This is a genomic window from Hahella sp. NS-SX17 (assembly GCF_057367735.1).
This window is the reverse complement of record NZ_CM170632.1, coordinates 6,327,598-6,442,940: the sequence shown is the minus strand read 5'-3', so window position 1 is coordinate 6,442,940 and position 115,343 is coordinate 6,327,598. Positions and strand designations below refer to the sequence as shown.

Genomic DNA, 115,343 nt, shown 5'->3' with positions numbered 1-115,343 from the left:
GATTCGAGCAATACGGACGAACCAGCGGACGCGACTGGGATTTAACGTCCTGACGTTGTTGATGATCCTGCTGGCGGCGGGGTGCTCGACCACGCCGCCCTCCCGTTATCATATTCAACATGACCGTGGTCCCGACGGCGATGTGGACTTGAGCCACGTGAAAGAGCCGACTCCCCGAAAAGAGCCGCGTAGCCGGGGCGGTAACAAAAGTCCTTATTCCGTTTGGGGCAAAACCTACTACGTGATGAACACTAGCGATGGCTACGTGGAAGAGGGCGTAGCCTCCTGGTATGGGACCAAGTTTCACGGCTATAAAACCTCCAACGGCGAGACATATAACATGTATGACTACACCGCCGCTCATAAAAGCCTGCCTTTGCCGACCTATGTGCGTGTGACCAATCTGGAAAATGGTCGCAGCGTTATCGTGCGGGTGAATGATCGCGGCCCGTTCCATGGCGGCAGATTGATTGATTTATCCTACGCAGCGGCGAAAAAGCTGGACTACGACAAGAAGGGCACCGCTCGCGTGAGAGTGGAAGTGGTGACGGAAGCCACGACGCCCGCCCAGGTAGCGCACGCGGCGACTTCTAAACCAGTTGTGACGGCGGCTGCGACGCCAGCGCCAGCCCCTTCAGGTTCGGCGCAGGGGTATTTTTTACAGGTGGGGGCGTTCAGCACGGAATTGGGGGCGATCAAAGTTCGCAACCACATCAGCTCACTGCTGGATGCGCCGGTCTTTGTCAGTAAGCCGGACACAGGTTCGGTCTTTCGGGTAAGAGTCGGCCCCTTCGTCAAAGAGGAGGAAGCCACTCGTTTTCTGGATATTCTGCAGCGCGCGGCCTACCCGGAAACCTTGCTGATTAAGCGGGCGTTGAATAATCCCAGCATATAACCGCTGCGTTACGGGTTACCGCAAGTTAATGCGACAGAGTTTCAGTTCGGGGTGAATTAACCCCGGCTTTCCGTTACTATTCTGCAGCAAAACCGCGACCTAGCACGCACACAAATCCAAGTAAAAGCCAGAGAACCAACCATGTCATTACCAAGGATGCGAGTTTATATTGCATTTTTCCTGTGCTGGGCCGTCGGCGCAGCCTGGGCGGACCAAGTCTCCTTGATTCCTTCAGCGCCGCAAATCGCAGCCTCCTCCTATATTCTTATGGACGCCGAAAGTGGCGCTATTATCGTAGAGAAAGATTCTGAGAAACGCCTTCCCCCCGCCAGCCTGACCAAGATGATGACGTCCTACGTGCTGGATTATGAGGTGGGCCAGGGCAACGTCAGCTTTGATGATGAAGCGCCGATCAGCGTAAAGGCCTGGAAAACCGGCGGTTCTAAAATGTTTGTGCGCGAAGGCACCAGCGTTCGCCTGGGCGACCTGATCAAGGGCATTGTTATTCAGTCCGGCAATGACGCCAGCGTCGCCGTTGCGGAATTCCTCGCTGGCAGCGAAGACGCTTTCGCCTCAATGATGAACCAGCATGCGCAGCGTCTGGGCATGAGCAACACCAACTTTGAAAACGCGACAGGCCTGCCGTCTGAGAATCACTTTTCCTCCGCGCATGATCTGGCGAAACTGGCGAAAGCGATCATCAATGACTATCCCCATCAGTACTCTATCTACTCCGAAAAGTACTTCACCTATAACAATATCCGTCAGCCGAACCGCAATCTGCTGTTGTGGCGCGACAAATCCGTTGACGGCCTGAAAACCGGGCACACGGAAGAGGCGGGTTACTGTCTGGTGTCATCCGCTGTGCGTGACGGCATGCGTCTGATCAGCGTGGTGATGGGAACCAAGAGCGAAGAAGCGCGCGCTCGCGAAACGTTGAAGCTGTTGAACTACGGTTTCCGTTATTTTGAAACCCATAAGCTATACTCCGCTGGCCAGAAGCTGGTGGACAGCGATATTTGGGCCGGCTCCGACGATACTGTTTCACTGGGTCTGAGCAAGGAAATTGTGGTGACTATTCCTCGCGGCAAGAAAGACGCGCTGGAAGCCACAGTTGATATCGATAAAGTGATCAAGGCGCCAATCGAAGTCGGCGCGGAGCTTGGCAAACTAACTGTTAAGCTCAATGGCGAGCTGCTGCTGGAAAAGCCAGTGGTGGCGCTTCAGGCGGTTGAGGAAGCAGGCTTCTTCAAGCGTATCTGGCACGCTATCGTTCTGTTCTTTATGGGATTATTTGAATAGGCGTAAACGCGGGACAGGGGGCGAGCCAAAACGCCCCATAAAAGCGTATAATAAGCAGACCTCTGGCCGCGTAGCGACCAGAGGTTTTGTTCATTTTTAACCCAGGCGGTTTGTCTTGGTTGCTGTTGAAGGTGCTCTCATGACCGATAGCCAAAAAGAGGCTCCCAAAATTGAATTCCCCTGTGACTACCCGCTGAAAGTTATCGGCGTGGCAGGTCCCGACTTTCAGGAAACCGTGGCGTCAATCGTACGCGCCCATGCGCCGGAGTTCGACGCGTCTTCGATTGATGTGCTCGACAGTCGCAACGGTAAATATCTTTCATTGCGTTTCAGCATCCAGGCTCAGAGCGAGGAGCACATCCGTCGTCTGTTCCTGGCGTTGAAAGCGCACAGTTCCGTGCAAATGGTGTTGTAGGTTGTGACGCAGCAGGAAACTGTCGAGACGGGGGCTATGCCGACAACGCAGACATTGTATGTACGTCGCTTTGACCTGATGCCTTATGAGCCGGTCTGGCGGGCCATGCAGAATTTCACTCAACAGCGCGATGCTGAAACGACGGATGAAGTCTGGCTGTTGCAGCATGAACCTGTATTTACCCAAGGGCAGGCCGGCGACGCCGAGCATGTTTTGTTCCCGGGCGATATCCCTGTCGTGCAGGTGGATCGCGGCGGCCAAGTGACCTATCACGGCCCCGGCCAACTAATGGTGTATTTACTTTTGGATCTGCGGCGTCTCAAAATGGGCGCCCGTGATCTGGTGACAATGATCGAAAACACGCTTGTGGGTACGCTGGCGGGATATGGTATAGAAGCCCATGCCCGCAAGGATGCGCCCGGCGTGTATGTGGGAGACGCCAAGATTGCGTCCCTGGGGTTAAGAATTCGACGCGGTTCCTCGTTCCATGGTCTGGCTTTAAATGTGGATATGGATCTGGAGCCTTTCTTGCGCATCAACCCCTGTGGATATCAGGGGTTGCGAATGGCGCAGATAAAAGAGTTCGTACCGGATGTGAGCTGGGCATCAGTCGCCGATGCGTGGCTGAGCCAATTTGTCCGCGCAGCGGGCTTCCAATCAGTTGTAGAGCAGAGAGGGTTACCCGGAGATGAGTGAAACCAACGTACAAGGTTCTCAGGCTGAGGCGCCGAAAGCGGCGGTCAAGCGGGTGGAGCAGGGCGTCAAGCTGCGCGGTTACGACAAAGTATCCCGCAATCCCGTCAAGATTATCGCGACTGACGCCGTGCCCAGAAAGCCAGACTGGATACGGGTGCGCCTGTCCTCTTCCCCTAGTGTGGAAGCCATTAAGCAAAAACTGCGTAAACTGAATCTGCATTCAGTTTGTGAAGAAGCGTCCTGCCCCAACCTGAGTGAATGCTTCAGCCACGGCACCGCGACATTCATGATCATGGGCGATATCTGCACCCGTCGTTGTCCGTTCTGCGACGTAGCTCATGGACGCCCGAACGCCCTTGACGAAAATGAACCTACGCATCTGGCGCAGGCGATCGCTGAAATGAATCTGAAGTACGTGGTTATCACCTCGGTGGACCGTGACGACTTGCGTGATGGCGGCGCAGGGCATTTCGCCAAGTGCATCAGCGAATCCCGTAAATACAGCCCTAATCTGAAAATCGAAGTTCTGGTGCCTGACTTCCGCGGTCGTATGGATGTGGCGCTGGATATACTGCGCGAGTCGCCGCCAGATGTGTTCAATCATAACCTGGAGACGGTGCCTCGTTTGTACAAACAGGCTCGCCCCGGCGCTGATTACGCATGGTCTTTACTGTTGCTGAAGCGTTTTAAAGAAGCTGCGCCGGATGTGCCGACCAAATCCGGCCTGATGCTGGGGATTGGCGAAGAGATCGAAGAAGTGAAGCAGGTCATGAGAGACTTACGCGCGCACAACACGGATATGCTGACCTTGGGTCAATACCTGGCGCCTTCCAAAGACCACTTGCCAGTCGTTCGCTTCGTGCACCCGGATGAGTTCAAGGAGCTGGCGGATTATGGCTACGAAATCGGCTTCAAACAGGTAGCGAGCGGACCGTTGGTGAGATCTTCCTATCACGCGGACAAACAGGCCGCTGGCGAGAACATCTCCTGACGCTGGGCTTTTTGAAAGGAACACTGAATGCGGCATGAGTGATAAACCAAGCGCCAAAAACAATGCCCGGGAGGTTGACCGTATCAAGACAGGAAGCTTTGAACGACGCCTCAGCCTGACGCGGGCTGGATTGGTCGCGGGATCTCGGTTGGCGGGCAATATGGCCGCCAACCTGTTCAAATCTCGCGAAAAGCGTGAGGAAAGTCGCCGTGAGGCATTGTCCCGCCAGGCTCAGTATCTGGTGGAGGAACTGGGACAGCTCAAAGGCAGCGTCGTTAAAATCGGCCAGGTTATGGCGCTCTATGGCGAGCACTTCCTGCCCGTGGAAGTAACCGAAGCCCTGCATACGCTGGAAGATCGTACGACAGCTCTGGGATGGACCAAAATTCATCAGGTCCTGCTTCAGGAACTGGGCGCGGATAAGCTAAAAGAGCTGGATATCCAGCATGAACCTATCGGCGCCGCCTCTCTTGGGCAGGTGCACCGGGCGCGACGTAAGTCCGATGGCCGGGAGCTTTGTCTTAAGATTCAATATCCTGGCGTTGCTGAGGCGGTGGATTCTGACCTGGATTCTGTCGCTCGCCTGTTGAAAGTCGCGCGCATGGTGTCGTTCGGGCCGGATTTCGACGAGTGGCTGGAAGAAGTTCGCGTCATGATGCACCGGGAAGTGAATTACAGTCTTGAATTGGAAACCACCCGCCGCTTCGGAGAAATGCTCAAAGACGACGAGCGCTTTGTGGTTCCCGAGGTTTTCCCTGAATACTCCACTTCCCATGTCATGGCGACCTCCTACGAGCCGGGCCTGGGCGTGACTCATGCGCAGGTGCAGGAGCTGCCTCTGACGCGGCGCAACCATTTGGCGCAGGCGGCATTGGAGTTATTCTTCCGCGAGCTGTTTGTGTGGGGAGAGCTGCAGACCGACCCCAACTTCGGCAACTACCGCATCCGTCTGGGGGCGAATCCAGGGGAGCCTGATCGTGTTGTTCTGCTGGACTTCGGCGCGGTGCAGAAATACCCGGACTCTTTTATCCGCCCAGTGTGCGATATGATTCGCGCTTCCTACGAGGGCGAGCTGGAGCAGGTGATTGAGGGGGCGGTGAAACTGCGTTTCATGCGCCGTGACTGGCCGGCCAGCGTGCTTGATGAATTCGGCAAAGTCTGCATGGCGGTGCTGGAGCCGTTGGCGGCGGACGCCGAGGATGTCCCCGACTTCGCCTTGAACGCGGACAACGAATACTGCTGGCGGCGCAGCGACCTGCCGACTCGAATCGCCAAACGAGCCGCCAAATCGGCGATTAACCGTTATTTTCAGATTCCTCCGAAAGAGTTTGTCTTCCTCAATCGTAAGCTGGTCGGCGTTTACACCTTTGTCTCGGTGCTGGATGCGGAGTTCAACGGGTGCGCCATACTGGAACGTTACCTCTATCCCCACACTGCCGCCCAAGGCGTATAAATCCTGGCTTCGGGGCGTAAAAAAGGCCCCCGCGTCGCCCACCCTGAAAATAGGACGCGGGAGCCGGGAAGGGGGTCACGCCGTTAGACGCAAATGCTTAATAAAGTAGGAATTTGCGGCGCTGACGAAACCTTTGGCGCAGAGTAAGTCCGGGTGCACGATGGGAACTGATTGGCCATCGTGGACAAAGCCGGAGATAAGTGCTTCCCGCCATAGTGGGCGCTCATTGGCGTCAAAAGTCTCAAACTGATCGTCGGAGATCTCCACTTTCACTGGGGCGTTGCGAGTTTCCAGCGCGATGTAGCCGTTGTCCTGGTTGGCGGAGGCGCGCAACACCACCACATTGACGTGTTCGGCGCTATTGCCAGGACGCAGACGAAACACCGGCACCACGTGCCCCATCCATTCCACCACATGCGAGCAGCTCGGGGCGGAAGTGGGCAAATCCTGCACCGCCACGTCCTGCAGGTATTCGCAGAGCGTTTCGGCGACAAAAGCAATGCTCTGACGCTCGCCGGCGTCAGCTAACCAAACGAACATTTTGAAACTGGAATTGGGGGAGTTCATAACGTAGAGCCTTCTCAAAGTATTCGATCAGTTGATGTGCGCTGGTGTAGCACTCCCAGCCTGTATTGTGTCGTAAGACGCCTTCGATCGGACTGGAGCCGACCATAAAGTCCGGCAGACGGCGCGGTCGGTGGTTGGCGCGCAGCTTGTAGATAGCGCGACAGGACAGCGCCAACGCCGGTTCGGCCCCGGACTCGGGGCTGCATATCAGAGCAGCGCGGGAATCGCCGCCTTGCAGCCCGGGCTGGGGAATGAACCCTTCGCGAAATCCGTAGACGGGATACAGCTCCCCGTTAAAACGGATACATGGAATGTGTTCTATATCCAGCACTTCTTCCTTTCCCGCCAGATAGAGAATGTCGCTGGCGGGCAGGTACAAGGTCCTGCCCGCGACGACCAATGAGTAATACGCGGTTAAGCTCGACTTTTCTCCAATCATGTCAGCAACTCCCTGATGGTATCCATGAGCTCGTTGTCGTTGTAGGGTTTCGTGGCGTAAGCCGTCACCCCGGCCTTGTGGGCCAGACTACGATGTTTTTCGTGGCTGCGTGAGGTCAGCATAACCACAGGCATGTTGGCCCAGTCCTGCTGCTGACGCAGGTGTCGGGTCAACTCCAGTCCGTCCATGCGCGGCATTTCCATATCCACCAACAACAGGTTGGGAGTGATGTGCCGCAGTTTCTCGACGGCGTCGAGGCCATCGCTGGCGGTGACGACTTCAAACCCGCAATCCTGCAGCAGTTGCTTGAGGGTGCTGCGGACGCTGAGGGAATCGTCCACGACCAGAATTTTCGGAGAGTCAACCTGGCTCTCTGTCATGATATGAGCGGTTTGATAAGCCTGTTTGGATTGATTCTGCTGCAGCAGATCCGACAGGTTCAGCACCGGCACCAGCGATCCGTCGCCCAGGATTGTCAGGCCGAATACGCCGCGCAGACCGGGAATCAGCTTGCCGGGCGCCCGCACCACCAGTTGTTCTCCGGTGAGCAGCATGTCCACGGCGATAGCTACTGTGTGTTCGTTGAGTTCGGCGATCACTACCGGCTTGCCGGCGCCTTCGGGGGCGGGTTGACCATAAAGACGTTGGGCCAGATCGATATAAGGGTAAAGCTGTCCGTCATACTCCAGGTAGGGCTTGCCGGCCACTTCTTCCAGTTCCCCGGAGTGAGTCGGTAGAATTTGCTTCAGTACGGCGGTGGGCAGGGCGAAGCGTTGCGCGCCCACCAGCACCAGCAACATGTACTGGGTGATTTCTTTCACTGGAACCCGTATCAGCAGCCGGCAGCCGCCTTCACCATCAAAGCTGAAGCGTACCGTGCCGCCGAGCAGTTCAACCTGGCTGCGCACCGCGTCCATGCCAATGCCGCGACCGGACAACTGAGTGGCTTTGTCTTTGGTGCTGAAGCCGGGGAGCCAGACCAGCTGCGCCAGGGATTGATTGTCCGGGCGTCCGCCATCGGCAGGCAACAGGCCGCGTTGTTTGGCCTTTTCGTAGATGCTGTCGAAGTTAAGGCCGCGGCCGTCATCGCTCAGACTGATCTCCAGAAAGCGTCCGTCCTGACGGTAGTTCAGGCTGATCAGGCCTTGTCCGGATTTACCGGCGCTCAGGCGGCTTTGTTCATCTTCTATGCCGTGGTCGACCGCGTTGCGCATCAGGTGCATCAGCGGGTCAGCCAGTTTCTCCACCAGCTCCCGGTCGACCTGAATGTCTTCGCCAACGATGACCAGATCCGCCAGTTTGCCGGCGGCGCGACAGGCCTGGCGCACGCAGCGCTGCAGGCGGCCGCTCAGCACTTGCGCGGCGACCCGTTGGCGCGACAGCAATTGATGCTGCAAGGTGTCGATGTGGCGATGTTGTTGACGCATCAGCGCATCCATCATCGCCAGCTGATCCTGTAATTTCTGATTCAGCTCGCGGACGTCGGCGATCGCCTCGAACAACTGGTGAGAACAACGATGCATATCGTCGTAGCGGTCCATTTCCAGCGGATCGAGGTCTTGCGCGTGCTCGCTGTCAGGGCGCAGTTTGCGCGCCATGCTGCGGCTGTCGATGAGGCCTTCCAGCTCCAGGCGTGTTTCGTTCAGGCGGGTGTCGTGGCCTTTCAGGTCAAAACCCGTGACCTGCACCCGTTTGTACAGCTCCTGAGCCTGTACGGTGTTGATGCTCATTTCCTCCGCCAACTGCAACAGTTGCTCCAGACCGGCATTATCCTGCGGCGCTGTAAACTGCTGCTGCGCGGGCGCGGTTGAGCTTTCTTCCTGTACGGACGCTGCCGGAGCTGGCGCTGCGGCGTCGTCACGGGAAGGCGGCGCAATCACTTTTATGTCGGCTGACGGGGCGGGGACGTCAGCTATGGCGTTATGCTCCTGCATCGCCGCCCAGGCGGCTTCAGCTTTCTCTGGAGAACGCCAGTGCATCAGAGCGTTGAGCAGGGGAAGGGCGTCTTCCGGCGGTTGATCCCGCCCCAGCAGGTGGTCGATCATGCTGCTGACGCAATCCGCAGCGCTGAGCAGCATGTCTTTCATCTCTACGCTCCACTCCGCCTTGCCGTCCGCCAGAGCTTCAAAAATCTCCTCCATGGCGTGGCTGATGTTGGCGACCCCTTTGATGCCGATCAGGTTAGCGGCGCCTTTCAGCGTGTGACTGGCGCGCTGGGCCTGCTGCAGGAAGGCTTTCTTGTCCGCCAGATCGCCATGCAGAGAAGACAGGGCGTGGAACAGAGCATGGGTATGGTTGGGCGAGTCCAGCAGGAACGCCTGGAATACTTCCTGATTGGCGCCATCGGCGGGAACCAGTGAGATATCTTCCGGACTTAACACGACTTCTTCCGCGGCATCTTCCATAAACTCATCGTCGCTGAGCTGGAAGTCCACCAGATTCTCCAGAATGGCTTGCTGCGTCTCTTCGTCCAGACGTTCGCCCCAGGTGGTGGCGTCAATAAACTGCATCAGGCACAGACAGCTTTCTTCTGACGCGCCGCTTTGCAGGTATTCATGCAGCAGCGCTGGCCACTGCTCCAGAATGTCCGCCAGCTCAGGGTCTATCTGGTCGATGGACTGCAGTCGAATCGCCACCATATCGAATAACAACTGCAAGCCGGACAGGCCCAGATAGGCGCAGGTTTCGCCCAGGGTTTGCAGCAGTTCGCAATAACAGTGGCGGGCTTTGACCGAATCCTGCATTTTGGCCGCCTGCTTGCTGAATTCAGGTAGAAGGGCGACGGTTTCCTCCCACAGCGAGGCGAGGATTTCCTGGTGTTGCTCGGGGAGGTCCGCGGGAGGGGTAAAGCTGGAAAAGTCGAAAGTCGCTTCCGGCTCATTCGGCTCGTCCTCGGCGGCTTCCGTCACATCCATCGCTGGCAGGCCTGCGCTGAGTTCGGTCTCTATTTCAGCGAAATCTTCTTCATAAACTTCCGCCACCAGTTCATCCGCGTCGTCTGACTCCGTCTCCGAGACTTCCATCGAGGGGATGGCGTCCATGGTCGCAGCTGCGTCCGCAACGGCTTCAGCCGGCTGCGGCGCAGCGTAGTCATTCCAACTTTCGGGATCGGCGGCGTTTTGCTGCGCTTGCTGTACTATTTGCTCTTCCGCCAGGGTTTCCAGTCTGTGCAGCCAGTCGATGATAGACCAGACCTTTTTCGCCTCAACAGGGAAGTTCGGCATGGTTTCATTGCTTTGCGGATCTTTGGGGCCGTCGCTGGCGATATTGGCGTACAGACGCTGCAGGCGCGCCTGTAATTCCGGCATAGTCGCCATCTCCAATGCGTCATTGACGTTTTCCAGAGCGGCGAAGACTAATTCCGCATCGACGGTCCGTTGCGTCGCCGCCACATCCTCCAGTTCCGCAGTAAAAGCGCGAATGAGTTCGACGGTGGGTGAAACAGGGTCTTGCTTGTGCATAGACGGAATCCATCCTGGTTAGTGGTTGCGGGCGCCCTGGGTAGAGCGCGCCAAACATCAGGTTTAAACAGCAACCTTTTCCTGACGGTCGGCGCATTCTGTGAATAACGCCGACCGCAATCTTCTTATCTCTCAGCTGGCCTGCTTGAGGCGTCCCGGCTCTTCTTTCGCCGGAGCGCCCGCGCTGGGGATCATCAGCTTGCTTGGCGTGGAGGCGTTGGTTTCCAGCGACTCCGTAGACAGTTCCGGTATCCGGATATTGGTGGATACGGAAGCCGGCAAGGTGAACAGTTCCACTGTTTGCTGCAGTACGCCTGATGCTGTACGCAGTCTCTCTGTGTGCAGGGACTGACGTTTCAGCTCCATGTCGGTGACGCGGGTGCTGGCTTCGATTTCGCCGGCTTGTTGGCACACGCTTTGGGTTTCTTTGGCCTGGGCCAGAGAGTTCTGCGCGATCTTCTCTACCGCTGTTACCAGTTCGCGAGTGGTCTTCTGAGTTTCCTGCATCTGTGAACCAGCCTGGGTGGCGCGTTTGGAACCGTTGACCACCTGGGTGATACTGTTGTTCATGGTATCCACCGCGTCCGCCGTTTCGGTCTGAATGTTGCGGATCAAGCTGCTGATCTGTGATGTGGCGTTACGAGAGCTTTCCGCCAGACGCTGAACCTCGTCCGCAACCACCGCAAACCCGCGACCGGCTTCACCAGCCGCCGCCGCCTGCATACTGGCGTTCAGGGCCAGTACGTGTGTGCGTTCCGCAATGCTGTTGATGATGTCGATGATGCCGCTGATCTCCAAAGAACGTTCTGACAGACGCTTGATGCGTTTTTCCGTTTCGCTGATGGAATCGCGGATTTCGTCCATACTCTCGACGGTGTTTCCTACCGCCTCATAGGCTTTGTCAGTGGAAGAAGAGGCGCTTTGCGCGATCTGGTTACAGGACTGACACCACTTGGCGATTTGCGCCATGTGCTTGGCGACGGCATCCAGTTTCTGGATTGTCTGTTCAATCAGTTTCCGCTCTTGGTCGGCGACGCCGACAACCTTGCGGGTCTGCTCATCCACCATGACGCTGGAGCCGCTGACCAGGTTACTGACGTAACGGATTCTGCCCAACGCTTCTGAGGTTTCCTTGGTGACCAGGTTCAAGGCGTCCGCAACCGGCCCGGTGATGTCTTCCCGTACGGTCAGTTTGGTGGTGAGATCGCGATCGCTGAGTTTGGAGGTGCCTTCCAGCAGTTCGATTACCGAGTTGTTGAGCACTTCGTTCTCTCTCTCGATGCGGATCAGAGTCGCCACTTTTTCGTTTAACAGCTGGTCGAGGGCCTGGCCCAGCGTGACCAGCTCGTCGGTTCCGGTGAGTGCGGTGCGGGCTTCGGAGTCGCCTTGTTTGACCTTGCCCACCGTTTCAGTGATGACGTTGACCGGACGCAGAATGGAGCGACGGATGTATTGCGACAGGCCGACAGCGCCGCCGAGGCTTAACAGGATGATGATGGAGCCTGCGATCAGGGCGTTGTTCAATACGCCTTCAGAGGTTTCAAACGCAACCTGCGCTTGTTGGGTCAATTGGTCTGCGTAAGCGGTGGAAGCATCGTTGAAGGGTCCGATGAACTCAGACAAGTCGTTCAACAGGAACAGTTCCAGGTCGGCGCGGGACTGGTTGCCGCCCATCGCCTTGAACTGATCGAAGGCGGAGAACACGCCGGAGACGGATTTCTGCATATCGACGAAGCCTGACTGCTGATCGCCCTGAGCTGAATTGGAGGCGCTCAAGGATTTCCAGTCCGCTTCAAACTGCTGACGGGCCACCGCCAGTTTGGCGTCCGCGTCGGCCCAGGTGACAACGCCCGTGTTCAGACTGTTGATGGTGTCCACCATGCCTTCCTGCAGGGTGTTGATCAAGTGAGTCAGGCGGGAAGTTTCGTTGACCTGATTATGCAATTTCTCGGATGAGTTTCTTGCATAGGTCAGTGCGAAGAAGGCCAGAGATCCGATGATCACAAGCGTTAACGCCATGACCAGGGTCTGTGACAGCAGTCGTTGTCCGACGCTGAGTTTACTGAGAGAAAAAGTGCGGTTCAATTTCATGATAATGCTCCTGCTTATCGAGCCTGTATAACCCGTTGCTTCATGCCGTTCAGAACAATCTGGCCAGTTGCGCGCCTTCTATGGGGAGGTAAGACTTGTTGTTGAAGTAAGTCATCGTCACCAGGTCGGACCCCTGATTGTCGCCGCGGAAGTCGAGGGCGACGCCGCCGATATTGAACTCTGCGTTGCGAGTGGCGCGGACAAAGCTTTCCCGGGTCAGGTCGCCTTTAATGCTTTGCATGATGGCCACGAACATTTTGCCGACGATATAGCCTTCCAGGCTCACTACGTTCAAGCGTTCGCCGAGAGCGGATCTGGCTTCTTTGACGATGGGCAGGTCGGATTCCAGGTCCGGCACTACTTGAGTCAGGATGACTTTATCCGTCACGCCGAAACGGTCCAGGGTGTCGCGCAGGTTTTCCGCGCCAGTGAAGGATACCGCGCTGATCAGCCAGTCTGCGCCCCGTTGTTTGGAGTAAGCGGCGAAACGTCCGATCGCGTTATAGGTGCCGACTGTGACCACCAGGCGACAACGGCTGTTGCTGGCTTTCTCCCACTCTTTCAGGGACTCGAAACCGGCGCGGGAAGTCAGCGTATTGCGCTCATAAACGCCAACAGGGCCGATGCCGTTACGTTCGGGAGAGTCGCCGGACTTGGCCAGGATAGTGTCCAGCTTTTCTACGATATCGCGGGAGCGGACATTGTTTTGCAGCGCCAGCTTGATGCCTTCCACCCCGGCCATGCCGTAAGCGTCGTTCTGTACGTAAGCGCAGATCTCGGATGCTTGCAGGCCGGCGAGGAAGCCTTGCTCGATAACCTTGGCGGTTTCTTGCACGTAGCTGGCGCGGAAGTTGACGACGTCGCCGATGCCGGGACGCAGCAGTCCTGCGCCGGTGAAGAAGCCGACCGCAGGCACTTTATTGTCGGCAAGGATCGGCAGCGCCACTTGAGCGGTCGGAGTGCCGACATTGCCGATCATGGCGAATACGCCGTCCTTGATCAGACGGTTAGTCTGCTCAACGGTGAGGTTAGGGGTGTATGAATCGTTAAGGGTCACGTATTCCAGACGTTTACCCTTGATGCTGACGCCTTCGAATGCGGCGAGCACGCCGTCGCGCATGTTCAGACCCAGGCCGCGGGACTGACCTTCCAGGTCCAGTACGCCTCCGACGACAATGCGATCTCCATAAACGCCGGGTGATTGTGCGGCGACAAGTTGGCTCAGGGCCAGACCGAATAAGAGTGAGATGGTCTTTCTCATGTTATCCTCCCATGGGACTCCTTTTAATAACGTTTCCGAAGGGGTTTTTAGGCGTAGCCAACCCTCTCCGGTCCTGACTTCTCCGGAAATTCCGTTTTAGTTACCAGGGTTCAGCCTGCGCCTTGAGGGGCGGATGTGTACTGCTATCGCTGACAGGCTTGTCTATCGGGGTTGGGCTTAACTCGTGCTCAACATATCGGTCAGCCTCCTTTTGAACGTGTCCAGATTCCATTCACACCAAATGCCGTTTTGTCTGTAGACTGCATCGACGCAGGCCATCAGAGCGTTGGAAAGAGGCGGGGGTTGGGTCATGCGCTGGTCTGTCGTCATCATCAGCTTGTGAGGGAAACGACGCACCTTCACGGCGAAAGACTCCTGCCCCTGATCGAAGTACAGCAGGTAGGAGGGACTGGCCCGTTGCACGACTTTGCGTTGCGGCGCGATCGCTTCTGAGGCGTCGCGCAGACCAAAATATATTTCCAGGTCGACAACCGGGGTCACCTGACTGCGGACATTCACGAAGCCGCTCAGCCACTTGGGAGCATAGGGGACCGGGCAGATTTCCGGAGACTCCAACAGTTCCTTGTAGCAGTCCTCGCGAATCAACAGGCCCAGGTTGCTCTGATCAGCCGTATCCGCGTCGGCCTCCTTGACGGCCAGCCGCAGGGCGAACCATGCGGTGGCCTGATTTTCACGGACTTCCTCCCGGGTTTCCGCGTTGATTTGCCGGAGCAGGGCGAATGCTTCGGAGGGCCGGAGTATTCGCTTGCTCTCAACCGGGATTGACACGCTGTTCATGGCGTCTCACCTCGTTCCTGAATCGGCTTCAGGCGTAGCTGTGGAGTTGACTGATAATTTCTTCGTTCTTGTAAGGTTTGGACACCAGCGCCTTGGCGCCTTGTTTGGCCGCCCAGATGTGGTCCACCTTCTGGTTCTTGCTGGAGACGAACACCACGGGAATTTTGGACAGCTCCGGGTCCTGGGAAATCTCCCTACAGGTGCTGAAGCCATCCATGTCGCCCATGATGATGTCCATCAGAATCAGGCTGGGCTTTTCTTTGCGCGCTTTGCTGATGGCTTCTTCGCCGGAACGGGCTGTCACCGTTTGATAGGCTGCGCCGGAGACGATCTGCTCCAGATGTTTCAGATCGGTTTCGCTGTCATCGACGATAAGTACTTTCTTGTTCATAGGTTATCTCCCTAGAGCTGCTAGTTGTGGAAATATGAGCGTTTCCGTTTTGGCGGCGCCGAGATAGCGGCGTACTACTTCCGCCAGTTCCCGGTCTTCCGGAGGCTTGGTGATATAACCATCGCACCCGGACATTTTTGCTTTGACGCGATTTAACGTGGATGATTTGCTGGTCAGCATCACCACTTTGGTTTTCACTTGTTGCTTGATTGAGCGGCAAGCCTGATAACCATCCATGCCAGGCATCATTACATCCATGAACACCAGGTCGTAGCGGCAGTCGCGCACTTTCATGAGCGCTTCCTCACCGCTTTCCGCTACATCCACGCCGGCTTCGAAATCCAGGATTTCATGCAGCTTCTGTTTCATGAAGGTGCGCACCGGCAAGTTGTCGTCGACAACGAGAATGTTCTTTACGTGGGTCTTCGCTTCCTGCTGGTCCGACTGCGTGGCCTGCTGCAACGCTTCGCGCAGACGACGGAATATCAGGGGACGGGTCAGGTGGATTGCTTCATCGTCAACAGGCTGCTTGCTGCGGCTGATGACGATGGTTTTTTCGAAGTGAGTGGCGGCCTTCAGTCTTTGCCAAAGGCTGCGGCTTTCTGGCTTATCGATATCCACAAGCAGAATCTGTCCTTCCATGGAGCCGGGTTCGCTGGCGAGCTGGAAGTTTCCGAACCATGTTTCGTCCAGATGAGACAGGTTCCGAAGCAGAACCAAGTCCTTCTCCATGAGCCCCACATGCGAAATGATAATCTTGTCCATGAAACCCTCTCCTCGACCTTGCGGCCTTTCCTTTGGGTCTGATTGCAAATCGACTGAGTTAACTGCTCCGAGATGATTAAAAACTAATCACTATTGGCTGGATTATTGGAATGAATGTTAAATTTGTCAAAAACATGCTCGTAAACAATGGTAATGAACGTCGATAAGTTGACGTTTTAGTTCGCAGTTCTCGTTTCGAGATGTAAGCGAGCGGGGAAAATTGTTACAGGTGGTGAAAACGTGTCCCTATTCACGTTTGCGCCTAACCTTTTGATTTTTTGGAAATCGCAGAATTAAACGTTGAAGCCGGGTGAGAAATCGCCGTTATTCGCCGTACATTGCGGTGAAAAACTTTGCAAAATTAAATATGAGAATTCGTCTGAAAATGGGGCTTGAACGCAGGTTTTAGAGTGCTCTTGAGTGAGCGCAATGACGCCGTTTCGAACGCTAAAGACGTCAGAAAGAACATTTGCGAAAAGAACCCACAGCGATCAGAAAGGCGGGCGGATAACATTGAGGCGTTAAAAAGGAGGCCGAGGCCTCCTTTTTTGATTATCGACGCATTATTCCATGGGATGGATTAATGAATGGCGCTTTTGGCCAGTTTGCCGATATCCGTGTGGTGCAGCAGCTTGGAGAAGCCGTCAGTCGCGCCGGCGGGGCCGAACGCCACTACTGGCACCGGCGTGCTAGTGTGAGTGCCGGTAGCCCAGACGATGTTCTGGCTTTCGGCCATGGCGCGACCCAGCAGGTCATGACGCACTTCCTGACCGTATACGTAGAATGACTTGAAGTCATTCACTTTGGGGAACATTTTGGCGCTCAGGTAGTCGTGCCCTTCAACCTTATAGTAGTTGGGCTCTTGCTGCAGAACCGCTTTGGCCTGTTCCAAAGTGATGGGGAACGCGTTGTTGGCGTTGACCAGCTTCATCAGTTCCGCTGGAGACTGCTTAGCGCCGTCGAATTCGGCGAACAGGTCCGGGAAGCTCATTTTTTGCTGGTACAGCTTGCTCAGCGTCTCGAATGAACCGAAGTTGAAGTTAGGCGCGTAAGCCGCTTCTTTGAACGCTTCGCCAGTCAGCGGCTCGCCTTCGGGGATGTTGGAGCGTGAGTAACTGAAGCCGAAGCCGCCGGTTTCATGGTCGGCGGTGATGATGACCAGAGTGTCCTGACGGTTCTTCACCCACTCGTAGACGTAGTTGATGGTTTCGTCGAACTTGAGCATCTCATGCAGCATAGTGCCTGCGTCGTTATCGTGACCCGCCCAGTCAATCTGACCGCCCTCGATCATCAGGAAGAAGCCCTTTTCGTTGCGGGACAGGATGTCCAGCGCCTTCATGGTCATTTCTTTCAGAGTCGGCTCGGTGCGCTTGGGATCGTCTTTGGCGTGAGTATAACGAATGCCGTTCATCATGCCGGAGTAGCTGAACAGGCCCAGCAGCTTATCGCCTTTGGAAGCATCCAGCTGGTTACGGTTGAACGCCAGCTGATAGCCCATGGACTCAGCGTCCGCCAGCAGGTTCTTGTCGTCCTTACGCTTGGACTTCAGCTGTACAGCGCCTTCGGTTTTCTTTTCCAGCGCCTGGTACAGTTCGCCTTTGTCGTTCACGGACTTGGGCAACCAGTGACGCAAACCACCGGACAGCATGACGTCTACCTGGTTCGCCAGCATGTCTTCCGCGATCTGGTTTTCCATAGAGCGATGCGCCCGGTGAGCGGCGAAAGAGGCGGGCGTGGCGTGTGTCAGACGGGTATCGGACACTAAACCGGTGGATTTGCCCATACGCTTGGCTTTCTCCAGCACGGTCTCCACATGGTCGCCCACTTTGTCGAGGCCAATAACTTCGGACGGCGCAGGCTCGCCAGTGGCCAACTGAGTGGCGGAACAGGCAGAGTCGACAACCAGGTTATAAGCGGGGGTGTGGCGGGACAGGCCCAGGACGCCGGTGTCCATAAACTTCTGCATGCCCGTGAGCTGGCCGTGGTAGATGGAATCTGGCGCATTGACGGCGTATTCGTGCAGCAATCCGATCTGCTGCGGCCCCATGCCGTCGCCGATCATCATGATGACGTTTTTAACTTCCGGTTCCTTGGTGTCGGTTTTTTTGTCCATGGTGGACTGACATCCCGCCATCAAGGCCGAAATTGCTGCTGCGCTGGCCAATAATTTCCAAGAATGTATTCTTCTTAGCATAGACTTCCTTATTGCATAGTCGATTGATGTGATAATGGAGCTTGCGCCCCTTTAGTCAGGCGTTTTTGTTGTTATCGCCCAATTCTTTTGATCCGGTCACAGCATACCCACGCTGTCGCGACGCTGTCCTTGTCGGTCCTGGCGTGGGCTGATCGGTTTTTTATTATTTCAGATACTTGGCCGTCAGTGCGCCCATATATTCTGGGTCGTCTCGCAGGCGCGATATCTCTTTCCAGATAGCGGTTTGTTCTGCGGTGGTGAGGGGCGAGCCTTTGGCGAAAGTAAGATGGTAGGATTTACTGCTGAGGGGGTTGAGGTCGGATTTCAGTTTGGTTTTATATTCCGCCTGCCGCATCAGGTGTTGATAGACCTCGGGGGTGGTGATCACCGAACCGCTCCCCAGTTTGGCCAGCTTTTCAATATTGCGCAGCTCCCCGGTCTGGCTTTCATATATGCGTCGGTTGGACTCTCGCAGCGTACTGACGATGGAGTAACCGCGGGCCACGCGCACCGGCTCCGGCAGCGTGTTGAGATCGCCCTTGAATTCATAGTTCGCGTCGCTGGACACCACCACAATGTATTCCACTTGCGCCACCCGTGAGGCGGAGCGTTGCGCGGTAGCGGCGTCGGCGGGGTAGTTCATGAACTCTGCGCGCTCTTTTTTGTAGGAGGCGGTGACGACGCCGTGCACCAGATTGCCGCGGGCGGAATCCAGGCATTCCTGCCACAGCATGGGTTTGAATTCGACTTTATAGCCCAGGCTTTCTGAGGCCTTTTTTACGATGTCCACATGCATGCCTGCGGCTTCGCCTTGCTCGTCTACGTAAGTGAACGGGTACCAGTAGTTGTTGTCGCTACAGAAGACGATATCCGTTTGCGCGGCGGCGAGATTGGAAATGAATAGAGTGGAAAGAAAAAGCGCCAGCGCTCTGAAGGCATTGTATGTCGACATATGTTTTCCTTATGGGAAAGTGAATACAGATTGTGTCTTAGCAGGCTCTGTTTTGGGATCTGGTTATTCTTCTGCACATACGCTGATTTTATTATTTATTTCGACATGTTAGCTGATGTAGGTCTAATCGCAAGGTCTTGTTGGGGATAAGTTACATAGTGTTACCTTGAACGAATTGCGTGGAGTGAACGTTAGATTTTCATTATGGGGGTAATACTGTGCTGGAGATATCAGGCGCCGCGGTAAGCGGGCTTGATTGCGCGAGTTTTGAAAAGCATCGCTAAAGTCAGGAGAATAAGAGACTTGTCTGACATTCTATTCCGGGACTTTGCGATACATGAAACTCACCGCTATCCACCATGCCGCTATTATTTGTTCGGACTATACGGCGTCGAAACGTTTTTATACTGAGGTATTGGGGCTGAAAGTTCTGGCGGAGAATTTCCGCGCGCAACGAAATTCCTACAAATTGGATCTGCAGCTGCCGGACGGTTCTCAGGTGGAGTTGTTTTCCTTTCCCGATGCGCCGCCCCGTCCCAGTTATCCCGAAGCGCGCGGTTTGCGTCATTTGGCTTTTGTCACGCCGTCGGTGGAGGAGGCCAAGGCTTATCTGGAATCTCAAGGGGTGGTGGTGGAGGATATCCGGGTGGATGAATACACCGGCAAGCGTTTCACTTTTTTCGCCGACCCGGATGATTTGCCGCTGGAGTTATACGAAGCCTGAAGCAAGGGTCGCCAGGAGGCTTTGCTGCGCCAAGTGAGTGAAAAAGGGGAGCGCGAAGGCTCCCAAACGCAGAGGAGCAAGGGTCGTTGCTTTTGATTCTCCTCAAATCGAACTTTGTTCCAAACCGAGTTTCCCGTCGGAGGGAACGCGTTACAGCAGTTTCTGCAGCTCAGGAATACAGGAGCCGCAGTTAGTGCCGGCATTCAGGCATTGGCCAATGGCTTCCACCGTTTGCAGTCCTTTTTCTCGAATCGTCTGACGCAGGGTGTTTTCTCCTACGCCGAAGCAGGCGCAGATAGTGCGTCCGGCATGGGCGGCGTCAGAGCGTGGAACGCCGGCGAGCAAGCCGAGGCGGTCGTTGTGGGTCAGCGCTTCCAGGTCGAACAGACTCGCCAGCCAGGACCGTTCAGGCAAATCCGGCGTGGGGCCGATAAACAGGCACGCCGTCAGACGGTCGCCAGTAAAGCAGGCGCTGCGGTACTTGCCCGTTGCGCTATCCTGGTACTCCAGCCATTCGCTCTCATTCTGAGCAGACAGATTCAGAAGGGCGCGCGCCCATTGGCTCCAGTCTTCAATGGGCGCGGCGCCGGCGAGTTCATAACGATAGAAGCGGGTTCCGCGAATCTTGGCCCAGTAAGGCGCGCCTTCCAGATTCAATTCTTCCCGGGCGAAAATAAAGCCATGCCAGGCGGCCTCAAAGCGCTCCAGCGCCACGGGTGTGTGCTTGCTTTCCGGCTGCCCGGAATGTGGATCAGTAAAAGGGTTGACCAGCGCGCCGACCCGTCCTGCTGCGCTATATTGGGCGGTCCAATGCATGGGGACGAACAATTGTCCGGGTTGCTGTTCATCCGTCAGGTTGGCTCTGGCGATCATCGCGCCGTGGCGGGAGCGCAGGCTCACCAATGTATTGGCTTCGACGCCGGCCCGCTGCGCATCTTGCGGATGAATATCGCAGTAAGGCTCAGGGAGATGGGCGTTGAGTCGCGGCGCCAGGGCGGTCCGGGTCATGGTGTGCCATTGGTCGCGGATGCGGCCGGTGTTGAGAGCGAAAGGATAGCTCTCATCCAGTTTTCCCTGCGGTGGTTGCGGCGTTACCGGCAGCAGTAGCGCCTTGCGATTCCGACTGAAATAGCCCCCGTTTTGAAGGAGCCGGGATGAGCCCCGGGGCGCTGCGGCGTTCACTGGCCACTGTATTGGTTCTAGCGCGTCGTAATCAGCGTCGGTCAGTGTCTCCAGGGCGGAAATATCGAAGGCGCGTAAGGACTGCTCTGGCGCATTCTCGAAGCCGGATAACGCCGCGTGTTCAATGAATATGTCCCGACTGTTGCGATAATTGAAGGCTGCGCCGAAACCCATGCGCTGGGCGACGGCGCTGATGATCCACCAGTCCGGTTTGGCGTGGCCGGGAGGCGTTAGAAGTGCGCGCTGGCGGGAGATGCGGCGCTCGGAGTTGGTGACGGTTCCGTCTTTTTCGCCCCAGCCCAGCGCTGGCAACAGGATGTTGGCGTATTCCGTGGTGTCAGTGCGGCGGATACAGTCGGAGATGATCACGTTTTCGCAGCGGGACAGCGCCTGGGCGACCTTGTCCGCATCCGGCATGCTGACAACTGGATTGGTGCCCATGATCCAGATCGCCTTGATGCGGCTGTCCGCCACGGCGTCGAACAGGTCCACGGCTTTCAGGCCGGGCTGGCTGGCCATGCGGGTGGCGTTCCAGAAGCGGCCGACTCTCTCTACGTTATCCGAGGTGAAGTCCATATGCGCTGCGAGCTGATTAGCCAGACCGCCCACTTCGCGGCCACCCATGGCGTTGGGTTGGCCAGTGAGAGAGAGTGGCCCCATTCCCGGCTGCCCGATGCGGCCGGTAGCCAGATGACAATTGATAATGGCGTTGACCTTGTCGCTGCCGCTGCTGGATTGATTCACCCCTTGAGAGTACGCCGTCACTGTTTTCGGCGTTTTGCGGAACCAGTCGTAAAACGCCGCCACTTCGCCCTCTTTCAGTCCGCAATGGCGGGCCACCGACGGGATATCCGCAGTTTCGGCGGCGCGCGCGGCTTTGATGGCGACGCCAAAGCCCTCGGTATGTTGTTCCAGGTATTCGTAGTCCAGCGCGCCCAGACGCGCCAAGTATGCCAACAGACCGTTGAATAACCACGCATCGGAGCCTGGCTGCAGCGGCAGGTGCAGGTCGGCGATATCGCAGGTGGCGGTGCGACGCGGGTCGATCACTACCACTTTCATCTGGGGGCGCTGCTGTTTGGCGGCTTTGATGCGTTGATACAGGATAGGATGGCACCAGGCGGTATTGGAGCCGGTCAGGATAATCAGGTCGGCCTGCTCCAGGTCCTCGTAACATCCCGGTACGACATCCGCTCCGAAAGCGCGTTTGTGGCCTGCGACGGAGGAAGACATGCACAGGCGTGAATTGGTGTCTACGTTGGCGGAACCGATGAAGCCTTTCATCAGTTTGTTGGCGACGTAATAGTCTTCCGTCAGCAATTGTCCCGAAAGATAGAACGCCACGGACTCGGGGCCATGCTCACGCGTCGTGGCGCTCAGCGTCTCCGCCGCCAGATCCAGGGCGGCGTCCCAGGATACCGTTTCCCCGTTAATTTCAGGGTTTAACAACCGGCCGTACAAGGTCAGCGTTTCCGCCAGTGCGGCGCCTTTCGAGCACAAGCGTCCGAAGTTGGCGGGGTGATTGCGGTCGCCCTGAATGTGGATCTGCCGGGTTGCGGCGTCCGTCACGACCGCCTGGATGCCACAACCCACGCCGCAGTAGGCGCAAGTGGTGTGTAGAGTGCGATTAGAAGTCATAAACTCGGGCCTGATGCAAAAAGGGTGAAACGGCGAAACCGCGGCGGGGAGTGCGGTCCCGCCGTTTCAATGGGAAAAGCGTCCCCAAGCTCACCATTCTCAATCGCTCTCTTCCGTGGCGGTGAGGGCCACGAAAATCTGCTGTCCTTCCATGCGCACCTGAAACCTGCGCGTACAGCCGGTGTCATAACCCTGGGCTTCGCCGCTCTGCAGACTGATCACCCAGTTGTGCAGCGGGCAGGTGACGTTGTCGCCATGGATGATTCCCTGGGACAAGGCGCCGCCTTTATGGGGGCATTTGTCGCGCAGGGCGAACACTTTGTCGTCCTTGGTGCGAAACACCGCCAGGTCGCCGAAGCGGGACTGCACTACGCGGGCGCCCAGGCGTGGTATTTCTTCAAGACTGCCTACCTCGATCCACTGTGTCATAGCTGATATCTCTTCTGTCTTACGTCTCGGGAGTATTCACGTTTTGATTGTTAGTGCGACTCAGTTCAATTGCGTGAGAGGGATGAACTCCTGCTTCTCCACGCCTTGAGCGGCCCGTTCCGCCCAGGGATCGATCTGCGCTAGTTTTTGCGACTCCAGAAAGCGGGCGTGGAACGCCTTGCGCTGCTCCGGATTGTCCACCAGTTCGGATTTGACGTAACTGAGGCCAACACGCTCGACCCAGGGTGCGGTGCGCTCGTTGTGATGTCCTTGCTCCCGGTACATCTGCATCAGCGCGCCGGCGTACTCCATGACTTCATCCATGGTGGACACTTTGACCAGGAAGTCGGAGACGCGCACCTTCATGCCGCCGTTGCCGCCCACGTATAGCTCCCAGCCGGAGTCCACTGCGACAACGCCAAAGTCTTTGATAGTGGCTTCCGCGCAGTTGCGTGGGCAACCGGATACCGCCATTTTCACTTTGGCCGGCGTCCAGGAGCCCCAGGTCATCTTCTCCAGCTTCACGCCCATGCCGGTGGAGTCCTGGGTGCCGAAGCGGCAGAACTCTGAGCCGACGCAGGTTTTCACGGTGCGCAATGCCTTGCCGTAAGCATGGCCGGACACCATGCCGGCGTCGTTCAGGTCTTTCCAGATATGAGGCAGGTCTTCTTTTTTGACGCCGAGCAGGTCGATGCGCTGGCCGCCGGTGACTTTGACGCAGGGCACTTGGTATTTGTCCGCCGCGTCGGCGATGGCGCGTAGCTCATTGGGCGTAGTGAGGCCGCCCCACATGCGTGGTACGACGCTGTAAGTGTTGTCTTTCTGGATGTTGGCGTGCACCCGTTCGTTGATGAAGCGGGAGCGCGGGTCGTCCACTTTCTGGTCCGGCCAGGCGCAGACCAGATAGTAGTTGATGGCCGGGCGGCAGACATGGCAGCCGTCCGGTTTGTCCCATTCCATAAAAGCGGCCACTTCGTGAAAGGTTTTCAGGCCGTTATCGATAATGGTTTTGCGGACAGTGTCATGGCCGTAGCCGGTGCATTTACAAAGCGGCTTTTCACTGGGCGCGGTGCTGTAGTCGCCGCCGACGGTGGCCGCCAGAACCTGCTCCACCAGACCGGTGCAGGAACCGCAGGAAGCGGAGGCTTTGGTGGCGGCGCGCACATCGTCCAAGGTGTAGAGTTTGTTGTCAGTGATGGCTTTAACGATGTCGCCTTTGCAGACGCCGTTACAGCCGCAGATCTCGGCATCGTCAGGCAAGTCCGCGACGGCGTTGATGCCCTGGCGGCCGGAGTCGCCCACTAAATGCTGGCCGAACAGCAAGGTGTCGCGGAAGTCGCTGATATTGGTTTTGTCGCGCATCAGTTGGAAGTACCAGGAGCCATCGCCGGTGTCGCCAAACATGACAGAACCGATGATTTTGTCCTCTCTGATCACCACCTTTTTATAGACGCCGCGTTTGGGGTCCTGAAACACGATGTTTTCGCTGTCGTTGTCCCCCAGAAAGTTACCGGCGGAGAAAACGTCTATGCCAGTGACTTTGAGCTTGGTGGAAACCTCTTTTTGCTTGTAAATGCCGATGCCGTAGCCCGCCAGATGGTTGGCGCAGACTTTGGCCTGATCCCAGATCGGCGCCACCAACCCGAACAGTTCGCCCCGATGTTGCACGCATTCGCCGATAGCGTAGATGCTGGGGTCGTAGGTTTGCATGGTGTCGTTGACCACAATTCCTCGTTCACAATACAGGCCGCAGGACTGCGCCAGATCGGTGTTGGGGCGAATGCCGACCGCCATCACGACGATATCCGCAGGCAACGTCTCACCGGTGTCGAACTTGATGGCTTTGACGCCGCCATGTTCGTCACTCTCCAGGCAAGCGGTGTTGGCGGACATGCGAAACTTCATGCCGCGTTCTTCTAAAGCCGCTTGCAGAAAACGGGCGGAAGGACCATCCAACTGGCGATTCATCAGTATTTCCAGGTTATGCACCACGGTGACGTCCATGCCGTGTTTAAGCAGGCCGTTGGCGGCTTCCAGGCCGAGCAGGCCGCCGCCGATTACGATGGCGTGCTGTTTGGATTTGGCGGCGGACAGCATGGTGTCCACATCGGAAATATCGCGGAAGGTGATGACGCCTTTCAGGTCTTTGCCCGGCACAGGAATAATGAAGGGATTGGAGCCGGTGGACAGCAGCAGCCGGTCATAGGGCGCTTCCGTCCCGTCCGCCGCATATACGATCTTGTTGCGGCGATCCACTTTCAACGCTCGCTTATCCCATCCGGCGTGCAGAGTGATGTGGTGAGTTTTGTACCACTCCATGTCGTTGATCATGATGTCTTTAAGCGTCTTTTCTCCGGACAACAACGGCGACAACATGATGCGGTTGTAATTGCCGTGAGGCTCTGATCCGAACACGGTGATGTCGTATTTATCCGGGGCTATTTTTAACAGCTCCTCGACCGTCCGCATTCCAGCCATTCCATTTCCGACGACGACTAATTTTTCTTTCATGGATCTTCTCCAGCTCGCTGAATCCGCTACAGGCTAATTGACGGTGATTCAGCATGAATGGCGCCAACCAAAATCTCGTTATTTTTAAGTCTCTGTAATTAAAGAGATAAAAAGTGAATTTCGATGCATTTCGCGGGAATTTGCCTGCAAATGGTGCGAATTAACGCTCAGGTTTTGTTCTAAAAAAGTGCGCGAATTTTGGCTGGCGCCCAACAAGAGTGATTAATTTGGTGCGGGCGCGTGATTTTGTTCTGCGCTTAATTGGTGCGTTTTGTGGCTCTGGAAAATACCTGGCGGTTAGCCTAATAAACCTAATCGCCTGATTTCCAAAGGTAATATGGCGTTGGGACGGTAGCGTTTCGATGGCGGGAAAAAGCGTTGAAGGGCCTGAAGGCGTCAGTTTGGGTGGTTGGCACAGCTTTTGTAATTCCAATGAATGCTTTTCTGCTAGAACTCAACTGCCAAATAAGACAGGAAGATTTATGTCATCCGATAAATTGAACATTCTGGATTTGTCCCAGGGGGGCGTCCGAACGTTGCATTACACTTGGTTCGCGTTTTTCCTTACTTTTGTGATGTGGTTTTCCCATGCCCCGATGAAGCCGTTCATCGTGGAAGCCTTCAATATGACCAACGAACAGTGGAAAGCGCTGTTGATTCTGAACGTGGCGCTGACCATTCCCGCGCGTATTGTGATCGGCATGTTGGTGGATAAGTTCGGCCCCCGTGCGGTATACAGCCTGTTATTGATGATTTCCGCTTTCTTATGTTGGGGATTTGCATTTTCCACTACCTTTGAGCAGCTTGCGCTGTTTCGCTTTCTGTGTGGGTTCATTGGCGCTGGATTCGTCATTGGCATCCGTTTGGTGGGGGAGTGGTTCCCCGCCAAAACCGTCGGTGTGGCGGAAGGGGTATACGGCGGCTGGGGCAACTTCGGCTCTACGGCGGCGGCCTGGACATTGCCTGCGGTCGCCGCTTATCTCTATGGCGGCGATGAAGGCTGGCGTTATGCGATCGCCACCACTGGCGTCGTCGCTTTCTTTTATGGAATGCTGTTCTATCGCAAGATCCGCAATACGCCGAAAGGCTCCACTTACTTCAAGCCGAAAAAGAGCGGCGGACTGGAAGTCAGTTCCTGGAAAGATTTCTGGTTTTACATCGCCATGAACCTGCCGATGTATATCGCCCTGGCGGTGCTGACCTGGAAACTGTCGCCAGCGGGTCTCGGACTGTTATCTGACGTTACTGCGCAAATGCTGTGGGCGGGCCTGGGCGCGTTATTCATTATCCAGTTCTGGCAGATCTACAACGTTAATCACGAACGCCTGAAACAGGGCGTGCCGGAAATGCAGCGGTACAAGTTCAAGCAGGTGGCGGTGTTGGATTGGGCGTACTTTGTGACCTTTGGATCAGAGTTGGCGGTGGTGTCGATGCTGCCCGCCTTTTTTATGGAAACCTTTGGTGTGTCGCCTGTGCAGGCGGGTTTGCTGGGCGGGGCTTTCGCCCTGATGAATCTGGTGGCGCGTCCTGGGGGCGGGTTGTTGTCAGACCGCTTTGGCCGTAAAAAAACACTGTCCATCCTGATCGCGGGTCTGGCGATGGGCTATATGCTGTTGAGCCAGATTTCCTCCGCCTGGATGATTCCTGTCGCCGTGGCGTCAGTGATGCTGTGTTCCTTCTTTGTACAGGCGGGAGAGGGGGCAGTGTTCGCCATGGTGCCTTTGGTGCAGCGCCGCATGACCGGACAGATCGCAGGTATGGCGGGCGCATACGGTAATGTGGGGGGCGTGACTTTTTTGACGGTGTATTCATTCGTTGACGCCTCCACTTTCTTTATGACTATCGCAGGAGCCGCGGCGGTTTGTTTTCTCGCGGTGCAGTTTCTGGATGAGCCTGAAGGACATATGGTGGAAGTGGGCGAAGACGGCAGCGTCCAGTTGATTGAAGTGAACTGATTGACATGGGCGTATCACTGCGGCGTACTACCTTTAAATTTCGCAGCAGGAATAGTGGCGCATGATATTCGCCAGTGACTTGTCGCTATCTGTTGATCAACACAGTATTGCGGGCGTGAAATCCCGCAATGAAGACTGCATCGGGGTGCGTATTCCTGATCGGGAAATGTTGCAATTGAAAGGCGCGGTGGCGGTGATTGCGGACGGCGTCAGCGCAGCGCAGGCGGGCAAGGAAGCCAGTGAAGCCTGCGTCACTAATTTCCTGAGCGACTACTTCTGCACCCCGGACTCCTGGTCGGTTAAAAACGCCGCACAGAAGGTGCTGCAGGCGTTGAATCGCTGGCTGTATGGGCAAAGTCTGCGCACCCTCAATGACGACAAAGGTTATGTCTGCACCCTGTCCATTCTGGTGTTGAAATCGACGCAGGCGCATATCTTTCATGTGGGCGACAGCCGCATCTATCTGTACAGAAATGGCGAGCTGGAGCAGGTCACCACGGATCACACCGCCCGCGTCGATGCGGAACGCACTTACCTGGCCCGGGCTATGGGCTTTTCTCCTAATCTGGACATTGATTACCGTGTTTTGGACGTGCAGGCCGGAGATATATTCTTATTGAGTACGGATGGTCTGCATGACTTCATTTCCCTCAGCCAGATGCGGGAACAACTACAGACAGTGGACAAAGCCCCGATTCAGGGTGTCGCTGAGCAACTTCTGCAAGCGGCTTTGCAGGCGGGCAGCGACGATAATCTGAGCTGCCAGATTATTCGGGTGGAAGGACTTGGGTTGCAGGATGCAGACGCCTGCTGTCGCGAACTGAGTCGTTTGCCGTTTCCGCCGCCGCTGGAAGTGGGGCAGAGTCTGGACGGCTATCGCGTCGAGCGCATTCTGCACGAAAGCGCGCGCAGTCAGGTCTATCAGGTCACTGATATGGAGTCCGGCGCGCGTGCGGTAATGAAAACGCCCTCTCTTAATTTCGTGGACGATCCCGCTTATATCGAGCGCTTCGCCATGGAGGAGTGGATTGCCCGGCGCGTGCAGAATCCCCATGTGGCGGGTTTGGTTCCCTGTAAACGTGCGCGCAGCGGTTTGTATTATCTGACGGAGTTCGTGCCGGGAGCGCCATTGTCGCGGTGGATTCGCGATAATTCCCGTCCGGATATTCAGCGTGTGACGCACATCCTGGAACAGGTTGTTAAAGGCGTACGGGCGTTACATCGTAAAGAGACTCTGCATCAGGATATCAAGCCGGATAATCTCCTTATTGGTAATGACGATCATGTGACGCTGGTGGATTTCGGCTCCTGCCGTATTCCAGGAGTGGAGGAAATGTATCTGCCAATTGAGCGGGAAAGGGCGTTAGGCACCGCCAGCTACAGTGCGCCGGAATATGTGTTGGGGGCGAAAGCCACGACCCGTTCCGAGCTGTTTTCCGTGGCGGTGATTGGGTATGAAATGCTGACCGGACACTTGCCTTATGGGGAGGCTTATGAAAAAGCGGCGTCGCCGACCGCGTTGGCCAAATTAAAATATACGCCCGCTTATCATCATAATCCCATGGTTCCCGTGTGGATGGATGGCGCATTGAAGAAAGCCCTGCAACTGGACCCGCGTCGTCGCTACGACAGCTTTTCCGAATGGTTGCAGGACATGACCTATCCCAACTCCCGGCTCATGCCGGATAACGCGTTGCCAATTGTTGAGCGCAATCCTTTGGTCTTCTGGCGCACGTTAAGTGGGATACTGCTGCTTACTCAACTCGCCACCATACTGTGGTTGCTGCATCTGTTGCGGTAGCGCTCACGATTCAGCGGGAGCGGGGATTTCCGCAGCCACTTTCTCACCGATCAGGCGATGGGTTTTACCGGAAGGGTGAATGTCGTCGAAGTAGTAGAAGTTGTCGAACTGCTCTTCGCTACAGATGTCGCTGTACTCCAGGTCCTCCGTCACGTAGCAGCCGTCTGTAGTGTTGGTGAAGCCATAGTCCGCCGCGTTGTTCAGGATATCCAGAGCGATCTGGTATGAGTTGATCATCGTGACTTTCGCATCGCCTATATTCAATTCAGACAGCTTCAACTCCACTTGATTGTTGAAGTACACAGTGAGGTCGCTGGCCAGTTGCGAGCGGCCTTCCTGACCGGGCTCTTCGGATTCTTTCAGTACCTTCGGCGTTTTGCCCACATCCGGGACTGTCAGCACAACGATGTTTTTCCCGCCTTTATCGATTACCTCCTGCACGTTGGCGGCGACTTTATCCGCGGCAAGGTCCAGTGCGTTGGTGTTGTTAGGGGACGTTTCTCCCCGCTGCTCAAGAATATCGTTGCCGCCGATGAAGAACAGGTATAGCGCTTTGGGTGAGGCTTCTTCGGAGTGATACTCCATATAGGTGTCCACTTGGAAGTCCAGGTCGATATTCTGATCTGCGTCCGCCTGTCCACCGGCGACGGCGTAGTTGGTGCCGTCAGTGATTTCGCCCAGATACAGGGAGGCCTCTACATCCACGTCCAGGGACTCCGCCACATAATCCACGATCAGCTTACCGTTGGAAATCCGGTTGTCGTAAAAGGGGGAGGGCAGGTCTGTTTCCAGGGAGAGGTAGCCGCCGATATTCCCGGTGTCAGACAGACTGTCTCCAAATACATAGAGCGCGCTGTAGGGGCGGGACTCAGAGGTCTCCTTCTCCTCATCATCGCTCAATTGACAGCCCGACAGGGCGATTGCGCACGCCAAAGGCGTCAAAAGGGTTTTTTTCCAGGTTCCTTTAACCATGTTCATTATGCTCATCCTATTTCTACAGTTAGCTCTCTTTATTTGTGCGGCCGCCAAAACCGGGCTATCAGCGGTCGTTCCGTCTCAACTCCAACGCTCCGCATGAACTTGAGTCGTTATCCCCTTATCGCAGGAACCATGCCTGAAATGAAAAATGGAGTAGTGATTGCAGCTAACCGCCCGGAATCACTGGGCTGGAGAGGAGGTTAAGGAAGATGGAATACGAACTTCTTTTATTGAACGTTATTCAGATTTTTGTAAAAACGGCTACTGGAGTTTGTAAAGTTGGAAGGACGTTGAGGGCGGGAAGGGAATGTAGGGCCGGAGCTTCGACGGCATTGGCTGATAAAAACAAAGCCAGACGAACGCTGGCTTTGCTGAAATAAACGAGGATGAATGTAAGGTGCGCTATCAACTCTCCCCAGGAACGTTAATCACGCCTTCAAGATAAAGGCGCGCCTGACCGACCAGCAGCACGTTCGGGCCGCGGTAGTGGCACATGACTTCGCCGCCGCGTTGGGAGATTTGTCGGGCGGTCAGCTCTACTTTGCCCAGTTTTTCTGACCAGTATGGCGTCAGTGTGCAGTGGGCGGAGCCGGTGACAGGGTCTTCGGGAACCCCGACTTTGGGAGCGAAGAAGCGGGAGACGAAGTCCACCTTATCCCCTTTAGCGGTGACAATCACGCCGAGGGAGTCGACGAGTTTCAGCATGCGCATATCTGGATAGACGGCGCGTACGGCGGCTTCGTTTTCCAGTACGACCATATAGTCCCGGGACTTGAGCACTTCCAGCGGCTTCACGCCGCCGAGGGCTTCCAGCAGGGCCTGGTCCGGTTCAACCAGCTCGCCTTTGCGGCTGGGGAACAGCATGGCGTAGCCTCCCTGTTTGTGAGGAGAGACTTCCAGCGTGCCGCTACGGGTGTGAAACTGAATGCGGGGGCCCTTGAACCCTTTCAGTTCATAGAGAACAAAGGCGGTGGCCAGTGTCGCATGACCGCACAAGTCCACTTCCGCCTCTGGTGTGAACCAGCGTAAATCGAAGCCATTGGTGCGCGGCACGTAGAAAGCCGTTTCCGATAAGTTGTTCTCTGCTGCGATTTTGCAGAGCGTATCGTCCGGCAGCCAGTCATCCAGGCAACAAACCCCGGCGGGGTTCCCGGAAAATACGTTGGAAGTAAATGCGTCAACCTGAAAGTACTGATGCTTACTCATAAAGTGATCTCAAACCAGTGTTGTGTCTTGATGCGGGTAAAACCCAGACCCTCGTAAAACTGGTGAGCCTGCTCCCGATGAATTCGCGACCCTAATCGAATTTTAGAGACTCCTTGTCGTTTTGCCCACTCCTTCACGGCTTCGATCAGCTTTCCGCCGGCGCCTTGTCCGCGGACGCACGCATCCACCACCAGGCTGACGATTTCGACATAGCCCCCTGCGACGAGAGTGCGTTTGAGATTGCTTTGAATGAAACCAATCACCTTGTCGTCGCTGATAGCGACAGCCAGATGCGCGTGGGAGTCGTGGATTAGGACAGAGAGAGAATGGTCGAGCTGAGTCTGGGAAAGGGAGTACCCCAGTTGCTCGATCAGGGGTAGAAGAGCGGGGGCGTCAGCCGCCTCCGCTCTGCGCAACGTCAATGTTTGCAAGCTTGCTTCCTAGTGTTGCAGGATCTGGCTTAGGAACAGTTTGGTCCGCTCGTTCTGTGGATTATTAAAGAACTCATGCGGTTCGTTTTCCTCGATGATCTGACCGGCGTCCATAAATATTACCCGGTTGGCCACGGTCTTGGCGAAGCCCATCTCGTGGGTGACGCAGATCATGGTCATGCCGGATTCCGCCAGCTCGATCATGGTGTCCAGCACCTCTTTGATCATCTCCGGGTCGAGCGCCGAAGTAGGCTCGTCGAACAGCATGATTTCAGGGTTCATACACAGACTGCGGGCGATAGCCACACGCTGCTGCTGACCGCCTGACAACTGTCCCGGATACTTGTGCGCCTGATGCGGGATCTTGACCTTTTCCAGGTACTTCATCGCTGCCGCTTCGGCTTCTTTCTGAGGTACTTTACGCACCCATATTGGAGCCAATGTACAGTTCTGAAGAACCGTCAGGTGAGGAAAGAGGTTGAAGTGCTGGAACACCATACCTACTTCCCGACGCACGCTGTCGATGTTTTTGAGGTCGTTGGTCAGAGGAATATCCTTTACGATAATGTCCCCTTGTTGATGCTCTTCCAAACGGTTGATGCAGCGGATCATGGTGGACTTGCCTGACCCTGATGGTCCGCACACAACGATACGTTCGCCCTTATACACTTCCAGATTAATGTCTTTCAGTACATGGAACTTACCGTACCACTTGTTCACTCCGCGCAGGTGAATCATGCTCTTGCGGGAATCTGCGCTGTTAGTATTCGTATTCATGTCGTACTCCAGAAAACTTGCCTATCGGTGACTGGTATTCAGTTTACGCTCCAGCGCCTGGCTGTAGCGGGACATTCCGAAGCAGAACACCCAGAATACGAAAGCCACGAAAATATAACCTTCAACGGAGAAGCCCAGCCATTTCGGATCGTGCAACGCTGACTGCACGATGGCGAGCAGGTCGAACAGGCCGATGATCAAGACCAGACTGGTGTCTTTGAACAGCGCGATAAAGGTGTTGACGATGCCAGGAATCATCAGCTTGAGCGCTTGCGGAAGAATGATGAAGAACATCATTTTCCAGTAGCTCAGACCCAGCGAGTGGGCTGCTTCATACTGACCTTTGGGAATCGCCTGCAGACCGCCGCGTACGACTTCCGCCATATACGCGCTCTGGAACATGATGACGCCGATCATGGCGCGCACCAACTTGTCGGTTTCCGTGCCTTCGCTCATGAACAACGGCAGCATGACCGAGGCCATGAACAACACCGTGATCAGAGGAACGCCACGCCAGAACTCAATGTAGACCACACTGATGCTCTTCACGATGGGCATCTCAGAACGGCGACCCAGCGCCAGCGCGACGCCGATTGGCAACGAGACAACGATGCCGACGGTGGCGATGACCAGCGTGAGCGTCAATCCGCCCCATTTATGAGTTTCCACGACTTCCAGACCGAAAGCGCCGCCATACAGAAGGAAGTACGCAATGACCGGGAAAACGACCAGCATAAACAGCGCAATCCACCCTTTTTTGGGTGTTTTGTCGATCATCAGTGCAACGATGCCGATGATGGCGATGGCGAACATGATGTTGATGCGCCAGACTTCATCCGGCGGGTAGAAACCGTAGATGAACTGCGGCAGACGGACGGATATGAATACCCAACAGGCGCCGCCGGAGGTGCAGTCATCCCGAGAGGTTCCAATGACGTCTGCGTTAATAATGCCCCAAGAGACAAACCAGGAGATACCCGAATAAATCAGGTAAAAGGCGATAATGGTCATAACGCTGTTCACTGGACTGCTGAACAGGTTGGTTCTGAGCCAGCCAACAACGCCCACCGTATTGGATGGCGGGGGCAAGTCGGGCAATGGAACAAATTTATTGCTCATGTCGATTACCTCTCAACCAGTGCAATACGGCTGTTGTACCAGTTCATCAGGGCGGAGGTGCTCAAGCTGAGGAACAGATAGACGGCCATTGTCATAAATATAATCTCTATCGCCTGACCTGTCTGGTTCAGGGTTGTGCCCATGAACACGGACACCAGATCCGGATAACCTATCGCGGTCGCCAACGAAGAGTTTTTGGTCAGGTTGAGGTACTGGTTGGTCATTGGAGGAATAATGACCCGCATCGCCTGAGGAACGATAACCAGACGTAGACGCTGCCCGTTCGACAGTCCCAATGCGTTGGCCGCCTCGCTTTGTCCTCTCGGGATTGCTTCAATACCGGAACGCACCACCTCGGCAATAAATGCCGCAGTATAAACAGTCAGTGCGATCAGCAGTGCGATCAGCTCTGGGATAATTGTCAAACCGCCTTTGAAGTTGAAGCCCGCCAACACTGGGTAATCCCAATGCATGGGAGAGCCGGCGATGAAGAAAACAATCAGAGGGAGGCCGAATAAAATACCCAGGGAAGGCAGGAACAGAGGGAAAGTCTTTCCTGTCTCGCGTTGTCTCTTACGCTCGAACTTCACCAGGCCGATGATAATGCCGATGGCGATCACTATCGTAAAAGCGACAGCGCCAAAACCATCTTCATAAACAGGGCCGGGAAGGTATAAGCCACGGATATTGAAGAATACAGATTCACCGATGCTCATACTGTTGCGTGGGCTTGGAAGACCCTGCAATACAGCGAAATACCAGAAGAAGATCTGCAGCAGAAGGGGGATGTTCCGGAAAGTCTCGATATAGGTTGTCGCCAGCTTTGAGATTAACCAGTTGTGCGACAGGCGTCCGATACCGATAAAAAATCCAAGAATAGTCGCCAGGATAATGCCTAATACAGCAACCAGCACTGTATTCAGCAGACCGACAAAGAATGTACGGCCAAAGGAGTGGGTCTCGTCATATTCAATTAATGACTGAAGAATCCCGAATCCGGCTTGATCGCCAAGAAAAGCGAAACCGGTAGTTATCCCGCGCTGTTCCATGTTGGTAAGCGCGTTATTAATAATGTACAGGAAAAAAGCGACTACGGCGCCCACAGCAAGTACTTGGAAAAATACAGAGCGTACTGCAGGATCGTTCCAGATTTTTGTTTTCGCTTTATCCTGTCCTTTGTTTTGAATATCCACTCAATGTTCTCCAGAAGATCGGCAAGGAGTTATTAAATTGGGTGTTTAGAACAGGATAGGGCGCACGGACGTGCGCCCAGACACTAAGGCTTGTATTAGCGGATAGGTGGAGCGTATTGCAGACCACCTTTGGTCCACAGTGCGTTCAGACCGCGCTCAATGCCCAGCGGAGAGGATTTACCAACGTTGCGTTCGAACATTTCGCCGTAGTTACCGACTTGCTTAACGATGTTGTAAGCCCATGCATCGTCCAGACCCAGGTTTTTGCCTTGGCCGGCTTCGGAGCCCAACAGACGCTGTACGTTCGGGTTGGTGCTGGATTTCATTTTGTCTGCGTTATCGGAAGAAACGCCCAGCTCTTCAGCGGTAATCGCTGCGAACAGAGACCACTTCACGATGTTGAACCACTGATCGTCGCCTTGGCGGACAACTGGGCCCAAAGGTTCTTTGGAGATAACTTCCGGCAGAACCATGGCTTTATCCGGATTGGAAAGCTGAATACGCAGGGCGTACAGCTGAGACTGGTCGGAAGTCAGAACGTCGCAGCGTCCAGCTTCGAAGCCTTTTACCGTTTGGTCGGAAGTATCGAATACCACTGGCTGGTATTTCATGCCGAACTCACGGAAGTAGTCGGCCAGATTCAATTCGGTGGTGGTTCCCGCCTGGATACACACGGCTGCGCCGTCCAGTTCTTTCGCGCTCTTCACGCCCAGGTCCTTGCTTACCAGGAAGCCCTGGCCGTCGTAATAGTTGACGCCAGCGAAGTTAAGGCCCAGAGAGCCATCGCGAGTCAGTGTCCAAGTAGTATTACGGGAGAGAAGGTCGATTTCGCCGGATTGCAGAGCTGTGAATCGCTCTTTGGCGGTAAGTGGGATGTATTTTACTTTTGAAGCGTCGCCTAGCGTCGCGGCTGCAACTGCGCGGCACATATCAACGTCGAGGCCCATCCAGTTGCCTTTGTCATCCGGGTTGGAGAAGCCGGGAAGGCCAGTGCTCACGCCACACTGAACAAACCCTTTTTTCTTTACAGCGTCCAGTGTGCCGTCAGCCATCGCTGCACCGGTAGCCGTCATAAACCCAAGCGCTGCAACTGCAGAAACGAATGTCTTCTTCATTTTTTACCCTCGGTTGGTTGTTTGTTGTTCATTGTTATTACCGGATTTAACTTAGCATAGTGTTTTCGCAAAAACGAGAATGCGTAAACACAAAAATTCGGGCGTTTCGGTAATTACGTATCCAATGAACTTCACCTTGGTTAATGCAATTGTAATGCCGTAACTCCATGATTTTATTGGTATCGTGGCCCGTCATGAAATTGGCTGCAGACCACGGACTAATTCCAAAGTAAAGTGTAGATGATGAAATACGGTTGTGCTTGAAGTTGGTGCGCGATAAGGAAAAAGATTAAATTTCGGTGCACGCCACTCCGTTTTTATGCTAAAAAATACGTGTTTTCCGAAGGGGAAACTGTTGGCGAGAGACCTTTCACCATAATCGGCTTTCCATGTACTCATCCGTTACTTCCGCAAGCTCGTTTGAAACCCGTAAAACATTGCTCATTGATGAAATGGCGAAATTCCTGCCGCCCGATTCCATCATCGGAGATGAGGAAACGCTGCGGGTCTATGAATGCGACGGCTTGTCCGCATACTGCGAACGCCCGTTGTTGACTGTACTGCCGGACTCCGTGGAGGACGTGCAGAAGATCCTCAAACTTTGCCACCGCTGGGGCGTACCGGTGGTCGCCCGCGGAGCAGGCACAGGCTTGTCGGCGGGCGCGACGCCGAGCCCGGATGGGGTTTTATTATCCCTGGCTCGCTTTAACCGGATACTGCGCGTAGACCCGGATGCGCGCACTGCAACGGTGCAGCCGGGAGTGCGGAACCTTGCGATCAGCCAGGCGGTAGAGCCCATGGGGCTGTTTTACGCACCTGACCCCTCCTCGCAAATTGCTTGCACCATTGGCGGTAATCTGGCGGAAAACTCTGGCGGCGCCCACTGTCTTAAATACGGACTGACCGTTAATAACGTACTGGCGTTTGAAATGCTCACCGCGGAAGGCGAGAGAGTGCGCATCGGCGGCCAGGGTCTGGATAACTGTGGCTTCGATCTGTTGCCGTTGATCATTGGCTCGGAAGGATTATTAGGCGTCATCACTGAGATCACCGTCAGGCTGCTGCCTTCTCCAGACGCCGCGCAGGTGATCATGGCGGCGTTCGATAGTGTGGAGAAGGCGGGCGACGCGGTCGCGGGGGTTATCGCCAAAGGGATAATTCCCGCCGCGCTGGAAATGATGGATCGTTACGCTATTCAGGCGGCGGAGGATTTCGTGCGCGCGGGCTATCCGACCAATGCGGAAGCGCTGTTGTTGTGCGAAATTGATGGCGTGCGGGAGGAAGTGGCGGAATACGTGGAGCAGGTGGAAGATCTGTTTCGCGAGCTTGGCGCCGTCGCCGTGCGGACTTCCCAGAGCGATGCGGAGCGCGCGTTGTTGTGGAAGGGACGCAAGTCCGCGTTTCCAGCGGTAGGGCGCATTTCCCCTGACTACTATTGCATGGATGGCACGATTCCCCGCAGTCAGCTGTCCTATGTGCTGACGCGGATGCGGGAAATGTCGGAAGAGTACGGATTGCGCGTGGCCAATGTATTTCACGCTGGCGACGGTAATTTACACCCGTTGATTATGTTTGACGCCAACGTGCCGGGCGAGTTTGAAAAGACGGAAGAGTTTGGCGGCAGAATTTTGGAGCTGTGCGTCGCCGTCGGCGGTTGCATCACGGGCGAGCATGGCGTGGGCCTGGAAAAAATACGGCAGATGCACACGCAATTTTCGGACACCGAGTTGGAGCAGTTTCACGCTGTTAAGGACGCGTTCGATCCTGGTGGCGTATTGAACCCCGGCAAAGGCGTTCCCGTATTGCGCCGGTGTCAGGAATATCGCTCGATAGGCAACTGATATCGACAGCCGACTAACCTCGATAGCGAACTAAATAGTGTGGGCGGAGACACCGTCCCGGATGAACATATATAGATGACGGACATAGCTGACAGACTGGTCGACCAAGTGATGACCGCGAGAGCGGCGAGTCGGCCTCTGATGATACGGGGCGGCGGCAGTAAAATTTTCATGGGTCGCGCCGCTGCTGGCGAACCCATTGATGTGAGTGAGCATTGTGGGATAGTGGATTACTCACCATCGGAGCTGGTGATCACCGCCAGAGCCGGGACGCGACTCGCTGATGTGCGGCGAGTTTTGGATGAGCAAGGCCAGACGCTGCCGTTTGAGCCCCCGGAATATGAAGGGCAGGCGACGCTCGGCGGCGCCCTGGCCGCCAACACGTCTGGTCCCGCTCGCCCGTGGCGCGGCTCCGTACGCGACGCCCTGTTGGGAACACGCATTATTAATGGGAAAGGCGAACATCTGCGCTTCGGCGGCGTGGTGATGAAAAACGTCGCCGGTTACGATCTGTCGCGAGCGCAATGTGGCGCGATGGGGGCCTTAGGCGTTATCACGGAACTCAGCATCCGGGTGATACCAAAGCCGGTGCTGGAAACCACGTTGGTGCAGGAATGCAATGAAGCCGCGGCGATCAATAAGATGGTGGAGCTATGCCGACAGCCGCGTCCGTTATCCGCCATGTGCTGGACGGGCGGACGCTTATATATGCGACTGTCAGGCGCGGAACAGGCGGTGGCCAGCACCATCGGATACTGGGGCGGTGAGTTGCTGGAGCGGGCGGCGGACTTTTGGCGTTTGATACAAGAGCAAACCCATGAATTCTTTGCTGGCGATATGCCTTTATGGCGCCTCTCGGTGAAGCCTTCGGCGCCGCCGTTAGGAAATGACGCGCCGGTGATGCTGGATTGGGGGGGCGCTTTGAGGTGGGTGAGAGCCGAATCATCGTTAACGGCGATGGAGCGTTATGCGGTTTCCGCTCAAGGTCAGGCCAGCCTGTATCGTCATGGAGATCGTAACGGCGAGGTCTACCACAGGCTTTCACCACCGCTGCGGGCGTTGCACCAAAGGCTGAAAGCGGCGCTGGACCCCGATGGCATTTTCAATCCAGGCAGGCTGTATTCCTGGCTTTAGTTTTTAACCGGATTTGAAGCGAGCAAGTCCGGGACTCAAAGGTTACTGATGAAAACCGATATCCACGCTAAATATAAAAACACGCCAGAAGGCGATGAAGCGGAAAAGATTATTCGTTCTTGCGTGCACTGCGGCTTTTGTAACGCGACCTGTCCAACCTATCAGGAACTGAGCGATGAACGTGATGGGCCGCGAGGGCGCATCTATTTAATCAAACAAATGCTGGAGACGGACGAGGCATCGGAAAGCACCCGTTTACATCTGGACCGTTGTCTGACCTGTCGCAGTTGCGAGACCACCTGCCCCTCCGGCGTTGAATATGGCAAGTTGCTCGATATCGGGCGTGGCGTGGTGGAGAAAAAAGTCCCCCGCACCTGGCGTGAACGTCTGCTGCGTAAAGTCCTGCTCTTGTTGCTGCCTTACCCTCAGCGCTTCGGCTTCCTGATTGTCGTCGGTCAATGGGTGAGACCGGCACTCCCGGAATATTTGCGCAAGAAAATACCGGAGAAGCAGGTGCCGATTACTTGGCCGCCAAAGCGCCAACCCAGAATAATGATGGGACTGCACGGTTGCGCCCAGAGCGTTACGACGCCAAACACCAACGCCGCCGCGGCGCGAGTGCTGGATCGTCTCGGCGTCAGTTTGATCGCTTCAACCGACGCTGGTTGCTGCGGCGCTGTCAGCTATCATTTAGGGGCGCAGGATGAAGGCAAGCGCCTGATGAAAAAGAACATCGACGCTTGGTGGCCGGCCATTGAATCCGGGCTGGAAGCGATTGTTATCACTGCTTCAGGGTGCGGCGAGCTGGTGAAGGAGTACGGACATATTCTGAAGGACGATCCTGAGTACGCGGAAAAAGCCCGGAGAGTGTCGCAAATGACCCGTGATCTCAGCGAAGTGGTGGCGGTGGAAGATTTGTCTGTGCTCTCCATCAAAAGGAACTACTCGAAAATCGCCGTGCATTGCCCCTGTACGTTGCAGCATGGTCAGAAACTGCCGGGCATCGTGGAAAAGATTCTGACCGATGTCGGGTTTGATCTCGCTTCAGCGCGAGACAAACACCTCTGTTGCGGCTCCGCTGGCGCATACTCGCTGCTGCAACCGAAGATGAGTCGTCAGTTATTAAAAAAGAAAGTCGCGGCGCTGGTGCAGGATGATCCGGACACCATCGTCACCGCGAATGTAGGTTGCCAGTTACACCTTGCGTCTGAAGCCAGAGTGCCTGTCCGACACTGGATTGAGATCATGGACGAAGCGCTGGGATAAATTGAGATAAGAAGAGAGGCAGGCGTTATGCCTGCGCTCTCATCAGCGCCTGTTTAGGTTTACGTACTTTCAGAATGATGAAGATACTGGAGTAAACTACTGCGATGCACCACAACGAACTCATCAGGGTGTACGCCAAATAGAGACACACCAGCGCTCCCAGGCCCGGCAATATACGGTCCTTGCCTTTGAACAGGCGAATAGCGGAAAGCATCGTCAGCAGATAAACCAGAACGATCATGCCGTTGGCCATGCGAATCAACTCTTCCAGAGGAACCTGCAGGACAGAGAAGACAAGCAGGCTGGTCACGCTGGCGATGGACATGACAAACACCGCATTCGCGGGAGCGCCATGGCGGTTCACTTTGCCCAGAACGGGATAAGTCGCGCCATCCTTACCCAGGCTCCATAACATACGGGAAGAACCGGCCAGATAGATATTCATGGTGGCCACGCAGGACAGGAAACCAAACAGCCCAATCAGCAGTTTACCGTGTCCGCCGATCAGCGCATCGAACAGATACACCATGGCTGGGCCCGAATAATCCGCGCCCAGCGCGTAGTGCAGCGTCACCCAGCTACCCATCCAATACACCAGTCCAACCAGCGCCACGCCTGTAATCAGGCACAGTGGAAAGTCCCGTTCAGGATTTTTAAACTCCGTCGACAGATGAGCCAGGGTTTCAATGCCGATAAAACTCCAAAATGCCAGACCCGCCGCCGCGCCAATCTGGCCCCAGTCGAAAGAGGTCGGCTCAGCAGGGATTGGCGGTATGACGTCTAACCAAGCCAATACGGATAGCAGCACTACAATGCCGCCAACGCTGAAGGCGATGATGGTTTGCAGGGAACCTGATAGTTTGACGCCTTTTAGGTTGACCCACAGCATGCCCGCCACCAGCGCCAGCTTGATAGCGAGGAGTTCGGCCGGCGTCAGTGCGACAAGGGAGGTGAGAAACCAGCCCGCCATTTCCATGGCGGCCGGAAGACCTACCGGCACCAGGGCCAGCAAAACCCAGCCTACGATGCGGCCCTGAGTCGCGCCAAAGGCGGAGTGCACATAATGGGAGGCGCCGCCAGCGTGGGGATAACGCTTTCCTAGCCTGGCGAAAGCGAAGGCGATAGGAATGATGGCGATTACCAGCAAGCCCCATCCCCATAGAGCGTTGGCTCCTGAACTCTTAACGGTGAGCTCCGGCACGATGAAAACGCCAGTGCCCAGCAGGGCGGACGCCAAAATGCCAAGACCCTGGCTGAAACTGAGCGAGCGGTGGAGCGACTGCATAGAGATTTTCCTTGAGGTTGCTGCAAGATGAGCTGGCGGGCTGGCCAGCTTTTGCAATATTAATCAAATCCTTCGTTGCAAATTGCGGCTTTACGCCGCCAAAATGCCGGTTTGATCGACATAACGCCGGCGTGTCGCCAATAAGCGGACTAAACGGCGCTTGATAGTTGATTTGTCGAGAATTTTTAGCGGGAGAGCCTGTGGACAAATTTGATGAAAAAATTCTTCAGTTATTGCGTGAAAACGCCAGACAGCCGGTGTCTGCTATCGCGGAAAAAGTGAGTCTGTCCCGCTCGGCGGTGACCGACCGTATCCGCAAAATGGAGGAGACGGGAACTATCCGCGGCTATCAGGTTCTGGTCACTCAGGCGCGGGAGGATCAGGTTTCGGTATATCTGGAGATCAGCTATAACGAAATTCAGTGTACGGAAATGGCGCAAATACTCAGAACTATTCCCGAAATCAAAGTCTGTCACGGCGTAGCGGGAGACACGGATATGATGCTGTTCCTGAAGGCGCCGAATATGGCGCGGATTCATGAAATCCGTGATCGTCTTACTGTGATTCAGGGCGTGGGGAAAATCAAAACCCATGTGGTGATGTCAGAGTACATCAACGAATTTCTTAACGCCTGATGGCGCTTAACCATACCCTCGCGCCATCAGTACGCCGCATAACGGAATGAATAGAACCAACAGCATTTGCGCATGGATGGCGCGTGTGACTCTGCGGCGAGCGTCGGCGCCAAACTCTGGCGTTTGACCGGCTTGGACCGATGTGCGCCAGCGTAGAAACTGCACTGTCGGATAGAGGGAAATCAGCCCGGCGGTGATGAACAACGCAAGCTTGCTCCAAAAGAAGAAGTTGGAAAAATAGTAAGCCTCTCCTTTCTCGAAAAAGACCCTCGCAAACCCACTTGCCAGGACGGTCATCGCACTTAGCCCAAACCAGCGGTCCGTCGCCAACAACGCCTTGGCGGCGTCCAGTGACCAACTCATACTCAGGATTTTACGCTCTTGCAGTAACAGACTGACCAGCGCAAAGATGCAGATAAAGTGGAGCCAGGATAGAGCGATGGGAAGGAGCATGGCGTGATTTCCTGTTTATGTTGTCGGTGGAAACATTGTGTGACTGCAATGTTTTCTATGTCAACAATGTTGACGCTAGTGGTTTTGCGCCCCACACTTATCAGAGATATCCGGTTTAAAGCGGAAATTAACGCTTATCTTCGGAAGCATCGGACGAAACGGCGTTAAGCTGCTGTGGATCATGGGAGAGACTTTGAGATGGATTTATCCTGAGCCAATAACACGAATAAGTAGAAGAGTATAAGGTGAGTAATTTGAGAGAAGCTGTCGCAGGCGTTGACGCGCACCAGCCCTACCATCACGGCAATCTGAGGAATGAGTTGCTGGACAAAGCCCTGGCGCAACTCAAGCAAGTCGGTCCGGACAAGATCAGTCTGCGGGCGCTGGCGCGTGAAATCGGCGTGTCGCAAACCGCCCCCTATCGCCACTTTGCGGACAAGAACGCGCTCCTGGCCGCGCTGGCGGCGCAGGGGTATAGAGAACTGCAGCGGGTAACCCAGGAAGCCGCTGATGCGCACAACGACCCATCGCAACAACTTTGCCATTCCGGCAATGCTTATATTCAATTCGCGCGAGATAACCCTGAACTCTACAAACTGATGTTCGGTCCTGTGATCGCCTGTCCGATGGATTATCCGGAACTGGCGGAAGCAGGCAGCAGCGCGTTTCAGGTTATCCTGAACATCGCTACAAAGGGGGTGAGCGAAGGCGTATTTACTGACCGGGATGTTTCTCTGATCGCCCACGCCGCCTGGTCCATGGTGCATGGCATCGCCAGTCTCTGGATCGACGGCATGTATAAATGCACGGAGAGCAGCGGCGAAAAGTCGATGATTCTGGATTCTCTGAAAATCTCGCTGTACGGGATTTTGAAAAGGGATGGGGATTAAACAAGCGGGAGATGAAATTTGGAAAACGGCGGGAGAATGTCCCGCCGTTAATGGGATATGGGGTTCGTCGTCAGACGTTAAAAGAATGAGCGAGCTTCTTCGCCACTAACTGATTTTTCAGCTTCACGTAATCTGGCACGCCATTTTTGTAGGGCGGGTAGGACTCGCCCTGAATCAATGGCTGCAAATAACGGCGCGCCGCCTCAGTAATGCCGAAACCATCCTCAGTAATAAACTCTTTCGGCATTTTCTTTTCCACGTTGGCTATTTTCGCTAAAGGCGCTTCGCCAATCGACCACTTATAGGGGCTGTCCTGCTCCCGCACAATGACCGGCATGACCGCATTTTTACCCGCCAGGGCCAGATCCACGGCGGCTTTGCCCACGGCGTAAGCCTGATCCAGATCGGTGGCGGAAGAGATATGGCGAGCGGAGCGCTGCAGGTAGTCCGCCACCGCCCAATGGTATTTATAGCCCAGCTCGCTTTTGATCATGTTGGCGATGAACGGCGCCACGCCGCCCAATTGCGTGTGGCCGAAAGCATCGGTGACGCCGGCGTCGGACAGGAAGCGCCCGTCCGCATATTGCGCGCCTTCCGACACCACGATGGCGCAAAAACCGTCACGCTTGACCACTTCATCCACGCGTCTGAGAAAGCTGGCTTTATCAAATGGCGTTTCCGGGAACAGGATAATCTGCGGCGCCCCGCCATCTTCGCGCTGCGCCAGTCCCGCCGCCGCTGCAATCCAGCCGGCGTGGCGTCCCATCACTTCCATGACGAATATCTTGGTGGAGGATTCGCACATGGACTGGATATCCAGTGAGGCTTCCATAATCGAGGTGGAGATATATTTGGCGACGGAGCCGAACCCGGGACAGCAGTCGGTGATAGGCAGGTCGTTGTCGACGGTTTTAGGGATGCCGATGCTGATGATCGGATAGCCAAGCTGCTCACTGATCTGGGATACCTTGTAAGCAGTGTCTGAGGAATCGTTGCCGCCGTTATAAAAGAAGTAGCCGATGTTGTGGGCCTTGAAGACTTCGATGAGGCGTTCGTATTCGGCTTTATGGGTTTTGATGTCTTTCAGCTTATAGCGGCAAGAGCCAAAAGCGCCGCCGGGCGTGTGTTTCAGCGCGGCGATGTCCGCGTCGCTCTCCTGGCTGGTGTCGATCAACTCTTCACGCAATGCGCCGATAATGCCGTTGTGGCCGGCGTAAACTTTGCCGATTTTATCGGAATGGGCGCGAGCTGTTTCCAGTACGCCACAGGCAGAAGCGTTGATGACCGAGGTCACGCCGCCGGATTGCGCATAAAACGCGTTTTTAACCGTCATATTCGTTGTCGCCTCTCGTCGTCTTATGGGCGCGAATCATACGCGAGTTTAATGCTATTTTCATGTCTCCCCACCGGCCCCCTGTATTTTCTTAAATTTACTCAATACATAGGGCCATTTCCGGTCCGACGCTGGCGCTTAGGGAACCCGTCAGTAATAATTGACCGATATGCGCCTGAAGCTCAGTTTTCTGACGTTCAATTCGCAATCTGCGCCAAACAGACCGCCTGCGTTGATGGTCGGACGGACGAGACACTGATTCTTTTCACAGATTAAAAGATAGCGATTAGCAAGAAACATGCATGTACACATACTAGGCATTTGCGGAACTTTTATGGGTAGCCTGGCGTTGCTCGCCAAGGAAATGGGATACAAGGTCAGCGGGTCCGACAAGAATGTATATCCTCCCATGAGCACTCAGCTGATGGCGCAGGGAATAGAATTGCGCGAGGGGTATGATCCATCCCATCTCGATCCCAAACCCGATCTTATTATTGTCGGCAACGCCATGAGCCGGGGCAATCCGCTGGTGGAGTATGTTCTGGATAAAGGCCTGCCTTACATCAGCGGCCCTCAATGGCTGGCGGAGCACGTACTGCAGGAGCGCTGGGTGTTGGCGGTGGCCGGCACTCACGGTAAAACCACCACCACCAGTATGCTGGCCTGGGTGCTTGAGCAAGCGGGACTGGCTCCAGGGTTTCTGATCGGCGGCGTTTCCCAGGGATTTGATGTTTCCGCCAGACTGGGCGATACCTCATTTTTTGTCATCGAGGCGGACGAATACGACAGCGCTTTCTTCGACAAGCGTTCCAAGTTTATTCATTACCGTCCGCGCACCCTGATCATCAACAACATGGAGTTTGATCATGCGGATATCTTCCGCGATCTCGGCGATATACAGCGCCAGTTTCATCATGTCGTGCGCACCGTGCCGCGCCAGGGGCTGGTGATTACGCCTACGCAGATGCCTGCTGTAGAGGAAACGCTGGCGATGGGATTGTGGTCGCCGCGGCAGACATTCTCTTTGAGCGATGATCAAGCGGATATTCGAGCGGAGTGTCTGGCGGAAGACGGCAGCCGTTTCGAAGTGTTTTTGAACGGCGAGTCATGCGGCGTAGTGGAGTGGGGCATGAGCGGCGCTCACAACGTACAGAATGCGTTGGCGACTTTGCTGGCCGCCCGTCATATCGGCATTCGGCCGCAAAACGCGATTCCGGCGCTGTCCGATTTTCCCGGGGTTAAGCGTCGCCTGGAGAAACTGGGCGAGCGCAACGGCGTGGTCGCCTACGACGACTTCGCTCATCATCCCACCGCGATTCAACTGACGCTGGAAGGACTGCGCAAACGGGTTGGCGATGCGCCGATCTGGGCGGTCGTCGAGCCGCGTTCCAATACCATGAAAATGGGCGTGCATCGGGACACTTTGCTGGCGTCTGCGGAGCTGGCGGACCATGTGATCTGGGCCAATCTGGATTGCTACGAATGGCTTGATGAAGCGGTGCGTAATGCGGCGCCTAAGCACCAGTGCGTGAGCAATGTCGACGAAATCACCCGTTTGCTTGCCGACGTAAAAGGTCCCGCACATATTGTCCTCATGAGCAATGGCGGTTTTGCGGGATTACCTGCGAAACTGAAAAGCCTGCTCGCCGAAGAAGAGGCGGTGTCGTCGTGACGTTCAAGGAGCCGATTACCATTGCGATCACCGGCGCCTCCGGCTTTCAGTACGGCTGGCGTTTGTTGCAGGTGCTGCTGCAGAAGCAGCATCAGGTTTATTTGATGGTGTCGAAGGCGGCGTATGTGGTCGCCAGCGTGGAAGCCGATATCAAGCTGCCCGGTCAGGCGGCGAAGCTGGAACAGGCGTTGACTGAAGAGTTTGGCGCTGCGCCCGGTCAGCTGCGCGTATTTGGGAAAGAGGACTGGATGTCTCCTGTGGCTTCCGGTTCCGGCTCTCCAGCGAGAATGGTGGTCTGTCCCTGCAGTACGGGAACCCTGTCCGCCGTGGCGACCGGCGCGAGTAATAATCTCATCGAACGCGCTGCGGACGTTGTGCTGAAGGAGCGTAAGCAACTGATTCTGGTGCCGAGAGAAAGCCCGTACTCCACGGTGCAACTGGAAAACATGCTGAAGCTGTCGCAAATGGGCGTCACGATTTTGCCTGCGTCTCCCGGTTTCTATCATAAGCCGACATCCGTGGAGCAGATGATTGACTTCATCGTCGCCCGCATTCTGAATCACCTCGGCATTGACCAGGATCTGACTCCGGCGTGGGGCAGGGCCTCTTCGACTCCCGGCGACGACGAATCCTGATCTGCCGTCGTCTGCCTGCCTTAAAAAATCAAATATTGCGAGCAGCATTATGAGTATTGATTGGAACGTGACTCCCGCCGCAATCTGGCGCCAATTCAAAGGCAACCTGCGCGCCGTACGCGAAATTGACCCTGTTCGCTTCGATGAGCTATTGAACGTGGATCGTCAGAAAGCGGCTCTGCAGCGCAATACGGAGCGCTTTCTGGCGGGTAAACCGGCTAACAACGCTTTGTTATGGGGTTCCCGTGGCACAGGCAAGTCGTCGCTGATCAAGGCGATGCTGAATGAATATTTTCCTCAGGGACTGCGTGTCATTGAGGTCGACAAAGACGATTTGATTTATCTGCCGGAAATCGTCGATGAAGTCCGCGACCTGCCTCAGCGCTTTATTATTTTTTGCGATGATTTGTCATTCGAAGCGGGGGAGAAAACCTATAAAGTCCTGAAAAGCGTACTGGAAGGCTCTATTGAACTGCCGCCGAAAAACGTGCTGATCTACGCGACCTCCAATCGTCGTCATTTGATGCCTGAGTACATGTCGGAAAACCTCGAAGCCAAGATGGTCAACAATGAAATTCATCAGGGGGATTCGGTGGAGGAGAAGGTCTCGCTGTCGGATCGTTTTGGCTTGTGGCTCTCTTTTTATCCGTTCAACCAGGACAGTTATCTGGATATTATCGATCACTACTTTCATGACTACACGGGCGACCGCGAGGCGCTGCACAGGCTGGCGATCCAGTTCGCCACCTCCAGAGGCGGTCGTAGCGGTCGCGTGGCGTTTCAATTCTACAAACAACATAGCGAAAATTAGTCGATGACGTGGCGCAAGCGGCTGGCGTGGGGCGGCCTGATCACTTTGCTGACGCTCTGTATTCTGACGGGAGTGGCCTGGTGGTTTGCGCCGCAATGGCTGCCGCCTCTGGCGCAGGAGCTGGCGGGCCGCGCCGGCGTAGACATCCGCAAGCTGGAAATCGGTCGTCCCGGTTGGGGAGGCTGGCGCTTACGGGAGGTCGAACTCGGCCTGGACGGTGGAGCCATCGTTTATGGGGAAAACGTCAAAATCGGCTGGCGCTGCTGCCAAAAAATTGAAGAGTCACTGACTGCTAAAGCGCAGCGGATTGTCTATACGCCAACGGAGACAAGCGCTACAGAGCCAAGCGCGCCGGTAGCGGTGAGCGCCTTGTTATACAGCGTGGCGCAGCGTATTCCTTTTATCACCGTTGAAGTGGAGCAACTGGAAACCCAGTCTGGCGACCAGACGCTGACCGCCAGCCTGTCTTTGGAGCGCACACCGGAAGGGCTGGATTTACAGGTTCAAACCCAATATCAGGATGCCCCCATGTCCTTGACGTTAAATTGGGTGGCGCCCACGTCCCTCTCTCTCAGTCTGACGAGTGATCAAGGCATGACGTTGACCGCTAAAGGAGAGTTGGGCGATGACGGCGCCTGGCGTTTTACAGGAGAGCATTCAGCAGACTGGGCGGCGTTGCTGGCGGCCATTCGAATGCCGCAAGAGGCCATAACCTCGCTACAGACGTCCGGAGGCTTTGAATTGACGTTTCCGGATGTCGTAGGCAGCGCCCCCTGGTCGTTCAATATCAAGCCGACGTTCCAAACCCAACTGGCCCAGCAGAATATTCGGGTTTCCGGTGAGACGGAAATTGAACTCACTGGGGCGATGGCTCCGGAGGTTGCTGTTATCCAGCCATCGACGGTTATGCTGGATGTTCCGCAGTGGCCGGAGCCTGCACAACCCTTGCCTTTGTCATGGCGGGTAAAGACGCTGGAGGCGGTGCGATGTGAACAACTGTCGGCGGAGCCAAGTTGCCCCGGCGCGCTGAAGCTGGAGCTGCATTCCAAACCTGCGTCAGCCACTGAGCCTCAACTCAATGCGAAGGCCACGCTGCAATACGCCGCCGCTACAAAGACGGTGTCCATGACTCTGCAAACCGACGCGACGCTGAACGACCCACAGTATCCGCAGAAGGTCGAGGTGGCGCTGGAGGGGCATGTGAAGTTAGGGGCGGACATGCAGGTGAGTCTTAATAAGGGCGCGCGTATCGCATGGAGCGGCTGGTCGTTTCAGGAGGCGTCGATGGAGCTCAAAGATGGAAGCATAGAGTTTGGGAAAACCGCTTTGACAATCAATACAGGGGGGCAGGAAACTCAGCCGGGTCAGGGTAAAACGGCGTTTTCCTGGAACCTGGCTACGGACGCCAGGGCTAAAATCAACCTGTCCCACCAGGGGCGAAATGCGGAAGTGGCCTTTACGGGCCGGATCAAAGCGGACGACAAGCGCATTGCTGTAGATAAAGCACAATTGAAAGCGTTAGGGCTGAGCAGCTCGCTGGAAATTATTTATCGTCCGGCGGAGAGAAAAGGCTGGCTGTCCTATGACGTCGAAGGCAAGCTGGCCAACTTCAACTTTGTCAAATCCTATATCGCCTCCTTTCCAGAAGCGCTGACGCTTAGCTTTGGAACAATTTCCGCCAGTGGGGCGCTGAACTGGACAATGAAAGACGCTCTGGCGATTGACGGCCGCTCCAATGTCACGCTAACCAATTGGGGAGCGACCTATGAGGAAATCAAAGCAAATGGAGTGAGTTTGACGACAGACCTTCAGTTTACCGGGCAAAACGCTATTTTTAACCAGCCTCTGCGACTTGCGGTCGATTCCGTGGAAGCCTCTGATATGATGCGAGCCACGGCGGTAGCGCTTGATGTCTCAGGACAAGTGGACTTTGCCAAAGGGCTCAATTGCGATCTGCAGCTGGACCGCGCATCCGTTGGTCTTTTTGATGGAAAAGCGAGGCTGGTGCAGCCAGCGAAGGTACAGTGTCCGCTGACCCACTCGGACTTGTGGGTGGAAGTCTCCAACCTTGATCTCGGTAAACTGGTTGCGTTGGAAAGCGATAAAATTAAAGCCAGCGGCCGTATTGCCGGACTGCTGCCTATTTCCATAAAAGATGGCGGCGTCATCGCCAACAACGGACAGATCGCCGCCCAGTCGTCCGGCTCAATAAATCTGGTGGATGTGGACTATTGGCGCGCCCTCAGCGCCGCCAATCCCAGTCTGCAGTTTGCTGTCGATGCGCTGGAGAACTTTAACTACAATTCTCTGGTCAGTCGGGTGGATTACCAACAGAATGGAGTTCTGTTGTTCGACATTCAACTAGCGGGAAAGAGCGCAAATAAACGATACTCCGGCGCTCCTATCGCACTGAATGTGAATCTGCAAACCAATATCATTGATAATCTGCGGAGCATATTGGTCCCTGGCTCTATTCAGAAAAAGTTGGAAAAAGGGACTTATTAACCGTAGCGACAGTTCAGTTTATGTTCAGCTACGGTTGCTATAGTTAACTGAAGTAAATAAGGCTTAGTTATTTGATGAATACTAAAAACTCAATATTGTGTGCGTTATGCTTGCCGCTTATCGTCGCATGCGCTCCAAGGGTTGAAGTGGCGGTGCCTGACAAGCCCATCACGATTAACCTCAATGTAAAAATTGAGCACGAGATCAGGGTGAAGGTTGAGAAGGATCTTGAGAAGCTCTTTTCCGAAGAAGATGATTTGTTCTAAGCAGCGCCCCTACGTTGCGATAAAAGTAACCAAACGACCGCATACCTGTGTGTAGAGGCGCGAGAGAGGATTTCTGTATGAAAAAGATCATTCTGGCTTTATTTTGTAGCTTGTTTGTCAGTATGCCCGCATGGGCGTTGGATCTGGACGAAGCCAAAGCAAAGGGCTTGGTCGGCGAACAGGCTGACGGCTATCTGGGCGCAGTCAAGTCTGGCGCGGAGGTCAATGCGCTGGTGTCGGAAACGAACGACAAACGCAGCAAGAAGTACGCAAAAATTGCTGCGGAGCGCGGCATCTCTGTAGGCGAAGTCGGTAAGTTAGCCGGTAAGTTGCTGATAGAGAAAGCCGGTCCTAAAGATTACGTTAAAGGCTCTGGCGGCTGGGTAATGAAAGAGCAGCTTTAATCACGCTGAAGGGGAAATAGCGGCGATGCGCATCCCTCTATTTCCCTGTTATTTGCTGGAGCTGGTTAAACGCTTTATCCGTCACTGTATAAGCGGCTCCAAACCCTTTCACAAAACGACCGCTTTTAATTTCCAGTCGCAATAAGCTGAAATCCGGCAACTGTCGCAGCATGGCGATGGTTGGACCAAATTTGTCGGCGAACCTGTCGAGCATTTCTTCGTAGTCCGCACTCCCGCGGCTGACTTCCTCCAATGAGCACTGCAGTATCAATCGTAATCTGGCGAAAAGATTCCGGCTTGCCTGCTCCTCTTCTATAAACAACAAGCTCGCAACAGGAGTCGTCTTCAGACAGGCCGTGTGGGGCGCCAGTGCGCTGACGTAGATGTAAAAGTCTCCATCCTGTCTGACGAATGGGGCATAGCTGGCCAGCGGTTCGTTGTCTTGATTGACGCAGGCGAACTGCACCGTCTTAAAGCGTTCGATCAGACTCTCTATTTCCGTCCGTAGCGATTCCGTCTCTGTTGACAAGTTCGTCTTCCTCTTACCGTTATGACCGACGAATAAGGTGTCTCGCCTGAGAAAAAACTGTCTCTTTTCGTCAATCAAAATGAAACTTTTCGTTATTGGTGGGGTAGGGCCTAATTGCGAAACTGAATTCACATTCACACCATTGGAAACCTCCGCACAGAATAACAACAGGAGACGGTTATGATACCGAGAGCACTTTTCGATAGCGACCTGGAACAGTTCAGAGATTCCTTCCGCAAGTTTTTGGAAAAAGAGGCGGCCCCTTTTCATTTGCAGTGGGAAAAAGACGGACAGGTGGATCGACAGTTATGGAATAAAGCGGGGGAAATGGGGTATTTATGCCCCACCATGCCGGAAGAATACGGCGGCTCTGGCGTGGACTTTCGCTTCAGTACGGTAATCTCCGAAGAGATATCCCATTTGGGGTTATCCGGTATTGGCTTTGGACTGCACTCGGATATCGTGGCCCCCTATATTCTTCACTATGGAACTGAATCGCAGAAGAAAAACTACCTCTCCAAAATGGCGACAGGGGAGATGGTGTCCGCCATCGCCATGACAGAACCCGGCGCGGGCTCCGATCTTCAGGGTGTGAAAACCACAGCGGTTAAAAACGGGGATCATTACGTCCTGAACGGCTCTAAAACTTTTATCACCAACGGCCAGCATGCAGATGTAGTAATCGTGGTCGCCAAGACCGATCCCAAAGAGGGCGCCAAGGGGACCAGTCTGTTTTTGGTGGAGAGCAGCTGGAAAGGCTTCAGCAAGGGTAAGAATCTGGAAAAAGTGGGTATGAAAGCCCAGGACACCTCTGAGCTGTTCTTTCAGGATGTCATCGTTCCTGCGGAAAACCTGTTGGGCGCTGAAAACAGCGGCTTTATCGCCCTGATGCAGGAACTGCCGCAAGAAAGACTATTGGTTGGCATCACCGCAATATCCGCCTGCGAAGCGGCGCTCGACCTGACCATCAAATATTGCAAAGAGCGCAACGCCTTCGGCAAACCTCTTATGGCGTTTCAAAACACCCGCTTCAAACTCGCCGAACTCAAAGCCGAAGTCACCGCAGGCCGGGTCTTTCTCGACCGCTGCCTGGAGCTCCATCTCGACAAAAAACTCGACGTACCCACCGCCGCCATGCTCAAACAATGGTCCACCGACCTGCAATGCAAAGTCATGGACGAATGCGTCCAACTCCACGGCGGCTACGGCTACATGTGGGAATACCCCATCGCCCGCGCCTGGGCCGACTCGCGAGTCCAAAAAATCTACGCCGGCACGAATGAGATCATGAAGGAGATAGTGGCTCGGTCTTTGTGAGTGGCAGTGCAGGCGTTAAAGAACATGTATTGCCTTTATCTACACTATTAATTAGGCAGTCAAATAGCTTCCTTCTATTTGTCTGCAACGACAGGGCCTGACATGTGCAGGCCCTGTCTCCCGCGGCTAGCCGCCGCACAGGCGCATCCATGCGCTTGGTTATTAACATGCCAATATCATTGCCATATTAATAACAACTGGGCAGTCCGTCACAATTCGGTTAGATGGTTCGTCCTGTAACGGGTATGACATCACTCAAATGGTACGTATTAATAAGTAAGCCTCGGGTAGTCTAGTCCCCTCTGGAGCCTGATAATTTCGTCTGCCGTCAGGTTCCTGATTTTCCCTTCTTCTCCGTCTGCCCTTACCACGCGTGAGGCTCAGCTTGTTGCGGCTTTAACGTTTAAGATTGATGCGTCTCCAGTCTCATGCCGGTTAGGTTGGTTGTGTACTATCCACTAGGGGTAACGGACTAGTCCTAGGGCTAGACGGCCTGACCGATACAAAGAAATTAACAACGTTAATAGAATGCCCGGCCATGTGGGTCTAAGGTTATATGCATAGCATTTTCCGCTCTATCGAAAATGCTAAAGGACTTTGGGCCACCGCTCAGAGATATAAACTACAAAAAGGGCTGACTTATGTTTCATAAGAACAGAAAAGTTGGGGTATTTATTGGGACCGCCTTGCTCGCCAGCGCAGCGCAGGCTTCCCTACCGCCAGTGCAGGGCGCGCCTAACAGCCGTCCTATAGAAGTTCACGAGCACGCCATTCCTTCTCAGCATGAGGCTGAGCTTCCACCGCCAGTGATGACGCCTACCAGAATCCGTCAGGATTTCATGATGATGGCCGCGAAAGAGATTGCGGCGGATTGTGATCCTCAGGATTTGGCTTCTCTTTCCGGGTCTGCTTTGACCCAGGCCATCCAGAAATCCGATATGGGATGTATCAACGACCTGTTTCAGGCGCGCGGTGATGTGGCGCGCAATCTGTTCCAGGAAAGCAAAATGATCACTGTCGCGCAGGCGATGGCGTCTGAGTCCAGCCGTTACCAGGGTGATAACACCACAGGTATGGAGCAGTTGATTCTTTATATGCGCGCCGGTTACTTCGTGCAGTGGTATCACTCGGATGAAGTGGGCGATTACAGCAATAACCTGAAGCAGCAAGCCGCTACGGCGATCACCGCGTTCATGAACCGTGCACTGAACTACCTGCATAAGCGGGAAAACGCATCGGTTATGGGTGAAGCCTTGACGCTGGTGGACAGCTCTTTGAACCAGGGCGTTTTTGTCTACGACACCATTTACTGGTTACAACTGCTGCAGGACAAAGCCGCGACTGAAGATGCATACGCCCGCGCATTGAACAGTATTTTCACCATTTACTTCCGTGGCCATGGCTACGATGACTTCAAACAAAAAGTCGCCAATGATTCCCGTGTCGCCAAAGCGCTATATGACTTCATCATGAAGAATGGCGACTGGCTGAACGACGACCGGAGTTATCTGGTGCTCAACGCCACCAGAGAGCTGGGACGTTTCCTGCAGTACGACGGCACGCGCAAAGCGGTAGGCGGCTGGGTTGGCGCTTTGCTGGATAAATATCCGCTGGCCCCTGACACCGTGAATATGTGGGCGTTGCTCGCTGGCGCGGTGGAGTTGAATGACCCGGAAAATTGCAGCGAATATGACGCCTGTAACGTGAAAGAGCGCGTCAAGGCGGCGGTATTGACAGTCCGTCATGACTGTAGCCCAACCATCACAGTCAACGCTCAGGCGATGTCTTCCAAGGAGTTGGCGTCAGCTTGTGAAACTCTGGGCAAACGTGAAGATATCTTCCACGATATGTTGAATACCGGTAAACAGCCTGTTGCTGATGACTTCAACGACAAGCTGGAGCTGGTGGTGTTTAAAAACAGCGGTGCGTACGGCGATTTCGGCTGGCTGCTGTTTGGCATAGACACCAACAATGGCGGTATGTATTTGGAAGGCAACCCTTCCGATCCTAACAACCAGGCGCGATTCATCGCTTATCAGGCGGATTACGCTCCAGGCGAACATCAGGTCTGGAACCTTGAACACGAGTATGTTCACTACCTGGATGGCCGCTTCGACCTGTACGGCGACTTCAACACCGGCATGCAGGTTCCTACCGTGTGGTGGACTGAAGGTCTGGCGGAGTACGTATCCAAGCTGAAGGACAATCCCGGAGCGGAAGACGTGGCCCGTCGCGAGAAAGTCGCGCTGTCTAAAATTCTGCGCAATACCTATGACGATGGCGTTGATCGCATCTATCGCTGGGGTTACTGGTCCGCGCGCTACATGCTGGAGCAGCGTCCATCGGATACCGCTCAGATTCTGTCCTGGTTCAGAGCGGGTGATTACGAGAGCTTCGAGGCCTGGCTGAACTCAACCGGCCAGCGTTACGACGAGCACTTCGCCAACTGGTTGGCGGCGGTGCTGGAAGGCAACGACGATGGCGGAGATGACGGCGGCGATGATGGTGACGACGGAGGTGATGACGGCGGCGACGATGGCGGTGATGACGGCGGAGATGATGGTGGCGACGGTTCCGACGATCCGCGCGCGCTGGAGCCCGGCAAGCCCAAGTCGCTGACAGCGGGCGCAGGTAGTCAGGCTTACTACTTCATGTTCGCGCCACACGGCACGGATCTGCTGCATCTGTTGACTAGCGGCGATAATGGCGATGTGTCCGTTTACGTGAAGCATGATGGTTGGCCGACTACTACGGATTACGACCAGAAGTCCGCTTCCGGTAGCGCTGACAACAGCCTCCAGGTTTCCTCACCTGAAGGCGGCACTTATTACCATGTACTGCTGACCTCCACCTCTGGATACAGTGATCTGTGCGTGACGGTAGGACTGAATGACGCGCCAACCGACTGTGGCGACACGGGCGGCGGCGATGATGGCGGTGATTCATCTGATGGCCCTGAATTGCTAAGCGGCAAGCCGCGCAGCAACCTGGAGTCCAGTCATGGTGAGTACTATTGGTTCTATGTTCCTGCGGGAACCCGTACTTTTGAGTTGAATACCTGGGGCGGTCGCGGCAATGTCGATCTGTATGTGCGTAACGCAGGCTGGCCAGACGCCAGTACTTACGATGATCTGTCCGCCAGACGCAGCAACAATGAAAGAATCGTAGTGAGAAATCCTAATGTCGGAACCTACTACCATGTGTGGTTGAAAGCCGACGGCGGATACAGCGGCGTTAACCTGCAGCTGACCCTACGGTAGTTGAAGTCGCCAACGCAGTCTTCCAGGCTGCGCTGGCGAGCTTGAACACCCTTCCTTATTGCCCGGGCGTATTTGCGCCCGGTTTTTTTATCCCCGCATGTGAGAGCTAAGGCTCATTACTTCCTCCCTCTCAATTCGATATCAGATCCACGGCATAGTTTTACAGTTCTTTACAGCGAACAAAACGATTGTTTCAAACGTATGTTTTAAACTCTGTGTTATTGGTAAATGGTGAGTGGGAATTCTTTCGGGAGGCGTTATGAAGAACACCCTGCCAAGCGCGGCTCTTGGAATAATAATAATAGCCGTTTTTTTCGCGGCCAATGTCCAGGCGCAGGAAAACCTCACGGTGGAAATCGATTCTGACAAGTCGTTCTCTGGCGCTTATCAAGTGGGCGAGGACCGCGTTGAATTCGCCAGTTTCGTGGGGCGGGACGCGTTGGTTAAAGTCAGCGTCAATGTTAACGGCGCGACTCATGAGGCAGCAGTTTATCTGGGAGCGGGCGATATACAGAGCGCCAATGCCCGACAGCTCAGCAGCGAAGAAGAAACGTTGATGTTTGACGCCGCCAATGCGCTGGCTGAGTACCTCTCCGCCAGCCGTGAAGACATTGAAAACCCAGCCCTAATGTTAGTTGGCGCCATGGATTATTGGTCCAGCCGCACTAACTGAAATAGTCTGTATCAAGACACGCCTGAGTCAGGGTTAACCAGAGGCGCCTGCGCCTCAGGCTTAGGCGCTTTTCGCGACTCGGTCACTTCTTGCTGCAGTGTTTTGACTTGGATCGTCAACGACTCCACCTCTTTGTTTTTTCCCGCCAGATCTTTGTTCAACGCAGTGTTCTGTTGAGTCAGCGTCGCGTTTTCCTGGCTCAATGTTGCGTTGGTCGTTTTCAGCGTTGTCACTTGCTCCGTCAGCGACTCGACTTGAGTCGCCAATGCCGCCTGGGCGGTGTCGCTTTCTTGCTGTTGGGCATTTTGCGCAGCCAGAGCGTTTTTAACTTCCTCTAACTGGGCGGTGAGACTTTGCTCGCGTTCACTCGCCGCAGCGATATCAGAGTTGCTGCGTTCCAGCGCATCCGTCGCTTGCTGTAGAGACGCGGCCGTATCAGCGAGTTCACTGGCCAGAGTTTCTATGCGAGCGGTTTGCTGTTGGATTAGTTCTTGTTGCTGGGATAGCGTGTTTTCCAGCTCGCTTTGTTTGCTTGCCAATTCGGCGTTTTCCGATGTTTTGTCTTGTAGTTGCTGTTGCAGGGAGGCGAACTCATTTTGCACATTGGTCAGAGCCTGAGTCAGTTCGCGTTCCTTTGTTTCACTGGCGCTCAGGTTGCTTTGTAGTCTGGACTTTTCTTGCTGTAATTGCGCATTGTCTTTGCGCAACCCTTGCAGCTCCGCGCCAGCGCTGCTGGCTTCCGCCCGACTGGCGCTGAGGTTTTGACCAAGCTGTTCGTTACGGCGCGCGGACTCCGTTAGTGCGGTGGTCAGGCGCTGGGCTTGTGACAGTAAATTGTCCAACTCGCCGCGCACGCTCTGCTGGCGTTCCAGCAGTTGAAAAATGAGATAGCCTGCGGCGATAAAAATCACAATTGCCGGAACCGTCAGCAATGCTTGCAGTCGCCCGCCTTTTTTGACGGCTTGCGCGGCGGCCTGCTGCGCCGCCAGTTGCGTTTCGACTTCTTTCATACGCTGATCAATATCGCGCTGGCGTTCCTCCATGCTGCGCTCGCGATCTTTCAGCGTCTGCTCTTTATCACGTAAGTCACTGGCTTTTTCATCATTGCTTTTGGCGCGCTGTTTGGACTGCTCTTCCTGGCGGGTCAGAGCCTGCTCCTTGCGAGCCAGGTTCTGCTCGCGCATATCGAGAGAGCGCTGCTTGCGCTCCAGGGCCCGTTCATCATTATTTTGCATTGCTCCAGGCTCCGGCTTATTTATCAAACTGTTATAAACAGTGTAGCCAATGCCCGGGAACTTGCTCTTGCGCTTAAGGCGTCAATGAAGACCAGGCGCTGTCACAAAAGATATCGATATAGTGGGTCGGCGGTTTTTTCACGCGACCGGCCAGCCAGTGGCGAGCGTAATCCTGCGCCGGACCAATCAGCAGTGAGTGGTAAAGGTCGAAGGGCAGGGCGCGAATCTGGCCGTTATCGAGGTAAGGCGTAAACCAGTCCTTCAGATAAGTGAAGTGACGCTTGTTGTCCTGCTTGAGCTTCTGCTGCTGCTCCTGGCTGAGCGCTTCGCCTCTGGAGCTGAAAATATAACGCGCCCAATCCGGGTTCTGCGTTACCCATTCAATGTACACGCGCACGACCGACTTTACGCCTTCCTCCGCGCTTCTGCATTCGGCGAGGGCGTCTTTCAGCTCTGCGAAATGATCTTCCATGCCCAGCATATACAAGGCGGCGGCGATGGCTTCTTTGCTGCCGAAGTGGTGATAAACGCTACCCACACTGGCGCCGGATTCCGTGCGGATCATGTCGATGGTGGTCGCAGCGATGCCGTGTTGGGTGAAACACTTTAATGCGGCATTGAGAATGTCGTCACGGCGACTTTTGGAGCGGGTGCTTGAATTCTTCATATTGGAATAATATTCTAGAATTAAATTCTAATTTATCGGGAGGCTGTTATGACGATCGCAGCGACTGCTCCACAGGAACAGGTGAACTCTGTGCTTCGTTTGTATCACTCTTTTGCGCGTCTTCCATTCGGCGCGTGGCTGTTCAGTCGCGCGCTTTGTATTAAAGCCCCTTATTTTAGCAGCATTCGACCTCGCATACGGCAGCTAAAACCGGGATTGTCTGAGTGGGGAATCAAGAACCGCCGCGGTGTGCGCAATCATCTGGGCACGATCCACGCGCTGGCGATGGGCAACCTGGCGGAGCTGTGCGCGGGGACGTTGATGGAGGCGTCATTGCCGGCGCATCTGCGATGGATACCAAAAGGCATGCAGATCGAATACCTGAAAAAAGCGACCACAGACCTGGTGGCGACAGCAGCGATTGCTGATCCGACGGCGCTGTCGTCGGGAGATTATGAAGTGGAAGTCATGGTGAAAAATATACATGGCGAAGCGGTGTCGCGCGCATTGATCACCATGTGGTTAAGCGAGAAGAACCAACGACGTTAGCAACCTGAAACAGGAGGCCAGACATGGACATTATGCAGATTGGAAACCGGATACTGAACGAGCAGGCTTTCAGTCGTTTAATGGGAACTCGACTGACGATGCTGGAACCGGGCGTTGCGCATCTAGAGCTGGATATCAAACCGGAATTTTTGCAGCAGCATGGCTTTGTGCATGGCGGCGTTATCAGCTATCTGGCGGATAACGCGTTGACCTTTGCTGGAGGCAGTCTGTTCGGTGATGCGTTAACCGTGGAGTTTAAAATCAATTACCAGCGCCCGGCGCAAGGTGAGCGGCTTATCGCCAGAGCAAAAGCGGAAACCAGCGGAAAAAAAGTGGTGTGTTGCACCTGTGAAATTTTCTCTCTGAAAGAGAGTGAGGAAGTTCTATGCGCGTCGGCTCAAGGAACTATACTCGGCAAAGTCTGATTGCCTGACGCGCCCTGACGATGCGATGTCTACGGCGCGTTAGTCCGCCTAACTTGTGAATAATTCACGTAAATTCGCCACGCGAAGCGAATAATCGCTTGCCTCAAATCTTTTTTTGTACATACTTGCCAGTCAATTGAACTATCGCTTTATATAAGGTGCGGAATAATCTTTTTTCACGAAAAAAAGATAGAGAAAACGCATTCTTATTGGGTGATTTCTAGACAAATTGTACTTTCCGATTACATTTAAAGAGGAAGTGTTTCCTCTCTCCTTTGCTTAATTAATTTTGGGGTGACAAGATGGCGACCAGCAAAAAAGGCAAAATCGGCCTTGATCGACTCTTTGACAAGGCTATTGAGGAATTGCGCAGCGCGCAAGACAAACTCAACACTCATGTGGGTCAATGGGTGACCAAGGCCGAAGCTGACCTGAAAGTGGATCAGTCTTTGAAAAAAGTATTCGCCCGCATTGAAGATCTGCAAAAGAAACAGATTGATAACATGCATAAGTGGCAGAAGGATTTCGAAGCGAGATTCGCCGCTGTGTTGGACTTCCAGAAGCAAATGCTGGAAGCCATCATGCCTGCCGGTAGTAAAGCGCCCGCCACAGCCAGCAAAACCGCCAAGCCCGCTGCCGCCAAACCCAAAACAGCAGCCAAACCTGCTGCAAGCAAAACAGCTAAAGCGCCTGCGGTGAAGAAGCCTGCGACGGCCAAGAAACCTGCTGCGAAGAAGCCCGCTGCGACAACGGCGAAGAAAGCGCCTGCCGCCGCCAGTAAAGCCGCTTCAACCGCCACAGCGTCTGCGACTAAAACCGCGGCGAAACCGGCGACCAGAAAGCCAGCGGCCAAGAAGCCTGCTGCAAAGACTTCAACCGCGCCGAAAGCGTCCCCTGCCGCCAAGAAGCCAGCGGCGAAGAAACCCGCGGCTAAGCCCGCCAAACCCGCAGTAGCTGCAAAGAGTGCGGCGGACAAGTCCTCTGACGCTAAACCTGCGGCGGCGGATAGCAAACCCGCATCAACCACTGCAGCCAAGCCAGCGGCGAAGAAGCCCGCAGCGAAAACGACAGCGAAAAAACCTGCAGCGAAAAAAGCGACGCCTGCTAAAACTGCAGCGAAGCCCGCCGCCAAGAAAACAGAATCCAAGCCGAAAGCGCCTCGTAAGCCCGCCGCCAAAAAGCCGGCTGCGCCCGCTGTGAAAGACTCAGCGCCGGAAGCGCCTAATGCGATGGCTGAGTCCAGTCAGGCGCCAGCCGCTTCGACTTCCACTCCGAGCTCAGAATCTTAAGCTCAGCGAGGAAGACAACTTCCACGACAAACAGGGGGCGCTTGCGGTCCCTGTTTGTTTGTACTGATTAAGCCGCTCTGTCCCTCAAGTAGAGCGTGACGCCAACACTCTGACAACTATCGGGATGGCGGACTTTGACCCCGCTCAGCATTCTGTATCAAGATGAATGGCTCGTCGCCATTGACAAACCTTCCGGCCTTTTAGTGCATCGCAGTGAAATCGATCGCCACGAAACCCAGTTTGCGATTCAGCTTCTGCGGGATCAGATTGGGCGCAGGGTGTATCCGCTGCATCGCCTGGATAAACCAACCTCTGGCGTTCTCATGTTTGCGCTGGATTCCGATACCGCTAAGAAATGTGGGGTGTCCTGGGAAGCGGGCGTTGAGAAGAGTTACTTGGCGGTTGTCCGGGGCGTCCCCGCCGAAGAGGGCGTGATAGATAAGCCGTTGAAGGAGCCCTGGGATCGCCTGGGCGATCGTAATGTCAACAAGGACAAACCAGAACAGTCGGCGGTAACGGATTATCAACGTCTGGCGGAGTGCGAGCTGCCCTATGCGGTGGACCGCTATCCTACTTCCCGTTACGCCCTGGTCAGGGTGCATCCGCAAACTGGCAGACGACATCAGATTCGTCGTCACTTCAAATCGCTTTCGCATCCACTGATTGGCGACACCAGCTACGGCAAGGGCGTACATAATCGCTTTTTCTTCGAGCAATTCGGCGTGCAGCGGTTGCTACTGCATGCGGCGGAAATGCGTATGCCCCATCCATACAGCGGCGAGCCTTTGACCGTCTGCGCGCCGGTGACAGGAGAAATGCGTCGACTGCTGGAAACACTGGACTGGTTAAATTCGATACCTTTGGAATGGCGAAAAATTTAATCAAAACCTGTATCATTGGCGCGCTCCCCTGCGCAATACGCCCACCTGCGTTATCTTTCTGATATTCCCGCCAGCCTGTGAGTGACAGTGCGTATGGTCTATTGGGGCCTGATTCCAATAATTGTCCATTTTTTCATCGCTTGGCGTCGGCGGCCAGAGCGATAAAGACTTCCCAATCAAGAGGAAACTGTTGTTATGTGGTTGAACTACGCGGTGATAGGTTTGGCTGTTCTCGCTCTTCTGGGAGTGGTCCTGGAAGAAGTCATTCATGTCAATAAAGCCAAAATCACCCTTTTCCTTGGCGCTCTGGCCTGGATTCTACTCTTTGCATTCAGTAGTGGCGATCCCGAACGCCAAGAGGCGGTTATTCACGGGCTGGAAAGCAATATCGCTGAAATAGCCGGACTCTGGCTTTTCCTGTTGGCGGCGATGACTTTTGTCGCCTATCTCAATAAGAAGGGGATGATAGAAAACCTCATCTATCTGTTTCTCCCCAAACGGGTGTCGGAGCGCAAGCTGCTATTTTTAACCGGCCTCTTCTGCTTTGTTTTCTCTTCTCTCGCCGATAACATCACCGCGACCCTGGTTTCGGTCACGCTGATTCTGTCACTGCGTATGGACATCGCCAAAACCCTGCGCTTCGCCGCGCTGGTGGTTTTTTCCGTCAACTCCGGTGGCGTGGCGCTGATTACCGGCGACGTCACCACCCTGATGATCTTCCTGCAGGATAAAGTGGATATCCTGGATCTGCTCCTGCTCAGCGTTCCTTCATTTGTCGCGGTGATGTTCATGGCGACAGTATTGAGTTTTGGCTTGTCCGGAGATGTGGTTGTGCAGCAACACCGCACTGATGTGCGTGGTGTGGATATCGCTATCGCGGGGGTGTTCCTGGCGACGATCCTGAGCACCATTGTACTTAACGTCATCTACCAGATACCTCCTGTACTGACCTTCCTGTTCGGCCTGGCGACCATGTTTCTGGTGGCGCGCTTCTTTAACGACGACATCGAGAATGACCCGATTCTTGAGTACATCCGCGTTATTGAGTTTGAGACCCTGCTGTTTTTCCTGGGCATCCTGCTGCTGGTTGGCGTACTTAAGGAAGTGCACGTGCTGGAATCGTTACTGGCCATGTACTCACAAGTGTCGCCGCTGGTTGCTAACTACCTGATGGGACTGCTGTCCGCGTGTATCGACAACGTGCCTTTGACGGCGGCGCTGCTCAAGTCCGGCATTACCATGAGTAAAGCGGAGTGGATGGGGCTGACCTATGCAGTCGGCGTCGGCGGTTCTCTGCTTGTGATTGGTTCCGCTGCGGGGATCGTGGCGATGTCCAAAGTGCGCGGCCTGACTTTCGGCAGTTACGCTCGTTATGTTCCGGCGCTGCTGGGCGCTTACTCCGTGGGATACGCCGGCGTTTATTTAATGGCGCAATACGCTATGTAGCATTGTCGCCGGAGAGCTAAGCTTCGCTCTCCGGCGCCTCTCTCTTCACCTTAAACTGCCGACTTGTTCACATCACCGGTCCGTCCACCCCCACCTAAGGTGGATTCTCCCCATTCCCGCAGTTGTTAAGCTCGCCTGAGCCTATAAGAACAACAGTTAAGTGGGGGCGCTTATGCAGCCTGTCTTTTCCGACACGCTCTATATGGAGTCTGGTTACAACTCTTTAGCAGGGGCGTCGCCGCTCTCTGCGTTGGAGCTGAGACATTTGTTGTTGCTATATGGAACTCAGTCCAGCGCCTATTTCAGCTTTCAACCCGGCATTCAATATTTTGGCTCCTCTCAGCGTGGTTTCATCAGCTACTGCCCGTTAGGTTGGAGGCAGGGTGGGGTGGACGTCGTTTTTAATAATCCTGTGTGCGCGGATGAGAATCTGGCGTCACTGCTTGAGCGCTTTGCTGCGACCCGAGGGCGTCCCGCCGTGTTCTTCGGCGTCGAGCGCAAAGTGGCGCAAGTTCTGGCGCAGCAGGGATATCGAATAAACCAGATGGGTACGGAGTTCAGCTTTGCGCTGAAGGATTTTTCCGTGCGCGGCAAACACAAGAAACAACTTCGCCATGCCGCGAATCTGGGAGCGCGCTTTGGCTTGCGAGTGGAGGAGCTGTGCGCCTCGCAGGTTGATACTGATGAGGTGGAAGAGGTTTCGCGACGCTGGTTAAAACAGAAGGCGGTGCGGCGTGGCGAATTGCGATTGCTGACGCGTCCGCCCCAGCATCAGGATGAGTGGCTGGCGCGTCGGTTTTACTGTTTTCAGGGAGAGCGGCTGCTGGGGTATATCTACTTCGATCCCTACTTTGAGCAAGGCGCCGTCGTCGGATACTGCGCCAATATATTGCGCTGCCTGCCTGGCGTTGGACCTGCAGGTCTCCTGGACTACCTCATGTTGCAGGCGATTGAACAGTTTCGCAGGGAAGGCGTAGCGCGATTGTCTCTGGGGATTGCGCCATTGCATGGCTTGCAGCCTGAAGCGGGAGAAAGCCGATTGCTGCGTCAGCTTGGCGAGAGGCTGTATCGCAGGGGTTCCGGGCTCTATGCCTTTGCGCCGTTGGCGTACCATAAAACCCGCTACCGGGGAGAGGAAAGCAAGTGGTATCTGGCGTATAAAGACCTCTCAGCGCCGCGGCTGTTATGGAGCCTGATGGCGGGAACGGGAATACTGGGGTGTTGAAGGCGGCTGGTGACGCTATCAGCCCAAAATTCGTCGATGTAGACAATTGGTTCGTAAAGCGGCGACAAGGATGATACTGATGTGAGGTATAGTCTTCCCGCAAGGTATGGTGAGGAAGATATCCAAGGATCACTCAGGAGAGGAGCTTTATGTCATTCATCAAAGTCGAAAAGCGCGGGCATATTTTACTTATTGGTCTGAATCGCCCGGAGAAAATGAACGCCCTGACGGTGGCCATGTTCCATGATATCGCAGGCGCCTATGGCCTGTTGCAACGCGACCCTGAACTGCGAGTCGGTTTGCTCTGGGCGGAAGGTGAGCACTTCACGTCGGGCCTGGAGTTGAATGATTGGGCGGAGAGCTTTGCGACTGGACGACCGCCGGAGTTGGGCGAGGGCGAGATCGATCCCTTTTTCATCAGCGGCGAACCGTTGGATAAACCGGTGGTGATGGCGGCGCAGGGGTATTGTTATACCTGCGGCGTGGAAATGATGCTGAACACGGACGTGCGTATTGCGGCGGACAACACTCGCTTCAGCCAGTTGGAAGTAAAGCGCGGATTATTCGCCTGCGGCGGCGCGACGATGCGTTTGCAGCAGGAAATCGGCTGGGCCAATGCGCAGCGTTATTTGCTGACGGGAGACGTCTGGAGCGCACAGGATGCGTATCGCTGGGGCCTGGTGCAGGAGCTTGTCGAACCAGGCGCGCAGCTCGATAAGGCGTTGGAAATCGCCGGGCGCATCGCCAAGGCGGCTCCGTTGGGCGTACAGGGTAGTCTGGCTTCATCCAGACTGGCGCGTCTGCAAGGAGAAGATGTCGCCAAAGCGCAGTTGTTCAGCGAGATCAAAGGGCTGATGAACAGCGAAGATATGCAGGAGGGCATCGCGTCCTTTCTGGAGCGACGCGACGCCGTTTTTAAAGGGAAATAGAGCGCTTAAAGAAAGACCAGTACAATCCCGGGCCAGGCCACCAGTAACGCCAGGCGCAGCATGTCGGCGATGATAAAAGGCGTAACGCCTTTGTAGCATTCCACCAGATTGATGTGCTCCGCCTGGGATTTGAGAACGAAGATGTTCATGCCCACCGGCGGCGTAATCAAGCCGATCTCAATCGCCACCACCGCCAGCACGCCGAACCAGATGGCGGTGTGCTCCGGCGGCATATTGAAGTTCAGCGACATCACCACAGGAAAGAATATCGGAATGGTCAGCAGCAGCATCGACATACTGTCGAGGAAGCATCCCAGCGCCAAGTAGATCAGCAGCAGAATGACAATTACTGCGGTTGCGCTCAAATTCATGGCGGTGATCGTCTCCGCGAAGGCGTTGGGGATATTGGACAGAACGATGACGGAGTTGAACAGATCCGCGCCCAGTATGATGAAAAAAACCAGACCAGTGGTGATGGCGGTCTCTTTGAATATTTTCATCATCGCCTGCATATTGACCTGACGTTTTAGCTGCGCCAGCAAGTAGGTGGCGAAAGCGCCGATAGCAGCCCCTTCGGTGACCGTGAACACGCCGCCGTAAATGCCTCCCAGCAACCCGAGGAATATCATCAGGACCGGCGTTACACGCAGCAACGCCGATAATCTCTCTACACTGGACGCCTTATGGGTTTGTGGCCCCACGGAGGGGAACAATCGCACGTACGCCTGCACCGCCAGCAGATAGCCGATGGTGGCGATAACGCCGGGAACGGCTGCGGCGATGAAGAGTTTGGAGATGTTCTGCTCCGTCAGCAATGCATAGATCACCAGAGCGATAGAGGGAGGGATGAGGATGCCCAGTGTGCCCCCAGCGGCGAGCGTTCCGGCGCTGAGCTGGTTGGAGTAACCATGGCGTTTCATTTCGGGCAGGGCCACTTTCGACATGGTCAGGGTCGTGGCGAGTGAGGAGCCGCTGATGGCGCCGAAAAAGGCGCAACTGGTGATGGAGGCCATGGCGAGTCCGCCGCGCACGGAGCCGAACCAGGAATTGCAGGCGCTGAACAGGGTTTTGTTGAGATTGGCGACGGTGGCGAACTGCGCCATCAACAGAAACATGGGAATGACGGCGAGGTCGTAGGAGGAAAACCGGTAGAACGGACCAGAGTTAAAATGATTCATCAACGCATCCCAACCCAGGATGGCGGTGTAACCCGCCGCTCCCGTCAACAGCATGGCCGCGGCCACCGGAATACGCAAAAAAATCAACACAAGCAGCGAGGCGAAGGCGATTACGCCGATGTACAGATCATCCATAAGGGCCTTGTCCTTGGCTATTTATCGGTGACTAATTTCTGCAATAAGTTGCTCACGGCGATCAGCGCCGACAGAAAGCAGGGCGGCGCGCAAGCGAGCAGCACCCAGCCTAATGGTATGGCGAGAATCATGGTTTGTTCGTTGTAGGAAAAGAACTCCTCGGCGCCATGAATAAGGCGCCAGCCGATGAACGCGAAGATCAGGCAAAGCGCAATTTCAGCAATCGCGCAGGCGGCCTTTTCCAGCGCCAGTGGAAGCCGTTTGACGAGGAGATCCACCGCCAGGTGTTTATAGCCATATTGGCAAGCGGGGAAGGTATAAAAAATCGCGGTTGCAACGCCGACTTCGACAATTTCAAAATCGCCGGTCACCGCCGTACCGAATAACCAGCGACCGAATACGGAGACGGTCACCACCAGAACGATGGCGACCAACGCCGCACCGCTGAGATAGGCGCTGCATTGCGCCGCGATAGCAAGCCAGGCGTCCGCCGTGCGGACGCTTTGGCGCAGGGCCGGGTATGTCGACAACGCAATCATAACTGCCGTGACTTCTCATATTGGGTCACAAGATCTTCGGCCTGTTGTAGCAGGTATTCGCCGTTTTTATTTTGCGAGTTCGCCTTGGCGACCCAGTCCTCCCGAACTGGTTTCACGCGCAGCTCCCACTCCTTTAACTGATTAGCATCGATGGAGTAAAAGCGATTGCCGTTTTTCTTCGCCAGTTCAATGCCGACCTTTTCGAAGTCGTCCATGGCCTTACCGATCTGCTTGCTCAGCGTAATGCCGGAGTTGCGGTCGATAATGGCTTTCAGATCGTTGGGCAGAGAGTCGTACGACTTCTTGTTCATCGCCAGGATAAAGGTGGCTGTGTACAAACCGCGAGCGCTGCTGAGCAGGGTATGGCTCTCGGCAAGCTCATCCAGCTTCAGTGAAGGCACTACCTCGAAAGGCAGTAGCGCCGCATTGATGACGCCCTTTGAAATCGCTTGGGGCACTTCGGGAGCAGGCATAAATAGCGGATTAGCGCCTAATAGACGCAGCGCCTCACCGGAGGCTCTGGTGGGCGCGCGAATTTTCAGAGACTCCAGGTCGGCGATCTGCTCAATGGGCTTGCCCAGAATATGAAACGAGCCGGCGGCGTGAGTGTGCAGAGACAGCACGTGCACATCCTGATACTCCTCCGGCGCATACTTCTCGATAAAGGTATGAAACGCCTGACTGGTCGCTTCCGCTGAAGAGGCCACGAAAGGCAGTTCGAACACAGAGGTCATCTGAAAGCGGCTGGGCGTATAGCCGGGCAGGGTCCAGATGATATCGACGATGCCGTTTCTGACCTGATCGAACAATTGCTGTGGTTTGCCCCCTAGCTGCATGGAGGGATAGATGCTGATTTTGATGCGTCCCTCGGATTCCTTTTCGATCTTTTCCGCCCAAGGCTCCATCCAGCCCTCTTGATCCAGAGAGGTCGCCGGCAGGAAATGATGCATCCGCAGCGTAACTTCGGCCGCGTGGGAAAAAACCGGGAAAAGCAGTGTAGTGAAAAGTAATGTGGCTAAAAAAAGCGTGGTGGCGGCGAATGATTTCGCCAACAGGGTTAGACATTTAGAGGTAAGTTTGGGTTGTTTGTGCGCCCCGGCCGCAAGCAGGGCGTCGCCAAGTCGCATGACGGCGTGTGATCGCATGGCTTCCTTCTCCAACTCAGTTCTTAGAATGAGCGCGCTATCGACCCCTTTAGCGCTGCAGGCCCTACATTAAAGTAATGTCGGGAGCCCCGTCAATCTGATGACTTGTTTTGAATTTGGAAGGGTGAACGGGTCGAGTTATCGCGGCAAAAGCGCTTGCAACACGAGGCGAGAACCCCGGTCCGCCGCCGACGCCCGGGGTATTGAGAACCTAGAAGCCGACTGGCTTGCCCTGTTCCAGGGACGCGTAGGCGGCGTTGGCGAGTTTTAAGGCGTTAACGCCATCCTGTACGCTGACGGGCATCGGAGATTGGGTCACCAGCGCCTGTACGAAGGCGGCCATTTCCGCCTGATAGGCGGCGGCGTAACGTTGCAGGAAGAAGTCTTCCAGCCTGTCGCTGCTTTCCCCTTCCGCGCCGAAGCGATGCAACTGGGTGGGTTTGATATTGTGCGCCTGCAACATGCCTTTGGCGCCGAAGGCCTCCACGCGCTGGTCATAGCCGTAGGCGGCGCGGCGACTGTTGAGAATGACGCACTGGGCGCCGCTCACGGTGGTCAGGGTAATGGTGGCGGTGTCGATGTCGCCAGCCTGGCCAATGGCGGGATCAACCTGACAACTGCCGATCGCGTGAACGTCCCGCAGGGGCTCATTCAGCAGCCATAACGCCATGTCAAAATCGTGAATGGTCATGTCCCGGAACAGACCGCCGGACACTTTGATGTACTCCACGGGCGGCGGCGAAGGATCACGACTGGTGATCACCAGTTGCTCCAGCTTGCCGAGGTCGCCAAGACCCCGTTGCAGGGCGGCGAAAGAGGGATCGAAGCGGCGGTTGAAAGCTACGAAATAGGGCAGGCCGCTTTGTTGTACGTGTTCCGCTACGCCGCTGGCGCTGTTGATATCCAGATCAATGGGCTTTTCGCAAAATACCGCTTTGCCCGCATTGAGCGCGGCGTGACTGAGTTCCGCGTGGGTGTTGGTGGAGGTGGCGATGATCACGGCGTCCACGTCATCCGCATTGATGGCGGCGTTTACATCCACCACTTTCGCGCCGACTTTTTCCGCCAGATCCCGCGCCGCCTCTTCCCGGGGATCGGCGATGTAACGAAGATCCACATTCAGGTTCGCCTTGGCGTTCAACGCGTGAATGACGCCAATACGGCCCGCGCCGAGAAGACTGATTCGAATCATAAAATTGCGCCTCTACTTTATACGCTGGTTATCACAACAGTAATAAGGTTTGCCTTTCATCCATACTGACGATGCAAACGGCGCGACCGGCGTGGGACCTGATTGTCCCTGAATCGATCCGGCGTCAGCCGTCGCCCAGCTGTTGCTGCTCAATCTGGTAGGCCATGCCGATCACCAGAGCCTGAGCCAGACACAGACTGGATGTCAGCGAGCGGAATCCGCGCACCTCGCTTTCCTTCACGTCGAAATAGACGGAGGAAATAGGCGCCAGCGGACTCAGCCGGCTGTCAGTAATACTGATAATGGGAACGCCGTTTTCATAAGCCTTGATGACCGCCGCGCGGGTTTCCTGAGCGTAGGGGCTGTAACTGATGGCCACCAGTACGTCGCTTTTGTCCAGAAACGACGCCTGCTCCTGCAACATGCCGCCGCTGCCGTCGATCAAATACACTCTGCGCTTGATCTGACGCAGCGCATAGGTGAGGTAAGAGGCGACGGAGAAGGAGCGGCGCATGCCCAGCACATGGATGGCTTTGGCGTTGTGCAGCAGCTTGATTGCGGCGTCCATGTTCTCGTCGGACACCATCTCCGGCAGGTGCTCCAGACTGAGCAGATTGCCGTTGACGAACTCGTTGAGAATGGTGTGAGAGGTCACTTTGCCGGAATGAACCGGCTGCGCGCTGGAGAGACGAATGCGTTCACGGTAGCTGGTGCTGTTCTCCACCAGTTTCTGACGAAACAGTTGCTGCATTTCGCTGAAGCCATCGTAACCAAACGCCGCCGCGAAGCGTATCAGCGCAGAAGGCGTCACTTCCGCCTGTTCCGCAATGACGGAAACCGTCTCCATCGCCACAGTGCTGGGATGGTCCATGACGAACTGCGCGATTTGCTTGAGCCGTTTGCTGAGGTCGTTGTAACGCTCAGTGATGGCCTGCTGCAGTTCTAATAGGTTGGTGGGCTTAATCGCGGTGGACAATTCGATTCTCCGGCAATGAAAATGAAATACAGTGTCGCCAATCCTACAAGAAAGTTTCAATGCGGAGCGAGTGTAAATTCACTTCCAGATAGCGTGGGAACCGCGTGGGCGAGGCGATAACAACTGGAGGCGGGCTGTGCTAAAACGCTGAAACAGGTTTGAAATGACTGATTAAAGGCGTTCATGCGGCCTCCGGCTTATTGGCTTCTTGTTGTTCTACGGCGCTCCGATAATGGAACGTATGATCCATCCTATTTAAAAAAATAGCGCTTTTCAAACTTTTTGTTCCAAAAAATATTGAAATGGAATTTTATCTTCTTTTCCTGGATAACCTGTTCTATTCCTTTGTCTATTCTATCTAAACAGGGGCTGTAGCTGACTTGGGTTGTTTGAAACGCGCCATCTGAAATTAAAATTATTGAAATTTTTGTTTCGTTCGTGGAATGATTGTTTTAATCTTGTTTCGCATTAGGCATAGAGGCGCTTGTCGCAACAGACTGAGTTGCGCTCCGCGACCATCAAAACAACAATTTCCGTGTGATGCAGACGGTATCTAAATTCGCAGGTGGGTATGAGCAAGAAGAAACTACGAGTCGGCCTGATCGGTAGCGGTTACATGGGCAAGGCGCACGCAATTGCGTTTCGCTCCGCCCCCGCAGTATTTGAACTCTCAGCGGATATCGAGCTTGAGATGCTGGCGGATATCAGCGCTGAACAGGCGGCGGCGAAAGCGGCGGTGATGGGGTTTAAGCGCTCCACTGGAGACTGGCGTGAACTGGTCAACGATCCTGATATCGACGTGGTGGATATCTGCTCTCCCAACTGGCTGCACAAGGACATGGCGTTGGCGGCCATCGCCGCCGGCAAGCATGTTTACTCGGAGAAACCTCTGGCGCTGAATGCGGCGGATGCGCGCATGATGACCGAAGCGGCGGAGCGAGCCGGGGTGAAGACGCTGGTCGGTTTCAATTACGCAAAAAATCCGACTGTGAGTCTGGCCCGGGAAATCATTCGCAGCGGGGAGCTGGGGGACATCGTCCATTTTCGCGGCACTCATAATGAAGACTATCTCTCCGACCCTGATGCGCCGTTCAGCTGGCGCCTGAAGAGAGAGTTCTCCGGTTCCGGAACCCTGGGAGACATGGGCTCTCACATTATTAACATGGCGCAGTATCTGGTCGGCGACATCACGGAAGTCGTAGCGGATCTGAAAACCGTGCACAAGAACCGCCCCATCGCCAATGCGCCCGGTGAGTTCGGCGAAGTGGAAAACGACGATCAGGTTCACCTGTTGGCGCGCTTCGCCAACGGCGCCCAGGGGACATTGGAGTCCAGCCGCATTGCCTGCGGCCGCAAGAACTCGCTCTGGTTTGAAGTGACGGGAACCTTGGGCACATTGATTTATGATCAGGAGCGACTGAGCGAGCTGCAGTTTTATTCCCGCAAAGACGCAGGGCCGCGGGAAGGTTTCCGCCGCCTGTTAGTTGGCCCGCAGCATCCGGATTACGCTAATTTCTGCGTGTCCGCAGGGCATGGTCTGGGCTACAACGATCAAAAGATCGTGGAAGTGCGGGACCTGGTGGAAGGTCTGTGCGCAGAGCGCCCCATGTGGCCGCAGTTTCGCCATGCCTATGAAGTGAACCGGGTATTGGATGCGGTGGAGCTGTCTCATCAGGAGCGCCGCTGGGTCAGTATCGAAGAGATCGCTTGAGGCGCCGCGAGTCGCAGATCAACAGGATTAATCATTCACTAAGTTCGTAGAGGAGAGCCCGATGTCGCATCTGTTACGCAAAGCCAGACGGGAGCAACAGCAACGTATCCACGTCACGCCGGAAAATGCGTCCTGGAAATACGTGGGATTTCAGGCGCTGGCGTTGCAGGCGGGGGAGATCTGGGAAGGCGAGTTCGCCGACGCTGAATGCTGTCTGGTGCTGGTGGCGGGGAAAGCGACAGTAGAGGCCGGAGCGGATACGTTCGTGGATATTGGCGAGCGTATGTCGCCCTTTGAAAAACTGCCGCCCTATGCGGTGTATGTTCCGCCTGCTACCCGTATTCGCATCCGCGCGCAAACGGATCTGGAAGTCGGTCTGGGTTTGTCTTCCCAGGTCTCTGGACAGTATCCGGTGCGCCTGATCAAACCGGATCAGGTGGCGGTGATGAGTCGTGGCGAGGGCTCCAACCTGCGCCGCATTCACAATATCTTGATGCTGGACCAGCCGGCGGAGCGACTGCTGTTGACGGAAGTGTTCACGCCCAGCGGCAACTGGTCCAGTTATCCGCCGCACAAACATGACTCTGACCGTCTGCCGGAAGAGTCTTATCTGGAAGAAACCTATTATCACCGCATCAATCCGGCCCAGGGATTTGTATTTCAGCGAGTCTACAACGACGACCGCTCTCTGGATGAAACCATGTCCGTGTACGACGGCGATTGCGTGATCGTGCCTGAAGGCTATCACCCGGTCGGCGTGCCTCATGGTTATGAATCTTATTACCTCAACGTGATGGCGGGACCGGTTCGTGACTGGAAGTTTCACAACGATCCAGACCACGAGTGGATTCTGTCCTCATCATGAAGCCCTCTCGCTGCGACCTGTAGAGCGTCATAGGCGCTTAGCCTATTAACATGGCAATAACATTGGCATGTTAATAATCAGGCGGCCACCTGTCCCGGTGGCTTTTTTATTTGGGCTGAGCGCCTCTTGTGAAAACGCTTGCGCCCCGGTAGCGTATATTCGAACGTTTTCCTTCGTATGACGAATTCTGTGCTTGGTTTTTATCGAAACAGAGGAGGTCGGGCGATGACGATGGTGATTGATGAGGAGAAAATTGACGAAACGGTATTGGCTCTGTTGCATCTGACGTTGCACCAGGGCAACCGGGCCTGGAAAGGTTTCGACTGGGAGGTCATGAACCGGCTCTACGAAAAGGGGCTGATCCACGATCCGGTAGAAAAAACCAAGTCCGTCGCTTTGACCGAACGCGGCATGCAGGAATCCGAGCGTTTGTTCCAGCGCTTGTTCGTCAAGGTAGAACAGGAATAATCCCCGACGCCTCATGCGGCCTTATAAACGGTGAAAAAATTCCGGGCGTCCGCTGAACCACTCTATTAATAGTTCCTTGAAATAAATCAGCTTCTTCGGCTGATAGCGCTGGGCGGGAAACACCACGTACAGCGTGTGGGTGTGGGAAGAGTAGTCCTCCAGCAGTCGCACCAGCCGCCCGCTTTCAATATCTCGATAGGCTTCATAAAACGGCAGCTTGGTGACGCCAAGTCCTTCCACCGCGCATTGCCGCATCATGGGATATTGATTGGCGGCGATCTCCGCCTGTATCGGTACGCTGATTTCACGCTCGGGGCCGGTAAATCTCCACTGGCTCAGTTGCTGATGCTGGTTGTGGGCGATGCAGGGAAAACGCGTCAGCTCCTCTGGGGTTTCCGGTTTGCCGTGGCGCTTGATGAATTCTGGACTGGCGCAGATGGCGTCCACCATGGCTCCCAAGGGGCGTGCGATCAGATAAGGATCTGGCTGCGGCGTGGCGCGAATGGCGAGATCGAACTCCTCCGCGATCAGGTTGCGGCTCTCATTGGCGAGGTCAATTTGCACTTTTACCCGGGGAAAACGCAACCGAAACAACTTGAGAATCTCCGGCATCATGGATATGCCCAGCGAAACGGGGCAGGTGAAGCGCAGTACGCCCACTGTGTCTTCATTCAAATCGCTTACCACTTCTGTGGCCTGACGGAATAACGCCTGAATCTCCGTGCTGTAGCGAAACAGCGCCTCCCCGGCCTCCGTGAGACGTAAACTGCGGGTGGTGCGATGCAGAAGCTGTGTCTGCAGCAGCTCCTCCAGCGCTTTAACCTGTTTGCTGACCTGAGATTTGGAGCTGCTCAGGCTTTCAGCGGCCTGAGTGAAACTGCCGTCCAGAGCCACCTGATGAAAGGCGGCGATCAGGTCGAGGTGAGTCAATAAGTTCTGCATATTGTTTCTGTATGGAAACAGTGAGTTTGTTTTTAGCTAGATTATCCCGAAGGTGTTTTTCATTAAAGTGGATTTATCAACAATCAACGTGGAGAAAGCACAATGAAAATCGTAGTAATCGGCGCCACTGGAACCATCGGCAAAGCCGTTGTAGCAAACCTGCAGGATAGGCACGAAGTGATCAAGGTCGGCAAGAGCGGCGGCGACTATCAGGTGGATATTGCCGATGAGACTTCCATTCAGACGCTGTTTGAGACCATCGGCGAGTTTGACGCGCTGGTCAGCGCAACCGGCGACCTGGCGTTCGCGTCTCTGACAGAGATGACTTCCGAGCAGTGGGAGGTTGGACTGCATAGCAAGCTGATGGGGCAAATCAATCTGGTGCGTCATGGACTGAAGTATGTCCGCGACCGGGGCTCTTTCACTCTGACCAGCGGCATTCTCAGCGTTGATCCTATCGCTTGGGGGACAGCGGCCACTACCGTTAACGGCGCACTGGAGCACTTTGCCGTCGCTGCGGCGATTGAAGCCCCGCGCGGCGTGCGCATCAACGTCGTCAGTCCGACAGTGCTGACCGAATCCTGGGACCAGTATGGCGCCTTTTTCCCTGGCGAGACGCCGGTAGACGCAGCCAAGGTGGCGAAAGCATTTCAAAAGTCTGTGGAAGGCGCGCAGACCGGCCAGGTCGTTCACTTGCGCGGCTAGGCCGTTATACTGCCGCTATTAGCCCGCCGTGTTAATGATTCGTTGCGGGTGGCGCTTGCTGGAAGAACGGGATAGTCACGGTGAAAAAGTGGGTCTGTACTGCAAGAACCAGTGGTCCGCCGACGTTCCGGCGTCGTAAACGGTCCCTGGTCTCAGACCCTAAAATGCAGGCGCGTACTCCCCCCTCGGATCAACGTACGCCTGCGAGCCGTTAAGAGTGTGTTGGTTGCGCCACTCTCAGTTGTCGATAAGTTCTCATGAGCCGCCGGCGGCGAGTTTTCCTGTCGCTTGCAGAGAGGCGGAGAAATTATTCTTGGCCGATAGAATGACTTTGCTGCGTCCTCCTTCCTGGAACAGCGTCAGGATATTGTGATGATTGGCGTCATTGGCAAAGCTGCGAATACTCGCCTGCACTTTATTGAAGTCCTTTGGCGCATTCTTCAGCTCAAAGACGACCCGTGTTTCATGATCGCCCAGGTTGACGTTAGCGGGACTCAGCTTGATATCGACGCCGTCGATACTGAGTTGCACGGTATTCAGAAGGTAATTCGTGAGCTGACGCTCCCGCTCCTCCCGTGAGAAGCGTTCGCCGCTATTTTCCGTCTGTAGCTGATTCAGCGTGGCGGAGACGCCGGCTTGGGCCAGCACGGCGGTCAAACGCCAGACATTATCCTCGTCACGCGACAGATTGAAGAACGACATAAAGGTGTAGTGCGCGGAAGCGGAGGGGGCTGACAGCGCCAGCCAAAGCAGCGTCAGGGCCAAAGAGTTATATTTGCGCATTCTGCCTTACTCCACGATCAACTGTTGTTTCGCTATAACGCCTTTCAGGCAGCGCGGTATGTTCACGTCTTCCGCCGAAGAGGAGTGATAGTGATACATGCCGGTAGGGTAGTGAATGGTGGGGCCGAAATGGCCGTTGCATTCATCCAGACTGGTTGGAATAGCGCCATTCGACTCCAGATGGGTGTATATGGGAAACCCATCCATCGCGTAGGCCACCAGATCGCCGGAGCCTTTTGGATACACTGCATCGCAGCGCACTTCGCCGATATGATGCTTGGCGTAAATCTCGTTAATGGTTTCCGGGAAAATATGGGAATGGTAGAAGCCCTCGTTAATGTGCCCGCCGCAGGCGTCCAGGGCGGGCATACTGCCAACTCCGGTGGGCGCGCCGGGAATGCCGTTGGCCACTGAGGGCGGTAAGCCATTGATGGGCATCCCGATCAGGGATAAGCCGACAATTTTGGATGCGTCGTCCATAGGTATGGATTCCTGGGCATGCCAGGAGAAAACGGGAATCATATAGGAGAGTTGTAGTTCGTTGTCAGGCTCGACTTCGATGCAGTAAGAGAGGTCCGGGTCCATGTTGGGAATTTCGCCGGTTTTGATCATGATAAAGCGGACATTGCCGTCATCGTCGACGATGTCGTAGCCGTCCGCCTCCATGTCCTCGAACAGGTCTCTTTTCAGAACGCGTAAGCCAGGGTTGGTGTCCCCGTCATAGGGATATACGCCGCCAATGTCATTGATGGTTTCCGGACAGAAAGGGCCAACTTCCACCGGGTTGCTTTTAACCTTCAGTTTGTAGCACCAGGACTGACGCCCCGTATTCAGTTCGCATCGTTCCATGGAAATATCTTCCAGAAAGTGTTCTTTATCGAAATAGGACGGTATCAAGGCTGGGAAGAAGAAGCCCTGTGCCGACTGCATTTCCTGGGCGCTCGCTGCGGCGCTATAAAGTCCTGACAGCGCGGAGGTGAAGATGAGAGTGATTGAGCGGAATGTCATATCAGATCCTTTCTATGGCTGGTGAATAGTTTCCGTATGTGAGCGCTTGCTATGTCTCTTTGGCGGATAAATCCGCGCTTTGTTGTTATGAAAATTGAGTCATGGAGAGCTTGCTATAGCGAATGGCTCAGGCGGTGACTGAGCGTGTGAAGCCAGCGGGGAGGCGAGATAGTTATCGACATACGCAGTTTCCTTTTGGCGTTAAGTTTCGGCTGTTCCATGGCCCGCCGCCGCTTTCAAGTCAGTGGACCTGTGACGATGCACGGATTGGCGTTCGGGATAAGGGAATTATTTCGAAGCGGAGGTTAACGATTGGTTAATTTGCAATCAGAACATTGGCGAAGGACGGAATACGCCAGAACGTGCGGTTTAAGCGGGGCGGTAGATATTCAGTTCCCGCTTAACGCGGTCAATGTCCGTGTCGGCCTCCGCCGCGATAGTGCGGAGGCGGTCGATATAATCACCCGGCAGACATAGCTCTTCTGCGCCGCGCCGAACATGCTCAAGGTACCAGTTGAACGGTCTTAGAGACGTATCGATAGCGGTAGCGAAGTAAGTGAGCGCTTGCATAACGCCGTGGTTATTCGTCGTGACCGATATATATTTTGTTTCGTAGCCCTGACCAGCGCCTTCTGCATGATCCAGTGACGCTCTGTCTTGACGGTCAATATGGAACAGGCCGCCGTAAACCAGATCCGCATTAGCGCCGGTGTGGAAAATATCGCACTTGGCGGAGCCGTCGCGGCCAATTTTATGGAAGCGTAATTGATGTTCGTTCAGCCAGCCGGGGCACAGGAGCTGCGCGGAAGGGGTCCTGGCGCGCAGTCGTCGCAACGACATATTGGAGCCGTAGGCGAAGTACAGAAAATGGGAGGCGGGTTCCATTTAAAACTGGATGAACTTCTGGATCAGCATTGGCTCATAACCAAACAGAGCGCTGAGGTGATGCAGGTAGGCATGTTGTCCTTGTCCCCGCCAGACGTCGCTGATTTGCTGACGTATTAGTCCGTAACGTTCCAGCATGGCTGTAGTATCGTCAGACTGAGCGGGAATGTCCTCGCCGAAAGATTGAATCAGCGCCAGCCAGTGGGCGCTGATACCCATGATGAAATAGGGCCAGGTTTTTTGCAGATGAGGCTCCCAGTTGGGATCGCTGGTGGCCTGCAGGTCGGATGTCAGGTCGCGGTAGCCGCATTTGACTACTAATTGCTTGAGGTCGCCGCTTTGCAGGAGACGTGTGACTACCGGCGAACTCTCCAGGCCCTGAAAAATCCGGCCAGCGGTATTTGGGTCCGTATAGAACAACAGACTGAATTGATGGCCGGCGGCGTCGGAGGCCGCGCGGCGGTGAAAGCGCCATAAGGGTAAGGCGCTGGCGTGTTGCGCCAGTACCGGGCTGGCGACTTGATCCGCCAGCAGCAGGTCCATGTTCCAGTTGGGAGCGCCGTTTTCATCAAATGGCATCTTGAAGCAGGCCCGCCACCAGAACTGTCCCGGGCTGGCCGTGACCGGCTTAATCTGCACAGGCTGCTGAGCGCAGGCTGCGAGCCCCAGGAGTGTTAATAGGGCCGCAGCGAGACGGACTACTCGACCCGCCCACCTGTGTAGTCGCTTTACTGCGTCTGATAGCGGCGGGGCGGTTGTCTGCATGGCGAGCCTCAACGGTGATTTATGCGTCGTAATTGTTCAGGGAATCCCGCAACGCGGAGATCAGGTCCTCGCGAATTTCCTTCGGCTCCATCACTTTGCATTCCGCTCCCAGGTTCATCAGCCAGTTACGCAACTGAATAGTGCGTCGCACCTTGGCCGTAAGGATGTAGGACCCGCTTTCGTCGGTGGCCGGCTTGATTTTCTGATCTATGGCGATGGGGTTTTCAGTCAGGTCGGAAATCAGATTGCTGTAAGGATTGGCTGGCGTGATGCGCAACTTCATGGAGTAAACTGAGTTGTCTTCGGGGGCAATGAAAACATCCATCTTGCCTGCCTCCAGGTAGTCCCGCAGACGGAATTTTTTGGGTACGCGGGAGCTGCGCTGGTCCATGGTGATGCGTTCAATCTTGTGCAGCAGAAAGTGGCGGTAGGCCCCGGGAGAGTCTATGTCCTCATCCTTTTTCGCCACCAGATAGATTTTGGGCAGCAGAATCGCGACGCCGAACGGATGGGCGCGATATTCCTTGCCGCGATAGCTGAACAGCACCTGTTTGTTCTTCAGGATTGCGCGATAGATGGTGTCGAGGTGCTCGATGTCGAAGTCCGCCGGCTGCAGACGCTGACCGCGCTGGTAGAATTCTACGGAATCGCGCAGACGATTATACAGCTGCGGCGACAGTGATTTTTCCGACTGCTCCAGGCGTTCCTCCGCCTGGGCGAAAAAGCGCTCCAGCTCAGATATTGTATTACGCGGCAACAGGTTGGAGAGGTGCTTTTTGGCCATGGCGAAAGCGATCGCCATGTACTGAGGCATTTTTTCGTAGTCGTACTGCAGGGTAGAGTAGGGGTCGAGCTTCCACAGCAGGCTTTTGCCCACGCCCCGCACTACCTCCAGTCCGAACTCGTTGCCGGGTTCGTCGTCTTCGTCATCCATTTCGTTCTTGCCGTAAAGGAAATTCATGTCGCGCTGGATCAGGCGCTTCTGTGAATTAGGATCGCCGCCCTCTTCCATGTAGTCTGCGGAAATCAGGTGGTTGATGATTTCCTCAGTGGATTTGGGCGTTCTGGCCGACTTCAGGTAAGCCAGGATGGATAAGCGGCGTAGAAAAGTTCTCATCAGTTCCCCATAAAAACTTTGCGAAGACTATAAAATACATTCTTTTGCGACATCAATGGTCGTTTTACTTCCTAATCTAACTCCTGTAGACGAAATAAACCACCACGGGAGAAAGAAAATGTATAGAGTCAATGCGTTTACCCAGAAAGGGGCCAAGTTCCGTTTCCGCATTCAGAGCGAAAGCGTCGCCGACCTGCATGATATCCTGGACCGCATCTTTGAAGGACGCAAAATGCGTCTGGTTGTCGTTGAACCGGTAGTATGACGAATGGTTTTCCCTCTCCGGGGCCGGCGCGTCGTCTGCAGTAACCGCCTCCCCGGACATTTCCCGATTCGCCTTGAACTAACGGCGACTTCATAGTAAAAACTACTCACCCGCCACTCAAGTTATTGATTACGCATTTGTAAGCGCGTGTAACTTTTCTCCCGCATTAAAAATTTTACTGTCATTCCTCAAGCTAGATCTGTACAATTAGCGACCATTTTTTATTCACTGCAAAGCAGCCCCCCTGATAGGTCCCGAATTAATGTCTTCAACTGATTCTGCAACCGCGCTGTCGAAAGATTTCGCTTCTCTTGGTTTATCTGATTCTCTTTTGTCCGCTCTAAAAGACGTGGGTTACGAGCAACCCTCACCGATCCAGGAGCAAAGTATTCCCCTGCTGCTGCAGGGCGAGAGCATTTTAGGGGTGGCGCAGACAGGTACCGGAAAGACGGCGGCGTTCGCCTTGCCGTTGCTGGAAAGACTTGATCCAAAGATCCAGTCTCCACAAATTATCGTGCTGGCGCCCACTCGGGAGCTGGCGATTCAGGTAGCGGAAGCTTTCAAAAGTTACTCCCGTTACCTGCCTGATTTTACTGTACTGCCGATTTACGGCGGGCAGGATATGCGCGGTCAATTACGTTCACTGAAACGCGGCGTGCAGGTCATTGTCGGCACGCCTGGTCGGGTGCTGGACCATTTACAGCGCAAGAGCCTGGATTTGTCACAAATTCGCGCAGTCGTACTGGACGAAGCTGACGAAATGCTGCGCATGGGCTTCATCGACGATGTCGAGGAAATCCTCTCCAACGCGCCCGGCGCCTGCCAATACGCGCTGTTCTCCGCGACCATGCCTCCTGCTATCAAACGCGTGGCGGAAAAATATCTGAAAGGTGCGAAAGAAGTTCGCATCGCCGCTAAGACTTCCACCGTTGAGCGCATCAGCCAGCACGTATTGATGGTTGATAACTCTCACAAACTGGACGCGCTGACCCGCGTACTGGAAGTTGAAAACTTCGAAGGCATGATCATTTTCGTGCGCACCAAGTCCGCCACCACGGAACTGGCTGAGAAGCTGCAGGCGCGCGGCTACGCCGCTGAAGCCCTGAACGGCGACCAGACTCAGAAGATTCGTGAGCAGACGATCGACCGTCTGAAGAAAGGCCGTCTGGATATCGTTGTCGCGACTGACGTTGCGGCGCGCGGTCTCGACGTAGAGCGTATCGGCCTGGTTCTGAACTACGACATTCCTTACGACACTGAAGCCTACGTTCACCGTATCGGCCGTACTGGTCGCGCTGGTCGTGAAGGGAAAGCGATCTTGTTCGCTGCACCAAAAGAGCGTCGCCTGCTGCGCGCAATTGAAATGGCCACCAAGCAACCGCTGACGCCTTATGAAGCGCCTTCCGCTGAGAAAATCAGCGAGCAGCGTATTCAGCAGTTCCAGGACAATCTGCACCGTACTCTGGACGGCCAGGATCTGGAGTCCATGAAAAAGGTGGTGCTGGACTTCTGTCAGGAAAATGAGTTGTCGCTGGAAGATGTCGCCGCAGCGCTGGCGTTCCGTCTGCAGGTGGAACAGCCTTTGTTCCCGATTCTGAAAGACCTGCCGAAGCTGGATAAAGACTTCCGTGGCCGTGACCGCGATCGTGACGGTCGTGGCCGTAACCCTCGCGACCGTGATCGTCGTGGTCGTGAAGGGCGCGAAGGTCGTGATTCACGTCGCGACGACGGCATACCGAGAGAGCGTTACCGCATCGAAGTGGGCCGCTCCCACGATGTTAGCCCTGGTGATATCGTCGGCGCTATCGCGAACGAAGCGAATATTGAAAGCAAGTACATCGGCCACATCGCCATTTACGACAACTTCAGTACCGTTGAGCTGCCTGAAGGCATGCCGAAAGAAGTGCTTCAGCACCTGCAGAAAGTACGCATTCGTCAGCAGCTGATCAACATGAAGCCGGATGCTGGCAAGCCTGAGCGTAAGCCTCGCAGCGGTAGTGGCCGTGGCGGTCCTCGTCCTTCTTCTAGACGTCCGCGCTCGTAAGCCTTAGCCCGCTGATCTAACGGCGGCATTCAAACCAGTGGGATGGCTTCTCGCCACCCACTGGTATTGCCCCGTCTCTTTTTAACTCTTCAACTTTTCACTCTTTATCGCCTCGTTTCTCCCCCTGTTTTTCATAACTAACTCTGTCTTTCATAACTAGCCCCGTCTTTCATAACTATCCCAGTCTCTATAGCGTCTCTCGGCGACATGGCGCAATGCTGTTGATGGCTCAGTTCGCTTTGAGTTTGTTGAAGGGATTTCCTGAGGGTGGGGGAGGTGTTGTATCAAGAGGGAGTTCGGCGGACGCGACAGAAGGGCGCCCGGTTCGCGCCTAGAGTGAGCCTGTCTGTTTACAGCGGCATAGGCTTGTGGATGTGATAGCCCTGCACGAAATCCACGTCCAGGCTCTTCAACCGCTCCACGGTTTCTTCATTTTCCACGAACTCCGCGACGACATTCAGGCCCATGATATGGGCGACTTCGGTGATAGAGCGGACCATGGCCAGGTCTACGGGGTCGCTGAGGATGTCGCGGACGAAACTGCCGTCAATCTTCAGGGAGTTTACTGGCAGGCTTTTCAGATACGAATAAGACGAAAAGCCGCTGCCGAAGTCGTCCAGTGCGAATTTGATGCCTTTGGCGCGCATGTTCTGCACCAGGGTGGTGGTTTCCACCAGACTGGATATGGCGGAACTCTCCGTGATTTCAAAGCAGACTTTGTCCAAAGGAATACTGTACTTGTTGAATGCCGTCAGCAAAAAGTCAGCGAACTCTGAGTCGTTGATGGTCTGGCTGCTCAGGTTGATATTGACCTGGCTTAGGCGCTCCAACTGTCCCGGTCGCGCATGCAGCCATTTGAAGTAGGCGTCGATGACCCAGCGATCCAGCGAGCGGATAATATTGTAACGCTCGGCCGCCGGCAGGAAGGCGCCAGGGGGCAAGATGTCCGCCCCCTGTTTCAGGCGCACCAGGATTTCGTAACGCTCGCCGTTCAGTTCCGGTTTCAGCGCGCCGATATTCTGTTTATAGAGCACTAACTGATTCTGTTTGATGGCTTCCTGCAGCGCAGTGACCACTTGCATCTCGCTCTGACGGCGGATGATTTCTCCGGTCTTTTCATTATGCACGATGATGCGGTTGCGACCGGCGTCCTTGGCGGCGTAGCAGGCGGTGTCGGCGAGGCTGAAGATTTCTTCGATGGACGGGGTCGCCGCTGTAATTGGCACAATGCCGATGCTGACCCCCACACTGAAGACTTTCTCTTTCAGGGCGAAGCGGAATTCGCTGACTTCGTTGCGCAACCGGTGGGCGATCTCTGACGCTTTTTCAATACCGCAGCGTTCCAACAGGATGCCAAACTCATCGCCGCCCAGGCGTGCGAGAGAATCGCGCTCCCGCAGGTGCTGGCGGAACATGACGGCTATCTGACGCAGCAGTTCGTCTCCGGCGGCGTGGCCGCTGGTGTCGTTGACGATTTTGAACTGGTCCAGGTCCATGAACAGAAGGGCATGCTGCAGCCCCTGCTCACGGGAGCGCGCCAGTGCATTATTGAGGCGGTATTCGAACTCTGTACGGTTGAGCAGACCTGTCAACGGATCGTGGCGGGCCAGATAGTGCAGCTGTTGTTCGTTCTCTTTTTTCTCGGTGATATCGACGATAGAGCCTTCCACAAAGCCAGGCCCGCCGGGTGTGACGATCTGGCGAGCGAAGATGGTCGCCCAGAACTGCTTGCCGTCCAGACGCTGGCAACGGGCTTCAAAGCCAAACACGTGGCCGTACTGTTTGAGCGACAGAAAAAATAAACGCCGCGCATCTTCCTGAAGTGGGATCAGGCCGTTCAGATCGCGGGTGTTGCTGACCAGCTCTCTCTCGTTGCGCGCGCCCAGCAACTGCGCGAACGCCGGATTACAGGCCATCAAAGCGCCTTTGGCGTCCAGACGAAACATGCCTTCCAGAGAGTTTTCATAGATGGCGCGGTACTTTTCCAGGTTTTCCGTGGCCTGTAGCTGGGCGAACTCGCGAGCGGATTTTTCGCCTTTCAGGCGATCCGCCAAAGCCAGACTGAGCGCCAACACCATGCCGACGACGCCGAACTGAGTGGCGTTACCGGTCAGCCCGTTTAACGGCAGCAAGCCGACTTTACCCGCGCTGAATACAATGGAAGCGAACACCAGGAAAGTGTAAGCAAGGGTAAAGTAACGCGCCGGGCGAAAGTTCGAACGCAGTAGGTACAGCCCGGTAAAGTAGCCAAACATGGGGGTGATGGCGATATTCAGCAGAGACAGCTTGAGCATGGCCGAGTTTGAGGCGAAGAACGTCAACAATGAGCACAGGAAACACCAGGCGGCGATATGGACGAACCCTTGCGCGACTCTCGGCAAGCGCTCCGGTAAAGACAGAAAACTGCGGGTAAATAATGCCAGCGTCGCGAGACAGAGGTTGATGAAAAATACCAGACTCTTGTCGTTCCATACGGGATTGTCCGGCCAGAAATAGGCGTACGCCAAGCCGGACAGGGACGCCTCCGCCAGGGCATAGCTCGCAAGAGCGGCGGTGAAATAGAGATATCCTTTGTCGCGCAGAAACAGGAACAGCATCAGATTGTAGGCGGCCATGATGCCGATGACGCCCAGTAATGCGCCGGACAGGCTCGCCTCTTTGTGGTTATAGGCGGTGAATTGAGACGGCTCCCACAGGCTGATCGGCGCCTGAATAGAGGACGTAGCATCGACTTTAATGACGACCTCATAACCCGTGTCGCCCGCCAACGGCAGGGGAAAGACAAAGTTCGGGTGGTTGATCGGACGTTCATGGAATGGAAGCTGGTCGCCGCTGCTGACGGCGTACGCGGGCTGGCTTTCTCCGAGACGAAACAGAAACAGCTCAACATTATCCAGCAACGGGTTGTCCAGGTTGAGGAACAACTCCCGGTTGTCGCTGCTGCGATTCAGAAGATTGAAGGCGAACCAGTGCTCTTTGCCGGTGAAACCGAAATTGATCTGTGACACGGAAATGGCCGGCGCTATCTGCAGTGACTGTCGCGCCTGCTCCAGGGGGGAGGAGCCGATCTCGGTGGCGAAGTGGCGAACCTGGGGCGTGGTCGGCGGAAACTCGCCGCTATGTACAATCACGTCGTCAGCGACCGAGTTCACTGAAACCAGCCATAACAACGCCATGGCGGCCACGGCTGACAACGTGTGGGCAAGGCGAGGAGCTGGAATTATCTGACAAATAATCAAACGCCGGATCATACCTGGGATACTGCAATGGAAGGCCATTAAAATAGGCCATGCAGCGCCCCGTTAAAAGCGGCAAACGTGAACAACTGTAATATTATGCGGGCGCTACAGGCGGTAGCCGCCGGACTCCAGGGCGGCGATCATATCCTGAGTCAATAAACGGTATTCTCCGGCTTCCGGCGCCCATAGATAAACCTGATCCTCCGGCTCATTCAACTGATAGCCGTTTTTTTGCAGGTCCACCTTGCGGTATTTGAAGGTGCCGGTTTTGGCGATGCTCGGCGTAACGCGAATGAAGACTGGCATGGCGTAAGTCGGCAATGCTTCCCGCATGGCCTGAGCCAGTTGTCGCATATCCAGACCGCGTTGCTTGTCCTTCGCCACGATGGCCGCCATGCCGGCTTTGCCGCTCATGTTGGGAATCTCCACTCCGTAGACGACGGCTTCTTCCACATCGTCCAGCTTGTCCAGCACATTCTCGACTTCAGTCGTGGAGACGTTTTCGCCTTTCCAGCGAAAGGTGTCGCCCATGCGGTCCACGAACTGCAGATGACGCCAGCCGATTTCCCGTAATACGTCGCCGGTATTGAACCAGGCGTCGCCTTTGCGGAAAGCGTTGCGGATGATGGCTTTCTCCGTCGCTTCCGGCTGGGAGTAACCTTCAAAGTTCCATTTGGGTGTGATTTTACCCAGCAGTAATCCCGGTTCGCCCTTGGTGACTTTTTGCAGTTTGCCTTTGCCGTTGCGGACTGGCTCGCGGGTGCCTTCATGGAATTTCACCAAGGCGAAAGGCGCAGTGGAAAAGCCGACGGTATTGTCCAGATTCAAAAAGTTGGTGAAGCCGACATTGCCTTCGCTGGCGGCATACAGCTCCGCAATCTGTTCAATGCCGAAGCGCTCTTTGAACTGGAGCCAGATGGAAGGGCGCAGACCATTGCCGATCATTTTTTTCAGTTTGTGATGGCGATCCTGGGGCCCCGGCGGTTGGGCGAGCAGATAGCGGCATAATTCGCCGACGTAGCCGAAACAAGTGGCTCCGTATAGGCGCACATCGCTCCAGAATTCACTGGCGGAAAATTTGCGTCGGATGGCGAGAGCGGACGCGCCCGCCAGCGCAGCGCCCCAGCACACCAGCAGTCCGGTGCCGTGATACAAGGGAAGGGGGGCATAGACGACATCTTTTTCGGTTAGCGCCAGCGACATATGACCAAAGCCGCCATACGCCTTGAACCATTTGCGATGACTGCTGGGCGCCGCCTTGGGCAGGCCGGTGGTGCCGGAGGTGAACAGGTAGACCGCAGTATCGCCAGCGAGGGGACGGTCCGTGACAACCGGATTGGCGTCGGGATAGTTTTTAATGATGGCGCCCAGATTGACGTATCCCTCCGGAGCGGTCGAATCCTCCTTGAGCGTATCCGCATCCGCCAGAAAGAGCATGCGTTGTGAGTCGACGGGGATGTTCAGTAGCGACGTAGCGGAAGCGATGGCTTCCAATTGCTCCTCGCCCACGACCACAAGTTTGGGATGAGTGAGGTTCAGGCAGTGTGCCAATGCGTCTCCGCGCAGGGATGTGTTGATCATGGCTCCCGCCGCGCCCAGTTTTAACGCACCCGCCAGCGCCGCCAGCAATTCCGGTCGATTCTCCAGGTTCAGGGCAATCACATCGCCCCGCGCCACGCCGCGAGCGCGATAGTAATGGGCGAAGCGGTTGGCCCAGGCATTGAACGCTTCATAACTGATGCGCCGGTCGCGGTAGAGCACCGCGTCGCATTCGCCGTGGGTGTCCGCATTGCGTTCGATGATGTCGCCAATGGCCAGGGCTTTATCCGGCTTGAGCAGGGCGTAGTAGTAATAACCTTTGAGCAGGGAAGGCAGTTTCTGGGCGACGAAGGGCAGTTGACGGGCCAGATCTCGCGCGGATATGCGGCCTTCCTGGGGCATGGTGCGGTCCTCTTGTTTTTCTGTTTCCTAATTGGCTATTTATCAATAGGGAGCGGGTCCGGTACTGCCTTTCAATGTTAGTCAATAAACCCGGTTAGTCGACAGCCTGCGCTAGTCGACAAACAGATCGGTCATCAGCGTCTGACCGGCTTTGGGGTTATAGGTGTAGGCGGCGAAGTTCGTTACTCCTGTATTGCGCAACAATTGTTCGTCGATGAGCCACTCGCCGCTGCGGCGCTGCTCTTTGTCGGTCAGTATGGCGTAGGCGGCGTCCGCCATGATTTCCGGACTGCGCGCGCGATCCAGCGCCTGTTTGCCGCCAGCTTCGAATTCAACGGCGGCGGTGGCGATCAGGGTTTGCGGCCACAGTGAATTTACCGCGATGTTATAGCGCCGGAACTCCTGCGCCATTCCCAAAGTCAGCATGGACATGGCGTATTTGGTCAGCGTATAGGGCGAATACTGAGCGAACCACTTGGGGTTTAGATTGACTGGGGGCGACAGATTGAGAATATGCCCCAGCCCGGACTTCTTCAGCCAGGGCAGGGCGGCCTGGGCGGTCGCCATCACGGCGCGGGTATTGACCTGATGCATCAAGTCAAAGCGCTTCATGGGCGTATGCTCCACGCCGGACAACTTGATAGCGCCGGCATTGTTGATGACGGCGTCCACGCCTCCGAACTCAGCAGCGGCGCGCTCCACCATCGCTTTGACGGCGTTATCGTCGCGCACGTCCAGTTGCACGGGAAGCGCTTTGCCGCCAGCCTGCTCGACTTCCTCCGTCACACTATAGATGGTGCCGGGCAGCTTGGGGTGAGGTTCGGCGGATTTCGCTGCGAGGACAATATTGGCGCCGTCTCGGGCGAAACGTAACGCCATGGCGCGGCCGATACCGCGGGAAGCGCCGGTGATGAGGATGGTTTTATTATGTAGAGGCGACATGAGCGTGTCCTTATTTGTTGTTTTTATTGACGGTTTATTCTGCGCTTAGAGTGAGAGTAACCAGCAGTTCCCGGATTCTGACCTGATCGCCGGTTTTTACTTTGATGTCCTCCACCACGCCGGAGATATCCGCTTTTAACGGATGCTCCATTTTCATGGCTTCCAGCACGACCAGCGTTGCGCCTTTCTCCACGCTTTGGCCGGGTTCGACCAGCACGTCCACGATGCGGCCGTCCATGGAAGCGCGGATGCTGCCGTCGCCAGTCGCGTCGCCGGCTTCCGCTGGCGCATGGGTTAGATCTTCAAAGTCATAAACTACACCATCGAGATGCAATGATAGCCGGTTTTCCTGCTGTAGATAGCGAACCCGGCGACGTAGGCCGTCGCATTCGAACAGAGCTTGCTCGGGCTCAATATGCTGCAGCCCCAGCGTGAGAGAGTGGTCGTCCAGTTTGACCTGAAACGCGCCGTTTTCCTGCGCCTCCAGCGCCAGCTCCCAAATGTCGTCGCCGCTGCGCAGTTCGTACGGCCAGGATGAATAACCGGCGCTGCGCCAATGGTGGTGAGGCTGGCTCAGTTCGGTCTGATGGTGAAAAAGCAGCGTCGCCAGGGCGACGACTAAGTCGGTCGGGGTTTGTGGCGACAGCGAGGGATCGTTCTTGAATTCGTTGGCGAGAAAGCCGGTATTGGCTTCTCCTTGTTGAAAAGTGGGGTGCTTGAGAATATTGGCCAGGAAACGTTGATTGCCGTTGACGCCGAGCAGCAGGCTGTCTTCCACCGCGCGTTGCAGACGACGGCGAGCCTGTTCGCGGTCGGCGCCCCAGGCGATGATTTTCGCCAGCATGGGGTCGTAGTGGGGGGTGATGGTTTGACCTTCTTTCACGCCATCGTCGATGCGCACGCCTTCGCTTAACGCAGGTCGCCAACGTTGAATACGGCCGGTTTGCGGCAGGAAATTCTGCTGCGGGTCTTCCGCATACAAACGTACTTCCATGGCGTGGCCCTGGATGCGCACTTGCTCCTGAGTAACAGGTAAGGGCGCGCCGGCGGCGACCTGAATCTGCCACGCCACCAGATCGAAGCCAGTGACCAGTTCGGTGACGGGGTGCTCCACCTGCAGGCGCGTGTTCATCTCTAGAAAATAAAAGCGCTTGTCTTGATCCACCAGAAACTCCACGGTGCCGGCCCCGACATAACCGCAGGACAGGGCCGCCTTCACCGCTGCCGCGCCCATGCGTTCGCGCAGGTCCGCATCAACGAAGGGCGAGGGCGCCTCCTCCACCACTTTTTGGTGGCGGCGCTGTACGGAGCAGTCACGCTCCCCCAGATACAGGGCGGCGCCCTGTGTATCCGCAAACATCTGGATTTCGATGTGACGGGGTTGCAGCAGGGCTTTTTCCAGAATCAGCTCACCGCTGCCGAAGGCGTTGAGAGCTTCTGAGCGCGCCGTTTTGATTTGCGCCGCCAGCTCAGCTTCGCTCTGCGCCAGACGCATGCCGCGTCCGCCGCCGCCAGCGGAGGCCTTGATCATGACCGGGAAGCCAATGCGTCGCGCTTCGGCTATCAATGTGGCGTCGCTTTGATCCTCGCCCTCGTAGCCGGGAATGCAGGGCACGTCCGCTTCCTGCATGGCGAGCTTGGACAGGCGTTTGCTGCCCATCAGGGCGATGGCGTCGGCGGGAGGGCCAATAAACGTCACTCCGGCGTCAGCGCATTTTTCCGCAAAGCGGGCGTTTTCTGAGAGGAAACCGTAGCCAGGGTGCACCGCGTCAGCGCCGCTCAGGCGACAGGCGGCGAGGATTTTATCGGCGTCCAGATACGACTCCGCCACGGGCGCAGGGCCGAGATGCACGGCTTCATCCGCCAGTAACGCATGAGGGGCGTCGCGGTCGGCGTCGCTGTAGACGGCGACGGTGCGAAACCCGAGATCGCGGGCGGTGCGGATTACCCTGCACGCAATTTCGCCTCGGTTGGCGACCAGTATTTTGGTGATCATTGCGCCCACTCCGGGTTACGTTTCTGCATGAACGCCAGCGCGCCTTCTCTGCCTTCCGGGCCTTGAATGGCGCGGGAGAAGTCGGCGGCGGCGCGATCCAGCAACGTTTCCAGATCGGCGCCTTCAACGTCCAGCAACAACCGTTTGGTGACGGCGCTGGCCTGGGGCGCGCAGCGTTTGATCTGCGCCAGGATCGTCGCCAGTTTGTCCGCCAGTTCATCGGCGTTTGTCACGCACTCATGAGCAATGCCTAGTCGTGTCGCTTCTTCTCCGTCGCAACGCATGCCTAATAGCGCCAGGCGGCGGGCTTGCGTGAGTCCGATGCGGCGCGCAACGAACGGCGCGATTTGCGCCGGAGGAATGCCCAGCCCTGTCTCCGGCAAGCCAAAGCGGGCGCTGTTCAGGGTGACGGCGACGTCGCTGACGCAGGCCAGTCCAAAGCCGCCGCCCAGCACGGCCCCTTCCAGTATGGCGACGACGGTTTGTGGGGCCTGATTGACGCGAGTGATCATCCGCCCGAATTCCCGGTTCAACGCCTGAAACGGATCGGCTTCTCCTGACTCCGCCGCCGCGCGGGCGTTGGCCATATCGGCGATATCGCCCCCGGCGCAGAAATGACCGTCGGCGCCGCGCAGGACGATTGCGCGGATGCGTGCATCTGTGTCGGCATAGTCGAACAGGGCCATAATCTCACGCACCATTTGCAGGCTCATGGCGTTACGCACTTGCGGGCGATTCAGAGTGATATGCAGCGCATGATCGCGGCGTTCGGCCAGCAGAGTTTCAGTGACGGGCGGATTCATGATTTATTCTCCTGTGGAACTGGCGCTGCGTTTGCCCGGCAGCGTTCCCATCAACTTGCAGATGATGCCAAGCATGATTTCATCCGCGCCGCCGCCAATGGACACCAGACGCACGTCGCGGAATGCCCGCGACACCGGGTTGTCCCACATGTAGCCCATACCGCCCCAGTATTGCAGGCAGCTGTCAGTGACTTCGCGACCGAGTCTGCCGGCTTTGAGTTTCGCCATGGACGCCAGTTGGGTGACGTCTTTGCCCTGGATATACAGCTCGCAGGCTTGATAGGTCAGGGCGCGCAGGGCTTCGATTTCCGTCTGCAGCTCCGCCATGCGGAAATGAATGTATTGATTGTCGATCAACGGCTGACCGAAGGTTTTGCGCTCCCGGCAGTAAGCAATGGTTTGAGTGACGCAGGCTTCCAGCGCCTTGATGGTGTTGGCGGCGCCCCACATGCGCTCTTCCTGGAATTGCACCATCTGCATCATGAATCCCATGCCTTCGGCGCCGATGCGGTAACGCTGGGGAATGCGCACATCATCGAAAAACACCTGGGCGGTTTCTGAGGAGCGCATACCTAGCTTGTCCAGATGCGGCGCCACCTCAATGCCCGGCAGGTTCATGGGGACGACCATCAGGGTCTTGTTCTTGTGCGGCTTGTCGTCACTGGTATTGGCCAGTAAGCATATGAAATCCGCCTGCGGCGAGTTGGTGATCCACATTTTGGAGCCGTTGATCACATAGTCGTCGCCGTCTTTGCGAGCGTTGGTTTTTAACCCGGCGACGTCAGAACCGGCGGAGGTTTCGCTCACGCCGATACAGCCGATCATCTCACCGCGGATGGCGGGAGTAAGAAACTCGCTTTTGAGTTCATGGGAACCGAAGCGGGCGATGGCGGGGGTGCACATGTCGGTTTGTACGCCGATGGAGAGGGGCACGCCGCCGGCGCCACAGGCGCCGAGTTCCTCCGCCGCCGCGAGATTGTAGCTATAGTCGAGACCCAGGCCGCCGTATTCCTCCGGCTTGTGGATGCCAAGCAGACCAAGCTCGCCAAGCTTTTTGAAGATTTCCCGCATGGGATAGGCGCAGGCTTTTTCCCATTCATCAATATGCGGATTGATTTCGCTCTGCACGAAATTGCGCACGGTGCGTCGTAGTTCGCTGTGTTCCTGAGTGAATATCATTGTTATTTTTCCTCTGTGTAAACCTGCCTCGCCGCGCCTGCGTCAGAAGCGCGCCACGCCGAAAGTGTTGGAACGCAAAGGCCTGCGCTCCGCCTCGTAACAAACGTCCAGCAACAGCGCCAGTACGCGCCGTGTATCGCGGGGATCGATCAGTCCGTCGTCCCACAGGCGCGCAGTTCCGTAGAGCGCGCTGGAGCCTTGTTCAATTTTTTCCGCCGCGGTTTTTTCGATAGCGTCGAGCATTTTCGGGTCTGGCGTCAGGCCCAGTTTGGCCTGCTTTTCTTCAGTGACGATACGCAATACCTTGCCCGCTTGGGCGCCGCCCATGACGGCGGTGCGACTGTTGGGCCAGGAAAAGATGAATCTGGGGTCCAGCCCGCGGCCGCACATGGCGTAGTTGCCGGCGCCATAAGAGCCGCCGACCACCATGGTTAGTCGTGGGACCTTGGCGTTGGCCACCGCTTGCAACATCTTGGAGCCGTGTTTGATGACGCCGTTCTGTTCCGCATCGGCGCCGACCATAAATCCGGTGGTGTTATGGAAGAACAAAATCGCGGTATTGCTTTGCTCGCAGAGCTGGATGAACTGCGCGGCCTTGGCGGCGCCTTTGGGCGTGATCGGGCCGTTGTTGCCGATGACGCCGCAGGCCATGCCCTGGATGTGGAGGAAGCCGCATACGGTCTGATTATCATAGAGCGGCTTGAAGTCCAGGTACTCAGAGCCGTCCGCGATGCGGGCGATGATTTCGCGTACGTCATAAGGCTTGCGGGCGTCGGCGGGAACCACGCCGAGCAGGTCTTCCGCCGGATACAGCGGTTCCTTCCAGGTGCGCGCAGACGCCGGAGCGAGCTGTTCGTTCCAGGGAATGCGTCTCAGGATATCCCGCGCCAAGCGTACGCCGTCTGCGTCGTCTTCCGCCAGAAACTCCGCGGTTCCGGCGATGGCGGCGTGCATTTCCGCGCCGCCCAATGTTTCGTCGTCAGCGATCTCGCCGGTGGCGGCCTTCAACAGGGGCGGACCGGCGAGAAACATTTTGGCTTTGTTCTTTACTGCGATCACATAGTCGGAAAGGCCGGGCTGGTAGGCGCCGCCCGCGGTGGCGTTGCCGTGCACCACCGTGACCTGAGGCAAACCTGCGGCGGACAGGCGACACTGGTTGGCGAAGCCTCGCGCGCCCTGCACGAAAATATCCGTCGCGTAGTTGAGGTTGGCGCCGGCGGATTCCGCCAGAGTGATCACCGGCAACTTGTTCTCCATGGCGATCTGCTGCACGCGCAGCGTCTTCTCCAGACCGGCGGGGGAGATCGCGCCGCCTTTGACGGCGCTGTTGCTGACGATGATCAGGCAGCGCACGCCCTGCACGTAACCAATGCCGGCGATGGAGCCGCCGCCGGCGTAGGAACCGTCTTTGTCGTCATGCATTTTGTAGCCGGCGAGGGAGCACAGTTCCAAAAAAGGCGCGCCGCGATCCAGTAACAGGTTCAGGCGCTCTCCGGGCAGCAATTTACCTTTTTTGTGAAACTTCTCGCGGGCCTCCAGGGCTTTCTCGCGCACTTTGTTTTCAATGCTGCGGAAGGATTCGATCGACGCCAGCATGGCGCGACGGTTAGCGGCGAATTCTTCGGAGTGAACGTCAATCTGTGAGGTGAGTGTCGGCATGGCGCGGTTCCGGCTTGTTAATCGTCGAGGACTTTGGGTCGGACGGCGCGATGGAAGCCGTTGTAGACCGGTACGTTTTTCGCTTTTGGCAGCGGCCATACGCGACCGCCCTGGGAGGCGGCTCCGTCCACTCTCAAGGTTGCGCCGCTGATAAAAGCCGCCGCCTCGCTAAGTAAAAAGCAGATGGCGGCGGAAACTTCGGCCTCCGTTCCCAGACGTTTTAATGGCACGCCATTGGCCAGCGACAGCAGCATGGGTTTCATGCTGGCGTCGTAATGATCCAGTCCGCTGGAGGCGATCCAGCCCGGCGCCACGGCGTTGACGCGCACGCCCGCGGGCGCCCATTCCACGGCGGCGGTTTTGGTGAAGTTATCCATGCCGGCGCGGGCGGCGCCGGAGTGCCCCATGCCGGGCATACCGCCCCACATGTCGGCGATAATGTTGACGATGGCGCCGCCCTGTTTATTGAGGCATTGGTTATACAGCTCGCGGGCCATCAGAAATCCGCCCACCAGATTGGTGCGCACAACGGTTTCAAATCCTTTTTGATTAATGGCGGAGAGAGGCGCGGGGTACTGACCGCCAGCGTTATTCACCAAACCATGGACCGGGCCCAACTCCGCAAGGATTTCAGCGATGACTGCTTTGACTTTGTCCTCTTCGCGAATATCGCATACGTATGCGCTGGCGCGGCCGCGATCCTCCTGGATCTCCGCCAGCACTCGGTCCAGCTTTTCCTGCTTGCGTCCGATAATGACGACTCGTGCGCCCAGCGCCGCGAGTTCGTGAGCGACGCAACGCCCGATGCCACTGCCGCCGCCAGTGACGATGAGGGTGCGGTCAGCGAATGCGTCTTCCCGGAATACCGATTGATAAGGCATATCAGGCCAGCTCCTCTGCAATGGAGCCCGGAATGGGGATCGGGAATTCCAGCAACTGCTGGGCGAAGGCTTTCCCCTGCGGGTCAATGCGCAGGCTGGCGACGCCACCCCCTCCCAGGCTGTTCTCCAGCAGGAAGTTCAGGGCGGAGATGCCAGGCAAGTCCCAGCGGGTGACGCGGCCATTCTCCGGGTGCAATACATGATGCATATAGTCGCCCACCGCGGCCTCGGTGAGGGCGGCGCGAATATAGGGAAGATATTCCGATCGGCGCGCAATGACGCCGATATTGGCGTGATCGCCTTTGTCTCCCGAGCGCGCCCAGGCCAGTTTGACCAGCGGCGCCTGTGTGGTGGTCGCTTCCAGTTGCGCTGCTACAACTTCCGCTCTTTCCGCCGGGGAGGGCGTGGCGTCGCCGTCCCAGTTGACTTGAACCGGCTTGCCTACGCCGTCCATATTTGCGGTGATCGTGATGCCATTTTTTTCCGTCAGGAAAGAGAATAAACGGATCTTTGGCCACACCGTGGGCCGCCCGCCGACGATGCCGGTAATGCCGGGCGCCATGCCGGTGGCGGCTTGGGCGATCTCCCGGGAAAACAAAGCTAGCGCCTCTTTCTGCGGATGCGCGCAGGCGATTTTCACCACGACTTCCCGGCTGTCGGCGATGCGGGAATGGGGGCCATAGGTAGCTTCTGTTCCCAGCAGTTCGATATCGACATCGGTAAAGGCTGGCCAGCCGCGCTCCGCGAACTGTCTCTGGGTTTTACCAATAATGGCGTCGGCGGTGACTTTGGCTTTAGCGGCGGCGTCGATGCCAGCCATGAGAAAGGTGGCGACGCATTTATGGCCGTCAGGATAGGTGGCGCAGACCTTATATAGATTGGTGGGCGCGCGTCCGCGGGCGCCGGTGACATGCACGCGATCCGGGCTTTTTTGCTCCAGTTTTACCTGGGTGAAATCGCAAGTGACGTCTGGCAGCAGATAGGCTCCGGGATCGCCGATCTCATAAACCAGCTGTTCCGAGACCGTACCAATGCTGACCAGACCGCCGGTGGCTTCAGGCTTGGTGACGGTAAAGTCTCCGTTGGCGTCGACTTCCACGATGGGAAATCCCATATTGTCGAAGCCATCCACCTCGCGCCAGTCCGTGAAATTGCCGCCCGTGCATTGGGCGCCGCATTCGATAATGTGGCCTGCGAGACTGCCCTGAGCCAGTTTGTCGTACTCATCCATGGCCCAGCCGAACTCATGCACCAGCGGCGCCAGGACCAGCGCGCTGTCCACCACCCGCCCGGTTATCACGATGTCCGCGCCGTAAGCCAGGGCGGCGGCGATGCCCGGCGCGCCGAGGTACGCGTTCATGCTGACGCTGACGGGGGGCAGGGGATCTCCGGAAAACATATCGGTCAGATTCTGGCGCTCGAACTCCGCGCGACGATGCAGAATGTTGTCTCCCATGACGGCGGCGATTTTCAGATCGAGACCCAGTTTATCGATGTGCTCCTGCAATGCGTCGCGGCAGGCCTGGGGATTGACGCCGCCAGCGTTGCTGATCACCTTCACGCCTTTTTCCTTCAATTGCGGCAGAAGCGGCTTCATCACATGGTCAACGAAGTCAGTGGCGTAGCCTTTGTTCGGGTCTTGCAGCTTCTGGCCGGTAAGAATGGACATGGTGATTTCCGCCAGATAGTCGAACACCATGTAATCGAGATCGCCTTTTTCCAGCAATTGCGCCGCGGCGGTGTTGGTGTCGCCCCAGAATGCGGCTGCGCAGCCGATGCGCAAAGTAGACTTGGTGGTCATGGTATCGCCCGTTCCTTTCTGATCAATATCGCTGACATGCGAATATCGCCTGTATGTCGTTTTGAAGAGTTATTGTTGTGTTTGATTCGAGCCCGCTCAACGATACCAAGCAAGCGCTTGGTTTGTAAAGGGGGCGAATTGAGATAGACTTAGGAGCGACATACACCATCGGCTAAGCGCCCAGAGGGAGTTTTTTCCGACATTTGCCGTTAGAATGTCCGGCCCCGCGACGGCCCTCCGGATTCTGCTGCGGGACTTCCATCAGTCAGCTCAGGAATGTGATTGCTTATGAAACAACTTGCGCAACTTATTGAAGAGGGACGCATCACCGACCCTCAGAGCGCCAGGGGCAGGTTACTGGCCAAGGCTGCGCACCTGTTCAAGGAAAAAGGTTACGAACGCACCACGGTCAGAGATCTGGCTGCTTCCGTGGGCATCCAGAGCGGCAGTATTTTTCATCATTTCCGCAGTAAGGAAGACATCCTGTTTGCGGTGATGGAAGAAACCATTCTCTACATCACCGCCAAAATGCGCGAAGCCCTGGAGCGGGCGCCGACGCCTCGCGATCGCTTGCTGGCGCTGCTGCGTTGTGAGCTGGAGTCGGTGTTGGGCGGCACCGGCGAGGCGATGACTGTGCTCGTGTATGAGTGGCGCAGCCTGTCTGAACTCCGCCAGGAAGAGATTCTGAACCTGCGTGACCAGTATGAAGGCCTGTGGCTGGACACGTTGAGCGAAGCCCGCGACGCGGGTCTGGTGAAAGGCGATGTGGCCGTGTTGCGACGCTTTCTCACCGGCGCTTTGAGTTGGACCATCACCTGGTACAAGCCGGAAGGCAGCATGACAGTTGAGGAGCTGGCGCATCAGGCGTTGTACCTGGTCGTCAAAGACTAACCTATCCCCCGCCTCTCAAATACGCGGCGCTCGTTATCATGGTCTATAGTTTTCCTTGATGTCCGTTGATTGGAACTGTCCGTTAACTGGGACTGTGCGTTGACTCTGCGCGCGCGGGTCCCCAGAAGGGAAATTCGCCATGAACACTATCCGCAGCAGCGTTCTGTGCTGCGTGCTTCTTTGGCCTCAGACGCTGCTGTGCGCCGCTGAATCCGAACTCAAACTACATGCGGTGACCGAAGAGTGGGCCGCTTACTCCAATGCCGACTGCACTGGCTTGTACTGGGATGTTCTCAGCGCCATTTTTGAGCCGGAGGGCGTCACCGTTATCTGCGAGATCGTGCCTTGGAAGCGAGCCCTGTATTGGGTTTCCAACAAAGAGAAAGATGCCCTGGTTGGCGTGTACGGCAGTCGCAAGGACGTCATGCGGATTTCAGACCTGCATTTCTGCGTGGACGACCCCGTGGTGGCGCTGTTTTTACGGGGACCACAACAGCAATGGCATGGCGTCGGACGGGTGCGAAGCGGCGAGGCGGCCTGGATCAGAGGCTATGATTTCAAGCAGTGGTTCAACCCGGGCATGGAGCCTGTGGAGCTGGAGAACATTGAGCAGGGCGTGGGACTGGTGTCGCGACGCCGAGTCAAATACGTTATCGATTACTCGGTCAATATACAGCGCGCCCTGAGCAATCTGGAGCTGGATGAACAGGACTACAAATACGTCACCGTCAAAAGCGGCGAAAAACTCTATATGGGCTTTGCGGATAACGAACGCGGACGCTTATTCGAGGCCATTTTTAACCGTAATCTGCCGCTGTTGTACCAATCCGGAGAACTGGAGCGTATCTATCTAAAGTGGGATATGAAGCCGCAATGGCGACACCTGCGGGAATCCTGGCCGCAGTCTGCTGACGCATTGGATTAACGCCTTTAAAACAAACAAAAAATTGTCCCGTATCGCAAACGAGGTCTATGCTTTTAGCTAAGGTTCAAAGAAAAATGTCGACGTGCGACCGGTCGTCGATGGTGGTGACGACGGCGCGTGTAAAAGAGCAAGGAGATACTTGTGGCTCCGCCTATCCGGAAAATCGTTTATGTGGAAGATGAACCTGATATTCAGGCTATAGCGCAGATGGCCCTGGAGGCGATCGGCGGGTTTGAGGTCATATTATGCAGTTCCGGCAGGGAGGCGCTGGAAGTTATTCCTCAGGAAATGCCGGACCTGGTGCTGATGGATGTGATGATGCCTGAGCTGGATGGTCCTTCCACGCTGCAAGCATTAAGGGAAGTGACGGAATGCAAGCATTTGCCCGTCGCCTTTATGACCGCCAAAGTGCAGAAATCGGAAATTGATGAGTTTATCAGTCTGGGGGCGGTCGGCGTGATCCCCAAGCCCTTTGACCCGATGAAGCTTTCCGATGAGGTGAAGCGGCTTTGGGAGAAGGTGCATGCAGGATGAGCGGGAGAATGTGAAAGATGATTCACGCTCACCGATGGAAAAAATGCAGGCCCTGCGGACGGCCTACGCCAGCGCGTTGCCGCAGAAACTGACCAATGTCCGTAACAGCTGGACCTCTATCCGGACGCTGCAAAGCTTCAACCGGGACATACTGATGCCATTCCGGCATCTGGTGCACCGTCTGGCGGGCTCGGGAGCCTCCTATGGCTTCGCCCGCCTCTCCGCCCTGATGCAGAAAGTCGAACAAAAAATCGATCAGCTTTCCGACTTTCCCGAGAACGCGAAGCGTTTGGTGCTGGAGATCGACAATCTGCTGACTCAAGTTGATGCTTGCGCACAGCCCGATGAGCAAAGCGGGGAAGAGCTGGCGCTCATCTCCTCTCAGCGCATACAGCGGCCGGCTGCTCCTAAGGCTTTGCTGGCGCTGTCGCAGGGAAGCGCCTGCAAATCGCTTCCTGAACAACTGAAACATTACGGTTATGAAGTGCGCGCCTGTCCCGTGGACGACGTCATTGAGGCAGCGTTGCAGTTCGAACCGGATATTGTGGTTTACGAGGAACTGGGAGAGTCCAAGGCTTGTCCCGCTCCCATTGAAATGGGGAAAAGCAAAGTTCCTTTTGTTTTTGTGCTGCATCAGACGCCGAGTCTGTTTTTACGGGTGCAGGCGTACCGGGCAGGAGTTCGCGAGGTGTTGCAGTCGCCGCCGGATATTTCCCAGCTGCTGGGTAAATTCGATCAATGCTTCATTTCCGAAGGCGACGTGCCTTATCGGGTGTTGTTGATCGATGACGACAATGAGTTGGCCATGTACCACGCGCAGCTGCTGGAGCAAGCGCAGATGAATGCGCGGGTGGTGTCGCAACCGGAGGAAATTCCCGATGTGCTGATGGAGTTCTTTCCTGATGTGATTCTGATGGATTTGTATTTGCCTGGTTATAACGGTATTGAGCTGGCGGTGGCGATCCGTCAGGACGCGACGCTGTACGGCGTGCCGATTATTTTTGTGTCGGTGGAGCAGGATATCGCGCGCCACCTGGGCGCTATTCGCGCCGGCGGCGATGACTTTCTCATCAAGCCGGTGCCGGCGCCTTTTTTATTGGCGTCGGTAGAGAGCCGGGCGCGGCGCGGCAGGGAATTGCGCGGCATGCTGAGTCGCGATGGCCTGACTGGACTGCTCAACCATGTCAGCGCCGAAGAGTATCTGTCACAGCAGCTGTCCAGGGCCCGCCGTATGGACAGCAACTTGGCGTATGTCATGGTCGACCTCGATCACTTTAAAAAGGTCAATGATAATTATGGTCACTTGATGGGGGATCGCGTATTGGTGAACTTCGCCCGTTATCTGCAGGGGCGGCTGCGCCGTAGCGACGTAATAGGGCGTTATGGCGGCGAGGAATTCGTCGTGATACTGCCGGATACGACCAAGGAACACGCACGCTTTGTCATTGAGTCCATGCGTATGAGTTTCGCTTCCATCAACCACAACACGGCGGAAGACCCGCTGCGGGTAACTTTCAGCGCAGGCATCGCGGCTTTTCCAGATATTGATGACATGACTGCGCTCACCAAGGCGGCGGACGACGCCCTGTATGCGGCCAAGCAACAGGGGCGCAATAGAGTCTGCATTCATAAACCCAAGACGTCGGATTGATTGACAGGAGTGGCGGTAAAGTCATGGATGGTGCACTGGTAAACAAATTGGCGCAGATTCAGAGGCATTATCGGCAATCGTTAGGCGCCCGAGCGGATGCGCTGGAAAAATGGTGGGACGAACTGCTTAAGAAGGGAGACCGCCAGCGCTTGAACGACATTGGTATGACGCTGCACAGTCTGGCGGGGTCGGGAAAAACGTTTGGGCTTCCTGATCTCAGTGTGGCGGCGGCGGAGTTGAATGCTTATTTGCAGGATTTGGTCCGAGAGGGCTCAACGGCGTTCGACAAACATAACGAGCGTATGAGCCTGCTTATACAGTTGATGCGTCGCCCTCATACCGGGGACGCAGCGCCTGGAGTCAAAGAGATGGAAAACAACCATCGCCCGGGACGCTTGGTCTACATCGTTGAAGACGATCAGATGCTGTCTCAGTGGATGAAAACCCACATTGAGCAGCACGGTTATAGCGTGCGCATCTTCGATAGCTTGAAAGCCCTGGAGCGGCGTTCAAAAGGCGAAGCGCCTCTGGCGATTCTGATGGATGTTATTCTGCCGGAAGGGCAAAACGCCGGGCTGGATTTCGCCATCAATCAGCAGTCCTCCGATCTGGCGGGCGTACCCTTGGTGATCATTTCCAAGCGCACCGATTTCGAGGCGCGCCTGCAGGCGGTCCGCGCGGGAGTGCGTCACTATCTGACCAAGCCATTGGACTCCGAGAGTCTGCTGGCCGGCATTGAAGACATGGTGGAGGAAGCGCCCGCCGAGCCCTATCGTATTCTGTTGGTGGACGACGATGAAGACGTGACCGCTTTGTATCGCGCACACCTGGAAGCGGCGGGTGTGGATGTGCGCACTCTGAGTGAGCCGAGGAAAGTGTTGCAGACAATCATGGAGTTCAAGCCGGAACTGATCGTGCTGGATCTGCATATGCCGGGTTGTTCCGGACTGGAGGTCGGGCAGGTCATTCGCCAGCATGTGCAGTTCGCCAATGTGCCGCTGGTGTTTTTGTCTGCGGAGTCTGACTCCAGCGCGCAATTGACCGCCATTGAAGTGGCGGGCGACGATTTTCTGATGAAGCCCATCGACCCTGACGTGTTGCGCATCAATCTCGTGGCGCGGGCGCGCCGGGCGCGAATGGTGAGCATGTACGTACGCAGCCTGATCAAGGAAATGTCATTCAAGGAGCAGCATGACTCGCTCACCGGGCTGCCTAATCGATTGCATCTGGAGCGCCGTCTGGAGCTGGCGATCCGCAATGTGCGTTATGGCGTGCGTGATCAGTTTTCTTTGTTCTTGATAGACGTGGACAACTTTCAGCATATCAACGACGCCTATGGGCATGAGTTGGGCGACCAGCTTATTGTGGATTTATCCAAGCGTCTGGAATCTCTGATCCCTCACAGCGCTGTGTTGTGTCGCCCAGGAGGGGATGAGTTCGCCATCCTGTTCAAAGGCGTGCGCGACAAGAAGCAAGTGATCCAATATGCGGAAAGGCTGCTGGAAGCCTGCGAAACGCCCTTCAATATCGGCGTGGACGAAATCCGCATTGGCCTCAGTATTGGCGTCGCCACCTATAGTCGCGAACACAAATCCAACTTCGGCATCGAGTTATACAAAGAAGCCGACATGGCGTTGTTCACCGCCAAGAAAATGGGTAAGAACGACTTTGTGATCTTCGAAGAGCACATGGCGTCAGAGTTGAAGGCCCAGGTGAGCATGACCAGCGATCTGCGCAAGGCGCTGGTCAACCGCGAGTTTCATTTGGTGTATCAGCCACAGGTCAATTTATATAACCATCGCATATTCGGCGCGGAAGTCTTGCTGCGCTGGAGTCATCCGGTGCGTGGGCCGGTATCGCCGGCGGAGTTTATTCCAGTGGCGGAGGCCCATGGCTTAATCGATCAACTGGGAGAATACGTTCTGCGTTGCGCGATCAGGCAGATTGCGGACTGGAAGCGCCAGTATGGTCGCGCAGTGCGCCTGGCGGTGAATGTGTCGCCGCGTCAATTCGGGCGTTATGATTTTGTGTCGCAGGTCGGTTTACTGCTGGAGGAGTTCCAGGTGGATGGACGTCTTCTGGAGCTGGAGATTACGGAAAGCGCACTGGCTAAAGATGTGGAGACGGCGGTATCCAAGCTGATGGAGCTGCGTTGCCTGGGCGTTGGCGTGGCGGTGGACGATTTCGGCACCGGCTTTTCCAATCTGGCTTCGTTGAAGCGTTATCCGGTGGATCTATTGAAAATCGACCGTTCGTTTATTCGTGATATTCCACATGATCAGGATAATCTGGCGATTGTCATCGCGATTGTGCAGATGGCGAAGACGCTGGGCCTGAAAATTCTTGCGGAAGGGGTGGAGACCATAGATCAGATTCGCGTTATGCGGCAACAGGGTTGCGATCTGATCCAGGGCTTTTATGTGGCTCGACCCATGCCGGTGGACCAGTTTGAGCAGGACTACTTGAGCCTGTCGGGGCGAGAGAGCGGGGCCTTATAAATCCAGTGGTTGCGTCAGTGACCCGGTGTAATAGAATGGGCTGCGCCTGAAGTAGGACTTGGATTTAGTGAGTAGTCATGAAATACGAAATTGTGCCCGTTACCCCTTTTGTTCAGAACTGCACTGTACTCTGGTGCGAAAAAACACGTCAGGCCGCTGTGGTGGACCCGGGCGGCGATCTCGCCAAAATTGAAGCGGTGTTGACGCGCAACGGACTCACTCTGGAAAAAGTGCTGTTGACCCATGCGCATATTGATCACGCGGGCGGCACTGCGGAGTTGGCGGCTGCTCATGAAATCCCGATCGAAGGACCGGAGTTTGAAGATAAATTCTGGATCGACGCCTTGCCGCAACAAAGCATGATGTTTGGGTTTCCTTCGGCGAAGCAGTTTACGCCAAATCGTTGGTTGAATGATGGCGATGAAGTCAGTGTCGGCGAAGAAACGCTGCAGGTGTTGCACTGCCCGGGGCATACGCCTGGCCACGTAATTTTTTTCCACAAGGGCGCGCGGCTGGCGTTGGTGGGAGACGTCCTGTTCAATGGCTCTATTGGCCGCACTGATTTTCCCAAAGGCGATCACGCAACCTTGATTGAATCCATCAAGACCAAGTTGTGGCCGTTGGGTGACGATGTGTCCTTCATACCAGGTCATGGCCCCATGTCCACCTTTGGAATGGAGCGTAAAACCAATCCTTTCGTGAAAGACTAGTCGCGTCTTCTCTGCGTTACGCTTTTCCTTGCGACGCTCAGGGCTTTAACAGATCAAAGTAAACTGATGGGCGTCGCAGCTCCACCTTGCTTTCCAGCGCTCGACCCACCCGCAGTAATGTGTGTTCGCGCCAGGCGCCGCCCATGAGCTGCAGTCCGATCGGCAGACCTTTGGCGTCGTAATCCACCGGCAGCGTTAAAGCGGGCAGGCCGGTAAGGTTGGCGGAGAAGGCGAATCGCATCAGCTCCGTCAGCACCTGTAGATTGGATTCGCTGCCGGGCTCCTTTTGGGGATGAATGCGCGGCGCTGTCATGGCGGTGGTGGGAGTGACGATAAGGTCCACCTTTTGCAGCAGGTTGTCGAACTCGCGCATGGCCTGTGTGCGATAGCGTTGCGCCTTGATATAGTCCGTGCTGGAAAACTGCTGCGCCACCGCCAGATTAAGGCGGGTATCCAAGCCGAAGCTTTGAGGGTTGCGACGGTACTCAGCATCTACCGCAGCGAGCATTTCCGAGCCAATAGTGATGGCGTGACTGACCCGTTGCAGATCCAGCCCTTCGAGAGAGATTTCCTGTACCTGGGCGCCCAGACTTTTCAGTTTCTCCACGGCAAGCTGACAGGACTGGGCGATTTCTCTATTGGCGTGTCCGAACCAGGGAGAGTAAACGCCAATGCGTAAATCGGACAGGTCCTGCTTCATGTAATCGGAAAGGTGCGGCGGCGGTTGGTCCACGGAGAACGGGTCCATCAGGTCCGCGCCGGCGATGGCGCTGTACGCCAGCGCTACGTCATCGACGCAACGTCCCATAGGGCCGACATGCGCGACGCTCCAGCACAAAGGAAAGGCGCCATGTTCGCTGACCCGTCCCCAGGTTGGTTTGAGCCCCACGACGCCGCATAACGCTGCGGGAATGCGGATGGAGCCGCCGCCATCGGCTCCAATGGCGATAGGGCACAAGCCCGCCGCCACTGCGGAGGCGCTGCCGCTGGAGGAGCCGCCGGCGTAATGATCGAGATGGTAAGGGTTGCGACAATGGCCGTGGTGCACGTTGGCCCCGGTGACGCCAAGGCCGATCTCATGCATGTTGGCCTTACCGATGATAATGGCGCCAGCGGCGCGCAGTCGCGCGACGGCGGTGGCGTCCTGATCGACGGAGCAGTCCTGTCCGTATATCTGCGTCCCAACGGAGGTGGCGTAAGGCGCGGCGTCGAGTTCGTCTTTGATGGCCACTGGCACGCCATCGAGCAGACTCAGTGGGCGTCCTTCCTGATAACGTTGCGCGCTGGCTTTCGCCTGCAACAGGATGTCTTGCTCCGAGCTGAAGATGATGGCGCGCAGTGGTGGCCGGTTGGCGTCGCTCTGCCGCAGGGCGGCGATAACCCGCTCTGCGATATCCAGCGGCGTCGCCTTGCCGTTACGGTAAGCCTGAATAAGGTCTCGGGCGGTTGTCAGCGGGAAGGCGTCACTCACATTCTTAATCGCTTCCTCCGCCATGGCGATGCTGGCCCGGGCGCGGGACGCTTCCGGCGCGCGGCCGGGGGGATGTTTAGGGAACAGCGTCGGCGGCGTGTTCAACTCCGCCTCACGCAGTTTATAAGCGCCGCCCTCTCGCAACACGGCGAGTCCCAGAATGCGCCGGGAATAGTTGCTTTCCAGCAGGCTGACCAGGGTTTTCAAGGGCGTTCCGGCAAGGCGGGGAAACTTCAAAGACTTCAGATCGTAAGACATAAAACTCATTCCGGGGTGAAGCTGCGTTTTTATGCTCTGGCGCAATTGGTTATATTTTATATAGAACGCTTTAGTATAAACGCCAAATGATGACGAAGGCGCTGCAATTATTACTCTGCCAATATCAATGGCATAGTAATCACCGGGCGCATGGGTGCGCCAGCGCGGCGGTGAGTCTAATTAATAGCGCTCACGTCCTCCCTGTCTCCTGCTAGGATATACATATATGACCCATTTGCGTTGTGGAATTTATATGCGAAGTCTCTCATTTACCGGCAAAGCTTTCATGCTCACCCTGGCGACGACGTTAACCGCCTGCGGCGGCGGAGGCGGCGATGACGAAAAAGCGACATATACATTGTCTGGTTCTATCACGACGCCGTCATTCACCCAGGTGGACTCCGATACGTCTGACACCAGTACAGGCTCCGTGTCCAATAACAGTGAAGCCGAGGCGCAGACATTGAGCAACCCCGTGATTATTGGGGGCTATGTCAGCGCATCAACAAGTCTGTACAGCTCAGGCGAGTTGTATCAACAGGACCCCATAGATGTCTTTCGTATTAAGCTGTTGACGGGACAGAAAGTAGTGCTTAACGCCAGTCCTGCGTCCAGTAGTTTCAGCGTAAACCAGACATTGACCCTCAGCAGGGTGGATGGAACTGGCTCGCCGCTGTCCGCGAATAATACGGGAAAGGTCACCCTGACCGCGCCTTCAAGCGGTGATTATTATATTCAAGTACAAGAGTCTGCCGGGCCATCCAGTTACGTCATGGTTGTTGGCGAGGCAGCCGCCACTATGACAAAACAAACTGCTGAGGCCATACCTGCTCAGGCGGAGTTTGTTCCAGGCGAGGCGATCATTCGCTATAAGTCATCGCGAGGCGTCTCCGCACAGGCGTTACCGGGGTATTTCCTGGAGCGGTTCGAGGACGCCAATACGGGCTTGTTCCGCTTCGACGACGCCCAAATTGTGCAGGGACCGGCGTTTAAGTCTCTGATGCAGAAAGCCAATGAAAAACAGCGCACCCTTGAACTAATTGAGGCTTTACGTCAGCGGCCGGACATTGAATTCGCAGAGCCGAACTATATTCGTAAAGCCATGGAAACCCCAGCGGACCCGTTTTATTTCCTGCAATGGCATTATCCACAGATTAACCTGCCCAGCGCGTGGGATGTCACTCATGGCTCCGGCGCGGTTGTCGCGGTGCTGGACACGGGCATACTGCCCACGCACCCCGACTTGTCCGGGCGTTTAGTGAGCGCCAATGATGACTATGACTTTGTCAGCTCAACCTCTTCTTCACTGGATGGCAATGGCATCGACAATGATCCTACCGATCCGGGGGACAGTCTGGTGGGCGGCAGCAGCTTCCATGGGACACATGTGGCGGGGACTGTCGCTGCAGCTTCCAATGCCGTTGGTGGAGTCGGCGTCGCCTTTGAAGCCAACATCATGCCCATTCGTGTACTTGGACAGGGCGGTAGCGGCACTGATGCGGATCTGGTGCAAGCGATTCGGTTTGCGGCCGGGCTGTCAAACTCCTCTGGAACCTTCCCCAGTCGGCGTGCGGATATTATTAACATGAGTCTTGGCGGCCCGGGCTTCTCCACTGCTTTGGGCGCTGCTGTTCAGGATGCTCTGAACGCAGGTGTGATAGTGGTGGCGGCTGCGGGTAACGAAAATACCTCATCCGCATTCTATCCGGCTGCCTATTCTGGGGTGATATCCGTGAGTGCGGTGGGCGCCGATGGGCAGAAAGCCCCTTACTCCAACTATGGCGCCACCGTCGATATTGCAGCGCCTGGCGGCAACATGCTGCAGGATGTAAACGGCGACGGGCGCGGCGATGGCGTGCTGAGCACCTGGGCGGATGACAGTTCTGGCTCGATTGAGCTTTCATACGCCTACATGCAAGGCACTTCTATGGCGTCTCCTCATGTGGCGGGGGTTTTTGCACTGATGGAATCGGTCCGGGATATTACGCCGGAGGAGATTAATAGTTATCTGACGAACGGCGAGCTGACGCGGGATATTGGCGCCGCAGGCAGGGACGACCTTTACGGATATGGGTTGATTGACGCAGCCAAAGCGGTGGTCGCCGCGGGCGGTGAGCCCCCGCCAGCCGTCACGGCCTCGGTCAGTAGTCTGAACTTCACCAATACCAGCGCGACGGTGATCACATTGAATATCCCCTCGGGCGTCAGTGGCGTATCCGTAGCGGCCTCCACTACGGGCGACCTGGGATGGTTGTCCGTTGGCGATAACAGCGATGGCGACGCCTCCACCTACTTGGTCAGCGCAGACGCCAGCGGTTTGGATCTGGGCGTTAGCTATCCGGGAGAAATAGTCGTTGGATATACCATTGATGAAAGCTCGGAAGCGGCGGAGTTGACAGTGCCTGTCACATTGACCTTGGCGGACCCGAACTCACCCGCGAATGCCGGCAGGCACTATATCCTGCTGGTTAACGCGGATACGCTGGACACTTTATATCAGACCAGCGCCAGCGCCTCTGGCGGAGCATACAGCTTCGCGTTCAGCGGCGTTGAGGAGGGAGCCTACCTGTTGGCGGCGGGAACGGATCTGGATAATGACGGCAAGATCTGTGATTCGGGCGAAGCCTGCGCCGAGTATCCGGTTCGCAACGCGCTGGAAACCATCGTGGTTAATGAGTCTAAGTCAGGGTTGTCTTTCGCCACGGGCTTTCAGAGCGACATCAGTAGCGCTGGAGCAGACGGCTCGCCAGCGCATAAGGAATATCGGCTTCTTAACAAGTGAAGCCGGGTGGGTGAAAGGAATTTCACCCCTTCCCAGTTGATCTTTGGCGGCATTCCTATAAATTAATGCCCAATTCCAATCTCCGGGCAATGGCCCCTGCGCCCCCGGAGATAGTCACAAGCGCATGCAGGCGCGTTTCCGGGAAAGGCCGATGTCTGGCCAATTCAATCAACAGCGGGCAGGGAGCGCCGCCCGAAAGCGCGTCGGCAAGTAATGAGTTGTATTCAGGAGAAGCTTTTGTCAAACAACTACAACGCCGACTCCATTGAGGTCCTTAATGGCCTGGACCCGGTTCGCCGTCGTCCGGGCATGTATACGGACACCTCGCGGCCCAACCACCTTGCTCAGGAGGTTATCGACAACAGCGTTGACGAGGCGCTGGCGGGACATGCGCGCCAAGTCGATGTCGTACTGTATAAAGACGGCTCCTTATCCGTGACTGATGATGGCCGCGGCATGCCGGTTGATGTCCACAAGGAAGAAGGGATGCCCGGCGTTGAGCTGATCCTGACCAAACTTCACGCAGGCGGTAAGTTCTCCCATAAAAACTACCAGTTCTCCGGTGGTTTGCACGGGGTGGGCGTATCCGTTGTGAACGCACTGTCCCTGAATCTGGAAGTGTTGATCCGTCGCGACGGCAAAGTGCATCGCATTACCTTCGCCAACGGCGATAAAGCTTCAGACCTGGAAGTGATCGACACCTGCGGCAAGCGCAACACCGGCACCACGGTGACTTTCCTGCCTGACCCCAAGTACTTCGATTCTCCCAAGTTTTCCGTTCTGCGCCTGCGTCATGTGTTGCGCGCCAAAGCGGTATTGTGCTCCGGTCTGAAAGTCACATTTAAAGACGAAAACACCGGCGAGAAAGACGAGTGGTATTACGAAGACGGTCTGAAAGATTATCTGAGCGGCGCCACCAACGAGTTCGTCACCTTACCGCAGCAGCCTTTCATTGGACAGATGGCGGGCAATACGGAAGCGGTGGACTGGGCGGTGCAGTGGCTGCCGGAAGGCGGGGAACTGATCGCGGAAAGCTACGTCAACCTGATTCCCACGGCCCAGGGCGGCACCCATGTTAACGGCCTGCGCACCGGCTTGCTGGAAGCGTTGCGGGAGTTCTGTGAGTTCCGTAACCTGCTGCCGCGTGGCGTCAAGCTGTCCCCGGAAGACGTCTGGGATCGCTGCGCCTATGTTTTGTCGGTGAAAATTCAGGAGCCCCAGTTCTCCGGTCAGACCAAAGAGCGTCTGTCCTCCCGTGAATGCGCCACCTTCGTTTCCGGTGTGGTGAAAGACTCCTTCAGCCTGTGGCTGAACAAACATACGGCGGAAGCGGAGCAACTGGCGGAGCTGGCCATCAACAATGCCCAAAGCCGTTTGCGCGCCGCCAAAAAAGTCGCGCGTAAAAAAATCACCAGCGGCCCGGCGTTGCCCGGCAAACTGGCCGACTGTAGCGGCGGCGATGCGATGCGCGGCGAATTGTTTCTGGTGGAAGGGGACTCCGCGGGCGGCTCCGCGAAACAGGCTCGCGATAGAGAGTTTCAAGCGGTGATGCCGCTGCGTGGAAAGATCCTTAACACCTGGGAAGTGGATTCTGAGCAGATTCTGGCTTCACAGGAAGTACACGATATCGCTGTGGCTATCGGCGTCGACCCGGGCTCTAGCAATCTGGAAGGGCTGCGCTACGGCAAGATCTGTATTCTGGCGGACGCCGACTCCGACGGTCTGCATATCGCCACCTTACTGTGCGCGTTATTCGTCAAACACTTCCGCCCGCTGGTGGAAGCCGGCCACGTCTTCGTCGCCATGCCCCCGTTATACCGCATCGACGTGGCGAAAGACGTCTACTACGCCCTCGACGACTATGAAAAGCAGGGCATCCTCGACCGCATCGCCGCCGAGAAGAAAAAAGGCAAACCCAACGTCCAACGCTTCAAAGGCCTGGGTGAAATGAATCCTCTGCAACTCCGCGAAACCACCATGGCCCCCGACACCCGTCGTCTAGTGCAACTCACCGTGGAAGCCGCCGACGACACCGAAGAAAAAATGGACATGCTCCTGGCCAAAAAACGCGCCTCCGACAGACGCGAATGGCTCGAAAGCAAAGGGAACCTGGCTGAGATTGCGGTCTGATTCTTGGCTAGTCACCTCGGAGTGGAAAGCGGAATGCCTGCTTTCCACTCGACACACTTTGTGCTTGTTCAAACATCATTTTTCCTGTCATTAACATCCTGATTTATGGGCCACAATATCTCCGGCATCGTCACTAGCTTTAAATACCAGGGCGACTTGCCTCACCTGTATTTGGTGGGAAATTACGCGTTCATCCCGCTCTGCGCGAGAACGAAAGGCTTTAGAGGAAGTGCGATTGCTCCATTTGCGCGTTTTGGTTCCAATCTAACGCCGAAAATCAAAACACTGACGAAAGAGCTGTCATTTACAGGAATGTGTGGGTTTATCGAAACTTCATATCACGGAGGCTACGGTAGTCAGTTGGCGGTGGTATGGGAGTACGGCTCCATTATCTATGGGCCAGTCGAATCCGGCGAAGCGATTAATGAAGCCTTGAAATTGATGGGCATTTGGCGGCATGAGGGAAAGGATGAGTTCGATACCGCCAGACTAGGTTGGTATAGTGACAACAAAGAAGTATTGCTGGAAATCAATCAACAGAAAAACGAATAGCTACCCTTTTTTTTCTATGAAATCAAAGACTAGATTAATAACCGTCAGCGACGCTCGATATGTCTGGTTGGTCGATGAAGTAGAGTGGAGTCTGTTCAGGTTAAAAGTCTGGCGGGAAGGGGAAAAGCGCGTCCCTTGGTTTACGTTGGATAAAGACATGAACATTCCGTGGCGGTGCTCCCCTGAGACTGCCGAGGCTACTCCTGACGCATCCTTTTCAGTAACACCCAAGCTGGTGGCGGAAGCTATCAGGCAGATCGGCTCGCAATTTGGCTTCCCTGGCGAAAATAGCAAAGCTTTAAATCTGTGCGTCAGCGCTGACGGCAAGTCCATTTTGCCGTTATCAGCAGAGACGCCGCCAAAGCCCTAAACACTCTCAACTCTCTCCCTCAAAATCCTCGCAAGCGCTTCCAGAGCATCTTCTGGGAATCCGCTCAGTCCGGGGATATCGTTGCTTTCCAGCAGGATAAATTCGCCGCCTTCGGTTTCCAGAAAGTCCAGGCCGAGTATGTCCGCATTCAGGTGGTCCATTGCGATTTGGGTTTGTTCTCGCAAATTGTCTGGGACCGGCATCAGTTGAAAGTCCAAGGTTTCGATGTTGGCTTTCCAGCGTGCGCCGCGGCGGGACATGGCCCACATCCGGTCGCCGATAGCGAGACAGCGAATATCGCGGACGTAAGGAATGTAGTCTTCCAGCGTCACGTAGTCATTGGATATAAACGTCAGGTCCTTGATGTCCGACCAGGCCGTTGCGTTTTCCGCCAGGGCCTTGCCGTAACCGCCGTGGAAATTGCCGACTTTAACCACCGAGGGCAGGGGAGGATCGACTTTATCCAACAGGTTCTCGCCGATGGCGATAGTATGCGGCGATACGGTCAGTCCTGCTTCCTGCAGCTCCACCAGCATCGACAAACGATCATAGCCGCGCAGTAAGGTGCGCGCTGGATTTACGCAGGGAACGCCGGCGAAACGAATCAGCTCCAGAACGCTGCGATGGGATTCGTCCGGTTTAACCGCGCCAAGACGCCACAACACCGCGTCCGCCCGTACGACGCCGGAAGCGTCAAACACCCACAGTCTGTTATCGTGATACAACCATTTGCTGGTTTGCAGGCGACGGTAGTGCACCTCGTGGCCGGTCAGGTATTTTGGCCAGTATTGCTCGCCGTTCACCACGATGATGGAAGCCATAAAACCCTCGAAAAGTTAGTCAATAACCCTAAACAGGGCGATGGATTATATGTCGTCGGAACGTACGACGACGGTTCCAGCGAGCTTGTCATGAAAGCCCTGCTTTTTTGGGTCCCAGGCGACCCACAGGAAACCGAGGCCCAGAGGCAGCCCGGAGATATAGTATGCGAAATAACGCCCGATCATTTGTCCCTTAGATGGCTTGGCGCCTGTTTTGGCGTCGACAATGACGGCGTTAAGCAGCATTTTTCCTGGCGTGGCGGACCGGTATATCCAGAACAGAATGACGGCGAGCGCCGGGAAAACATAATTGAGCAACACATCCGCCGCCCCTGCGATTAAAGTCTCCCCATCGAAATAATTGAAGCCGTACAGGGCGATCAGAATCGGGTAGGTGACCGCCATGATGATTATCGTGTCGATAATACTGGCGCCGGTTCTCGCCCAGAAGCCGACATACTCCATATCTTCAATATGTATTTCTGAGGTCAATTGCGTCTGAGGAGCCTGGTAGGGATTCATTGAGTTACCTTATACATCCGAGTATCTAATTTGAAGCTGGTTAGGTTAGCAGATTAATGAGCCTGGGGCATGGATGGAGGAGAGGGTTTTGTGTCAAATTTGATGATAGCTAGTGGCGACTCATAAACACACTCCCTGTGTTTCCGCATCAGCATTTTACGTTCTAATTACTTCTATTTCGCAAATCCGTCACTTGATCGTACCCAATTCCCCAGTTATCCGTATTGACCTCATCAATAACCACAAATGTGGTTTCTGGATTTTTGTTGAGTACATCCACCATTAGCTGAGTGGCGCCTTTTATAAGTGCTTTTTTCTGTTCGCGGGTGACGTTTTCATCTGTCACTTTAATGTTTATGTAAGGCATATTTTTTACCTGTTTTAGACGCGTTAATTAGTTGTTGGATAGATCTGCGTACATCTTATTAACAATTAGCCACTGACCGTTTTCTTTTAACAAACCCAGATAATCCACGTAGTTGTATTTGAACAGGGGGCAAGCCACTTTTACCATGGCTTGCTTCCCTGTTATCTCCACCGAAAGTAATCGAAATTCATAGGGTAAGCCCTGTTCAGAAGGGACAGGACGGCTTTTCACCGCGTCGAGCCAGTCTCTAAGAGAGCGTCTTAACCCAGGCGCTTTTAGTACAGCGTCAGTGTGGAAGATGTGCTCTAGCAGTGCAGTATCGGCGTAATGAAGTCCTTCAAAATAGGCATCAACGATGTTGATGATGGTTGTAAAATCTGTCTGGCCAAAATCAAGCTCGCTCGTTCTATGTTTTAAACCCCTGTCCATTCTTTTCCCCTTCGATCGCTGGCGTTGATGACGCTTAAGCCGTCGTTATGCCGCTGCTTGGCGTTGCTCGTTGTTCAAAGCAGTTTGAAAACTCGGCATTGATAAAACATGGTCAATCATCTTTTGTGTGTTGGGCCCAATATGAATATCCACGGGGAAACTGGCGCCCCAACGTGAATACACCGTCAACATGATGTCAGCTGCAGACACCGTTTCGCCCCCAAGGAAGACCTGCTCTGTTAATCTGTCTTCAACCACATTCCACAGTTGGTTTATGCTGCTAGCCGCAGAGGCGTAGGCGGGTTGTTTTGCAGATTCACTGAGGTCTGTATTGGCTACAAAAAATAGCTTGCTATAGGCGGGGTGCATGGTTGCGTTGGCGAACATGATATTTTGAATGGCCTGCTCCCGTGCTGCTTTCTCAGTCGGGAACAAAACATTTGGGTGAGTTTCCAGTAAATGCAGCATAACTGCGGCGCCTTCTGTATAGGTCTTACCGTCCTTTTTCAGAACAGGCACTGTGCCAACGGGGTTAATGGCTTGGAAGTTTTCTACAGCTTGTTTGCTTATGATCTGAACGGGTTGATTGAGTTCGTGAAGTACTACCTGGGTCGCCAGGGAACAGGCGCCTGGAACGTAATAAAGTGTGTACATGATGTGTTCCTTCTTCTGAAGCTGTTTGGTTTGATAAATAGTCCGTCGTCCTACTTGTGGCCAGGCAGCTTTGTCGTTGCAGTTGATGGGCCGGTTGGTAGGTCAACAGCTGCAAGTCTAGGGTTCCTAATTGTTTGGATATATAGCTACAATGAGAACCAGTAGTTTCCATTTTGGAAACCATAGGTTTGTTGATAACGATCTACTTGATGTCTATGGACAAACTCAGAGCGCTTCAATTCTTTGTTCGACTGGCTGATCTCGGCAGCTTTACGCGAGTCGCCGAGCAAACCAATACCACCAAGTCCATGATCAGCAAGGAGATCTCCAAGCTGGAAGAAAGCCTGGGAGCGCGATTGCTTCACAGGTCCACCCGCAACATAGAACTGACCCATGTGGGCCAAGGTTATTTACAAAGGGCCAGAGCCATATTGGCGCAACTGGACGACGCAGATTCATTCGTGCAGGACTTGCAACAGCACGCTAAAGGAAAGTTGAAAATCAATGCGCCCATGGCATTGGGCCTGACAGATCTATCTTTGGTCTTTGCTGGCTTCATGGAAGCTTATCCAGATATTCAGTTAGATATTCATTTGGGAGATGAAAACACGGACTTAGTGGAGCAAGGATTTGATTTGGGCTTTCGAGCTTCCAGTCGTCCATTCGATTCGCAATATGTGGGCCGGCCACTTACTCGCTTTGAATATCGTGTATGCGCCGCCCCCAGCTATTTAGAAAATCACCCGAAAATTGTCACCGCTGTAGATTTGAGTCAGCACAACTGTTTTGTGTACAGCTACTTCCAAGGTAAAAGTCTGTGGCCTATCGGCGAGGGCGTCACGATAGAGGGGAAACTCAGAGTCAACAGCACCATCTTCATGATGGAGGCCATTAAACGCGGACAGGGCATAGGTTTTATTCCCGAATTTGTCTGCCGCGACGCGATAGAAAAAGGTGAAGTGGTGGAAGTTCTCGCAGATGAAACCAAACCCAACCTCACACTGTATGCCTTATATCCAGCGCGACGTTATGTACCGCCAGCGTTAACCCTATGTATTCAATTTCTTGAGAAGTGGTTTGAGAAGTAGTGCTTATTTATAGATAGGGGACTGGGTATATTTGGGGTGGTTGGAATAGTGGATATTCTATTGACGATAGATTCATTGCTCGTGGGCCTTCCTTTAAGCTCAATCCATAATATGCCTAAACTTTTGCGTGAGAGGTTTTGCCGCTCATTAGTAGCGTTTTAAGGAAGACGCAACGTGCTACCTCAGACACATATTCTGGGGCGATTCAATTTGAGAGGTGGATTCTTGACTGTACGAATAT

102 protein-coding genes (2 of these 102 only partly in view) are annotated in these 115,343 nt (G+C 55.4%); 49 read left to right on the top strand and 53 right to left on the bottom strand.

Annotated features, from left to right (window positions below; all coding sequences use genetic code 11):
• A protein-coding gene (gene mltB, locus AC2IBB_RS28790) for a lytic murein transglycosylase B (protein ID WP_486330114.1) crosses the window boundary here: on the top strand, nt 1-45 show its end. Its footprint begins 1,014 nt before the window's first position; only the last 45 of its 1,059 coding nucleotides appear in the window; the start codon falls outside the window, past its left edge; it ends in the stop codon at nt 43-45.
• Nucleotides 1-895 carry the 3' portion of a septal ring lytic transglycosylase RlpA family protein gene (locus AC2IBB_RS28785; protein ID WP_486330113.1) on the top strand. The gene continues 2 nt to the left of window position 1, outside the view, so only the last 895 of its 897 coding nucleotides appear in the window; only part of the start codon is in view: it crosses the left edge, with 1 base visible at nt 1; it ends in the stop codon at nt 893-895. Before mltB ends, AC2IBB_RS28785 begins: the two co-directional genes overlap by 47 nt.
• Nucleotides 896-1,036: 141 nt before the next feature.
• The gene (locus AC2IBB_RS28780) at nt 1,037-2,197 is read left to right on the top strand and encodes a D-alanyl-D-alanine carboxypeptidase family protein (protein ID WP_486330112.1); all 1,161 of its coding nucleotides are present in this window, start codon (nt 1,037-1,039) and stop codon (nt 2,195-2,197) included.
• A gap of 139 nt (nt 2,198-2,336) precedes the next feature.
• Nucleotides 2,337-2,612, top strand: a complete 276-nt coding sequence (locus AC2IBB_RS28775; protein WP_486330111.1) for an HP0495 family protein — start codon at nt 2,337-2,339, stop codon at nt 2,610-2,612.
• A gap of 36 nt (nt 2,613-2,648) precedes the next feature.
• Nucleotides 2,649-3,308: a lipoyl(octanoyl) transferase LipB gene (lipB, locus tag AC2IBB_RS28770; protein ID WP_486334004.1), complete on the top strand. Its 660-nt coding sequence runs from the start codon at nt 2,649-2,651 to the stop codon at nt 3,306-3,308.
• Nucleotides 3,301-4,299 carry a lipoyl synthase gene (gene lipA, locus AC2IBB_RS28765; protein ID WP_486330110.1) on the top strand — a complete coding sequence of 333 codons (999 nt, stop codon included), beginning with the start codon at nt 3,301-3,303 and terminating at the stop codon, nt 4,297-4,299. Before lipB ends, lipA begins: the two co-directional genes overlap by 8 nt.
• Nucleotides 4,300-4,333: 34 nt before the next feature.
• Nucleotides 4,334-5,752, top strand: a complete 1,419-nt coding sequence (locus AC2IBB_RS28760) for an ABC1 kinase family protein (protein WP_486330109.1) — start codon at nt 4,334-4,336, stop codon at nt 5,750-5,752.
• 75 nt (nt 5,753-5,827) lie between these two features.
• Here the strand turns inward: AC2IBB_RS28760 and AC2IBB_RS28755 are convergent, their stop codons facing one another.
• The 10 genes from AC2IBB_RS28755 to AC2IBB_RS28710 form a co-directional block, all read right to left on the bottom strand.
• Nucleotides 5,828-6,319, bottom strand: coding sequence for a hypothetical protein (locus AC2IBB_RS28755; RefSeq protein ID WP_486330108.1), 492 nt, complete (start codon nt 6,317-6,319; stop codon nt 5,828-5,830).
• Nucleotides 6,273-6,758, bottom strand: coding sequence for a hypothetical protein (locus tag AC2IBB_RS28750; RefSeq protein WP_011399542.1), 486 nt, complete (start codon nt 6,756-6,758; stop codon nt 6,273-6,275). The genes AC2IBB_RS28755 and AC2IBB_RS28750 overlap by 47 nt, the downstream gene beginning before the upstream one ends.
• On the bottom strand, nt 6,755-10,219 hold the full coding sequence (locus AC2IBB_RS28745; protein WP_486330107.1) for a hybrid sensor histidine kinase/response regulator: 3,465 nt from the start codon (nt 10,217-10,219) through the stop codon (nt 6,755-6,757). The genes AC2IBB_RS28750 and AC2IBB_RS28745 overlap by 4 nt, the downstream gene beginning before the upstream one ends.
• Before the next feature lie 132 nt (nt 10,220-10,351).
• Complete coding sequence (locus AC2IBB_RS28740) at nt 10,352-12,310, bottom strand: methyl-accepting chemotaxis protein (protein WP_486330106.1); 1,959 nt, start codon at nt 12,308-12,310, stop codon at nt 10,352-10,354.
• A 49-nt stretch (nt 12,311-12,359) separates the two neighbouring features.
• A complete protein-coding gene (locus tag AC2IBB_RS28735) occupies nt 12,360-13,571 on the bottom strand; it encodes an ABC transporter substrate-binding protein (RefSeq protein ID WP_486330105.1) in 1,212 nt (403 codons plus the stop codon).
• A gap of 177 nt (nt 13,572-13,748) precedes the next feature.
• Complete coding sequence (locus tag AC2IBB_RS28730; RefSeq protein WP_486330104.1) at nt 13,749-14,369, bottom strand: chemotaxis protein CheW; 621 nt, start codon at nt 14,367-14,369, stop codon at nt 13,749-13,751.
• Nucleotides 14,370-14,397: 28 nt separating this feature from the next.
• Nucleotides 14,398-14,760, bottom strand: coding sequence for a response regulator (locus AC2IBB_RS28725; protein ID WP_127968685.1), 363 nt, complete (start codon nt 14,758-14,760; stop codon nt 14,398-14,400).
• Between the two features lie 3 nt (nt 14,761-14,763).
• Entirely contained in the window at nt 14,764-15,525 is a 762-nt protein-coding gene (locus AC2IBB_RS28720; RefSeq protein ID WP_486330103.1) for a response regulator, read from the bottom strand.
• A gap of 580 nt (nt 15,526-16,105) precedes the next feature.
• Nucleotides 16,106-17,638, bottom strand: a complete 1,533-nt coding sequence (locus tag AC2IBB_RS28715) for an alkaline phosphatase (RefSeq protein ID WP_486330102.1) — start codon at nt 17,636-17,638, stop codon at nt 16,106-16,108.
• 244 nt (nt 17,639-17,882) lie between these two features.
• Nucleotides 17,883-18,671: a substrate-binding periplasmic protein gene (locus AC2IBB_RS28710; protein ID WP_486330101.1), complete on the bottom strand. Its 789-nt coding sequence runs from the start codon at nt 18,669-18,671 to the stop codon at nt 17,883-17,885.
• 337 nt (nt 18,672-19,008) lie between these two features.
• Here AC2IBB_RS28710 and gloA2 point away from each other — a divergent pair, with 337 nt between their 5' ends.
• The gene (gene gloA2 / locus AC2IBB_RS28705) at nt 19,009-19,395 is read left to right on the top strand and encodes an SMU1112c/YaeR family gloxylase I-like metalloprotein (RefSeq protein WP_486330100.1); all 387 of its coding nucleotides are present in this window, start codon (nt 19,009-19,011) and stop codon (nt 19,393-19,395) included.
• A 150-nt stretch (nt 19,396-19,545) separates the two neighbouring features.
• Here gloA2 and AC2IBB_RS28700 read toward each other — a convergent pair whose 3' ends face one another.
• The 3 genes from AC2IBB_RS28700 to nirB form a co-directional block, all read right to left on the bottom strand.
• Nucleotides 19,546-22,215: a molybdopterin-dependent oxidoreductase gene (locus AC2IBB_RS28700; protein ID WP_486330099.1), complete on the bottom strand. Its 2,670-nt coding sequence runs from the start codon at nt 22,213-22,215 to the stop codon at nt 19,546-19,548.
• 99 nt (nt 22,216-22,314) lie between these two features.
• Nucleotides 22,315-22,644: a nitrite reductase small subunit NirD gene (gene nirD / locus AC2IBB_RS28695; protein ID WP_486330098.1), complete on the bottom strand. Its 330-nt coding sequence runs from the start codon at nt 22,642-22,644 to the stop codon at nt 22,315-22,317.
• Nucleotides 22,645-22,704: 60 nt separating this feature from the next.
• Nucleotides 22,705-25,155 carry a nitrite reductase large subunit NirB gene (gene nirB, locus AC2IBB_RS28690; RefSeq protein ID WP_486330097.1) on the bottom strand — a complete coding sequence of 817 codons (2,451 nt, stop codon included), beginning with the start codon at nt 25,153-25,155 and terminating at the stop codon, nt 22,705-22,707.
• Between the two features lie 482 nt (nt 25,156-25,637).
• Between nirB and AC2IBB_RS28685 the strand changes: the two genes are divergently transcribed.
• Together AC2IBB_RS28685 and AC2IBB_RS28680 are read left to right on the top strand one after the other, a co-directional pair.
• On the top strand, nt 25,638-27,110 hold the full coding sequence (locus AC2IBB_RS28685) for a NarK family nitrate/nitrite MFS transporter (protein WP_486330096.1): 1,473 nt from the start codon (nt 25,638-25,640) through the stop codon (nt 27,108-27,110).
• 61 nt (nt 27,111-27,171) lie between these two features.
• Entirely contained in the window at nt 27,172-28,911 is a 1,740-nt protein-coding gene (locus AC2IBB_RS28680; RefSeq protein WP_486330095.1) for a bifunctional protein-serine/threonine kinase/phosphatase, read from the top strand.
• A gap of 3 nt (nt 28,912-28,914) precedes the next feature.
• On the opposite strand, the gene AC2IBB_RS28675 is transcribed toward AC2IBB_RS28680, so the two are convergent.
• Complete coding sequence (locus AC2IBB_RS28675; RefSeq protein WP_486330094.1) at nt 28,915-29,889, bottom strand: SGNH/GDSL hydrolase family protein; 975 nt, start codon at nt 29,887-29,889, stop codon at nt 28,915-28,917.
• 209 nt (nt 29,890-30,098) lie between these two features.
• Between AC2IBB_RS28675 and AC2IBB_RS28670 the strand changes: the two genes are divergently transcribed.
• On the top strand, nt 30,099-30,269 hold the full coding sequence (locus AC2IBB_RS28670; RefSeq protein WP_486330093.1) for a hypothetical protein: 171 nt from the start codon (nt 30,099-30,101) through the stop codon (nt 30,267-30,269).
• Nucleotides 30,270-30,294: 25 nt separating this feature from the next.
• Here AC2IBB_RS28670 and AC2IBB_RS28665 read toward each other — a convergent pair whose 3' ends face one another.
• From AC2IBB_RS28665 to AC2IBB_RS28635, 7 genes are all read right to left on the bottom strand, one after another.
• Complete coding sequence (locus AC2IBB_RS28665; protein WP_486330092.1) at nt 30,295-31,095, bottom strand: PhzF family phenazine biosynthesis protein; 801 nt, start codon at nt 31,093-31,095, stop codon at nt 30,295-30,297.
• Nucleotides 31,092-31,526, bottom strand: coding sequence for a GNAT family N-acetyltransferase (locus tag AC2IBB_RS28660; protein WP_486330091.1), 435 nt, complete (start codon nt 31,524-31,526; stop codon nt 31,092-31,094). The genes AC2IBB_RS28665 and AC2IBB_RS28660 overlap by 4 nt, the downstream gene beginning before the upstream one ends.
• A gap of 9 nt (nt 31,527-31,535) precedes the next feature.
• On the bottom strand, nt 31,536-32,264 hold the full coding sequence (locus tag AC2IBB_RS28655) for an amino acid ABC transporter ATP-binding protein (RefSeq protein WP_148212843.1): 729 nt from the start codon (nt 32,262-32,264) through the stop codon (nt 31,536-31,538).
• Nucleotides 32,265-32,324: 60 nt separating this feature from the next.
• Nucleotides 32,325-33,422: an amino acid ABC transporter permease gene (locus AC2IBB_RS28650; RefSeq protein WP_486330090.1), complete on the bottom strand. Its 1,098-nt coding sequence runs from the start codon at nt 33,420-33,422 to the stop codon at nt 32,325-32,327.
• A 5-nt stretch (nt 33,423-33,427) separates the two neighbouring features.
• On the bottom strand, nt 33,428-34,615 hold the full coding sequence (locus tag AC2IBB_RS28645) for an amino acid ABC transporter permease (RefSeq protein ID WP_486330089.1): 1,188 nt from the start codon (nt 34,613-34,615) through the stop codon (nt 33,428-33,430).
• A 95-nt stretch (nt 34,616-34,710) separates the two neighbouring features.
• Nucleotides 34,711-35,667 carry an amino acid ABC transporter substrate-binding protein gene (locus AC2IBB_RS28640; protein ID WP_486334003.1) on the bottom strand — a complete coding sequence of 319 codons (957 nt, stop codon included), beginning with the start codon at nt 35,665-35,667 and terminating at the stop codon, nt 34,711-34,713.
• Nucleotides 35,660-35,719, bottom strand: a complete 60-nt coding sequence (locus AC2IBB_RS28635) for a hypothetical protein (protein ID WP_370454959.1) — start codon at nt 35,717-35,719, stop codon at nt 35,660-35,662. The genes AC2IBB_RS28640 and AC2IBB_RS28635 overlap by 8 nt, the downstream gene beginning before the upstream one ends.
• Before the next feature lie 400 nt (nt 35,720-36,119).
• Between AC2IBB_RS28635 and AC2IBB_RS28630 the strand changes: the two genes are divergently transcribed.
• The 3 genes from AC2IBB_RS28630 to glcF all read left to right on the top strand — a co-directional run bounded on the left by AC2IBB_RS28630 (nt 36,120) and on the right by glcF (nt 39,971).
• The gene (locus tag AC2IBB_RS28630; protein ID WP_486330088.1) at nt 36,120-37,571 is read left to right on the top strand and encodes an FAD-linked oxidase C-terminal domain-containing protein; all 1,452 of its coding nucleotides are present in this window, start codon (nt 36,120-36,122) and stop codon (nt 37,569-37,571) included.
• Nucleotides 37,572-37,646: 75 nt separating this feature from the next.
• A complete protein-coding gene (gene glcE / locus AC2IBB_RS28625) occupies nt 37,647-38,705 on the top strand; it encodes a glycolate oxidase subunit GlcE (RefSeq protein ID WP_486330087.1) in 1,059 nt (352 codons plus the stop codon).
• 48 nt (nt 38,706-38,753) lie between these two features.
• Nucleotides 38,754-39,971, top strand: coding sequence for a glycolate oxidase subunit GlcF (gene glcF, locus AC2IBB_RS28620; RefSeq protein WP_486330086.1), 1,218 nt, complete (start codon nt 38,754-38,756; stop codon nt 39,969-39,971).
• 25 nt (nt 39,972-39,996) lie between these two features.
• Here the strand turns inward: glcF and yjeH are convergent, their stop codons facing one another.
• Entirely contained in the window at nt 39,997-41,256 is a 1,260-nt protein-coding gene (gene yjeH, locus AC2IBB_RS28615) for an L-methionine/branched-chain amino acid transporter (RefSeq protein ID WP_486330085.1), read from the bottom strand.
• A gap of 200 nt (nt 41,257-41,456) precedes the next feature.
• On the opposite strand from yjeH, the gene AC2IBB_RS28610 reads away from it, so the two are divergent.
• Nucleotides 41,457-41,891 (top strand): Lrp/AsnC family transcriptional regulator, encoded by a 435-nt coding sequence (locus AC2IBB_RS28610; RefSeq protein ID WP_486330084.1) that lies wholly within the window; start codon nt 41,457-41,459, stop codon nt 41,889-41,891.
• Between the two features lie 6 nt (nt 41,892-41,897).
• Here the strand turns inward: AC2IBB_RS28610 and AC2IBB_RS28605 are convergent, their stop codons facing one another.
• Nucleotides 41,898-42,344 carry a DUF2214 family protein gene (locus tag AC2IBB_RS28605; RefSeq protein ID WP_486330083.1) on the bottom strand — a complete coding sequence of 149 codons (447 nt, stop codon included), beginning with the start codon at nt 42,342-42,344 and terminating at the stop codon, nt 41,898-41,900.
• A 245-nt stretch (nt 42,345-42,589) separates the two neighbouring features.
• On the opposite strand from AC2IBB_RS28605, the gene AC2IBB_RS28600 reads away from it, so the two are divergent.
• Nucleotides 42,590-43,234, top strand: coding sequence for a TetR/AcrR family transcriptional regulator (locus AC2IBB_RS28600; protein WP_279506898.1), 645 nt, complete (start codon nt 42,590-42,592; stop codon nt 43,232-43,234).
• 70 nt (nt 43,235-43,304) lie between these two features.
• Here AC2IBB_RS28600 and AC2IBB_RS28595 read toward each other — a convergent pair whose 3' ends face one another.
• Nucleotides 43,305-44,567, bottom strand: a complete 1,263-nt coding sequence (locus AC2IBB_RS28595; protein WP_486330082.1) for a 6-phosphofructokinase — start codon at nt 44,565-44,567, stop codon at nt 43,305-43,307.
• Between the two features lie 298 nt (nt 44,568-44,865).
• Between AC2IBB_RS28595 and mpl the strand changes: the two genes are divergently transcribed.
• The 6 genes from mpl (at nt 44,866) to AC2IBB_RS28565 (ending at nt 50,860) form a co-directional block, all read left to right on the top strand.
• Nucleotides 44,866-46,239, top strand: coding sequence for a UDP-N-acetylmuramate:L-alanyl-gamma-D-glutamyl-meso-diaminopimelate ligase (gene mpl, locus AC2IBB_RS28590; protein ID WP_486330081.1), 1,374 nt, complete (start codon nt 44,866-44,868; stop codon nt 46,237-46,239).
• Nucleotides 46,236-46,874 (top strand): flavin prenyltransferase UbiX, encoded by a 639-nt coding sequence (locus AC2IBB_RS28585; protein ID WP_486330080.1) that lies wholly within the window; start codon nt 46,236-46,238, stop codon nt 46,872-46,874. Before mpl ends, AC2IBB_RS28585 begins: the two co-directional genes overlap by 4 nt.
• 49 nt (nt 46,875-46,923) lie before the next feature.
• A complete protein-coding gene (locus AC2IBB_RS28580; RefSeq protein WP_486330079.1) occupies nt 46,924-47,685 on the top strand; it encodes an ATP-binding protein in 762 nt (253 codons plus the stop codon).
• Nucleotides 47,686-47,688: 3 nt separating this feature from the next.
• Nucleotides 47,689-50,190 (top strand): intermembrane phospholipid transport YdbH family protein, encoded by a 2,502-nt coding sequence (locus AC2IBB_RS28575; RefSeq protein ID WP_486330078.1) that lies wholly within the window; start codon nt 47,689-47,691, stop codon nt 50,188-50,190.
• Between the two features lie 74 nt (nt 50,191-50,264).
• Nucleotides 50,265-50,456 (top strand): YnbE family lipoprotein, encoded by a 192-nt coding sequence (locus AC2IBB_RS28570; protein ID WP_041598940.1) that lies wholly within the window; start codon nt 50,265-50,267, stop codon nt 50,454-50,456.
• A 77-nt stretch (nt 50,457-50,533) separates the two neighbouring features.
• Nucleotides 50,534-50,860 (top strand): YdbL family probable chaperone protein, encoded by a 327-nt coding sequence (locus AC2IBB_RS28565; RefSeq protein ID WP_486330077.1) that lies wholly within the window; start codon nt 50,534-50,536, stop codon nt 50,858-50,860.
• A 37-nt stretch (nt 50,861-50,897) separates the two neighbouring features.
• Here the strand turns inward: AC2IBB_RS28565 and AC2IBB_RS28560 are convergent, their stop codons facing one another.
• Nucleotides 50,898-51,389: a HugZ family pyridoxamine 5'-phosphate oxidase gene (locus AC2IBB_RS28560; RefSeq protein WP_486330076.1), complete on the bottom strand. Its 492-nt coding sequence runs from the start codon at nt 51,387-51,389 to the stop codon at nt 50,898-50,900.
• A gap of 180 nt (nt 51,390-51,569) precedes the next feature.
• On the opposite strand from AC2IBB_RS28560, the gene AC2IBB_RS28555 reads away from it, so the two are divergent.
• The 3 genes from AC2IBB_RS28555 (at nt 51,570) to AC2IBB_RS28545 (ending at nt 56,639) form a co-directional block, all read left to right on the top strand.
• The gene (locus tag AC2IBB_RS28555; RefSeq protein WP_486330075.1) at nt 51,570-52,706 is read left to right on the top strand and encodes an acyl-CoA dehydrogenase family protein; all 1,137 of its coding nucleotides are present in this window, start codon (nt 51,570-51,572) and stop codon (nt 52,704-52,706) included.
• 641 nt (nt 52,707-53,347) lie between these two features.
• On the top strand, nt 53,348-55,966 hold the full coding sequence (locus AC2IBB_RS28550; RefSeq protein ID WP_486330073.1) for a M9 family metallopeptidase: 2,619 nt from the start codon (nt 53,348-53,350) through the stop codon (nt 55,964-55,966).
• Between the two features lie 349 nt (nt 55,967-56,315).
• Nucleotides 56,316-56,639, top strand: a complete 324-nt coding sequence (locus AC2IBB_RS28545; protein ID WP_486330072.1) for a hypothetical protein — start codon at nt 56,316-56,318, stop codon at nt 56,637-56,639.
• Between the two features lie 11 nt (nt 56,640-56,650).
• Here the strand turns inward: AC2IBB_RS28545 and AC2IBB_RS28540 are convergent, their stop codons facing one another.
• Nucleotides 56,651-57,874, bottom strand: coding sequence for a hypothetical protein (locus tag AC2IBB_RS28540; RefSeq protein WP_486330071.1), 1,224 nt, complete (start codon nt 57,872-57,874; stop codon nt 56,651-56,653).
• Nucleotides 57,875-57,947: 73 nt separating this feature from the next.
• The gene (locus tag AC2IBB_RS28535) at nt 57,948-58,541 is read right to left on the bottom strand and encodes a TetR/AcrR family transcriptional regulator (protein WP_486330070.1); all 594 of its coding nucleotides are present in this window, start codon (nt 58,539-58,541) and stop codon (nt 57,948-57,950) included.
• Nucleotides 58,542-58,589: 48 nt separating this feature from the next.
• On the opposite strand from AC2IBB_RS28535, the gene AC2IBB_RS28530 reads away from it, so the two are divergent.
• The 7 genes from AC2IBB_RS28530 (at nt 58,590) to AC2IBB_RS28500 (ending at nt 65,285) form a co-directional block, all read left to right on the top strand.
• Nucleotides 58,590-59,090 carry a hotdog fold domain-containing protein gene (locus AC2IBB_RS28530; RefSeq protein WP_486330069.1) on the top strand — a complete coding sequence of 167 codons (501 nt, stop codon included), beginning with the start codon at nt 58,590-58,592 and terminating at the stop codon, nt 59,088-59,090.
• Between the two features lie 23 nt (nt 59,091-59,113).
• Nucleotides 59,114-59,515 (top strand): PaaI family thioesterase, encoded by a 402-nt coding sequence (locus tag AC2IBB_RS28525; RefSeq protein ID WP_486330068.1) that lies wholly within the window; start codon nt 59,114-59,116, stop codon nt 59,513-59,515.
• A 302-nt stretch (nt 59,516-59,817) separates the two neighbouring features.
• Complete coding sequence (locus tag AC2IBB_RS28520; RefSeq protein WP_486330067.1) at nt 59,818-60,804, top strand: hypothetical protein; 987 nt, start codon at nt 59,818-59,820, stop codon at nt 60,802-60,804.
• Nucleotides 60,805-60,938: 134 nt separating this feature from the next.
• Nucleotides 60,939-61,685 carry a tRNA pseudouridine(65) synthase TruC gene (locus AC2IBB_RS28515; RefSeq protein ID WP_486330066.1) on the top strand — a complete coding sequence of 249 codons (747 nt, stop codon included), beginning with the start codon at nt 60,939-60,941 and terminating at the stop codon, nt 61,683-61,685.
• A 195-nt stretch (nt 61,686-61,880) separates the two neighbouring features.
• The gene (gene nhaD, locus AC2IBB_RS28510; protein WP_486330065.1) at nt 61,881-63,131 is read left to right on the top strand and encodes a sodium:proton antiporter NhaD; all 1,251 of its coding nucleotides are present in this window, start codon (nt 61,881-61,883) and stop codon (nt 63,129-63,131) included.
• Nucleotides 63,132-63,303: 172 nt separating this feature from the next.
• The gene (locus AC2IBB_RS28505) at nt 63,304-64,356 is read left to right on the top strand and encodes a DUF2156 domain-containing protein (protein WP_486330064.1); all 1,053 of its coding nucleotides are present in this window, start codon (nt 63,304-63,306) and stop codon (nt 64,354-64,356) included.
• 149 nt (nt 64,357-64,505) lie between these two features.
• Nucleotides 64,506-65,285, top strand: coding sequence for a crotonase/enoyl-CoA hydratase family protein (locus AC2IBB_RS28500; RefSeq protein WP_486330063.1), 780 nt, complete (start codon nt 64,506-64,508; stop codon nt 65,283-65,285).
• A 5-nt stretch (nt 65,286-65,290) separates the two neighbouring features.
• On the opposite strand, the gene AC2IBB_RS28495 is transcribed toward AC2IBB_RS28500, so the two are convergent.
• The 5 genes from AC2IBB_RS28495 to AC2IBB_RS28475 form a co-directional block, all read right to left on the bottom strand.
• Nucleotides 65,291-66,598, bottom strand: coding sequence for a TRAP transporter large permease (locus AC2IBB_RS28495; RefSeq protein ID WP_486330062.1), 1,308 nt, complete (start codon nt 66,596-66,598; stop codon nt 65,291-65,293).
• Between the two features lie 17 nt (nt 66,599-66,615).
• A complete protein-coding gene (locus tag AC2IBB_RS28490; RefSeq protein WP_486330061.1) occupies nt 66,616-67,137 on the bottom strand; it encodes a TRAP transporter small permease in 522 nt (173 codons plus the stop codon).
• A complete protein-coding gene (locus tag AC2IBB_RS28485) occupies nt 67,134-68,282 on the bottom strand; it encodes a TRAP transporter substrate-binding protein (protein WP_486330060.1) in 1,149 nt (382 codons plus the stop codon). Before AC2IBB_RS28485 ends, AC2IBB_RS28490 begins: the two co-directional genes overlap by 4 nt.
• 211 nt (nt 68,283-68,493) lie before the next feature.
• A complete protein-coding gene (gene iolG / locus AC2IBB_RS28480) occupies nt 68,494-69,474 on the bottom strand; it encodes an inositol 2-dehydrogenase (protein WP_486330059.1) in 981 nt (326 codons plus the stop codon).
• A gap of 124 nt (nt 69,475-69,598) precedes the next feature.
• Nucleotides 69,599-70,450 carry a MurR/RpiR family transcriptional regulator gene (locus AC2IBB_RS28475; protein ID WP_216736828.1) on the bottom strand — a complete coding sequence of 284 codons (852 nt, stop codon included), beginning with the start codon at nt 70,448-70,450 and terminating at the stop codon, nt 69,599-69,601.
• Between the two features lie 571 nt (nt 70,451-71,021).
• Between AC2IBB_RS28475 and AC2IBB_RS28470 the strand changes: the two genes are divergently transcribed.
• The 3 genes from AC2IBB_RS28470 (at nt 71,022) to AC2IBB_RS28460 (ending at nt 73,494) form a co-directional block, all read left to right on the top strand.
• On the top strand, nt 71,022-72,161 hold the full coding sequence (locus tag AC2IBB_RS28470) for a Gfo/Idh/MocA family protein (protein WP_486330058.1): 1,140 nt from the start codon (nt 71,022-71,024) through the stop codon (nt 72,159-72,161).
• 61 nt (nt 72,162-72,222) lie between these two features.
• Entirely contained in the window at nt 72,223-73,026 is an 804-nt protein-coding gene (iolB, locus tag AC2IBB_RS28465; protein ID WP_486330057.1) for a 5-deoxy-glucuronate isomerase, read from the top strand.
• Nucleotides 73,027-73,251: 225 nt separating this feature from the next.
• On the top strand, nt 73,252-73,494 hold the full coding sequence (locus tag AC2IBB_RS28460; RefSeq protein ID WP_486330056.1) for a DUF6429 family protein: 243 nt from the start codon (nt 73,252-73,254) through the stop codon (nt 73,492-73,494).
• 21 nt (nt 73,495-73,515) lie between these two features.
• On the opposite strand, the gene AC2IBB_RS28455 is transcribed toward AC2IBB_RS28460, so the two are convergent.
• On the bottom strand, nt 73,516-74,436 hold the full coding sequence (locus AC2IBB_RS28455) for a LysR family transcriptional regulator (RefSeq protein ID WP_486330055.1): 921 nt from the start codon (nt 74,434-74,436) through the stop codon (nt 73,516-73,518).
• 102 nt (nt 74,437-74,538) lie between these two features.
• Between AC2IBB_RS28455 and AC2IBB_RS28450 the strand changes: the two genes are divergently transcribed.
• Nucleotides 74,539-75,141 carry a short chain dehydrogenase gene (locus tag AC2IBB_RS28450; protein WP_486330054.1) on the top strand — a complete coding sequence of 201 codons (603 nt, stop codon included), beginning with the start codon at nt 74,539-74,541 and terminating at the stop codon, nt 75,139-75,141.
• 255 nt (nt 75,142-75,396) lie between these two features.
• Here AC2IBB_RS28450 and AC2IBB_RS28445 read toward each other — a convergent pair whose 3' ends face one another.
• The 5 genes from AC2IBB_RS28445 to AC2IBB_RS28425 form a co-directional block, all read right to left on the bottom strand.
• On the bottom strand, nt 75,397-75,924 hold the full coding sequence (locus AC2IBB_RS28445; RefSeq protein WP_486330053.1) for a hypothetical protein: 528 nt from the start codon (nt 75,922-75,924) through the stop codon (nt 75,397-75,399).
• 6 nt (nt 75,925-75,930) lie between these two features.
• Nucleotides 75,931-76,932, bottom strand: coding sequence for a YHYH protein (locus AC2IBB_RS28440; protein ID WP_486330052.1), 1,002 nt, complete (start codon nt 76,930-76,932; stop codon nt 75,931-75,933).
• A gap of 369 nt (nt 76,933-77,301) precedes the next feature.
• Nucleotides 77,302-77,817, bottom strand: a complete 516-nt coding sequence (locus AC2IBB_RS28435) for a gamma-glutamylcyclotransferase family protein (RefSeq protein WP_486330051.1) — start codon at nt 77,815-77,817, stop codon at nt 77,302-77,304.
• Nucleotides 77,818-78,582 carry a hypothetical protein gene (locus AC2IBB_RS28430; RefSeq protein WP_486330050.1) on the bottom strand — a complete coding sequence of 255 codons (765 nt, stop codon included), beginning with the start codon at nt 78,580-78,582 and terminating at the stop codon, nt 77,818-77,820.
• A 19-nt stretch (nt 78,583-78,601) separates the two neighbouring features.
• Nucleotides 78,602-79,699, bottom strand: coding sequence for a helix-turn-helix transcriptional regulator (locus AC2IBB_RS28425; RefSeq protein WP_486330049.1), 1,098 nt, complete (start codon nt 79,697-79,699; stop codon nt 78,602-78,604).
• A gap of 118 nt (nt 79,700-79,817) precedes the next feature.
• On the opposite strand from AC2IBB_RS28425, the gene AC2IBB_RS28420 reads away from it, so the two are divergent.
• Together AC2IBB_RS28420 and AC2IBB_RS28415 are read left to right on the top strand one after the other, a co-directional pair.
• Nucleotides 79,818-79,964 (top strand): hypothetical protein, encoded by a 147-nt coding sequence (locus AC2IBB_RS28420; RefSeq protein ID WP_158304996.1) that lies wholly within the window; start codon nt 79,818-79,820, stop codon nt 79,962-79,964.
• 262 nt (nt 79,965-80,226) lie between these two features.
• On the top strand, nt 80,227-82,008 hold the full coding sequence (locus AC2IBB_RS28415) for a DEAD/DEAH box helicase (protein WP_486330048.1): 1,782 nt from the start codon (nt 80,227-80,229) through the stop codon (nt 82,006-82,008).
• Nucleotides 82,009-82,358: 350 nt separating this feature from the next.
• On the opposite strand, the gene AC2IBB_RS28410 is transcribed toward AC2IBB_RS28415, so the two are convergent.
• The 9 genes from AC2IBB_RS28410 to AC2IBB_RS28370 form a co-directional block, all read right to left on the bottom strand.
• Nucleotides 82,359-85,184: an EAL domain-containing protein gene (locus tag AC2IBB_RS28410; protein ID WP_486330047.1), complete on the bottom strand. Its 2,826-nt coding sequence runs from the start codon at nt 85,182-85,184 to the stop codon at nt 82,359-82,361.
• 168 nt (nt 85,185-85,352) lie between these two features.
• Entirely contained in the window at nt 85,353-87,188 is a 1,836-nt protein-coding gene (locus AC2IBB_RS28405; RefSeq protein ID WP_486330046.1) for a long-chain-acyl-CoA synthetase, read from the bottom strand.
• A 111-nt stretch (nt 87,189-87,299) separates the two neighbouring features.
• The gene (locus AC2IBB_RS28400) at nt 87,300-88,130 is read right to left on the bottom strand and encodes an SDR family oxidoreductase (RefSeq protein ID WP_486330045.1); all 831 of its coding nucleotides are present in this window, start codon (nt 88,128-88,130) and stop codon (nt 87,300-87,302) included.
• Between the two features lie 34 nt (nt 88,131-88,164).
• Complete coding sequence (locus tag AC2IBB_RS28395; protein ID WP_486330044.1) at nt 88,165-90,126, bottom strand: acetyl/propionyl/methylcrotonyl-CoA carboxylase subunit alpha; 1,962 nt, start codon at nt 90,124-90,126, stop codon at nt 88,165-88,167.
• The gene (locus AC2IBB_RS28390) at nt 90,123-90,929 is read right to left on the bottom strand and encodes an enoyl-CoA hydratase/isomerase family protein (protein ID WP_486330043.1); all 807 of its coding nucleotides are present in this window, start codon (nt 90,927-90,929) and stop codon (nt 90,123-90,125) included. Before AC2IBB_RS28390 ends, AC2IBB_RS28395 begins: the two co-directional genes overlap by 4 nt.
• A gap of 3 nt (nt 90,930-90,932) precedes the next feature.
• Nucleotides 90,933-92,108: an acyl-CoA dehydrogenase family protein gene (locus tag AC2IBB_RS28385; RefSeq protein WP_486330042.1), complete on the bottom strand. Its 1,176-nt coding sequence runs from the start codon at nt 92,106-92,108 to the stop codon at nt 90,933-90,935.
• A 42-nt stretch (nt 92,109-92,150) separates the two neighbouring features.
• Nucleotides 92,151-93,767, bottom strand: coding sequence for an acyl-CoA carboxylase subunit beta (locus tag AC2IBB_RS28380; RefSeq protein ID WP_486330041.1), 1,617 nt, complete (start codon nt 93,765-93,767; stop codon nt 92,151-92,153).
• Nucleotides 93,768-93,784: 17 nt separating this feature from the next.
• Nucleotides 93,785-94,648 carry an SDR family oxidoreductase gene (locus AC2IBB_RS28375; protein WP_486330040.1) on the bottom strand — a complete coding sequence of 288 codons (864 nt, stop codon included), beginning with the start codon at nt 94,646-94,648 and terminating at the stop codon, nt 93,785-93,787.
• A gap of 1 nt (nt 94,649) precedes the next feature.
• The gene (locus tag AC2IBB_RS28370; protein WP_486330039.1) at nt 94,650-96,449 is read right to left on the bottom strand and encodes an acyclic terpene utilization AtuA family protein; all 1,800 of its coding nucleotides are present in this window, start codon (nt 96,447-96,449) and stop codon (nt 94,650-94,652) included.
• 288 nt (nt 96,450-96,737) lie between these two features.
• On the opposite strand from AC2IBB_RS28370, the gene AC2IBB_RS28365 reads away from it, so the two are divergent.
• From AC2IBB_RS28365 to AC2IBB_RS28340, 6 genes are all read left to right on the top strand, one after another.
• Nucleotides 96,738-97,340 carry a TetR/AcrR family transcriptional regulator gene (locus AC2IBB_RS28365; RefSeq protein WP_486330038.1) on the top strand — a complete coding sequence of 201 codons (603 nt, stop codon included), beginning with the start codon at nt 96,738-96,740 and terminating at the stop codon, nt 97,338-97,340.
• Nucleotides 97,341-97,479: 139 nt separating this feature from the next.
• The gene (locus AC2IBB_RS28360; RefSeq protein ID WP_486330037.1) at nt 97,480-98,265 is read left to right on the top strand and encodes a substrate-binding periplasmic protein; all 786 of its coding nucleotides are present in this window, start codon (nt 97,480-97,482) and stop codon (nt 98,263-98,265) included.
• A gap of 141 nt (nt 98,266-98,406) precedes the next feature.
• Entirely contained in the window at nt 98,407-98,799 is a 393-nt protein-coding gene (locus AC2IBB_RS28355; protein ID WP_216736851.1) for a response regulator, read from the top strand.
• A complete protein-coding gene (locus tag AC2IBB_RS28350) occupies nt 98,789-100,450 on the top strand; it encodes a GGDEF domain-containing protein (protein ID WP_486330036.1) in 1,662 nt (553 codons plus the stop codon). The genes AC2IBB_RS28355 and AC2IBB_RS28350 overlap by 11 nt, the downstream gene beginning before the upstream one ends.
• 23 nt (nt 100,451-100,473) lie before the next feature.
• Nucleotides 100,474-102,948, top strand: a complete 2,475-nt coding sequence (locus AC2IBB_RS28345) for a putative bifunctional diguanylate cyclase/phosphodiesterase (RefSeq protein WP_486330035.1) — start codon at nt 100,474-100,476, stop codon at nt 102,946-102,948.
• Between the two features lie 77 nt (nt 102,949-103,025).
• On the top strand, nt 103,026-103,658 hold the full coding sequence (locus tag AC2IBB_RS28340; protein WP_486330034.1) for an MBL fold metallo-hydrolase: 633 nt from the start codon (nt 103,026-103,028) through the stop codon (nt 103,656-103,658).
• Nucleotides 103,659-103,695: 37 nt separating this feature from the next.
• On the opposite strand, the gene AC2IBB_RS28335 is transcribed toward AC2IBB_RS28340, so the two are convergent.
• Nucleotides 103,696-105,387 (bottom strand): amidase, encoded by a 1,692-nt coding sequence (locus AC2IBB_RS28335; protein WP_486330033.1) that lies wholly within the window; start codon nt 105,385-105,387, stop codon nt 103,696-103,698.
• Nucleotides 105,388-105,640: 253 nt separating this feature from the next.
• On the opposite strand from AC2IBB_RS28335, the gene AC2IBB_RS28330 reads away from it, so the two are divergent.
• From AC2IBB_RS28330 to AC2IBB_RS28315, 4 genes are all read left to right on the top strand, one after another.
• On the top strand, nt 105,641-108,169 hold the full coding sequence (locus AC2IBB_RS28330) for a S8 family peptidase (RefSeq protein ID WP_486330032.1): 2,529 nt from the start codon (nt 105,641-105,643) through the stop codon (nt 108,167-108,169).
• Nucleotides 108,170-108,406: 237 nt separating this feature from the next.
• The gene (gene parE / locus AC2IBB_RS28325) at nt 108,407-110,299 is read left to right on the top strand and encodes a DNA topoisomerase IV subunit B (protein ID WP_486330031.1); all 1,893 of its coding nucleotides are present in this window, start codon (nt 108,407-108,409) and stop codon (nt 110,297-110,299) included.
• Nucleotides 110,300-110,404: 105 nt separating this feature from the next.
• Complete coding sequence (locus AC2IBB_RS28320) at nt 110,405-110,851, top strand: hypothetical protein (RefSeq protein WP_486330030.1); 447 nt, start codon at nt 110,405-110,407, stop codon at nt 110,849-110,851.
• 16 nt (nt 110,852-110,867) lie between these two features.
• Nucleotides 110,868-111,221, top strand: a complete 354-nt coding sequence (locus AC2IBB_RS28315) for a hypothetical protein (RefSeq protein ID WP_486330029.1) — start codon at nt 110,868-110,870, stop codon at nt 111,219-111,221.
• Here AC2IBB_RS28315 and AC2IBB_RS28310 read toward each other — a convergent pair.
• The 5 genes from AC2IBB_RS28310 to AC2IBB_RS28290 form a co-directional block, all read right to left on the bottom strand.
• Complete coding sequence (locus AC2IBB_RS28310) at nt 111,218-112,042, bottom strand: ATP-grasp domain-containing protein (RefSeq protein WP_486330028.1); 825 nt, start codon at nt 112,040-112,042, stop codon at nt 111,218-111,220. The two genes, AC2IBB_RS28315 and AC2IBB_RS28310, sit on opposite strands and share 4 nt — an antisense overlap.
• A 45-nt stretch (nt 112,043-112,087) precedes the next feature.
• Entirely contained in the window at nt 112,088-112,564 is a 477-nt protein-coding gene (locus AC2IBB_RS28305; RefSeq protein WP_486330027.1) for an RDD family protein, read from the bottom strand.
• 163 nt (nt 112,565-112,727) lie between these two features.
• The gene (locus AC2IBB_RS28300) at nt 112,728-112,931 is read right to left on the bottom strand and encodes a tautomerase family protein (RefSeq protein ID WP_431688135.1); all 204 of its coding nucleotides are present in this window, start codon (nt 112,929-112,931) and stop codon (nt 112,728-112,730) included.
• Between the two features lie 27 nt (nt 112,932-112,958).
• Nucleotides 112,959-113,360, bottom strand: a complete 402-nt coding sequence (locus AC2IBB_RS28295; RefSeq protein ID WP_486330026.1) for a nuclear transport factor 2 family protein — start codon at nt 113,358-113,360, stop codon at nt 112,959-112,961.
• A gap of 45 nt (nt 113,361-113,405) precedes the next feature.
• The gene (locus tag AC2IBB_RS28290) at nt 113,406-114,014 is read right to left on the bottom strand and encodes a glutathione S-transferase family protein (protein WP_486330025.1); all 609 of its coding nucleotides are present in this window, start codon (nt 114,012-114,014) and stop codon (nt 113,406-113,408) included.
• 188 nt (nt 114,015-114,202) lie between these two features.
• Here AC2IBB_RS28290 and AC2IBB_RS28285 point away from each other — a divergent pair, with 188 nt between their 5' ends.
• Nucleotides 114,203-115,102, top strand: a complete 900-nt coding sequence (locus AC2IBB_RS28285) for a LysR family transcriptional regulator (RefSeq protein WP_486330024.1) — start codon at nt 114,203-114,205, stop codon at nt 115,100-115,102.
• Nucleotides 115,103-115,343 lie beyond the last annotated feature (241 nt).

Excerpts from the sequence above, each read along its gene's own strand:
- AC2IBB_RS28780 (WP_486330112.1), top strand. The coding sequence starts at position 1,037 with ATGTCATTACCAAGGATGCGAGTTTATATTGCATTTTTCCTGTGCTGG.
- AC2IBB_RS28775 (WP_486330111.1), top strand. The coding sequence starts at position 2,337 with ATGACCGATAGCCAAAAAGAGGCTCCCAAAATTGAATTCCCCTGTGAC.
- lipB (WP_486334004.1), top strand. The coding sequence starts at position 2,649 with ATGCCGACAACGCAGACATTGTATGTACGTCGCTTTGACCTGATGCCT.
- lipA (WP_486330110.1), top strand. The coding sequence starts at position 3,301 with ATGAGTGAAACCAACGTACAAGGTTCTCAGGCTGAGGCGCCGAAAGCG.
- AC2IBB_RS28760 (WP_486330109.1), top strand. The coding sequence starts at position 4,334 with ATGAGTGATAAACCAAGCGCCAAAAACAATGCCCGGGAGGTTGACCGT.
- AC2IBB_RS28755 (WP_486330108.1), bottom strand. The coding sequence starts at position 6,319 with ATGAACTCCCCCAATTCCAGTTTCAAAATGTTCGTTTGGTTAGCTGAC.
- AC2IBB_RS28750 (WP_011399542.1), bottom strand. The coding sequence starts at position 6,758 with ATGATTGGAGAAAAGTCGAGCTTAACCGCGTATTACTCATTGGTCGTC.
- AC2IBB_RS28745 (WP_486330107.1), bottom strand. The coding sequence starts at position 10,219 with ATGCACAAGCAAGACCCTGTTTCACCCACCGTCGAACTCATTCGCGCT.
- AC2IBB_RS28740 (WP_486330106.1), bottom strand. The coding sequence starts at position 12,310 with ATGAAATTGAACCGCACTTTTTCTCTCAGTAAACTCAGCGTCGGACAA.
- AC2IBB_RS28735 (WP_486330105.1), bottom strand. The coding sequence starts at position 13,571 with ATGAGAAAGACCATCTCACTCTTATTCGGTCTGGCCCTGAGCCAACTT.
- AC2IBB_RS28730 (WP_486330104.1), bottom strand. The coding sequence starts at position 14,369 with ATGAACAGCGTGTCAATCCCGGTTGAGAGCAAGCGAATACTCCGGCCC.
- AC2IBB_RS28725 (WP_127968685.1), bottom strand. The coding sequence starts at position 14,760 with ATGAACAAGAAAGTACTTATCGTCGATGACAGCGAAACCGATCTGAAA.
- AC2IBB_RS28720 (WP_486330103.1), bottom strand. The coding sequence starts at position 15,525 with ATGGACAAGATTATCATTTCGCATGTGGGGCTCATGGAGAAGGACTTG.
- AC2IBB_RS28715 (WP_486330102.1), bottom strand. The coding sequence starts at position 17,638 with ATGGACAAAAAAACCGACACCAAGGAACCGGAAGTTAAAAACGTCATC.
- AC2IBB_RS28710 (WP_486330101.1), bottom strand. The coding sequence starts at position 18,671 with ATGTCGACATACAATGCCTTCAGAGCGCTGGCGCTTTTTCTTTCCACT.
- gloA2 (WP_486330100.1), top strand. The coding sequence starts at position 19,009 with ATGAAACTCACCGCTATCCACCATGCCGCTATTATTTGTTCGGACTAT.
- AC2IBB_RS28700 (WP_486330099.1), bottom strand. The coding sequence starts at position 22,215 with ATGACTTCTAATCGCACTCTACACACCACTTGCGCCTACTGCGGCGTG.
- nirD (WP_486330098.1), bottom strand. The coding sequence starts at position 22,644 with ATGACACAGTGGATCGAGGTAGGCAGTCTTGAAGAAATACCACGCCTG.
- nirB (WP_486330097.1), bottom strand. The coding sequence starts at position 25,155 with ATGAAAGAAAAATTAGTCGTCGTCGGAAATGGAATGGCTGGAATGCGG.
- AC2IBB_RS28685 (WP_486330096.1), top strand. The coding sequence starts at position 25,638 with ATGTCATCCGATAAATTGAACATTCTGGATTTGTCCCAGGGGGGCGTC.
- AC2IBB_RS28680 (WP_486330095.1), top strand. The coding sequence starts at position 27,172 with ATGATATTCGCCAGTGACTTGTCGCTATCTGTTGATCAACACAGTATT.
- AC2IBB_RS28675 (WP_486330094.1), bottom strand. The coding sequence starts at position 29,889 with ATGAACATGGTTAAAGGAACCTGGAAAAAAACCCTTTTGACGCCTTTG.
- AC2IBB_RS28670 (WP_486330093.1), top strand. The coding sequence starts at position 30,099 with ATGGAATACGAACTTCTTTTATTGAACGTTATTCAGATTTTTGTAAAA.
- AC2IBB_RS28665 (WP_486330092.1), bottom strand. The coding sequence starts at position 31,095 with ATGAGTAAGCATCAGTACTTTCAGGTTGACGCATTTACTTCCAACGTA.
- AC2IBB_RS28655 (WP_148212843.1), bottom strand. The coding sequence starts at position 32,264 with ATGATTCACCTGCGCGGAGTGAACAAGTGGTACGGTAAGTTCCATGTA.
- AC2IBB_RS28650 (WP_486330090.1), bottom strand. The coding sequence starts at position 33,422 with ATGAGCAATAAATTTGTTCCATTGCCCGACTTGCCCCCGCCATCCAAT.
- AC2IBB_RS28640 (WP_486334003.1), bottom strand. The coding sequence starts at position 35,667 with ATGGCTGACGGCACACTGGACGCTGTAAAGAAAAAAGGGTTTGTTCAG.
- AC2IBB_RS28630 (WP_486330088.1), top strand. The coding sequence starts at position 36,120 with ATGTACTCATCCGTTACTTCCGCAAGCTCGTTTGAAACCCGTAAAACA.
- glcE (WP_486330087.1), top strand. The coding sequence starts at position 37,647 with ATGACGGACATAGCTGACAGACTGGTCGACCAAGTGATGACCGCGAGA.
- glcF (WP_486330086.1), top strand. The coding sequence starts at position 38,754 with ATGAAAACCGATATCCACGCTAAATATAAAAACACGCCAGAAGGCGAT.
- yjeH (WP_486330085.1), bottom strand. The coding sequence starts at position 41,256 with ATGCAGTCGCTCCACCGCTCGCTCAGTTTCAGCCAGGGTCTTGGCATT.
- AC2IBB_RS28605 (WP_486330083.1), bottom strand. The coding sequence starts at position 42,344 with ATGCTCCTTCCCATCGCTCTATCCTGGCTCCACTTTATCTGCATCTTT.
- AC2IBB_RS28595 (WP_486330082.1), bottom strand. The coding sequence starts at position 44,567 with ATGACGGTTAAAAACGCGTTTTATGCGCAATCCGGCGGCGTGACCTCG.
- mpl (WP_486330081.1), top strand. The coding sequence starts at position 44,866 with ATGCATGTACACATACTAGGCATTTGCGGAACTTTTATGGGTAGCCTG.
- AC2IBB_RS28580 (WP_486330079.1), top strand. The coding sequence starts at position 46,924 with ATGAGTATTGATTGGAACGTGACTCCCGCCGCAATCTGGCGCCAATTC.
- AC2IBB_RS28575 (WP_486330078.1), top strand. The coding sequence starts at position 47,689 with ATGACGTGGCGCAAGCGGCTGGCGTGGGGCGGCCTGATCACTTTGCTG.
- AC2IBB_RS28570 (WP_041598940.1), top strand. The coding sequence starts at position 50,265 with ATGAATACTAAAAACTCAATATTGTGTGCGTTATGCTTGCCGCTTATC.
- AC2IBB_RS28565 (WP_486330077.1), top strand. The coding sequence starts at position 50,534 with ATGAAAAAGATCATTCTGGCTTTATTTTGTAGCTTGTTTGTCAGTATG.
- AC2IBB_RS28555 (WP_486330075.1), top strand. The coding sequence starts at position 51,570 with ATGATACCGAGAGCACTTTTCGATAGCGACCTGGAACAGTTCAGAGAT.
- AC2IBB_RS28550 (WP_486330073.1), top strand. The coding sequence starts at position 53,348 with ATGTTTCATAAGAACAGAAAAGTTGGGGTATTTATTGGGACCGCCTTG.
- AC2IBB_RS28540 (WP_486330071.1), bottom strand. The coding sequence starts at position 57,874 with ATGCAAAATAATGATGAACGGGCCCTGGAGCGCAAGCAGCGCTCTCTC.
- AC2IBB_RS28535 (WP_486330070.1), bottom strand. The coding sequence starts at position 58,541 with ATGAAGAATTCAAGCACCCGCTCCAAAAGTCGCCGTGACGACATTCTC.
- AC2IBB_RS28530 (WP_486330069.1), top strand. The coding sequence starts at position 58,590 with ATGACGATCGCAGCGACTGCTCCACAGGAACAGGTGAACTCTGTGCTT.
- AC2IBB_RS28525 (WP_486330068.1), top strand. The coding sequence starts at position 59,114 with ATGGACATTATGCAGATTGGAAACCGGATACTGAACGAGCAGGCTTTC.
- AC2IBB_RS28520 (WP_486330067.1), top strand. The coding sequence starts at position 59,818 with ATGGCGACCAGCAAAAAAGGCAAAATCGGCCTTGATCGACTCTTTGAC.
- nhaD (WP_486330065.1), top strand. The coding sequence starts at position 61,881 with ATGTGGTTGAACTACGCGGTGATAGGTTTGGCTGTTCTCGCTCTTCTG.
- AC2IBB_RS28505 (WP_486330064.1), top strand. The coding sequence starts at position 63,304 with ATGCAGCCTGTCTTTTCCGACACGCTCTATATGGAGTCTGGTTACAAC.
- AC2IBB_RS28500 (WP_486330063.1), top strand. The coding sequence starts at position 64,506 with ATGTCATTCATCAAAGTCGAAAAGCGCGGGCATATTTTACTTATTGGT.
- AC2IBB_RS28495 (WP_486330062.1), bottom strand. The coding sequence starts at position 66,598 with ATGGATGATCTGTACATCGGCGTAATCGCCTTCGCCTCGCTGCTTGTG.
- AC2IBB_RS28490 (WP_486330061.1), bottom strand. The coding sequence starts at position 67,137 with ATGATTGCGTTGTCGACATACCCGGCCCTGCGCCAAAGCGTCCGCACG.
- AC2IBB_RS28485 (WP_486330060.1), bottom strand. The coding sequence starts at position 68,282 with ATGCGATCACACGCCGTCATGCGACTTGGCGACGCCCTGCTTGCGGCC.
- iolG (WP_486330059.1), bottom strand. The coding sequence starts at position 69,474 with ATGATTCGAATCAGTCTTCTCGGCGCGGGCCGTATTGGCGTCATTCAC.
- AC2IBB_RS28470 (WP_486330058.1), top strand. The coding sequence starts at position 71,022 with ATGAGCAAGAAGAAACTACGAGTCGGCCTGATCGGTAGCGGTTACATG.
- iolB (WP_486330057.1), top strand. The coding sequence starts at position 72,223 with ATGTCGCATCTGTTACGCAAAGCCAGACGGGAGCAACAGCAACGTATC.
- AC2IBB_RS28460 (WP_486330056.1), top strand. The coding sequence starts at position 73,252 with ATGACGATGGTGATTGATGAGGAGAAAATTGACGAAACGGTATTGGCT.
- AC2IBB_RS28455 (WP_486330055.1), bottom strand. The coding sequence starts at position 74,436 with ATGCAGAACTTATTGACTCACCTCGACCTGATCGCCGCCTTTCATCAG.
- AC2IBB_RS28450 (WP_486330054.1), top strand. The coding sequence starts at position 74,539 with ATGAAAATCGTAGTAATCGGCGCCACTGGAACCATCGGCAAAGCCGTT.
- AC2IBB_RS28445 (WP_486330053.1), bottom strand. The coding sequence starts at position 75,924 with ATGCGCAAATATAACTCTTTGGCCCTGACGCTGCTTTGGCTGGCGCTG.
- AC2IBB_RS28440 (WP_486330052.1), bottom strand. The coding sequence starts at position 76,932 with ATGACATTCCGCTCAATCACTCTCATCTTCACCTCCGCGCTGTCAGGA.
- AC2IBB_RS28435 (WP_486330051.1), bottom strand. The coding sequence starts at position 77,817 with ATGGAACCCGCCTCCCATTTTCTGTACTTCGCCTACGGCTCCAATATG.
- AC2IBB_RS28430 (WP_486330050.1), bottom strand. The coding sequence starts at position 78,582 with ATGCAGACAACCGCCCCGCCGCTATCAGACGCAGTAAAGCGACTACAC.
- AC2IBB_RS28425 (WP_486330049.1), bottom strand. The coding sequence starts at position 79,699 with ATGAGAACTTTTCTACGCCGCTTATCCATCCTGGCTTACCTGAAGTCG.
- AC2IBB_RS28420 (WP_158304996.1), top strand. The coding sequence starts at position 79,818 with ATGTATAGAGTCAATGCGTTTACCCAGAAAGGGGCCAAGTTCCGTTTC.
- AC2IBB_RS28415 (WP_486330048.1), top strand. The coding sequence starts at position 80,227 with ATGTCTTCAACTGATTCTGCAACCGCGCTGTCGAAAGATTTCGCTTCT.
- AC2IBB_RS28410 (WP_486330047.1), bottom strand. The coding sequence starts at position 85,184 with ATGGCGTTGTTATGGCTGGTTTCAGTGAACTCGGTCGCTGACGACGTG.
- AC2IBB_RS28405 (WP_486330046.1), bottom strand. The coding sequence starts at position 87,188 with ATGCCCCAGGAAGGCCGCATATCCGCGCGAGATCTGGCCCGTCAACTG.
- AC2IBB_RS28400 (WP_486330045.1), bottom strand. The coding sequence starts at position 88,130 with ATGTCGCCTCTACATAATAAAACCATCCTCATCACCGGCGCTTCCCGC.
- AC2IBB_RS28395 (WP_486330044.1), bottom strand. The coding sequence starts at position 90,126 with ATGATCACCAAAATACTGGTCGCCAACCGAGGCGAAATTGCGTGCAGG.
- AC2IBB_RS28390 (WP_486330043.1), bottom strand. The coding sequence starts at position 90,929 with ATGAATCCGCCCGTCACTGAAACTCTGCTGGCCGAACGCCGCGATCAT.
- AC2IBB_RS28385 (WP_486330042.1), bottom strand. The coding sequence starts at position 92,108 with ATGATATTCACTCAGGAACACAGCGAACTACGACGCACCGTGCGCAAT.
- AC2IBB_RS28380 (WP_486330041.1), bottom strand. The coding sequence starts at position 93,767 with ATGCCGACACTCACCTCACAGATTGACGTTCACTCCGAAGAATTCGCC.
- AC2IBB_RS28375 (WP_486330040.1), bottom strand. The coding sequence starts at position 94,648 with ATGCCTTATCAATCGGTATTCCGGGAAGACGCATTCGCTGACCGCACC.
- AC2IBB_RS28370 (WP_486330039.1), bottom strand. The coding sequence starts at position 96,449 with ATGACCACCAAGTCTACTTTGCGCATCGGCTGCGCAGCCGCATTCTGG.
- AC2IBB_RS28365 (WP_486330038.1), top strand. The coding sequence starts at position 96,738 with ATGAAACAACTTGCGCAACTTATTGAAGAGGGACGCATCACCGACCCT.
- AC2IBB_RS28360 (WP_486330037.1), top strand. The coding sequence starts at position 97,480 with ATGAACACTATCCGCAGCAGCGTTCTGTGCTGCGTGCTTCTTTGGCCT.
- AC2IBB_RS28350 (WP_486330036.1), top strand. The coding sequence starts at position 98,789 with ATGCAGGATGAGCGGGAGAATGTGAAAGATGATTCACGCTCACCGATG.
- AC2IBB_RS28345 (WP_486330035.1), top strand. The coding sequence starts at position 100,474 with ATGGATGGTGCACTGGTAAACAAATTGGCGCAGATTCAGAGGCATTAT.
- AC2IBB_RS28340 (WP_486330034.1), top strand. The coding sequence starts at position 103,026 with ATGAAATACGAAATTGTGCCCGTTACCCCTTTTGTTCAGAACTGCACT.
- AC2IBB_RS28335 (WP_486330033.1), bottom strand. The coding sequence starts at position 105,387 with ATGTCTTACGATCTGAAGTCTTTGAAGTTTCCCCGCCTTGCCGGAACG.
- AC2IBB_RS28330 (WP_486330032.1), top strand. The coding sequence starts at position 105,641 with ATGCGAAGTCTCTCATTTACCGGCAAAGCTTTCATGCTCACCCTGGCG.
- AC2IBB_RS28320 (WP_486330030.1), top strand. The coding sequence starts at position 110,405 with ATGGGCCACAATATCTCCGGCATCGTCACTAGCTTTAAATACCAGGGC.
- AC2IBB_RS28315 (WP_486330029.1), top strand. The coding sequence starts at position 110,868 with ATGAAATCAAAGACTAGATTAATAACCGTCAGCGACGCTCGATATGTC.
- AC2IBB_RS28310 (WP_486330028.1), bottom strand. The coding sequence starts at position 112,042 with ATGGCTTCCATCATCGTGGTGAACGGCGAGCAATACTGGCCAAAATAC.
- AC2IBB_RS28305 (WP_486330027.1), bottom strand. The coding sequence starts at position 112,564 with ATGAATCCCTACCAGGCTCCTCAGACGCAATTGACCTCAGAAATACAT.
- AC2IBB_RS28300 (WP_431688135.1), bottom strand. The coding sequence starts at position 112,931 with ATGCCTTACATAAACATTAAAGTGACAGATGAAAACGTCACCCGCGAA.
- AC2IBB_RS28295 (WP_486330026.1), bottom strand. The coding sequence starts at position 113,360 with ATGGACAGGGGTTTAAAACATAGAACGAGCGAGCTTGATTTTGGCCAG.
- AC2IBB_RS28290 (WP_486330025.1), bottom strand. The coding sequence starts at position 114,014 with ATGTACACACTTTATTACGTTCCAGGCGCCTGTTCCCTGGCGACCCAG.